The sequence below is a fragment of the Pseudomonas wadenswilerensis genome (assembly GCF_024749185.1).
GTDB classification, from domain to species: domain Bacteria; phylum Pseudomonadota; class Gammaproteobacteria; order Pseudomonadales; family Pseudomonadaceae; genus Aquipseudomonas; species Aquipseudomonas wadenswilerensis.
On sequence record NZ_CP087191.1, the window covers coordinates 5566454 to 5678311 of the forward strand.

The following is a 111858-nucleotide window of genomic DNA, read 5'->3' on the forward strand; positions in this document are numbered from 1 at the left end:
CCGGTCGGTAATCTGGTTGAGGGTTTCATCCTGCGTCGCTCCAGGCCAGCGTGTCTGGATCACCATGGTCTTGATGGTGAATGACGGGTCTTCCTCGCGCCCCAGGTTCATGTAGGAAAGTACGCCCATCAGCAAGCCGACGAACATCAGGTACCAGACAAAGGATTGGTGCTTCAGCGCCCACTCCGATAGGTTGAAGCTTCCTTTCATCGTGGATCTTCCTCATCGACTTTGACTTTCTGGCCCGGCTTCAAGCTGTTCACGCCTGCCGTCACCACCCGTTCGCCTGCCTGCACCCCTGAGCTCAGCACGACGCTGTCGGATGTACGTTCCATCAGTTTCACCTCGCGCACAGCGACGGTGTTCTGCTGCGGATCGACCACCCAGACCTGGGTCTGCCCATCCCGTTCCAGCAATGCCGATAGCGGCAGCTCAGTTCGCGGCGACACCAGGGAAGTCAAGGTGACGCTGATGGCTGTGCCCAGGTGAAAAGCCGCCGGAGTGTCGACCAGGGTCAGTCGCGCGCGCCGGGTGCGGGTGGCAGCATCGGCCTGGGGTTCGAGTTCACGCAGGGTCGCGGCGGTATTGATGCTGGGGTCCAGCTGCGAAGCGACCTGGAATTTCAGTTCGGTCGTCAGCTGCTCGGCCAGGTACGTCGGCAGATCGATCACCGCCTCCTTGATATCCGGCCTGGCCAGGGTGACCACGGCCTGACCGGCACTGACCGTCTGCCCTGCCTCGGCTTGCCAGTTGGTGACCACTGCCGCGTGGTCGGTACGCAGTTCGCTGTAGCCAAGCTGGTCACGCGCCTGGGCCACGGCCGCGCGCGCCTGCTCCAGCGCGGCGGTGGTGGTTTTCAGGTCGGTCTGGGCAATGTCCAGCTGCGCCTGGGCGCCCACGCCGCGGTCGTACAACTGTTGCTGGCGGCGAGCATTGGCCTGGGCGTTGATCCATTGCGCCTGGACTTTGGCCAGGTCGCCTTCGGCGGCGCGCAACTGGTTACGCTGATCAGTCGGATCAAGGCTGGCAAGCAAGTCACCCGGTTTCACCTGACTGCCGACATCGACCCAGCGTCGGGCGATGCGACCGCCCACACGAAAACCCAAGGTACTCTCGTAGCGCGCCTGGATGCTGCCAGCGAAACGGCCCAGGTTGGCCTGGACCTGAGGCTCGGCGATCATCGACAACACAGGCCGGACCGGTTCAGGCGCAGTCGCCTGCTGTTCACAACCGCTGAGCAACAGCAGGCTGCACAGGCCCAGGGTCACGGTTCTCATTGCGCCACCCCGCTGTCCTTGTTCGCGGCGATTTCCACCTGCATGCCCGGGTTCAGCAGTTGTCCGCCCGCCACCACCACGGTCTCCCCGCCCTTGAGGCCCTCGCCGACCACCACCTTGCCCGTGAGGTAACGAATCACCTTGACCTGCTGCAGGCTGACCTTGTTGCCTTCGCCCACCACCCACACAGCTGGGTCATGCAGGGCCTTGGTCAGGGCCGACCAGGGCAACTCGACGCTTGGCTTGCCCTGGCTGCTACCGGTAGCGGTGACGGCCGAACCGAGTTCCATTCCCGCCGGGACCTGGTCCAGGGCCACCTTGACCTGCACCGTGCCGCTTTGCGCCGACACCGTCGGGGTGACTTCCCGCACATGGCCCTGGGTCTGGATCTTCGGGTCATCGACCAGGCGCACGGTGATGGCATGCTCGCTCGGCGGCGCCACCAGCAAGGACTCATAGACGTTGAACACCGCATCACGCTCGCCATCGCGGGCCAGGCTGAAAATCGGCACCGTGGCCTGGACCACCTGGCCGACTTCGGCCTGGCGCTCGGTGATCACCCCGTCCGCCTCGGCCACCAGGGCGGTGTAGCTCAGCTGTTCACGGGCGTTGGCCAGTTGTGCCTGAGCGGCCTTGAGGGCGCTCTGGCTGCTGCGCAAAGCCGCTTCGGCAGAGTCGTACTCACTCTGGCTGGTGTAACCCTTGGGCAATAGCTTTTGCTGACGGACAAAGGCGGCGGCGGTCTGGGTCACGCGCGCCTGTTCGGCAAAGACTTCGGCCTTGGCCGAATCGACATTGGTCTGCAAGTCCTTGGGGTCGAGCCGGGCCAGGACCTGGTTGGCCTTGATGTGATCGCCGACGTCGACGCTGCGGGCAATGATCTTGCCGCCCACGCGAAACGAAAGATCGGTCTGCACCCGCGCTTGAACATCACCGGTCAGCGTCACCGAAGCCGCGAAATCACTGGGCTCAACTCGTTGTACGCCGACCCTGGGCAGCTCGGCTTCAGCAGCCTTTTTTTCGCCGCACCCCGCCAGCACCAACAACACCCCCAGGCAGACGATCGATAAAGAACGCGACACCGTCATGCAGGCTCCTTGCACGTGCCAGATCTATTGAGGAATGCGAGTGTTAGCGTAGATCAGGGATCCACTTGCCGCTTGTCGGCATACACAATTCGTTCACCACGCAGAATCGGCGATACTGGCCTCTTTGCCTGAACGGACGCCGCCATGCTGACCACCCTGGCTGTCGCCAACTACCGCTCGATCAATCATCTGGTGCTGCCGCTGGCACGCTTGAATGTCATCACCGGGCCCAACGGCAGCGGCAAGTCCAATCTGTACAAGGCCTTGCGCCTGCTCGCCGAAACGGCCCAGGGTGGCGTGGTCAACGCCCTGGCCGTGGAAGGCGGGCTGGAATCAACGTTCTGGGCCGGCCCCGAGCAGATCAGCCGGCGCATGAGCAACGGCGAAGTCGCCATCCAGGGCGGTCCGCGCCAGCACGCTCGGCGCTTGCGCCTGGGGTTTGCTGACGAGGCGTTCGGTTACGCCATCGGCCTGGGCCTGCCGGAACCGAGCAAATCATGTTTCGCACTCGACCCGCAGATCAAGCGCGAAAGCATCTGGGCAGGAACGCTGTACCGTCCGGCCAGCCTGCTGGTGGATCGCCAGGGGCCGATGGTCAAGGCCCGCGAAGGACGGCAATGGGATGTGCAGGCGCAGCACACACCGAGCTTCGACAGCCTGTTCGACCAGGTCGGCAACCTGCGTTCCTCGCCCGAAGTGTTGCTGCTGCGCGAGCGCATCCGTGGCTGGCGCTTCTACGATCACTTTCGCACCGACCGTGATGCCCCGGCCCGCCGCCAGCAACTGGGCACGCGCACGCCGGTGCTGCACCACGATGGCCGCGACCTGGCCGCCGCGCTGCAGACCATTATCGAGATCGGCGACCCGCACGCCTTACAGGCGACCATCGCCGATGCCTTCCCAGGCGCGCGCCTGGAAATCGATGCAGTGCCGGGTGGGGCGTTTGGCGTGTTGTTCCATCAAGAAGGCTTGTTGCGACCGCTGACCGCAGCCGAGCTGTCGGACGGCACCTTGCGCTACCTGCTGCTGGTCGCCGCGCTGCTGACGCCAAGGCCACCGACCATGATGGTGTTGAACGAGCCGGAAACCAGCTTGCACCCGGACTTGCTGCCGGCACTGGCACGCTTGATCGTTCGCGCCTCGGAGCAGTGTCAGGTATGGGTAGTGTCGCATGCACGAAGATTGGTGGCCGCGCTGGAACAGGATGCGACCTGCAATTCGATCGTGCTGGAGAAGGTGCTGGGGCAGACCCGTGTTGCCGGTCAGGGGATGCTGGATGAGCCGGCCTGGCACTGGCCGGAGTGAAAACCCGAAGGCCCCATCGCTGGCAAGCCAGCTCCCACAGGGACTGCGTACACAGAACCTGTGGGAGCTGGCTTGCCGGCGATGAGGCCCGTCAGATCACGCCGAAACCGGCGCCGGCGCGCGACGCACGTCCGGTTGTTTCCACGAGTCGGCAGCGCTTTCTTCGATCGCCTGCTGGATCGCCCGGCGGCGACGCTCTTCGGCCTGACGGCTGAAGTACCAGACCATGAAGGTCACCAGCGACACGCTGAGCAGGATCAGGCTGGCCACGGCGTTGATTTCTGGCTTCACGCCCAGACGCACGGCAGAGAAGACCTCCATCGGCAGGGTGGTCGAGCCAGGGCCGGACACGAAGCTGGCCAGCACCAGGTCATCCAGCGACAGGGCGAAGGACATCATCCCGCCTGCTGCCAGCGACGGTGCGATCATCGGGATGGTGATCAGGAAGAACACCTTCCACGGCCGCGCACCGAGGTCCATGGCCGCTTCTTCGATCGACAGGTCCAGCTCACGCAGACGTGCCGACACCACTACCGCCACATAGGCTGCGCAGAAGGTGGTGTGGGCGATCCAGATGGTGACGATGCCACGCTCCTGGGGCCAGCCGATCATCTGCGCCATGGCCACGAACAGCAGCAACAGCGACAGACCGGTGATCACCTCGGGCATTACCAGCGGTGCGGTAACCAGGCCACCGAACAGGGTACGGCCCTTGAAGCGGGTGACCCGGGTCAGCACGAAGGCGGCCAGGGTACCCAGCGCCACTGCGGCGATCGCGGTGTAGCAGGCGATCTCCAGCGAGCGCATCACCGAGCCCATCAGCTGGGTATTGTCGAGCAGGCCGACGTACCACTTCACCGACCAGCCGCCCCACACCGTAACCAGCTTGGAGGCGTTGAACGAGTAGATCACCAGGATCAGCATGGGCAGGTAAATGAACAGCAGGCCCAGGATCAACATCAATTTGGAGAAACTGAAACGCTTCATGCCCTGCCCTCCATCTCTTTGGCCTGACTACGGTTGAAGAGCAGGATCGGTACGATCAGGATCGCCAGCATCACTACCGCCAGGGCAGAGGCCACCGGCCAATCGCGGTTGTTGAAGAACTCTTGCCAGAGCACTTTACCGATCATCAGGGTTTCCGGGCCGCCGAGCAGCTCAGGAATGACGAACTCACCCACCACCGGAATGAACACCAGCATGCAGCCGGCGATGATGCCGTTCTTCGACAGCGGCACGGTGATCTTCCAGAAGCTGTTGAAGGTACTCGAACCCAGGTCCGACGCGGCCTCAAGCAGGCTCTGGTCGTGCTTCACCAGGTTGGCATAGAGCGGCAGGATCATGAACGGCAGGTACGAATAGACCACACCAATGTATACCGCGAGGTTGGTGTTGAGGATCTGCAACGGCTGATCGATCAAGCCCAGCCACAGCAGGAAGGCGTTGAGCAGGCCGTTGTTGCTGAGGATGCCCATCCAGGCATACACGCGGATCAGGATTGCCGTCCAGGTCGGCATCATGATCAGCAGCAACAGCACGGTCTGGGTTTCCTTGCGCGCATTGGCAATGGCATAGGCCATCGGATAGCCGATCAGCAGGCACAGCAGGGTGCTGACGAAGGCCATCTTCAACGAACCCAGGTACGCCGAGATGTACAGTTCATCTTCGGTCAACAGGCCATAGTTGGCCAGGTTGAGCACCAGTTGCACCTTGTCTTCGACGTAGCTGTAGATCTCGGTGTACGGCGGGATTGCCACGTCGGCTTCGGCGAAGCTGATCTTCAGAACAATGAAGAACGGCAGCATGAAGAACAGGAACAGCCAGATGAACGGCACGCCGATCACCACATGGCGCCCCTCGGGCTTTATTCGGTTGAAGGCTCGCTTGAGCTTGCGGGCGTTCATGAGCGCAGTACCACGCCGCTGTCATCCTCCCACCAGACGTAGACCTGGTCGTCCCAGGTCGGCCGGGTGCCCTGGCGCTCGGCGTTGGCGACGAACGACTGGACGATCTTGCCGCCAGGCAGCTCGACGTAGAACACCGAATGGCCGCCCAGGTAGGCGATGTCGTGGACCTTGCCGCGCGACCAGTTGTGCTCGCAGGTCGGCTGCTCGGTGGTCACCAGCAGTTTTTCCGGACGCAGGGCGTAGGTGATGCGCTTGTCTTCCACCGAGGTGGTGACACCGTGGCCGACGTAGATGCGGCGCTCGAGCTCGGGGCTGGAAATCACCGCGTGGCCTTCGGCGTCATCGACCACTTCGCCTTCGAACAGGTTGACGTTACCGATGAACTCGCAGACCAGGCGGCTGGTCGGAGTTTCATAGATATCGATCGGGCTGCCGATCTGGGCGATCCAGCCCAGGTGCATGATGGCGATGCGCTGGGCCATGGTCATGGCCTCTTCCTGGTCGTGGGTCACCATTACGCAGGTCACGCCGACCCGCTCGATGATCTCCACCAGCTCCAGTTGCATCTGCGAGCGCAGTTTCTTGTCCAGCGCGCCCATCGGCTCATCGAGCAGCAGCAGCTTCGGCCGCTTGGCCAGCGAGCGGGCCAGGGCCACGCGCTGACGCTGGCCACCGGAGAGCTGGTGCGGCTTGCGCTTGGCATACTGGGTCATGTGCACCAGCTTGAGCATCTCGGCCACGCGGGCATCGATCTCGGACTTGGGCATGCGGTCCTGCTGCAGGCCGAAGGCAATGTTTTGCGCCACGGTCATGTGCGGAAACAGCGCGTACGACTGGAACATCATGTTGATCGGCCGCTCGTAGGGCGGCATATCGGTGATGTCTACACCATCGAGGAAAATACGCCCCTCGGTTGGCCGTTCGAAACCGGCGAGCATGCGCAGCAAGGTGGATTTGCCCGAACCCGAGCCACCGAGCAGGGCAAAGATCTCGCCCTTCTTGATTTCCAGGGACACATCGTCCACGGCGATCGTTTCGTCGAACTTCTTCGTGACCCGGTCGATTTTGACCAGCACCTGTTTAGGTTGCTGGTCGCCCTCGAGGGCTTTCTTATAGGCACCGGAGGCAACTGCCATTTGTGAAACTCCCAACAAGATTTTTTGCGCCCGCCCCTGCCGTGACGGACCCTGGATTTTTACTTGCCCGACTTGACCTTGGTCCAGCTACGGGTCATCAACCGTTGCACCTTGGGAGGTAGCTCGGAATTGACGTACAACTTGTCCAGCACTTCTTGCGGTGGGTAAACCGCTGCGTCGGTTCGCACGCTCTGGTCCATCAGATCGCCAGCCTTGGGGTTCGGGTTGGCATAACCGACGTAATCACTGACCTGGGCAATGACCTCAGGCTGCAGCAAATAGTTGATGAAGGCGTGGGCCTCTTTGACATTCTTGGAATCCTTGGGGATCGCCAGCATGTCGAACCAGAGGTTGCCGCCTTCCTTGGGAATCGCATAGGCCACCTTGACGCCCTTGCCGGCTTCTTCGGCGCGGGACTTGGCCTGGAATACATCGCCGGAGAAACCGGCGGCCACGCAGATGTCGCCGTTGGCCAGGTCCGAGATGTATTTGGACGAGTGGAAGTAGGTCACGTAAGGACGCACGGCCAGGAGTTTCTTCTCGGCGTCGGCGTAGTCCTTGGGGTTGGTGCTGTTGGGGTCTCGCCCCATGTAGTTGAGGACGGCCGGGAGCATCTCGTCGGCCGAGTCGAGGAAGGCGACCCCGCACTTGGAAAGCTTCTTGATGTTTTCCGGCTCGAACAGCATGGCCCAGGAATCGATCTTGTCGGTACCCAGCGCCGCCTTGACCTTCTCGACGTTGTAGCCGATGCCATTGGTGCCCCACAGGTAGGGGACGGCGTACTGGTTGCCAGGATCGTTCTTTTCCAGGCGCTTCATCAGCGCCGGGTCGAGGTTCGCGTAATTGGGCAGCAGCGCCTTGTCGAGCTTCTGGAACGCGCCCGCCTTGATCTGCTTGCCGAGGAAATGGTTGGACGGCACGACCACGTCATAGCCGGTGCGACCGGCCAGCAGCTTGCCTTCCAGGGTTTCGTTGGAATCGAAGACATCCTGCACCGGCTTGATGCCAGTGGCTTTTTCGAAGTCGGCGAGGGTGGTCTGACCGATGTAGTCCGACCAGTTATAAATGTGCACCGTGGGCGCCGCTTGGACGCTGATCGCCAGCGTCAGACCCGCTCCAGCCATGACGGCCTTGCGAAATACAGAAATAGACAAGTGGGAGGTCCTCACAAATGTGCCAGTGGCGAACGACAGAAATACCTGCCGGATAAGCAAACCGGCGCGCAACTTACCTTCGATGCACTCGTGCCGCAAAAAAAATTTGTGCTTTCATGCTCCCTGGGCGGGATTTACACCGCACCCAGGGAGGCAACCAGGGTTACTTGCCCGATTTGATCTTGGTCCAGCTGCGAGTGATTTCGCGCTGGGCCTTGGCACCCGGGTCAGCAATTGCGTACAGCTGTTTCTTCACATCAGCCGGTGGGTAGATGCTCGGATCGCCCGAGATGTCCTTGTCCACCAGCGGGGTGGCCGCCTTGTTGCCGTTCGGGAAACGTACGGCGTTGGTGATCTCGGCCATGATTTCCGGTTGCATCAGGAAATCCATGAACTTGTAGGCGGCGTCGACGTTGGCGGCATCTTTGGGGATGGCAACCATGTCGTAGAAAGTACCGGCGCCTTCTTTCGGAATGATGTAGTCCAGCTTGACCTTGTCACCGGCTTCATGGGCCCGGGCCTTGGACTGCTCCAGGTCACCCGAGTAACCCACGGCCACGCAGATGTTGCCGTTGGCCAGGTCCGAGATGTACTTGGAGGAGTGGAAGTAACCGATCGAAGGACGCACGCTGAGGAACAGGTCCTCGGCGGCTTTCAGGTCTTCTTTTTTCGTGCTGTTGGTCGGCTTGCCCAGGTAGTGCAGCGCCGCCGGGATCATCTCGGTCGGAGCATCGAGGAAGCTCACACCGCAGCTCTTGAGCTTGGCGATGTTCTCGGGCTTGAACACCACGTCCCAGGAATCGATCTTGTCGATGCCCAGCGCAGCCTTGACCTTCTCCGGGTTGTAGCCGATGCCGATGGAGCCCCACATGTAGGGGAACGCATATTTGTTGCCCGGGTCGCTGGCGTCACCAACGGCCTTGAGCAGGTCTTCGTCGAGGTTCTTCCAGTTCGTCAGCTTGGAGCGGTCCAGCTCCTGGTAGACGCCGGCCTTGATCTGCTTGGCCAGGAAGTTGTTAGAAGGTACTACCACGTCGTAGCCGGACTTGCCCGCCAGCAACTTGGCCTCAAGGGTTTCGTTGCTGTCGAAGACATCGTAGACGACCTTGATGCCGGACTGTTTCTCGAACTTGGCGACGGTGTCTGGTGCGATGTAGTCGGACCAGTTATAGACGTGCAGTACTTTGTCATCCGCGTGAACAGCACTGGCCATGGCGCCCATCAGGGACATAGCCAGCAACGTCTTGCCCAATTTCTTCATGCGTAATGCTCCAGAATTTTTATTTAGCCATCTGTTCAGCGGCCGGCTTATTCGGCGCAAGCTCCGAGCGACTGAAACAGTCGCTAGTCTGGCAAGTTACAAGGCGCTCTTTCAACAAAAGAGGCACCTTGAAACTCATTGATGCCATTACGCTAGCCTAGCACTTGGCTACTTCAGCGCTTCGAGCGTCAGGTCCAGGCATTTGCGCGCCTTTTCCACCAGCTCGTCGATCTCTGCATGGCTGATCACCAGCGGCGGGGCGATGATCATGGTGTCGCCCACGGCGCGCATGATCAGGCCGTTGTCGAAGCAGAACTGGCGGCAGATCATGCCTGCACCCTGACCTTCGTAACGGGCGCGGGTAGCCTTGTCCTTGACCAGTTCTATGGCACCGAGCATGCCCAGGCCACGCACTTCGCCCACCAATGGGTGATCGTTGAGCTCACGCAGACGTTTCTGCAAATACGGTGCCGTTTCTTCGTGGACACGCTCGATGATCTTCTCGTCGCGCAGGATCCGCAGGTTTTCCAGGCCCACCGCCGCCGCCACCGGGTGACCGGAGTAAGTGAAGCCGTGGTTGAAGTCGCCACCTTCGCTGAGCACCTTGGCCACTTCGTCACGCACGATCACACCGCCCATGGGGATGTAACCGGAGGTAAGGCCCTTGGCGATGGTCATCAGGTCGGGCTTGAGGTCGTAGTAATCGGAACCGAACCACTCACCGGTGCGACCGAAGCCACAGATCACTTCGTCAGCAATGAACAGGATCTCGTACTTGGCGAGGATTTCCTTGATCTTCGGCCAATAGGTGTCTGGCGGAATGATCACCCCGCCCGCGCCCTGGATCGGCTCGGCGATAAAGGCGGCGACGTTGTCTTCGCCGACTTCGAGGATTTTCTTTTCCAGCTGCTCGGCTGCCCACACGCCGAACGCGTCCGGAGTCATGTCGCCACCTTCGCCGAACCAGTACGGCTGCGGGATATGCTCGATGCCCGGCAGCGTCCCGCCCTGTGCATGCATGCCGCTCATGCCACCCAGGGCGGCACCGGCCACGGTGGAACCGTGATAACCGTTGATACGACCGATGATCACCTGCTTCTGCGGCTTGCCCTTGAGCGCCCAGTAGTGGCGGACCATGCGCAAGTTGGTGTCGTTGCCTTCGGAACCGGAACCGGTGAAGAACACATGGGTCATGCCTTTCGGCGCCACGGCGGAGACCGCTTTGGCCAGCTCCAGTGCCGGTGGGTGGGCAGTCTGGAAGAACAGGTTGTAATACGGCAGCTCGCGCATCTGTTTGGCGGCCACTTCAACCAGCTCTTCACGGCCGTAACCGACCGCCACGCACCACAGGCCCGCCATGCCATCGAGGATCTTGTTGCCCTCGCTGTCCCACAGGTGCACGCCCTCGGCCTTGGTGATGATCCGCGGCCCCTTCTCCTTCAGCTGTTTATAGTCACTGAAAGGTGCCAGGTGATGCTCACTGCTAAGGGTTTGCCACTCACGGGTTTGCGGGTTGTTGACGCTCATGTGCTTCTCCGTTTGTTGACGGCCGCGGTCCTGCGGCTCCGGGTTGATCAGACCGCAAACAGCAGGAACTCACGTTCCCAGGAGCTGATTACGCGTTTGAAGTTTTCATGCTCGGCGCGTTTGGTGGCGACGTAGCCGGCGATGAATTTCTTGCCCAGGTATGGCTCCAGGGCTTTGCAGTTTTCCATGCGCTCCAGGGCGTCCTCGATGGTCAGCGGCAGGCGCAGGTTGCGGCGCTCGTAACCACGCCCCTGTACCGGCGCACTCGGCTTGATGCCTTCGACCATGCCGATGAAGCCGCACAGCAAGCTGGCGGCGATCGCCAGGTACGGGTTGGCGTCGGCGCCTGGCAGACGGTTCTCGACCCGGCGGTTCTGCGGGCCAGCATCCGGTACGCGCAGGCCAACGGTACGGTTCTCTTCGCCCCACTCGACGTTTACCGGTGCCGAGGTATCCGGCAGGAAGCGGCGGAACGAGTTGACGTTCGGCGCGAACAGCGGCAACACCACCGGGATGAACTTCTGCAGGCCGCCGACGTGGTTGAGGAACAACTCGCTCATGCGCCCGTCTTCGTCCGAGAAGATGTTCTTGCCGGTGTGCACGTCAATGATGCTCTGGTGCAGGTGCATGGCGCTGCCCGGCTCGCCGGTCATTGGCTTGGCCATGAAGGTGGCGGCGACGTTGTGCTTGAGCGCGGCCTCGCGCATGGTGCGCTTGAACACCAGGATCTGGTCGGCCAGCGACAGGGCGTTGCCGTGACGGAAGTTGATCTCCATCTGCGCCGTGCCGTCTTCGTGGATCAGCGTGTCGAGATCCAGGTTCTGCAGCTCGCACCAGTCGTAGACGTCCTCGAACAGCGGGTCGAATTCGTTGGCCGCTTCGATCGAGAACGACTGACGGCCGGTTTCCGGGCGCCCGGAGCGGCCGATCGGTGGCTGCAGGGGGAAGTCCGGGTCTTCGCAGCGCTTGGTCAGGTAGAACTCCATTTCTGGTGCCACGATCGGCTGCCAGCCCTTGTCGGCATAGAGTTTCAAGACCTTCTTGAGCACGTTGCGCGGCGACAGCTCAACCGGGTTGCCTTGCTTGTCGTAGGTGTCGTGGATCACCTGGGCGGTCGGCTCGATGGCCCAAGGCACGAGAAACACCGCGTTCTCGTCGGGGCGGCAGATCATGTCGATGTCGGCCGGGTCGAGCAGCTCGTAATAGATGTCGTCGTCGACATAGTCGCCGGTCACGGTCTGCAGCAGCACGCTCTCGGGCAGGCGCATGCCTTTTTCGGCAATGAACTTGTTGGTCGGCGAGATCTTGCCACGGGTGATACCGGTGAGGTCGCTGATCAGACACTCGACTTCGGTGATCTTGTGTTCTTTCAACCAATCGGTGAGCTGGTCGAGGTTGCTACTCATAAATACCTCAGGAGGTAAATGTCTGGACAGACGTCAGGACGACACCCGGAGTGGGCCGTCCCAGACATTCTGGATGCCCCACGAGGCTAAAGCAAAAGTCAGGCGCAGGGAGGCCGCAACGGGCAGTTCCCGCAAGGCTGACGAGCCCGCTATAGTGATGGCAGAGGTAATTCGAAGCAGCGTCGGCAGCAGGCAGGACACCCGGGCCGTCAATTATTTCAGCCGGGGCGCAACGTGCTGGCGCATGGCGCAAGCCACCCGCGAGGAACGCGTGCAAACCGTTCTGTGAACGGCGGGCGATGATGCCGGTTGTCGGCAGGCGTGACATGTAACCCCCGGTATTATTGGTGTTATGGGTTGCCACCGAGCTTAGCCTTGTTCATTTTTTTACACAACACCCCCGTAAAAAATAGAACACGCCCCGCTCAAGATCGCCGTTACCGTACGAAAGCAGCCCTTGTCGGCGCCCCCAATTGCAGCAAAAATGCCGCTTGAGGGCCATTTTAGGGCATCATGGGGCTGGCTTGACTTCAGCAAGGCTTTCCGATTGACTGAACCTGCAAGCCCCCATTGATTGATATTTTTAACAACAAAGGTGTTGCATCATGTCGGTACCCCCGCGTGCCGTTCAGCTTAACGAAGCGAACGCGTTCCTTAAGGAACATCCTGAGGTTCTCTACGTTGACCTTCTGATTGCAGATATGAATGGTGTGGTGCGCGGCAAGCGCATCGAGCGCACCAGCCTCCACAAGGTTTACGAGAAAGGCATCAACCTGCCGGCCTCCCTCTTCGCCCTGGATATCAACGGTTCGACCGTCGAAAGCACCGGCCTTGGCCTGGACATCGGCGATGCCGACCGCATCTGCTATCCAATCCCTGACACCCTGTCCAACGAGCCTTGGCAGAAGCGTCCCACCGCACAACTGCTGATGACCATGCACGAGCTCGAAGGCGAGCCGTTCTTCGCCGACCCGCGCGAAGTCCTGCGTCAGGTCGTGAGCAAGTTCGACGAGCTCGGCCTGACCATCTGTGCCGCATTCGAGCTGGAGTTCTACCTGATCGACCAGGAGAACGTGAATGGCCGTCCGCAACCGCCGCGTTCGCCTATTTCCGGCAAACGCCCGATCTCGACCCAGGTGTACCTGATCGACGACCTCGACGAGTACGTCGACTGCCTGCAGGACATCCTCGAAGGCGCCAAGGAACAAGGCATTCCTGCCGACGCCATCGTCAAGGAAAGCGCCCCGGCCCAGTTCGAAGTGAACCTGCACCACGTTGCCGACCCGATGAAGGCCTGCGACTACGCGGTCCTGCTCAAGCGCCTGATCAAGAACATCGCCTACGACCATGAGATGGATACCACCTTCATGGCCAAGCCCTATCCGGGCCAGGCGGGTAATGGTCTGCATGTCCATATCTCGGTGCTGGACAAAGATGGCAAGAACATCTTCACCAGCGAGGATCCCGAGCAGAACGCCGCACTGCGTCACGCGATCGGCGGTGTGCTCGAGACCCTACCGGCGTCGATGGCGTTCCTCTGCCCGAACGTCAACTCGTACCGCCGTTTTGGTGCCCAGTTCTACGTGCCGAATTCGCCGAGCTGGGGCCTGGACAACCGTACCGTGGCCCTGCGCGTGCCCACCGGCACGCCGGATGCCGTGCGCATCGAACACCGCGTAGCCGGTGCCGACGCCAACCCGTACCTGCTGATGGCCGCCGTACTGGCCGGTGTTCACCATGGCCTGACCAACAAGGTCGACCCGGGCGAGCCGGTTGAAGGCAACTCCTACGAGCAGAACGAGCAGAGCCTGCCGAACAACCTGCGTGATGCCCTGCGCGAGCTGGACGACAGCGAGATCCTGGCCAAGTACATCGATCCGAAATACATCGATATCTTCGTGGCCTGCAAAGAGAGCGAGCTGGAGGAGTTCGAACACTCCATCTCCGACCTTGAGTACAACTGGTATCTGCATACCGTGTAACAACGGTTGGATGCTGGAATGAAAAACGCCGTCGGCCCCTGAGTCGACGGCGTTTTTTATGGCCTCATCGCTGGCAAGCCAGCTCCCACAAGTGCTGTGTACACCGGACCTGTGGGAGCTGGCTTGCCAGCGATGGGCTGCAAGGCAGCCCCAAAGGCTACAGCGCTTTTTCGAAGATCTTCGAATTACGCTGATAGTTGTACAGCGATGCCCGCGCCGCCGGCAGCCGCTCGACGCCGCTCGGCACGAAGCCGCGTTCGCGGAACCAGTGCGCTGTCCGCGTCGTTAGCACAAACAGCGTGTTGAGCCCCATCTCCCGCGCCCGCGTCTCGATACGCTCCAGCAGCTCGTCACCACGGCCACCATGGCGATACTCCGGGTTCACCGCCAGGCACGCCAGCTCGCCCGCTTCAGAATCGGCAATCGGGTACAACGCCGCACAGGCGATGATCATGCCTTCGCGCTCGACCACACTGAACTGCTCGATCTCGCGCTCCAGCACCTCGCGCGAACGACGCACGAGGATGCCCTGCTCCTCCAGCGGGCTGATCAGGTCGAGCAAGCCACCGACATCCTCGATCGCCGCCTCACGGACCTTCTCGAACTGCTCCTGGGCCACCAGGGTGCCGCCACCGTCGCGGGTGAACAGCTCGGTGAGCAAGGCGCCGTCTTCGGCATAGCTGACGATATGGCTGCGCGCCACGCCGCCACGGCAGGCTTCGGCGGCAGCATCGAGCAGCTCGCCCTGGTAATCGCTGCCCAGGCGCTGCAGGTGCGCGGGCACCTGCTGTGGGCGCAACTCGCGTACCAGCCGGCCCTGCTCGTCGAGCAGGCCACGCTCGGCGCCGAACAGCAACAGCTTGTCGGCGCCCAGCTCGATAGCGGCGCGGGTGGCGACGTCTTCACAGGCCAGGTTGAAGATCTCGCCGGTGGGCGAGTAGCCCAAAGGCGAAAGCAGGACGATAGAGCGCTCGTCGAGCAGGCGGTTGATGCCCTTGCGGTCGACCCGGCGCACTTCGCCGGTGTGGTGGTAATCGACGCCTTCGACCACGCCGATCGGCCGTGCGGTAACCAGGTTGCCAGCGGCCACGCGCAGACGCGAGCCCTGCATCGGCGAGGCGGCCATGTCCATCGACAGGCGCGCTTCGATGGCGATGCGCAGGTGGCCGACGGCGTCGATCACGCATTCCAGGGTGGCAGCATCGGTGATCCGCATGCCGCGGTGGTAGTGCGGGGCCAGGCCGCGGGCAGCCAGGCGGCTTTCAATCTGCGGGCGCGAACCGTGGACCAGCACCAGGCGCACGCCAAGGCTGTGCAGCAACACCAGGTCGTGGACGATATTGCCGAAGTTGGGGTGCTCGACCCCGTCACCGGGGAGCATGACCACGAAGGTGCAGTCGCGGTGGGCGTTGATGTAAGGCGAAGCGTGACGCAGCCAATTGACGTATTCGGGCATAACCGGAGAGCCTGTAGAAAATAGGGACAAGAACGGGAAAGCACACAGCGCTCGAAGGGTTATCGTCGGAACAGGCTTGGCGTCACGCGCAATCTCCTCTGCAAAACGGTTCAGCTCAGCGGGCAATTACCGGGCTGAGGCAATAATGTTCGATCAACTCACGCAATAGACGCACAGTAGGCTGCAAGCGTGACATTTCCAGGTATTCACCCGGCTGGTGGGCGCAGGCGATGTCGCCAGGGCCGAGTACCAGGGTCTCGCAGCCCAGGCGCTGAAGATAAGGCGCTTCGGTGCCAAAGGCTACCGCTTCGGCGCGATGACCGGTAAGACGTTCGGCTACCCGCACCAGTTCCGCATCGGCGGCCTGCTCGAACGGCGGCACCTCGGGGAACAGCGGTGCATAGTCGATGCGCACCTGATGCTGTTCGGCCAGCGGCGCCAGTTTGTGGCGAATGGCGGCACGCAGCACTTCAGGGTCCATGCCCGGCAGCGGGCGCAGGTCGAATTCCAGGGCACACTGGCCGCAGATGCGGTTGGGGTTGTCGCCACCATGGATACAGCCGAAGTTCATTGTCGGCTGCGGCACGCTGAACTGCGCGTTGCTGAATTCCTTCTGCCATTGCCGGCGCAGGTTCATCAGTTCGCCCATCACCTGGTGCATGGCCTCCAGGGCGCTATGGCCCAGGCTCGGATCGGACGAGTGGCCGCTGCGCCCAAGGATGTCGATGCGCTCCATCATCACCCCCTTGTGCAGGCGGACCGGCTTGAGCCCGGTCGGCTCGCCGATCACCGCCGCACGGCCCAAGGGCCGCCCGGCCTCGGCCAGGGCGCGGGCGCCGGCCATCGAACTTTCTTCGTCACAAGTGGCGAGAATCAGCAGCGGTTGCTTGAAGTCATGAGCCAGCAAGGGCTGCACGGCTTCGATGATCAGGGCGAAAAAGCCCTTCATGTCGCAACTGCCCAGGCCCACCCAGCGCCCGTCGACCTCAGTCAGCTTGAGCGGATCGGTCTGCCAAAGCTCGGGGTCGTAGGGCACGGTGTCGCTGTGCCCGGCCAACACCAGCCCGCCCGGGCCGCTGCCGTAGCTTGCCAGCAGGTTGAACTTGCCCGGGCTGACCTGCTGGATATCGCAGGCAAAACCCAGGTCCCCCAGCCAGCCGGCCAGCAGGTCGATCACCGCACGGTTGGACTGATCCAGTGACGGCTGGGTGCAACTGACCGATGGCGCGGCGATCAGGGCGGCGAACTGCTCTTTGAGCGATGGCAACGGCATGCGCTTTCTCCTTGGGCGAAGCCCATCATAGGGCCATCCGGCACCGGGAATAAACCGCCGCGAGCCGACTCCTGTACACTGCACCCCCAAGACGCTCCCTGTCATTCGAGCCTGGATTACCCAGCAATGCATAAAGAAACCGAAATCAAACTGCGGGTCAGCCGCGAGACCCTCGCCGCCCTGCGTGAACACCCATTGCTGAACAAGCGCAACAAGTCCGGGTGGCAAAGCCGCGAACTGCTCAACCAGTACTTCGACACCCCGGAGCGCGACCTGGCCGCCGCCAAGGTCGCCCTGCGCCTGCGCCGCGACGGCGATGTGGTGATCCAGACCCTCAAGACCCGTGGCCAGAGCGTCGCCGGCCTGTCCCAGCGCAACGAGTTCGAGTGGGAGTTGCCCAAGGCCAAGCTCGACCTGAAAAAACTCGACGCCGAGTGCTGGCCAGAGCAACTGGCTGATGTCGACAAAAAGACCATCAAGCCGCTGTTCACCACCGATTTCACTCGTGAATACGCCGAAATCGCCTGGGGCCGCGGTAAGGCCAAGGTGGTGATCGAAGCCGCACTGGACCTCGGCACCGTGGTCGCCGGCAAGCAGAAGGAAGAAATCTGCGAGCTGGAGCTGGAGCTGCGCGAAGGCGCCCCCGAAGCCCTGCTGGAACTGGCCGCCGAGCTGTCGGCAAAACTGCCGCTGATGCCCTGCGACATCAGCAAGGCCGAGCGCGGCTACCGCCTGCTCGACGCCGGCAGCTACGCCCTGAGCTTGCCTGGCGCCGAACTGAACGCCGAGATGACCCTCGACGACGCCTTCGCTGCGCTGGCCTGGCAGTTGCTCGGCAGCAGCCAGCGCCTGGCCGAACAGTACCGTTTCAATGGCCACTGGCGCCTGCTGCAGGACTGGGTCGAAAGCCTCTGGGAGCTGCGCGCCCTGGCCAGCAGCCTCGGTCAGGCCGGCCCACGCGCCAGCACCCGCGAGCTGCGCAACAGCCTTGACGCCCTGCTCGAAGACTGGCGCCCGCTGGTGCTGGCCGGTGCCGACGATGAAGACGTGCGTCGCGCTGCGCCCGAGCAGTTCGCTGAAGAGCTGCTGGAAACCCGCTGGGGCCAGTTCTCCCTGGAAACCTCGCGCTGGCTGCTGGCCCGTGGCTGGACCGTCGAGCGCAACAAGCGCGGCGACCGCCAGGGCGCCGCACAGTTGGCCAACTGGCTGAACGTGCTGCTGGCCGAAGAAGCCAAGGCCCTCAACCTGCCGCTGTACCATCGCCAGCCGGAAGACCTGGCCGAGCAGTTGCCGCGGATCGAACGCCTGCTGGCCTGGCTGCACCACGCCCGTCAGGTGCTGGAGAGCCCGGACCTGGACCGCCTGTTCGGTGAACTGAACAAGCTGCACGAGCTGGCCAACCTGCCGATCAGCGACGAAGTGCTCGAAGCCCGCATCCACCAGGCCATGGCGGTGTTCCAGAGTCGCGGCTGGAAGCATCTGCTGCGCAAGTAAGGCTCAAGGCAATACCGGCAGACTCGTCGTGGACTTGATTTCGGACAAGGCCACGGTCGAGTTGACCTCCTGGATCCCCGGCACCATCGACAGCTTTTCGAAGAAGAACCGTTCGTAGGCTTCGATGTCCGGGGTGACAATGCGCAGCAGAAAATCCACTGCGCCCATCAAGACATAACACTCCAGCACTTCCGGAAAGCCGCGGATCGCCTCGGTGAACTCGGTAAAGTTGGAGCGCCCGTGGGCGTTGAGTTTGACCTCGGCGAAAATCTGCGTGTTCAGGCCGATCTTCTTGCGGTCGAGCAGGGTTACCTGGGCGCGAATCACCCCCTCCTCTTTCAGGCGTTGTATGCGCCGCCAGCATGGCGATTGCGACAAGCCCACGCGCTCGGCGATCTGCGCGCTGGAGAGCGAGGCATCTTCCTGCAGCAAGGCCAGGATGCGCCGGTCATAGACGTCCAACTCGCTGTGCATGATTATTCCTCAAAAACGGATAGTGACGAATTGAGCTATTCAATAGCTGGCGATATCGCACGATCATAGAGAAGAAATACCCCGACCTGCATGTAAAAATTTCTCCACTTTCTGCGGAGAATCCCATGAGCGCTCTCGAACGGCTGGACAGCCCCCTTACGCCCTTGCGCAACGATGTCTGGGCCGCCAGCAACGTGCACAGCGATGTCTGCTACCAACTGCAGGTAGAAGCCGAGCCCGACAGCCTGTGCCGGCTGCTCAACCTGTTTGCCCTGCAATTTCTGGTGCCGCATCGGCTGAAGGTTGAGCAAGAGGATGATCTGCTCAACGTCGAGATCGGCATCAGCGGCCTGAGCTGGCACCGCGCCGAACTGATTGCACAAAAAATGCGCAACCTGATCTGCGTGACCGAGGTGCAATTGAGCGAGACCCGAAAAGCCTGGTAACCCTTGTACCCGTGGAAAGCCCGCCTCAGCGGCTAACCTTGCTCAGGCCACCACTGTCGGTGGCGCGGCAAGGAAGCCCGCACGCATGCACAACCTCAGCGAAGATCGCTGGCTTGACCTCGGCACCTTGCTTGACGAGCTAGTGGCCGATCAACGCATCAGCCCGGATGATCGCAACATCTGCCCTCCCGTGCAGCACGAGCAGCACCCACTCGAATGGATCGCCAGCCAACAGTTTGCCGACCTGGGCAATCCCGGCCAACGCCTGGACCTGGGTACCCTGTGCCAATGGCTGGCCAGGCAGGCTGGCCAGCCTTACCTGCATATCGATCCCCTGAAGATCGACCTTGCCCGGCTCACCGGCCTGATGTCCGCAGGGTTCGCCCGGCGCCACGGCATCCTCGCGCTGGCCGCCGATGCCAGCGGCGTCACCGTGGCCAGCGCACAACCTTATGTACGCGCCTGGGAAGCGGACCTGGCCCAGGTGCTGCAACGGCCGATCAAGCGCGTGCTGGCAAGCCCGGTGCAGATCCGCCAGCTCAGCCAGACGTTTTTCCAGGTCGCGCAATCGGTCAGCGGCGCCAGCCAGCAACAGTCAATGCCGACGGCCGCGGGCAATCTTGAGCAGTTGCTCGAACTGGGCAGCCGGGGCCGCGAGGCGCAAGCCAACGATGCGCATATCGTCAGCATCGTCGACTGGCTATTGCAGTACGCCTTCGAACAGCGCGCCAGCGATATTCACCTCGAACCCCGGCGCGACCAGGGTCAGCTGCGCTTTCGTATCGACGGCGTGCTGCATCCGGTCTACCAGTTCCCGGGGCCGGTCACCCTGGCTGTGGTCAGCCGCCTGAAAAGCCTGGGGCGCATGAATGTCGCAGAAAAGCGCCGCCCCCAGGATGGCCGGATCAAGACCCGCCTGCCTGGCGGCGAAGAGGTCGAGCTGCGGTTGTCGACCCTGCCCACTACCTTCGGCGAAAAGTTGGTGCTGAGAGTCTTCGACCCGCAACTGCTGCAACAGGACTTTGCGCAACTGGGCCTCGGCGGAGCCAATCTCAGGCGCTGGCTGTCGATGCTTGACCATCGCCATGGCATCATCCTGGTCACCGGGCCCACCGGCTCGGGCAAGACCAGCACCCTTTACGCCAGCCTCAAGCACCTGGCCACCCCGCAGATCAACCTGTGCACCGTCGAAGACCCGATCGAGATGGTCGAGCCGGCCTTCAACCAGTTGCAGGTGCAACCAAGCATCGACCTGGATTTTGCCACCGGGACCCGCGCCCTGCTGCGCCAGGACCCGGATGTCATCATGATCGGCGAGATACGAGACCTGGAAACTGCCCAGGTGGCGATTCAGGCGGCCCTCACCGGGCACCTGGTGCTCTCGACCCTGCACACCAACGACGCCTGCAGCGCCATCACCCGCTTGCTGGAGCTGGGCATCGCGCCTTACTTGCTCAAGGCCAGCCTGATCGGGGTCATGGCCCAGCGCCTGGTGCGCACCCTGTGCAAGCACTGCAAGGCCGCGCCAGCGTCGCCGGGGCAGAGCCATCAAGCGGTGGGCTGTAGTGAATGCCGGCAGACCGGCTATCACGGACGTAGCGCGATTTACGAACTGCTGGGCATCAGTGATGCACTCAAAGCCCGATTCGAGCCCGACCTCGATCTGCTCGCCTTGCGCCGACTGGCGCTTGATGACGGCATGCTCAGCCTCAAGCACAGTGGCGCCGAGAAGGTTGCCGCAGGGCAGACAACCGAGGCCGAAGTGCTTCGCGTCATCGCCTGAAGCAGGCGCCTAACCTTTTATCTGGCCAGGGAACTAGATCCACATAAACCCAATCAAAGGCCCCAGTTCACCTCAGTTGGAGTCACCTTAATGCGTTTCAAGTTTGCAGTCGCAACCCTTGCCCTGCTCTCCCTGCCGGTTGGATCTGCCATGGCTGATACCTTCTGGCGCAACGTCATCTCTTCTGGCGCCACCACCGCGTCCTCTTACCTGACCTCCAAAGACCACAAACTGGTCGTGGCTGCCCAGGATGATGCCGGCAGCTTTGTCGCCAGCGAAGGTGCGATTCGCGGCCCATACCTGGAAGCGGCGATGCAGAAAGTCCGCGCCGACAACCCGGGCCTGAAAGTCAGTGACATGGAACTGGCCAATGCGATCCTGGCCAAGAACGCGGTAGCCAGCGAGTAAGCGGCAACCCTTGTGGGAGCGGCGGTGCGACGCCTCGACTTGCCCCGCGAATGCGAAAAAGCCAGTCTGCACCGGCCTCATCGCGGGGCAAGCCCGCTCCTACCCGAAACAATTGCCTCAGCGGTAATCTTCCACCGGCACACAGGCACAGAACAGATTCCGGTCGCCATACACGTTGTCGACCCGGTTCACCGCCGGCCAGTACTTGTGCATCCGCGCATGGGCACTGGGCGCCACGCCCTGGGCAATGCTGTAGGGCCGCTCCCATACGCCCAGCACATCCTCAAGCGTATGCGGCGCATGCTTGAGCGGATTATCTTCTGCCGGCCAGTTACCCTCCTGCACTTCGCGGATCTCGGCACGAATGCTCAACATCGCCTCGACAAAGCGGTCCAGCTCGGCCTTGGACTCGCTCTCGGTCGGCTCGACCATCAAGGTCCCCGGCACCGGGAATGACATGGTCGGTGCGTGGAAGCCGTAATCCATCAGACGCTTGGCCACATCCTCCTCGGTGATCCCGGTCAGGGCTTTCAGCGGCCGCAGGTCGAGAATGCACTCATGCGCCACCCGTTCGTTGCGTCCGCGATAAAGCACCGGGAAGGCGCCGCCCAACTGCTCGGCCAGGTAGTTGGCCGAGAGGATCGCCACCTCGCTGGCATCGGCCAGCTGCGGGCCCATCATGGCAATGTACATCCAGCTGATCGGCAAGATGCTGGCGCTGCCCCAGGGCGCGGCGCTGACCGCTGTGTTCTGCGGGTCGGGGCCGGGTAGCGGGATTACCGGGTGGCTGGCGACAAAGGGCGCCAGATGCGCTCGCACGCCGATCGGGCCCATGCCCGGGCCGCCACCGCCGTGGGGGATGCAAAAGGTCTTGTGCAGGTTCATGTGCGAGACATCGGCACCGATATCCGCCGGTCGCGCCAGGCCGACCTGGGCATTGAGGTTGGCGCCGTCCATGTACACCTGGCCGCCGTGCTTGTGGATAACTTCACAGATCTCGCTGATGCCCTCCTCGTAGACGCCGTGGGTCGATGGATAGGTGGCCATCAGGCACGACAGCTTCTCGCCGGCCGCCTGCGCCTTGGCCTTGAGGTCGGCCAGGTCGACGTTGCCGGCCTGGTCGCACTCGACGATCACCACCTGCATCCCGGCCATCTGCGCCGAGGCCGGGTTGGTGCCGTGGGCCGAAGCCGGGATCAGGCAGATATCGCGCTGCGGTTGATGGCGGCTGCGGTGATACTTGGCAATCGCCATCAACCCGGCGTACTCGCCCTGGGCCCCGGAGTTGGGCTGCATGCAGATGGCATCGAAGCCGGTGATTGCGCACAACCAGCTTTCCAGCTCGTCGATCATCGCCTTGTAACCCTGCACCTGTGCCGCCGGCGCAAAGGGGTGCAGCAGGGCAAAGCCGGGCCAGGTGATCGGGATCATCTCGCTGCTGGCGTTGAGTTTCATGGTGCACGAGCCCAGCGGGATCATCGACTGGTTCAGTGCCAGGTCCTTGTTCTCCAGCTGCTTGAGGTAGCGCAGCATTTCGGTTTCGCTGTGGTGCAGGTTGAACACCGGGTGACGGAGAAAGTCCGAGCGCCGCACCAGTGCTGGCGGAATGCCTTCGGGCTGCGCCAGGGCATCCAGCGCGGCGATATCCAGCCCGTGGTCGGCGCCGAGGAAGATATCGAACAGGCGCATGACCGTGCTTTCGTCACAGGTCTCGTCGAGGCTCACGCCCAGTTGCCCGCGGCCAAGAATCCGCAAGTTGACCTGCACCGCCTCGGCGCTTTCGATGATTGCCGTCTGGCTGCCACCGACCTCCAGGGTCAGGGTGTCGAAGAAGTGTTCATTGAGGCGCTTGATGCCCTTGCTCTCCAGGCCCGCAGCAAGCACGAAGGTCAGCGCATGCACGCGCTGGGCGATGCGCTGCAAGCCTTCCGGGCCGTGGTACACCGCATAGAACGCGGCGATGTTGGCCAGCAGTACCTGGGCAGTGCAGATGTTGGAGTTGGCCTTCTCGCGGCGGATATGCTGCTCGCGGGTCTGCAGGGCCATGCGCAACGCAGTGTTGCCCCGGGCATCCTTGGACACGCCAATGATGCGCCCGGGCATGGCCCGTTTGAACTCGTCACGACAGGCAAAATACGCCGCATGCGGGCCACCAAAGCCCATGGGCACGCCAAAGCGCTGGGACGAGCCCAGCACCACATCGGCGCCCTGCTCGCCCGGCGGCATCAGCATTACCAGGCTGAGCAGGTCGGCAGCTACACAGGCCAATGCCTGCTGGGCATGCAACTGGGTAACCAGCGGGCGCAGGTCGCGCACTTCGCCATGGGTATCGGGGTATTGCAGCAAAGCCCCGAATACCTGGTACTTGGCGAGGTTATCCACAGCGTCGACGATCAGTTCGAAGCCGAAGCCTTCGGCACGGGTCTGCAGCACCGAGAGGGTTTGCGGATGGCAGTGTTCATCGGCGAAGAAGGCATTGCTTTTCGACTTGGCCACGCGCTTGGCCAGGGCCATGGCTTCCGCCGCGGCGGTGGCTTCGTCGAGTAACGAGGCGTTGGCCAGGTCCAGGCCGGTGAGGTCGATGATCATCTGCTGGAAATTGAGCAAAGCTTCCAGGCGGCCCTGGGCGATTTCCGGTTGATACGGGGTATAGGCGGTGTACCAGCCCGGGTTTTCCAGGACGTTACGCAAAATGACGGTGGGGGTGACGGTGCCGTGATAACCCATGCCGATCAGGCTGGTCCACACCTGGTTCTGCTCGGCGTAGCCCTTGAGCTTGGCCAGGGCGGCCTGTTCATCGAGGGCGTCAGGCAGGTCCAGCGGCCGGATCAGGCGAATGCCCGGCGGCACGGTCTGCTCGATCAGCTCGCGCCGGCTGCCAACGCCGAGGGTGGCGAGCATGGCCTGCTGCTCCGAGGCATCGGGCCCCAGGTGGCGACGCAGGAAAGAATTGCGGTCTTGCAGTTGGCTCAGGGACGGCGACTGGGACATAGCGGCTCTCTCTTCCTCGACCAAGCCTCGAGCGCTCGAGGCATATTGAGTCTAGGAAGAGATTGCCGCCTGCGTGAAACTATTCGCCGATGGCGGCTTTGTAACCGGCGGCGTCGAGCAGCTTGTCCAGCTCGGCCTTGTCGCTTGGCTTGAGCTTGAAGATCCAGCTGGCGTACGGATCGCTGTTCAGCGACTCAGGGCTGTCGGCCAGCTCCTCGTTGACCGCAATCACTTCACCGCTGACCGGTGCGTAGATGTCGGAAGCTGCCTTGACCGACTCGACCACACCCGCCGCATCGCCGGCGGCAAAGACCTTGCCCACTTCCGCCAGCTCGACGAACACCACGTCACCCAGGGCTTCCTGGGCGTGGTCGCTGATCCCGACAGTCACAGTGCCATCAGCTTCCAGCCGGGCCCATTCGTGGCTTTCGGCAAAACGCAGGTCGGCGGGGATATTGCTCATAATTGTTGTCCTCGATTGGGTCAGCGGTTGGGCCGCCAGAATGGGTTCAGATCAGGATCTTGCCATGGCGCACGAAGGTCGGCTTGACCACTCGCACCGGGTACCACTTGCCGCGGATCTCCACCTCGGCACGATCGGAGGTGGCCATCGGCACCCGCGCCAGGGCAATGGATTTGCTCAGCGTAGGAGAGAAACTACCACTGGTGATCTCCCCTTCGCCAATCCCGGCGACACGGACCACCTGATGGGCGCGTAAAACCCCGCGCTCTTCGAGCACCAGGCCGACCAGTTTCTGCTCGACGCCATGCTCGATTTCTTCCAACAAGCCTTTACGGCCGATGAAATCGCGCGCTGCCGGCTCCCAGGCGACGCTCCAGCCCAGGTTCGAAGTCAGCGGCGTATGGGCTTCGTCGATGTCCTGGCCATAAAGGTTCATGCCGGCTTCCAGGCGCAGGGTGTCGCGCGCACCAAGGCCGCTCGGGGCAATGCCGGCGCCGACCAGGTCGTTGAAAAATGCCGGGGCCTGGACAGCGGGGAAGATGATTTCCAGGCCATCCTCACCGGTGTAACCGGTGCGGGCGATAAACCAGTCGCCGTCGGCCAGGCCTTCGAAGGGTTTCAGTTCACGGATCAACGCGGCGCGTGCGGCAGTCACCAGTTCAGCGACCTTTTCCCGTGCGTCCGGGCCCTGGATGGCCAGGATGGCCAGTTCCGGGCGTTCGCTGAGTTCGACTTCGAAACCGATCTTGCGCGCCTGCAGCCAGGCCATGTCCTTGTCGCGGGTCGAAGCGTTGACCACCAGGCGGTAACCGTCTTCACAACGGTAGACGATCATATCGTCGATGACTCCGCCCTGCTCGTTGAGCATGGTGCTGTACAGGGCCTTGCCGGGAGCGCCAAGGCGGTCGACATCGTTGGCCAGCACATGCTGCAGCCAAGAGCGGGCCTGGACGCCACGGATATCGATCACGGTCATGTGGGATACATCGAATACGCCGCAGGCCTGGCGCACCTGATGGTGCTCCTCGACCTGCGAACCATAATGCAGAGGCATATCCCAACCGCCAAAATCGACCATCTTGGCGCCAAGGGCCAAGTGCAGGTCATAAAGAGGCGTACGCTGTCCCATGGGTTTCTCCTTCCGGGCGTGGCGAGGCTACGGCTGGCAGCGTTGCAGCTACCCGGCCTGTAGGACCGGCCGCAGCGAATGCCGCGCATTGTAGCTGCAAGGAGGCAGGCTTACACCCTCAGCGCGTTTGACCCGGGTGCTGGGCCGAACGTCGAATCAGCCCGATGACCGGCAACAGGCCGACTAACACGAGGGTCAAGGCCGGCAGCGACGCTCGCGACCATTCGCCTTCGCTGGTCATTTCGAACACCCGTACTGCCAGAGTGTCCCAGCCAAACGGGCGCATCAGCAGGGTCGCCGGCATCTCCTTGAGCACGTCGACGAACACCAGCAGCGCTGCACTCATTGCACCGGGCACCAGCAAGGGTAGATACACCTTGAAAAACAATCTCGGACCGCTGACGCCCAGGCTGCGGGACGCTTCCGGCAAAGAAGGACGAATCCGCCCCAGGCTGTTTTCCAATGGCCCGTAGGCCACTGCAATAAAACGCACCAGGTAAGCCAGTAACAAAGCCGACAGGCTACCGAGCAGCAACGGCTTGCCGGCGCCACCCAGCCAGTTGGAGAGCGGCACCACCAACTGATTATCGAGGTAACTGAAGGCCAGCATGATCGACACCGCCAGCACCGAACCGGGCAAGGCATAGCCCAGGTTGGCAAGACCGACACCCGCGCGGATGCCCGGCGTCGGTGCCTGGCGCCGGGCAAACGCCAGCACCAGGGCGACACATACGGTAATCAGCGCCGCCATGGCGCCCAGGTAGAGGGTATGCAGGATCAGGCCAGCATAGCGCTCGTCGAGGTCAAAGCGGCCGCGCTGCCAGAACCACACCATCAGTTGCAGCATCGGCACCACGAAGGCACAGGCAAACACCAGCAGGCACCAGCTGCTGGCAGCCAGCGCCTTGAATCCACGCAAGTGATACAACGCCTTGCCCCGCGGCCGTTCGTTGCTGCTGCGCACCGCGCCACGGGCACGCCGCTCGCCGTACAACACCAGCATCACCGCCAGCAACAGCAGGCTGGCCAGCTGGGCGGCGCTGGAGAGGCTGAAGAAGCCGTACCAGGTCTTGTAGATGGCGGTGGTGAAGGTGTCGAAATTGAACACTGACACTGCGCCGAAATCCGCCAGGGTCTCCATCAACGCCAGCGCCACCCCGGCACCGATCGCCGGCCGCGCCATGGGCATGGCGACCCGCCAGAATGCCTGCAGCGGCGAAAGTCCCAGTACCCGTGCCGCTTCCATAAGGCCTTTGCCCTGGGCCAGGAAGGCGTTACGGGCCAGCAGGTAAACGTACGGGTAGAACACCAGCACCAGCACGGTGATCACCCCGCCGGTGGAGCGCACCCGCGGCAGGTGCATGGGCCCGAACCACTCGCGCAACAGGGTTTGCACCGGCCCGGCGAAATCCAGCAGGCCGACGAACACGAACGCCAGCACATAGGCCGGAATTGCGAAGGGCAGCATCAGGGCCCAGTCGAGCCAGCGCCGCCCGGGAAACTCGCACAGGCTGGTCAGCCAGGCCAGGCTCACCCCCAGCACCGTCACGCCGACGCCGACACCGAGGATCAGCGTCAGGGTGTTGCCCAGCAGGCGGCTCATCTGGGTATCGAGCAGGTGCGACCAGATCTGCATGTCGACCGACTGCCAGGACAACAACAGCACGCTCAGCGGCAGCAGCACCAGGGCGGCGATGGTGAAGACCAGGGGGTACCAGCGGCGTTGGGCGGGGTGGGCCAAAAGTGAAATCTCTATGGGAATGATTGCGACCGCGTTGCGGTCGATCGCTGGCAAGCCAGCTCCCACAGTGAAAAGAGAGCACCGCTATCCCTGTGGGAGCTGGCTTGCCAGCGATTGGGGCCCGATAGGGCCCCGGAAGGATAAAGCCTGGCGCTTAGTTCCAGCCAGCCCGATCCATCAGGCGAATGGCTTCGGCCTGGCGTTTGCCGGCTACTTCCACCGGAATGCTGTCGGCCTTGAACTTGCCCCAGGCGGCCACTTCTTCCGAAGGCGCCACAGCCGGGTTGGCCGGGAACTCCTGGTTCACGCCCGCAAAGATCTTCTGCGCCTCTTCACCGGTCATCCATTCGACCAGCTTCTTCGCCGCTTCAGGATGCGGCGCATATTTGGTCAGGCCAATGCCCGAGAGGTTGACGTGCACGCCACGGTCAGCCTGGTTAGGCCAGAACAGCTTGACTGCCAGCTTGGGGTTTTCCTTGTGCAGGCGGCCGTAGTAGTAGGTGTTGACGATACCGACGTCGCACTGGCCGGCGTTGATCGCCTGGAGCAGCGCGGTGTCGTCGGAGAACACGTCGGTGGACAGGTTGTTGACCCAGCCCTTGATGATTTCTTCGGTTTTCTGCTCGCCGTGGGTTTCGATCAGGGTGGCGGTCAGCGACTGGTTGTAGACCTTCTTCGCCGTACGCAGGCACAGACGTCCTTCCCAGTTCTTGTCGGCCAGGGCCTCGTAGGTGCTCAACTCTTCGGGTTTGACCCGGTCGGTGGAGTAGGCAATGGTCCGCGCGCGCAGGCTCAGGCCGGTCCAGTCGTGGGACGAGGCACGGTATTGGGCGGGGATGTTCTTGTCGATGATGTCCGACTTGATCGGCTGCAAGATGCCCATCTGCTCCGCCTGCCAGAGGTTGCCGGCGTCGACGGTGAGCAGCAGGTCGGCAGTGGCGTTCTCGCCCTCGGCCTTGATCCGCTGCATCAGCGGTGCTTCCTTGTCGGTGATGAACTTGATCTTCACCCCGGTCTCTTTGGTGTAGGCGTCGAATACCGGTTTGATCAACTCGTCGATGCGCGAGGAATACACCACCACCTCGTCCGCCGCCTGGGCGGCAGTGCCGAACAGGGTCAGAGCCAGGGCGGCCAGTACGTGCTTGCGTGGCAACATGGTGCGGTCCTCGGAGTTCAAGAGAGGCGCAAATGGTAGTTAATCCCATTTGGCTTCTCAACCGAACTCACAAGTGAGGAGTTACCAGATGTTGCGGGGCCCTCAGGCCCGCGCCAGTTCCGGCAGGTCACCGCTCAAGCCCAGGGCCTGGCGCACGAACAAAGCCTTGGCTTCCGGCAGTTGCTCGACCCATTTCAGGCCGCTATTGCGCAACCAGCGCAAGGGCAATGGATCAGCCTGGAACAGGCGCTCGAAACCTTCCATCGCCGCCATCAAGGCCAGGTTGTGCGGCATGCGCCGGCGCTCGAAACGGCTCAGCACGCGAATATCGGCCAGGCGCTCGCCACGCTCGTAGGCATGTTGCAGCTCTTCGGCCAGCACCGCGGCATCGAGAAAACCGAGGTTGACACCCTGCCCGGCCAACGGGTGAATGGTGTGCGCGGCATCGCCAATCAGCGCCAGGCCTTCGGCCACGTAACGTTTGGCGTGACGTTGACGCAGTGGCACGCAGACCCGCGGATCGGCCTGCAGCACGCTGCCCAGGCGCCCTTCGAAGGCACGCTCGAGCTCGGCGCAGAACCCTTCGTCGCTCAACGCCATCAGGTGTTCGGCCTGCTCCGGCGTGGTCGACCAGACGATCGAGCACCAATCCTGCTGGCCATCGCGCAGCAGGGGCAGGAACGCCAGCGGCCCCTCATCGGTAAAGCGCTGCCAGGCGGTCGCCTGATGCGGCTGGGCGCAACGCACACTGGTGACGATGGCGTGATGCAGGTAATCCCACTCGCGCGTCTCACAACCGGTCAGGCGGCGCACCGCCGAGTTGGCACCGTCAGCGGCAATCACCAGCGGCGCACGCAGGGTACGACCGTCGGCCAGGGTCAGCAGCCAGTCGTCGCCGGAGCGGCGCATCTGCTCCAGGCGGGCATTGGCCAGCAGGCCGATCTCGCTGTCGTGCAGGCGCTCCAGCAGGCCATCCTGCACCACCCGGTTCTCGACGATATGGCCGAGCACCTCGGCATGCACGCTGGCGGCCGAGAAGTGGATCTGGCCAGTGCCACTGCCGTCCCACACACGCATGTCCGAGTAGGGGCTCAAGCGCCGTTCGCTGATCCCCTGCCAGGCGCCCAGGCGCTCGAGGATGCGCTGGCTGGCCGCCGACAAGGCGCTGACCCGCGGCTCGAATGCCGACTGCTGGTCAAAGGGCTTGATCGACAACGGGCTGCCATCGAGCAAGAGAATTTCCAGGCCGCTGTGCTGCAACGCCAGGGCCAGAGCGCTGCCGACCATACCAGCACCGACAATCAACAGATCTGCGCGCATTTCCATGCCTTAAGCCTGTCTCGCTTGCGGCTTGAGCCGCACGTAAAGGGTTTTGTCGACCCGCGCCACCAGCTCACCGGCGGCGTCGCGGATATCGACCTGAAGTCGTGGCAGATATTTTTTGCCGCCGGCGGTGTGCTGGCGGATGTCATCAAGCAGCGCATCGTCGATGCGCAGGTCGGCGAACACCGGGCCTTTGCCCGGGGACACGAAGTCGATGCTGGCGGCCTTGTCCCAGACGATGTACTCACGCCCGAGCAGCTCCATCAGCATCAACATGTAGAACGGGTCGACCATCGCATACAGGCTGCCGCCGAACTGGGTGCCGACATAATTGCGGTTGAACCAGCGCAGGCCCATGCGCACACGGATATGGCGCAGGTCGGGGCTGACGCTGAGCACACGGATGCCCGCGCCCAGGTACGGCGGATAGATGTTCAGCAGCCAGCGCAGCCTGCGCGCGCGCCGGGCCAGTTTGCGCGGGTCGCTCATGTTCAGTTCCGTGGGTCCGGGCGAGTGCCCAGGCCCATGGCCTGGCGTGCGAACCAGCGCTTGGCCGGGGGCAGCAGGTCAAGGCCGAGCAGGCCCAGGTTACGGCCGGTGGCCACCAACGGTTGGGCGCTGCCGAACAAACGAGTCACACGGTCGGAGAAGCCCACGGTCAGGTCCTGATCCAGGCGCTGACGCTCGCGATAAGCTTGCAGTGTGGCGAAATCTCCCGGCAAACCTGGGCTGGCCAGCAGGCCTTCGGCCAGCGACTGCACATCGCGCAGCGACAGGTTGAAACCCTGCCCGGCAATCGGGTGCAGGCTGTGCGCGGCATTACCGAGCACCACCAGGTGCGGGCGCACCTGCTCCTGGGCCTCGACCAGCGACAATGGATACAAATGCCGGGCGCCAACCTGGCGCAGCGCGCCCAGGCGGTAGCCAAACACGTCCTGCAGCTCGCTGAGGAAGCTGCGCTCGTCCAGTTCGGCCAAACGCTTGGCGTCCATCCCGGCGCGGGTCCAGACCAGCGCGCAGCGGTTTTCCGGCAATGGCAGCAAGGCCATCGGCCCGTCATCGGTGAAGCGCTCGAAGGCCTGGCCGCAATGGGCTTCGCTCGGGGTGATGTTGGCGATCAGGGCGCTCTGGTTGTACGGCCGCTGGCTGACATGAATGCCCAGTTGCTCGCGCAGGCCGGAGCGGCCGCCATCGGCCAGTACCGCGAGGTCGCATTCAAGCGTGGTGTCGTCGTTGAGCGACAGCCGATAGCCGTCTTCCAACGCCTGCATGGCGGTGACTTCCGCCGGGCAGCGCCAGCTCACCACCTCGGCGTCCAGGCCCTTCCACAGGCACTGGCCGAGCCAGGCGTTCTCGACCACATAGCCAAGCGCCGGCACGCCTTCTTCCAGGGCATCCAGGCGGGTGGCGCCAAAGCGCCCGCGGTCGGAGACCTGGATCTGGCGGATCGGCTCGGCGCGGCGGCTGATCTGCTGCCACAGGCCGAGGCGTTCGTAGATTTGCCGGGTACCGAAGGACAACGCCGAAGAACGGGCATCGTAGCTCGGCTGAAAACTGTCACCAGGGGCGAACGGCTCGATCAGCAGGATCTTCCAGCCACGGGCCTTGGCCCCGGCTTGCAGGGCCAGGGCCAGGCTGGCGCCGACCAGGCCGCCGCCAATGATCGCCAGATTGACCCGGCTCATGCCGCGTCACTGCGCGCAGCAGCCATCAAGGCTTCGATTTCGGCAACCGTCTTGGGTACGCCGGAGGTCAGGATTTCACAGCCCTGCTTGGTTACCACTACGTCATCCTCGATTCGCACACCGATGCCGCGCCACTTCTTCGCGACACTCTGGTTATCGGCACCGATATAGATGCCGGGTTCCACGGTCAGGGCCATGCCCGGCTCGAGCACGCGCCACTGACCACCGACCTTGTACTCGCCGACATCGTGCACATCCATGCCCAGCCAGTGCCCGGCGCGGTGCATGTAGAAGGCCCGGTAGGCTTCGCTATCAATCAGTTCCTGCACCTGGCCCTTGAGCAGGCCCAGCTCCACCAGGCCTTCGGTGATCACTTGCACCGTGGCTTCGTGGGCGTGGTTCCAGTGCTTGCCTGGGGCGATCACCGCAAAGGCGGCTTCCTGAGCCTTCAATACCAGCTCGTAGATAGCCTTCTGCTCCGGCGAAAAACGCCCGCTGACCGGGAAGGTACGGGTGATGTCGCTGGCGTAGCAGTCGATCTCGCAACCGGCGTCGATCAACACCAGGTCACCGTCCTTGAGCGGCGCGTCGTTCTCCTGGTAATGCAGGATGCAGCTATTGCGCCCGGCGGCGACGATCGAGCCGTAGGCCGGCATCTTCGCCCCGCCCTTGCGAAACTCGTAGTCCAGTTCGGCTTCCAGGCTGTACTCGCGCAGACCGGCGCGACAGGCCTGCATGGCCCGCACGTGGGCACGGGCGGAAATCGCCGCGGCCTCGCGCATCACTTTCACTTCCGCCGCCGATTTATACAGGCGCATGTCGTGCAGCAGATGATCCAGGGCAACGAATTCGTTCGGCGGCTGCGCACCCAGGCGCGCTTTGGAGCGGATCACGTTGATCCACTCCATCAAGTGGCGGTCGAACTCGGGGTTGCTGCCCATGGCCGAATACACCCGGTCACGGCCTTCGATCAGGCCGGGGAGGATGTCGTCGATATCGGTGATGGGGAAGGCGTCATCAGCGCCAAAATCGCGGATCGCTCCTTCCTGGCCAGCACGCAGGCCGTCCCAGAGCTCGCGCTCGGGATTACGCTCGCGGCAGAACAATACGTATTCGCCGTGCTCGCGGCCAGGGATCAGAGCGATCACCGCCTCGGGCTCGGGGAAGCCGCTGAGGTACTGGAAGTCGCTGTCCTGGCGGTACACATGCTCGACGTCGCGGTTGCGGATGGCAACCGCGGCGGCGGGCAGGATGGCGATGCTGTTGGGTTCCATCTGCGCCATCAGCGCCTTGCGTCGACGGGCGTATTCCGACTTGGGGATGTGGCTCATGGGCAGTGGCAGTCCCTGGTTGATCAGTGCAGCGAAGGTTTGGCCGCAGGCTCGACCGGCTGCTTTGCCAGCTCCGTGTAGAGCAGCAGCGGGGCGACACGCAGGTATTCCATGACTTCCATGTAATCGTTTTCGCCGTCTTCGGATTCTTCCAGGGCGTCCTGAACCTGAGAGATCGCGACCAGGTCCTGCAGCACTTCCTTGGCCTCGGTGCTCAGTTCCTTGCCACCGGCGTTCAGGCCGAAACCGGCAATGAAGCCTTGGCACCATTGACCCAGGGCGGCAGCACGCTCGGTCAGCGGCTCATCATCACCCGGCAGCAACAGTACGACGGTGATATCGTCACTGGTGAGTTCGACCTTGACCATTTCTTGCAGGCCGATCAAAGCGTTACGAACGTTGTCTACCGGCTCGCTTTCCAGCAGGCCAGCGGCGTCTGCCAGCCACGCGTCGGCATCGAAGCCAGCACCGGCGCAGCTGCGCCCGAGCAACAGCCCGTGCAGTTCGGCAGGGGAAACAGGATGCCCATTGCTGCTGAGCAAGGTAGCGAAGGCGGTGTACGGCGAATTGGTATTGGGCATGGGCAACTAGGCGCCAGACGGCGCAATGACTAGAATGAAGACCTTGTATCCTAGCACCGGCAGGCGCGCCAAGACCATCGACGCGGCCAACTCCGGGCCGGCCAGGGCATAAACCGGGCAACCACCCGCAAGACCGAATCGAGTGGCAACCAATGCAAGAGAACGATCTGCAAGCGCTGATGGGCCGATTCGAACTGCTGATTGAGCGGGTCGAGCAACTAAAACGGCAAAATGCACTCTTATTAGCTCAGGAAAAATCCTGGCGCGAAGAGCGCGCCCACCTCATCGAAAAAAATGAAATCGCCCGGCGTAAGGTCGAATCGATGATTTTGCGACTCAAGGCCCTGGAGCAAGACTCATGAGCTCAAGCAATAGCGTCACTGTTCAGATTCTCGACAAAGAGTATTCGATCATCTGTCCGCCGGAAGAACGCAGCAACCTGGTCAGCGCCGCGCGCTACCTGGACGGCAAGATGCGCGAAATCCGCAGCAGCGGCAAAGTCATCGGTGCCGACCGGATTGCCGTGATGGCCGCACTGAACATCACCCACGACCTGCTGCACAACCAGGAACGCCCGGAAGCGACGGGCACTGGCGTTAACCGTGAACAGGTGCGCGACCTGCTTGAACGCGTCGATCAGGCATTGGCCGACGATCAAGATTCAAATAAGGGTTGAGTATCGGTATACTGGCGCCACTCCCTGGAGTGCTTGCCAGTCGGTCATGTCCCTGAGCCGATACGCACAACCACGGGGGTTGCACGTGGGGCCGGTGTGCATGTCCGCTTGACGGAAAGCCTTAACGCCTCCTGCAATCTCCACCTTGAACTTTCGGGTTCAAGGGCTACACCGACAGCGGTTCGTCGGGGAGCCTGAATTACCTTTGCCCGCCCTTCTGCGCGGGCAATTGAGCTGTCACCCGCAGGTGGCAGCCCTCTCTGGGACCGCCCGTGCCATGACCGACACCGCGCCGCTTACCCGCCCCCAACTTCGCCGCCTGCTTCGCGATGCCCGCCGCGCCCTGACGCCGGCCGAACAGCGCCAGGCAGCCCGAGGCCTGTACCGTCAGCTGGCGCAGCACCCGCTGTTTCGCCGGGCCAGACACATCGCCCTGTACCTGCCCAATGATTGCGAGATCGACCCGCGCCTGCTGATGCGTGAAGCCCAGCGTCGCGGCAAGCGCACCTACCTGCCGGTGCTGCACGCCTGGCCGAAGACCAAGATGGTGTTCCAGCGCATCGAAGCCGGCGAGAAGCTGCGGCCCAACCGTTTCCGCATTCCCGAGCCGCACATCAGCCTGGCCCGGCAACGGCCGATCTGGGCGCTGGACCTGATCCTGCTACCGCTGGTGGGTTTTGATGAAGTGGGTGGTCGGCTGGGCATGGGCGGCGGTTTCTATGACCGCAGCCTGGCCTATCAGGCCCGCCGCAAGGCCTGGAAAAAGCCATTGCTGCTGGGCCTGGCGCATGAATGCCAGAAGGTCGAGCGACTGGCGCAAGCCAGTTGGGATGTGCCGCTGCAGGGGACGGTCTCGGACCGTGGCTGGTACCTGGCACCCGATTGATAGGCGCCAGCAAGGGCAATCAACGCTGTTGCGGATTGACCGGCATTTCGTAGGGGGCGTCGAGTTTGCGTTCCCAAAGGCTTTGCGCATAACCGGTAGTGACAACACCCAAACCGAACAGAAACACCAGAATCCAGAGCAAATCCGGTTTGCGATTCATCGATTGCCCCCCTCAGGCAAACTGATCACGTTGTCAGCAACGTTTTTGTTGTTGCAGCAGCGTCAAGCTTAAAATGCGCGCATTCTCCGACAACCTGAGGCGACACGCAAACGTTGACGCCAACCGACCGTCGGTTTCCTGAAACAGGTTATTTCAAACATTGTCTGGAGCACCACCCATGGCCTACTGGCTGATGAAATCCGAGCCCGACGAACTCTCGATCAAGGACCTGGCGCGCCTTGGCGAAGCGCGCTGGGATGGCGTGCGCAACTACCAGGCGCGTAATTTCCTGCGCGCCATGGCGGTCGGTGACCTGTTCTTTTTCTACCACTCCAGCTGCCCGGAGCCGGGCATTGCCGGCATCGCCCGCATCAGCGCCGCAGCCTACCCCGACCCCACTGCGCTGGACCCGCAAAGCCATTACTTCGACGCCAAGGCCAACGACGAGAAGAACCCGTGGAGCGCCGTGGATGTCGCCCATGTCGAAACCTTCGGCAAGGTCCTGCAACTGGGCTACCTCAAGCAGCAAACCGCCCTGGCCGAACTGCCGCTGGTGCACAAAGGCAGCCGTCTTTCGGTGATGCCGGTCACCGCCGAACAATGGGCAGCGGTACTCGCACTGCGTTAAACAGGGTAGGATTGCCGCTCATTTGACGAACATCAACGCACCAGGACCGGTGCAGCGTCACAATTTGACGTTAATGCAGCAAGGATTGCCCAACCATGTCGATGAGCCAACACACCCCCAAACTCTTCGCCGGCGCCTTGATCGCCCTGCTCCTGGCCGCAGGTGGCCTGGGCTACTGGAAGTCCCTGCATGACCGCTTGCCCGAAGGCCTGAGCATGGGCAACGGCCGGCTCGAAGCCACTGAAGTGCAGATCGCCAGCAAGATCCCCGGGCGCCTGGCCGAAGTACTGGTCGATGAAGGCGATACGGTCAAACAGGGCCAGTTGCTCGCCCGCATCGACACCCGCACCCTCGAAGCCCAGCGCAGCCAGGCCGAAGCCGAAGTGCTGCGCGCCCGGGAGAACTACTCCGCGGCCCAGGCCACGGTGCAATTGCGCCAGAGCGAACAACTGCTGGCCAGCCAGGAGCTCAAGCGCGTACGCGAAATCTTCCAGCGCAAATATGCCAGCCAGCAGTTGCTCGACCAGCAGCAGGCCCGTTACGACACCAGCAACTCGGCCGTGGTCGCCGCCCGCGCGCAACTGGCGGCAATCAAGGCGGCCATCGGCGCTGCCGAAGCCCAGGTCGCGCAACTGACCAGCGAAATCGACGACAGCAGCCTGCGCGCGCCGATCAACGGCGTGATCCAGCTGCGCCTGGCCGAACCTGGCGAAGTGCTCGGTGCTGGCGGCCGCGTATTGATGCTGATCGACCCGAGCGACCAGTACATGAACCTCTACCTGCCCGCCTCCACCACAGGCCGCCTGACTGTCGGCGACCAGGCGCGCATCGTCCTCGACGCCCTGCCCGACCGGGCCTTGCCGGCGAAGATTGCCTTCGTCGCGGCCAAGGCACAGTTCACCCCCAAGCAAGTGGAAACCCGTGACGAGCGCCAGAAACTGGTGTTCCGGGTCAAGCTGCGCCTGACCGAACCGAGCGCCGTGCCCCAGGCCAAACCCGGCATGCCGGGCGCAGGCTATGTGCGCACCGCTGATGTGGACTGGCCGGCCAACCTGCAATGAGCGCGCTGGCGCTGAACGCCGAGGGCATCAACCACCGCTACGGTGGGCTGAGTGCCCTGCAGGACATCGCCTTCAGCCTGCCGGCTGGCACCCGCTGCGGCCTCATCGGCCCGGACGGCGCCGGCAAGTCGAGCCTGCTCGGGCTGATCGCCGGGGTCAAGAAACTGCAAAGCGGCGAGCTGCAGGTGCTCGGCGGCTCGATCCGCCAGCGCCGCCATCGCAACAACCTGTACCCGCGCATCGCCTTCATGCCCCAAGGCTTGGGCAATAACCTTTACCCTGAGCTTTCGATCAGCGAGAACATCCGCTTCTTCGCCACCCTGTTCGGCCTTGGCGCCAAGGAGTGCGAACAGCGCATGCACAACCTGCTGCTGGCCACCGACCTGCTGCGCTTTGCCGAGCGCCCGGCGGGCAAGTTGTCGGGCGGCATGAAGCAGAAGCTCGGGCTGTGCTGTGCGCTGATCCACGAACCGGACCTGCTGATTCTCGACGAACCCACCACCGGCGTCGACCCGCTGTCGCGCCGGCGCTTCTGGGAGCTGGTCGAACAGGTACGCCAGGAGCGACCGCAACTGACCTTGCTGGTGGCCACGGCCTACATGGAAGAAGCCGAACAGTTTGAACACTGCCTGATGCTTGATCGTGGCCGGCTGATTGCCGCGGGCTTGAGCGAAGAACTGGCCGCAGCCACCGCCAGCCACAAGCTCGATGACGCCTTTACCCACTTCCAGGGCGACAGCCAGCACAGCCAGCAGCCATTGGTGATCCCTGCGCGTGACACCGGCAATGCCGAGATCGCCATCGAGGCCCACGAACTGACCTTGCGCTTTGGCGACTTCACCGCCGTGAACAAGGTCAGCTTCGCCATCGGCCGTGGCGAGATCTTCGGTTTTCTCGGCTCCAACGGCTGCGGCAAGACCACCACCATGAAAGTGCTCACCGGCCTGATGCCGGCCAGCGAAGGCAGCGCCACCCTGCTCGGCCGCCCGGTGAACGCCAAGGACCTGGCCACGCGCAAGCGCGTCGGTTTCATGTCCCAGAGCTTCTCGCTGTATGGCGAACTCAGCGTGCGACAGAACCTTGACCTGCATGCGCGGCTGTTCGACCTGCCCAAGGCCGAGAGTGGCCCGCGTATCGCCGAGTTGATCGAGCGTTTCGACCTGGGCGCCATCGCCGACCAGCAGTCCGGCGCCCTGCCCCTGGGCTTGCGCCAGCGCCTGTCACTGGCGGTGGCAGTGCTGCACCGCCCGGAAGTACTGATCCTCGACGAACCCACCTCAGGCGTCGATCCCGCCGCCCGCGATGATTTCTGGCGCCTGCTGATCGAGCTGTCGCGAGACCAGGGGGTGACGATCTTCCTCTCCACCCACTTCATGAACGAAGCGTTGCGCTGCGACCGGATTTCCCTGATGCATGCCGGCAAGGTCCTGGCCTGCGATACCCCGGCGGCGCTGCAGCAGCAGTTTGGTGGCGAGACCCTTGAAGACGCCTTCGTCACCTGCCTGGAACAGGCTCAGGGAGCCAGCGAAGCGCCGACGGTCAGCACCCAGCTCGATACTCCAGCCAACGCAGCGCCGTTGCACCTGCGCCGCGGCTTCAGCCTCAAGCGCCTGTTCGCCGTCGCCACCCGCGAAGGCAAGGAACTGCTGCGCGACAAGGTGCGCCTGGCTTTCGCCCTGCTCGGCGCGCTGTTCATGATGGTGATCTTCGGTTATGGCATCTCCCTGGATGTGGAGAACCTCGCCTTCGCCGTCTACGACCAGGACCAGAGCCCGCAAAGCCGCGCTTACCTGGAAGCCTTCCGCGGCTCACGCTACTTCGCCGAGCAGACACCGATCCGCGATGCCGCACAGTTGCATAAACGCCTGCAGCGCTCGGAAATCAAACTGGCCCTGGAGATTCCGCCAGGTTTTGGCCGCGACCTGTACGCCGGGCGCCAGCCGGTAGTCGCGGCCTGGCTGGATGGCGGCATGCCGTTTCGCGCCGAGACCAGCCGCAACTATGTCGAGGCCGTGCACCAGGCCAACCTTGAACAACTGGCGGCGCTGAGCAGCAAGTCCCGGCCCGGGCAAACCCCGGTGCGCCTGGAAACCCGCTTTCGCTACAACCAGGATGTGGTCAGCGTGAACGCCATCGGCCCTGGGGTGATGGCGCTGATCCTGGCGTTCATTCCGGCGATGCTCACCGCGCTGGGTATCGTGCGCGAGAAAGAACTGGGCTCGATCACCAACTTCTATGCCACGCCACTGACCCGCCTGGAGTTCCTGCTCGGCAAGCAGGCGCCGTACCTGGCGGTGAGCATGATCAACCTGGCGCTGCTGGTGGCAATGAACCGCTGGCTGTTCGGCGTGCCGTTCAAGGGCAGCGCCCTGGCACTGGCCTGCGGTGGCTTGCTGTACCTGCTGGCGACCACCAGCCTGGGCCTGCTGATCTCGGCCTTCACCCGTACCCAGATCGCCGCGATCCTCGGCACCATGATCATCACCAGCCTGCCGACCATTCAGTTCTCCGGGCTGATCGTGCCGCGCTCCTCGCTCGACGGCGCTGCGGCCTTGATGGGGCAGTTGTTCCCGGCCGGTTACTTTCTCGATATCGCTGTCGGCACCTTCACCAAGGCATTGGACTTGCGTGAACTCTGGCCGCAATGCCTGGCGCTGCTGGGCTTCTTTGTCGGTTTCACCGGCCTGAGTCTGGCCATGCTGAAGAAGCAGGAGGTCTGATGCATCGTCTGGCACACACCCTGCGCCTGGGGCTCAAGGAGCTGACCAGCCTGCGTCATGACAGCGTGCTGCTGTTGTTCCTGCTGTATGCCTTCAGCGTGGCGATCTACATGCCGGCCGCAGGCTCGGTGATCGGCGTGCACAACGCCAGCGTCGCGGTGATCGACGAAGACCATAGCCTGGTCTCGCGCAAACTCGCCGAAGCCCTGCAACCACCGGAGTTCCAGCGCGCTGTGCCACTGGCCTACGATCAGCTCGACCAGGCCATGGACAGCGGCCGCTACACCTTTGTGATCAACGTGCCGGTGAACTTCCAGACTGACCTGCTGGCCGGACGCTCGCCGGAGCTGCAGGTCAACGTCGACGCCACGGCCATGAGCCAGGCATTCATGGGCGCCGGCTACATCGGCCGGATCGTCGAACGCGAACTGCTCGACTACGCCAACCAGGGCTCGGCCACTGCCGGCAGCCCGGCGCTGCTCAGCGCCCGGGCGCTGTTCAACCCCAACCTTGAGGGTGGCTGGTTCCTGGCGGTGATCCAGATCGTCAACAACATCACCATCCTGGCCATCATCCTCACCGGCACGGCACTGCTGCGCGAGCGCGAACACGGCACCCTCGACCACCTGCTGGTGCTGCCGCTGACCGCCCTGGAAATCATGCTGGCGAAGATCGGCAGCAACGCCCTGGTGGTGGTGCTGTGCACCTGGGTGTCGCTGGAAGTGATCGTCAAAGGGGCGCTGGGGGTGCCACTGGCGGGATCGCTGGGGTTGTTTCTGGCGGTGACGGCGCTGTACCTGTTCGCCAGCACCGCGCTGGGGATCTTCCTCGCCACCCTGGCACGCTCGACCCCGCAGTTCGGCCTGCTGGCCATCCCGGTGATCATCCCGATGCTGTTGCTCTCGGGCGGCAGCACGCCACTGGACAGCATGCCGCAGTGGCTGCAGTGGGTGATGCAGGGCTCGCCCTCGACCCACTTCGTCAGCCTGAGTGCAGCCATCCTGTTCCGTGACGCCGGGCTGGAAGTAGTCTGGCCAGACATCGCAGCGCTCGCCGCCATTGGCCTGGCCTTCTTCGCGATTGCCCTGGCGCGCTTTCGCCGCAGCCTGACGTCGTGATTACTGGACGATCAGGTTGTTGAACAGCAGGTCGTCGACCGTCGGCTTGCCTTCTTCGGTTTCGAGCACCTGCTGGACCTGCTTCAGGGCTTCCTGACGCAGCTTTTCCTTGGCCTCGACGTTACTCATGCTCTCGAGGTTCTGCTGGGTGAACAGGGCAACCAGCTGGTTACGGATCAACGGCTCGTGATGACGCACTGCTGCCGCCGCGGCGTCGCTGTTGACCCGCAGGGCCACGTCGGCCTTGTACACGCGCAATTTCGACCCGCCATCGAGGGCGTAGTTACCCACAAAAGGCGGGGTGAGGGAAATATAGGAAACCTTCGGTTCCCCTTCCTTGGCTTCCTCGGCCATGGCCGCCATCGGCAGCATCAGCGCCAGTACCATCAAGATCCACGCTTTCACGAATTCGCTCCTCATACAGTTGGCGCCAGCATACCCAGCGCACCGGTCAAACCCAAGCCCGGGCTTATGCCGGCCTATCAGGGCGGGCCATGCTCGTTGACCCGGCACCTCGCCCACCTACACTTATCGGCCACTACGCGCAAAGGAATAGTCCCGATGAAAGCAGTGTTGTGCAAAGCCCTTGGCCCGGCGCAAAACCTGGTCCTGGAAGACGTCGCCAGCCCGGTGCCGAAGAAGAACGAGATCCTGCTGGACGTGCAGGCCGCCGGGGTCAACTTTCCCGACACCCTGATCATCGAAGGCAAGTACCAGTTCCAACCACCACTGCCATTCTCGCCGGGTGGCGAAGCCGCTGGCGTGGTCAGCGCCGTGGGCGAAAAGGCTGGCAACCTGAAGGTCGGCGACCGGGTCATGGCCCTGACCGGGTGGGGCAGTTTTGCCGAACAGGTGGCGGTGCCGGCCTATAACGTATTGCCGATTCCAGCGCAGATGGACTTCACCACCGCTGCGGCCTTCGGCATGACCTACGGCACCTCGATGCATGCGCTCAGCCAGCGCGGCCAGCTCAAGGCCGGGGAAACCCTGCTGGTGCTCGGTGCTTCCGGCGGTGTCGGCCTGGCGGCGGTGGAAATTGGCAAAGCCATGGGCGCGCGGGTGATTGCCGCAGCCAGCAGTACCGAAAAGCTGGCCGTGGCCAAGGCTGCCGGTGCCGACGAGCTGATCAACTACAGCGAAGCCAGCCTCAAGGACGAGATCAAACGCCTGACCGGCGGCAATGGCGCCGATGTGATCTACGACCCGGTGGGTGGCGACCTGTTTGACCAGGCGGTGCGCGGTATCGCCTGGAATGGCCGGCTGCTGGTGGTCGGGTTTGCCAGCGGACGCATCCCCGAGCTGCCGGTGAACCTGGCGCTGCTCAAGGGTGCGGCGGTGCTCGGGGTGTTCTGGGGCGCCTTTGCCCAACGCCAGCCGGCTGACAACGCGGCGAACTTTCAGCAGCTGTTTGCCTGGTTTGCCGAGGGCAAGCTCAAGCCGCTGGTGTCGCAAACCTTCCCGCTGGCTGAAGCCGGTGCAGCCATCGAGATGCTTGGCCAGCGCAAGGCGGTAGGCAAGCTGGTAGTGACCATGGCCTAAACAGCTGAAGCTGTGGGAGCGGGCTTGCCCCGCGATGCCTCCCACATTACCGACCTCATCGCGGGGCAAGCCCGCTCCTACCTGGAATGACAACGCCGAAAGCGCGCCTCCAGATTGCGATCCGGCATGGCGTGGCTGCGCAGGGCATCGAGGGTCTGCTCGACATAGTCGCGGGTAGTGCCATAACGACCCTTGGCACTGGCAAAGATCTGACTGAGCAAGGTGTCCGGCAAGTTGCCGGCGTAGCACGGCAAGTGGCGTTCGAGTACGAAGCCCAGGGCCTGGACCTTGCTGCCATCCTCAAGACGGCAATTGAGCCAGTGCGGACGATAGGCCGGGTAAGGCATCTCCCGTTGCCACAAGGCCAGCAGCGATTCTTCCAGGCAGTCGTCCGGCAAGCGGTAGGCGAAACCGCTGCACGAACCACCGCGATCCAGGCCGAAGACCAGACCCGGGCATTCCGGCGTGCCGCGGTGCTCGTGGGACCACAGGTACAGACCACGATGATAACCATGCACCCGCGCCCGGCGCCTTTCGGCGGCATTGCACTCCGGGCGCCAGATCAACGAGCCGTAGGCAAACAACCACACCGGGCCGCCCTGATGCCGGGACATGGTGTGTTGAACTGAATGTACAAGTTGCTCGCGGGTTAATTGTTCCCCGAAATCAAGCAAAGGAGGATATGCCACATTCAAAGATGCAGTTTCGATCGCCGACATAGCTGCCGCCACACTTCCCCGTGAATTACCAAAGCACTGCACTATAAGCCAAAGCACTGCGCACCGAGTTACCGTACGGCAGATAAGCGCTGCAATACAAGCCCCCAGGCCTCCGGAGACGGCAACAACGGCCGTGCAGGTGCGATAACAGGTGCACTGTTTCAAGTGTAGCGAAAGTTATTTTCGTTGTTGCCAATAATTATTGGCTTATCACCACGGGCAACGCCAAGCGTTATTTAAGCCGGCACGCTGTTGCAGCGTGCCTTATTCCGTCATTCAATTGCGTGGGGCATAAGCGAATACATCGGCGCGCATTTGATGCGCATCCATGCCGGCTTCGACCAGGGCATCGAGAGTGGCATAGATCATGTTCGGCGAGCCGCTGGCATAGACATGCACACCGGCCAGGTCGCTGATGTCTTCACACACCGCCTGGTGCAGCAAGCCGCAGCGCCCTTCCCAACCACACAGATCGCTGACCACCTTGTGCAGGAACAGGTTGGGCAGGTGTTCCCATTCGGCCCAGTGCTCGATCTGGTAGAAGTCGTCCGGCAGGCGCACGCCCCAGTACAGGTGCACCGGGTGCTTGAAACCGCTGGCCCGGCAATGCTCGATCAGGCTGTGCATCTGCGCCATGCCGGTACCGGCGGCGATCAGCACCAGCGGGCCGTCGGGCAACTCCGCCAGGTGCGTGTCGCCAAACGGCATCTCGAGCCGTGCCATGCCATTGCGTTGCAACTGGGCGATCAGCTCAAGTGCGCTGTTCTCGCGGGCCAGCACATGCAGCTCAAGGTCGCGGCCACTGTGCGGTGCCGAGGCCAGCGAGAAGGCGGCCTTGTCGCCGCTGTCACGCTCGATCATCAGGTACTGCCCAGCATGGTAGCGCGGTGGCTTGCCGGCTGGCGCACGCAGGCGCACGCGCCAGACGTCGCCGCCGACTTCCACGCATTCGCTGAGCTGGCAGGCCAGGGTCCGTACCGGCAATTCGCCCAGGGCCAGCACGCCATCCCACAACAAGACACAGTCCTCCAGAGGCTCGGCGATGCAAGTGAACAGCTCGCCGTGATCACGCTCGACGCCATCCTGGCGCACCCGGCCTTCGACCAGCAGCGCGGCGCAGACATGGCAGTTACCGTTGCGACAGCTCTGCGGGCAGTCGTAGCCCAGGCGCCGCGCCGCATCCAGAATCCTTTCTCCGGGCTTGAGCGCCAACACGGCCCCGGACGGCTGCAAGGTTACCTGCATTTAGTCTATTCCCAACTGATGCCAAAGCTCATCGATCCGCCGAGTGACGGCTTCATCCTTGACGATGACCCGGCCCCACTCGCGGGTGGTTTCACCCGGCCACTTGTGGGTGGCATCCAGGCCCATTTTTGATCCCAGCCCGGACACCGGCGAAGCAAAGTCCAGGTAATCGATCGGGGTGTTGTCGATCATCACCGTATCGCGCTTGGGGTCCATCCGCGTGGTAATTGCCCAGATCACGTCGTTCCAGTCCCGCGCATTGATATCGTCGTCGGTGACGATAACGAACTTGGTGTACATGAACTGTCGCAAAAACGACCAGACACCCAGCATTACGCGCTTGGCGTGGCCCGGGTACTGCTTTTTCATGGTCACCACCGCCATGCGGTACGAGCAGCCCTCAGGCGGCAGGTAGAAGTCGGTGATCTCCGGGAACTGCTTCTGCAGGATCGGCACGAACACTTCGTTCAGCGCCACGCCGAGGATCGCCGGCTCATCTGGCGGACGGCCAGTGTAGGTGCTGTGGTAGATCGGCTTGGTGCGGTGGGTGATGCGCTCGACAGTGAACACCGGGAAGCTGTCGACTTCGTTGTAGTAACCGGTGTGGTCGCCGTACGGCCCTTCCGGGGCCATTTCGCCCGGATGGATCACGCCTTCGAGAATGATTTCGGCTGTCGCCGGCACCTGCAGGTCGCTGCCACGGCATTTGACCAGCTCGGTGCGGTTGCCGCGCAGCAGGCCGGCGAAGGCATATTCGGACAGGGTATCAGGCACCGGCGTCACAGCACCGAGAATGGTCGCCGGGTCGGCGCCCAGGGCCACGGCCACCGGGAAGGGTTGGCCGGGGTGCTTTTCGCACCATTCGCGATAGTCCAGGGCGCCGCCGCGATGGCTCAGCCAGCGCATGATGACCTTGTTGCGGCCGATTACCTGCTGGCGATAGATACCCAGGTTCTGGCGGTCCTTGTTCGGCCCGCGGGTAACGGTCAGGCCCCAGGTGATCAGCGGCGCAACGTCGCCCGGCCAGCAATGCTGCACAGGCAGCAGGCCCAGATCGACATCGTCGCCTTCGATGACTACTTCGTGGCACGGCGCATCCTTGACCACCTTCGGCGCCATTGCCACGACCTTTTTGAAGATCGGCAGCTTCGACCAGGCGTCCTTGAGGCCTTTCGGCGGCTCGGGCTCCTTGAGGAAGGCCAGCAGTTTGCCGATTTCGCGCAGCTCGCTGACCGACTCGGCACCCATGCCCATGGCTACCCGCTCCGGGGTACCGAACAGGTTGCCGAGCACCGGAATGTCGAAGCCGGTAGGTTTTTCGAACAGCAGGGCCGGGCCTTTGGCGCGCAGGGTGCGGTCGCAGACTTCGGTCATTTCCAGGACTGGAGAGATCGGCACCTGGATGCGCTTGAGTTCGCCGCGCTGTTCCAGGCCACGGATAAAGTCGCGCAAATCGCGATACTGCATGCAAAAGCCTCGTATTGGCTGCCGTAGCGGTCGGGCTGCAGAGTGTAGCGCCGAACTCGGCTGCTCAGAATAGCCAAAGTACAGATAGCAAAAAGCCGGGTCGCCCCGGCTCTTGCCCAGCGCAGCAGTTTACTTGCGCTTCATCGACAAGAAGAACTCGTCGTTGGTCTTGGTCTGCTTGAGTTTGTCGATCAGGAACTCGATAGCAGCAACTTCATCCATCGGGTGCAGCAGCTTGCGCAGGATCCACATGCGCTGCAGCTCGTCGTCGGCGGTCAGCAGCTCTTCGCGACGGGTACCCGAACGGTTGATGTTGATGGCCGGGAAGACACGCTTCTCGGCGATCTTGCGGTCCAGGGGCAGCTCCATGTTGCCGGTACCCTTGAACTCCTCGTAGATCACTTCGTCCATCTTCGAGCCGGTTTCGACCAGCGCGGTGGCGATGATGGTCAGCGAACCGCCTTCTTCGATGTTACGCGCGGCACCGAAGAAACGCTTCGGCTTCTCCAGGGCGTGGGCATCGACACCACCGGTGAGGACCTTGCCGGAGCTCGGGATCACGGTGTTGTAGGCACGGGCCAGACGGGTGATGGAGTCGAGCAGGATGACCACGTCTTTCTTGTGTTCAACCAGGCGCTTGGCCTTCTCGATGACCATTTCGGCAACCTGCACGTGGCGGGTTGGCGGCTCGTCGAAAGTCGAGGCAACCACTTCGCCGCGCACGGTGCGCTGCATTTCGGTCACTTCTTCCGGGCGCTCGTCGATCAGCAGGACGATCAGGTGGCACTCGGGATTGTTACGGGTGATGTTGGCCGCGATGTTCTGCAGCATGATGGTCTTGCCCGCTTTTGGCGGAGCGACGATCAGGCCGCGCTGGCCTTTGCCGATCGGGGCGCAGAGGTCGATAACCCGGCCGGTGAGGTCTTCGGTGGAACCGTTGCCGGCTTCCATCTTCAGGCGCTCGTTGGGGAACAGCGGCGTCAGGTTCTCGAACAGGATCTTGTTCTTCGCGTTTTCCGGCCGGTCGAAGTTGATGGTGTCGACTTTCAGCAGGGCGAAGTAACGCTCGCCTTCTTTTGGCGGGCGGATCTTGCCGACGATGGTGTCGCCGGTACGCAAGTTGAAACGGCGGATCTGGCTTGGCGACACGTAGATGTCGTCCGGGCCGGCCAGGTACGAGGCATCGGCCGAGCGCAGGAAGCCGAAGCCGTCCTGGAGAATCTCCAGCACGCCGTCACCGGAGATTTCCTCGCCGCTTTTCGCATGCTTTTTCAACAGGGAGAAAATCACATCTTGCTTGCGCGAACGGGCCATATTTTCTATGCCCATCTGTTCGGCCATTTCGAGCAGATCGGTAATCGGCTTTTGCTTGAGTTCAGTCAGGTTCATAAGGGGAGTGACGTAATCATGTAAGAAGGGGGAATTAAGCTTCTGGCTTAATGAAGCCGCGCCGCAAAGAAGGCGACAGGATCGCGTACTGATTCGAATTAGGGATGCGTCGGCGACGGCGTGCAGAGGGCACCGAAGAAACAGTGCGAGGCCGAATGTAACACCTGCTTTTTCTGGCGTCTAGTCACCAGATAAAGAAAAGCCCCGACGAATGCGGGGCTTTTTTCACTCAGATATTGGCGTCCAGGAAGGCTGCCAGCTGAGATTTCGACAGTGCACCGACCTTGGTGGCCTCGACGTTGCCGTTCTTGAACAGCATCAGCGTCGGGATGCCACGCACGCCGTGCTTGGCCGGGGTTTCCTGGTTGTCGTCGATGTTCAGCTTGGCGACGGTCAGTTTGCCCTGGTAGGTAGCGGCGATGTCGTCCAGAACCGGCGCGATCATTTTGCAAGGGCCGCACCATTCAGCCCAGTAGTCGACCAGCACCGGGCCTTCAGCCTTCAGAACTTCGGCTTCGAAGGTGGCGTCGGTGACGTGTTTGATAAGATCGCTGCTCATGGAAGTCTCCAAGGTCGTAAGCAAAAAAACGTGGCCCATCATAGCTGCACCCGCCGCCTACAGGAAGCCGGGAACGATTGAGTGTAACTATAGTTGTGCATGACCGCGCATATCGCTGCTGTCACGGGAAAGTCATATTTCCCGCACAACCTGCCCCATATCAAGCCTTGATACGCTGCGCGTTGGCGCCAGCGCCGGATCGTGGCAGGATTGCCGGGTTATCGACCGAGAACCCATGACCATGCCGCAAACCACAGCCAAGAATCTGTCCTTGATCGCTGCCATAGACCTGGGCTCCAACAGTTTCCACATGGTGGTCGCCAAGGCCCACCATAGCGAGATCCGCATCCTGGAGCGGCTCGGCGAAAAAGTTCAGCTGGCCGCCGGCATCAACGAAGAGCGCCAGCTCAGCGAAGAGTCCATGCAACGCGGCCTGGACTGCCTCAAGCGTTTTGCCCAACTGATCAACGGCCTGCCCGATGGCGCCGTACGCATCGTTGGCACCAACGCCCTGCGCGAGGCGCGCAACCGTGGCGAATTCATCCGCCGCGCCGAAGCCATCCTTGGCCACCCGGTGGAAGTCATCTCCGGTCGTGAAGAAGCCCGCCTGATTTACCTTGGCGTGTCCCATACCCTGGCCGACACCCCGGGCAAGCGCCTGGTCGCCGACATCGGCGGCGGCAGCACCGAATTCATCATCGGCCAGCGGTTCGAGCCGCTGCTGCGCGAAAGCCTGCAGATGGGCTGCGTCAGCTACACCCAGCGTTATTTCCGCGACGGCAAGATCACCCCGGCGCGCTACGCCCAGGCCTACACCGCCGCACGCCTGGAGCTGATGAGCATTGAAAACGCCCTGCACCGCCTGACCTGGGATGAAGCCATCGGCTCTTCGGGGACCATCCGCGCCATTGGCCTGGCGCTGAAATCCGGTGGCATGGGCAGCGGCGAGGTCAATGCCGAAGGCCTGGCCTGGCTCAAACGCAAGCTGTTCAAGCTGGGGGAAACCGACAAGATTGACTTCGACGGGGTCAAACCCGACCGCCGGGCGATATTCCCGGCGGGCCTGGCGATCCTGGAAGCGATTTTCGACGCCCTTGAGCTGCAACGCATGGATCACTGCGACGGCGCTCTGCGCGAAGGCGTGCTCTACGACCTGCTTGGCCGCCATCACCACGAAGACGTACGTGAGCGCACCCTGACCTCGCTGATGGAGCGTTATCACGTTGATCAGGGACAGGCGGCACGGGTCGAGCGCAAGGCCCTGCATGCCTTCGACCAGGTGGCCAAGGACTGGGACCTGGAAGACGGTATCTGGCGTGAACTGCTGGGCTGGGCGGCCAAGGTGCATGAAGTGGGCCTGGACATCGCCCACTACCATTACCACAAGCACGGCGCCTACCTGATCGAGCACTCCGACCTTTCCGGCTTCTCCCGGGAAGACCAACTGATGCTCGCGCTGCTGGTACGCGGCCACCGGCGCAACATTCCCAAGGACAAGTTCGCCGAGTTCGGCGACGACGCCGCCAAGCTGATCCGCCTGTGCGTGCTACTGCGCTTTGCGATCCTGTTCCACCACATCCGCGGCACCCAGCAGATGCCCACGGTGACCCTGCACGCCAAAGGCGACAGCCTGGACGTCGAGTTCCCTGTGGGCTGGCTGGATGAAAACCAGCTGACCCAGGCCGACTTCGGCCTGGAGGCCGAGTGGCTGGCCCGGGTCGGCTTCGTACTCAGCGTACGATAAGCACCGGGTTGCTCAGGCGCTCGAGCAGAGTGGCCTGGGCACTGCGCGGGTTCTGGTTGCCGGTTGGCGTGCTGCGTACGTAGCGGCCATCCGGCTGCAGGATCCAGGCGTGAGTGTTGTCGGTCAGGTACCCTTCCAGTTCCTTTTTCACCCGCAGGATCAGCTTCTTGCCCTCGACCGGGAAGCAGGTCTCGACGCGCTTGTCGAGGTTGCGCTCCATCCAGTCGGCGCTGGAGAGGAACATCTGCTCTTCGCCGCCATTGAGGAAGTAGAACACCCGCGTGTGTTCGAGGAAGCGGCCGATGATCGAGCGCACCTGAATGTTGTGCGATACCCCGGCAATGCCCGGGCGCAGGCAGCACATGCCACGCACCACCAGATCGATACGCACCCCTGACTGGCTGGCCTTGTACAGCGCGCGAATGATCTTCGGATCGGTCAGCGAGTTGAACTTGGCGATGATGTGCGCCGGCTTGCCGTCGAGGGCGAACTGGGTTTCGCGCGCGATCATGTCGAGCATGCCCTTTTTCAGGGTGAACGGCGCGTGCAGCAGCTTCTTCATGCGCAAGGTCTTGCCCATGCCGATCAGCTGGCTGAACAGCTTGCCGACGTCTTCGCAGAGGGCGTCATCGGAGGTCAGCAAGCTGTAGTCGGTGTACAGGCGGGCGTTGCCGGCGTGGTAGTTACCGGTACCCAGGTGCGCGTAGCGGACGATCTCGCCGGCTTCGCGGCGCAGGATCAGCATCATCTTGGCGTGGGTCTTGAAGCCGACCACGCCGTAGATCACCACCGCACCAGCAGCCTGCAGGCGGCTGGCCATCTGCAGGTTGGACTCTTCGTCGAAACGCGCACGCAATTCGATCACCGCAGTGACTTCCTTGCCGTTACGCGCGGCGTCGACCAGCGCGTCGACGATCTCCGAGTTGGCACCGCTGCGGTACAGGGTCTGGCGCACGGCGAGGACGTGCGGGTCCTTGGCCGCCTGGCGCAGCAGGTCGACCACCGGAGTGAACGACTCGAAGGGGTGCATCAGCAGGATGTCCTGCTTGCTGACCACGCTGAAAATGTTCTCGCTGTTCTGCAACAGCTTGGGGATCGCCGGGGTGAACGGCGTGTATTGCAGCTCCGGGTGGCTGTCCAGGCTGGTGATGCTGAACAGCCGGGTCAGGTTGACCGGGCCATTGACCTGATACAGCTCGCTCTCGCTCAGGCTGAACTGCTTGAGCAGGTAGTCGGAGAGGTGTTTGGGGCAGGTGTCGGCCACTTCCAGGCGCACGGCATCACCATAACGGCGCGAGAACAGCTCGCCGCGCAGGGCCCGGGCCAGGTCTTCGACATCCTCGGAGTCCAGCGCCAGGTCGGCGTTACGGGTCAGGCGGAACTGGTAGCAGCCCTTGACCTTCATGCCCTGGAACAGGTCATCGGCGTGAGCGTGGATCATCGAGGACAGGAACACATAGTTGTCGCCAGCCCCCCCGACTTCCTCCGGCACCTTGATCACCCGCGGCAGCAAACGCGGCGCCGGGATGATCGCCAGGCCCGAATCACGGCCGAAGGCATCGACGCCTTCAAGCTCGACGATGAAGTTCAGGCTCTTGTTCACCAGCAACGGGAACGGGTGGGTCGGGTCGAGGCCGATCGGAGTGATGATCGGTGCGATCTCGTCACGGAAGAAGCGCCGCACCCAGGTCTTGAGCTTGGTGTTCCAGTGCCGGCGGCGGATGAAGCGGATCTGGTGTTTTTCCAGCTCCGGCAGCAGCACGTCGTTGAGGATCGCGTACTGGCGATCGACTTCGCTGTGCACCAGCTCGCTGATCCGCGCCAGCGCCTGGTGCGGCTGCAAGCCGTCGGCGCCGGCCTGTTCACGGGCGAAGGTGATCTGTTTCTTCAGGCCCGCCACACGAATTTCGAAGAACTCATCCAGGTTGCTGGAGAAGATCAGCAAGAACTTCAGCCGCTCCAGCAATGGATAGGACTCATCCAGCGCCTGTTCCAGCACGCGGATGTTGAACTGCAGCTGGGACAATTCGCGATGAATGTACAGGCTGCTGTCGTCCAGGCCGGGAATGACGATGGCCGGCGCGGCCACCGGTGCCGGAGCTGGCGCCTCTACCGCAGGGGCTTCGAGCGCAGGCTCGGCAACCGCAGGCGGTTCCGGCGGGGTCTCGACCATCTGCTCGGGCACAGGCTGGGCGTCTTTCACAGCGACGTCGGTAAGTACTTCGTTATTCATCTAGCGTTCCTGAAGGGCGTTACTGCCCTCTCATCAATTGAGCAGCGCGAACAGCGAAATAGGTGAGGATGCCATCGGCGCCCGCCCGTTTGAAAGCGGTGAGGGATTCAAGGATAACCCCTTCACTGAGCCAGCCGTTCTGAATCGCCGCCATGTGCATGGCGTACTCGCCGCTGACCTGGTACACGAAGGTCGGCACTTTGAATTCGTCTTTGACCCGGTGAAGAATATCCAGGTACGGCATGCCCGGTTTGACCATGACCATATCGGCACCTTCCGACAGGTCGGCGGCCACTTCGTGCAGGGCCTCGTTACTGTTGGCCGGGTCCATCTGGTAGGAGGCCTTGTTGGCCTTGCCCAGGTTCAGCGCCGAGCCGACCGCATCGCGGAACGGGCCGTAATAGGCGCTGGCGTACTTGGCCGAGTAGGCCATGATCCGTACGTTGACGTGACCGGCCAGCTCCAGGGCTTCACGGATGGCCTGGATGCGGCCGTCCATCATGTCCGATGGTGCGACCACCTGGGCACCGGCTTCGGCATGGGACAGCGCCTGGCGTACCAGGGCATCGACGGTGATGTCGTTCTGGACGTAGCCTTCTTCATCGAGAATGCCGTCCTGGCCGTGGGTGGTGAATGGGTCCAGGGCAACGTCGGTGATCACCCCCAGTTCCGGGAAACGCTCACGCAGGGCACGAGTGGCACGCTGGGCAATACCGTCGGGATTCCAGGCTTCGGCGCCGTCGAGGGATTTCTTTTCCACCGGGGTTACCGGGAACAGCGCGAGGGCCGGAATGCCCAGTTTTACCCACTCTTGCGCAGCTTCCAGCAACAGGTCGATGGACAAACGCTCGACGCCCGGCATCGAGGCGACTTCTTCGCGGCGGTTTTCGCCATCGAGGACAAACACCGGGAGGATCAGGTCATCGACAGTCAGAACATTTTCGCGAACCAGACGACGGGTAAAGTCGTCACGACGGTTGCGACGCAGACGGGTGGCAGGAAACAAACGGTTAGCGGGGGTAAAGCTCACGGCAGACTCCTGAGCCCGCGCAGGCGGGCGAGCGCGACAGTTATAAGCGGCCATTATGACGCCTGTATGACAGCCAAGGGCAACCCTGCGACTTGAGGACGCAGTCATTGTCCTTGTAGGAAATGTTCACGTCGAGACACATTTGGACACTTTCCCCAAAGGCCACGAAGGGTTAGGCTGCGCGTTCATTTCGCCAGCACCCAGAAAATGCTCCAACAATTCCTGCAGGATTTCGGCTACTTTGCCCTTTTTCTCGGCACGTTTTTCGAAGGTGAGACCATCCTGGTTCTCGCAGGCTTCCTTGCGTTCCGCGGATACATGGATATCAACCTGGTGGTCGTAGTGGCCTTCTTCGGCAGCTACGCGGGCGACCAGCTGTGGTACTTCATGGGGCGCCGCCATGGGCGCAAACTGCTGGCGCGCAAACCGCGCTGGCAGATGATGGGCGACCGTGCGCTGGAGCACATTCGCCGTCATCCGGACATCTGGGTTCTGAGTTTCCGCTTCGTCTATGGCCTGCGCACGGTGATGCCGGTGGCCATCGGCCTGTCCGGCTACCCGCCGCGCCGCTACCTGCTGCTCAACGGCATTGGCGCAGCCATCTGGGCCCTGGCCCTGGGCGCCGCTGCCTATCACTTCGGCGCCATTCTCGAAGGCCTGCTGGGCAACGTGAAGAAATACGAGCTATGGGTGCTCGGCGGCCTGCTGGTGCTCGGCGGCTGCCTGTGGCTGCGCCGGCGATTCAAGGCTGCCCGCGTTGCGCGCAAGGAAGCGGCTGCCGTAGAGGCCGAACAGGCTGAGCAAGCTGTAGCCAAGCAGCAAGACCCAAGCCAGGGCGGTGACCGGCCATAAGCCGGTAGTCCCGGCCAGCAGCATGGCCGGGGCATTCAACCCCAGACGCAGCAGCTCCAGCCTCAAGGCCCAGGGCCGGTTCTCCAGCGCCGTGCCCAGCACGAACAAACCAAACGCCATCAAGCCCCAGCCCAGCAGCAATGCGCCGACCGACAGCTGCTCGGCGTGCTCCATCAAGTAACTGCCCAACGCCACATAAGCCGCGAACTGCACAACAACATAAAGCTGCTGCGGCCAGGCCAGGGGCACCTCGAACTTCTCGAAGCGGCTCAAGTCCTGCTTGGCCTGTGGATAACGCCGGGCCACGTCATCCGGGCGCCAGCCAGTGGGCATGAACCAGATCCGCAGCTTGTCCCACCAGCGCTCGGCCCGCCGCGCATCGCTCCATAGCTGGGCATAGAACTGCAGGTTGGCCCACAGCGGGTTCCAGCTGGCCAGCGGCGTGGTCACGCCGAATATCACCGGCTCGTTGTCATCCTCTTCCTGGAAGGTGCCAAACAGACGATCCCAGACAATGAACACTCCGCCGTAGTTGCGATCCAAGTACAGAGGATTCTGCGCATGGTGGACACGATGATTGGACGGGGTAATGAACAGCCATTCGAACCAGCCCAGTTTCGGAATGTGCCGGGTGTGCACCCAGAACTGGTACAGCAGGTTGAGCGCCGCGACGGTGATGAACACCAGCGGCGGCACGCCCAGCACGGCCATCGGCAGGTAGAAGATCCAAGACAGCAAGAAGCCGCTGCTGGTCTGGCGCAAGGCCGTGGACAGGTTGTAGTCCTCGCTCTGGTGATGCACCGAATGAGCGGCCCAGAGGATGTTGCGCTCGTGGCCCATACGGTGCAGCCAGTAATAGCAGAAGTCATACAAGACAAACGCCAGCACCCACACCCACAGCGCCTCGCCCGGCAGTTTGAACAGTGCCAGATGTTCCCAGGCCAGGGCGTAGGTAACCAGGCCCACGCCCTTGGTCAACAGGCCGGTGGTGGTCGACAGCACCCCGGCGCTGAGGCTGTTGATAGCATCCGCCAGGCGATAGGTACGCATGCCCCGCCACTGGTCGGCGAGCAGTTCGACCACGATCAGAACGAAGAAAAACGGTACCGCCAACAGGATCAGGTCCATGGGTTATCCATCTCCAGGCTATCCAGCAAGATTAGGCCGGGAATGGCACAACCCCTATGGCCACATCTGCCAAACTAGAGGACATTTAGCGCCTCGAATCGGGAGTAGTGAGCATGACCCAGAAAAAAGTTGCTGTGATTCTTTCCGGCTGTGGCGTTTATGACGGCGCCGAAATTCACGAAAGCGTGATCACCCTGCTGCGCCTGGATCAGCGCGGGGCGCAAGTGCAGTGCTTTGCGCCAAACATTGCGCAGATGCATGTGATCGATCACCTGACCGGCGAAGAAATGCCCGAGACTCGCAATGTGCTGGTGGAATCGGCGCGGATCGCCCGCGGCGAGGTCAAGGACCTGCGTGAAGCCGACGCCAAGGACTTCGACGCACTGATCGTGCCGGGCGGCTTTGGCGCGGCGAAAAACCTCTCGAATTTTGCCGTGGAAGGCGCCGGATGCAGCGTGCACCCGGACGTCCTGGCCCTGGCTGAAGCTTTCGCCGAAGCCGGCAAGCCGGTCGGCCTGATCTGCATCTCACCGGCCCTGGCGGCGAAGATCTACGGCCCCGGCGTGGTCTGCACCATCGGTAACGATGCCGGCACCAGCGCGGCCATCGTCAAGATGGGCGGCACCCATGAGGAATGCGATGTCCATGACATCGTCGAGGACACCCAGCGCAAGCTGGTCAGCACCCCGGCCTACATGCTGGCCAAAAGCATCAGCGAAGCGGCAGGTGGCATTTACAAGCTGGTCGACCGGGTGCTGGAACTGACCCACGAGAATGACTGAACACTGGAGTGAGGCACAGATCCACTGTGGGAGCCGGCCTTGCCGGCGATGAGGCCTGTACAGTCAACACCTCATTGCTGCCTGACTTTCGACCGCTGCGCGCTCGATCGCTGGCAAAGCCAGCTCCCACAGGGTGATCGCCAGCCCAAGCCAGCGGCTATGGCACCTGGCGCGCCAGGCGGGTCAGGATCCGGTCCAGGGCGTTGGCAAACGCCTGCTTCTCGCGGTCGCCATAAGGCGCCTGACCACCACCGACCTGCCCTTGCTCGCGCAAGTCGGTGAACAGGTTGCGCACCGCCAGGCGCTCGCCCATGTTGCGCTCGTCGAATTCCTTGCCGCGCGGGTCGAGGCAGGCAACACCCTTCTTGACCAGGCGATCGGCCAGCGGCACATCACTGCAGATCACCAGTTCGCCAGGCACGGCGTGCTCGACCAGGTAATCATCGGCGGCATCCGGACCACTGGGCACGACGATCAGTTTGACGCAGGCAAAGGCCGGCTTGATCTGACTCTGCCCGGCCACCAGCACCACTTCCAGCTGTCGCTTGAGAGCGAACTTGACCAGTTGATCCTTGGCCGCCTTGGGGCAGGCGTCGGCATCGATCCACACACGCATGGCACAGATTTCCAACAAAAACGGGGGAACAGTATCCCTGCTCACCCGTTTCGCTTCAAATCAGCCCGCCAGTTGGCGGCGCTTCTCGGCCAGGCGGCTGCGCCCGTAGAGGATGGCAATGGCCAGCAGCGCAACTACCTGCGCCGCCAACGAGTAGGCATCGGCATGAATCCCCAGCCAGTCGAAATCGAAGAACGCCACCGGCCGTGTACCGAACACCCCGGCTTCCTGCAGGGCCTTGACCCCGTGCCCGGCAAACACCACCGACAAGGCGCACAGCAATGCCGCGTTGATACTGAAGAATAGCGCCAGCGGCAGCTTGGCCGAACCGCGCAGGATCACCCAGGCCAGGCCGACCAGCAGCACCAGCGCCGTGGCGCCACCGGCCAGCACCGCGTTGTGCCCGGCGGGGCCGGCCTGCAGCCAGAGGGTTTCGTAGAACAGGATGACTTCGAACAACTCGCGGTACACCGAAAAGAACGCCAGCACGGCAAAACCGAAGCGCCCGCCGCCACTGACCAGGCTGCTCTTGATGTAGTCCTGCCAGGCCGCCGCGTGGCGGCGATCGTGCATCCACACGCCCAGCCAAAGCACCATGACGCTGGCAAACAGTGCCGTGCAGCCTTCAAGCAATTCGCGCTGGGCGCCGCTGACGTCAATCACATACGCCGCCAACGCCCAGGTACCGAGCCCGGCAAGCAGGGCCAGGCCCCAGCCCACGTTGACGCTGCGCACCGCCGATTGCTGGCCGGTATTGCGCAGGAAGGCGAGGATCGCCGCCAGCACCAGGATTGCTTCCAGGCCTTCGCGCAGCAGGATCAGCAGGCCTGAAATGTAACTCAGCGACCAGCTCAGACCATCACCGCCAAGCAGGCCGGCGGCATCCTTGAGCTTGGCCTTGGCCGCATCCAGGCGCTGTTGCACCTGCTCCAGCGGCAAGCCGTCCTGCAGTGACTGCCGGTACGCCATCAGTGACTTTTCGGTGTCCTTGCGCACGTTGGCATCAACGTTGTCCAGCGAGCTTTCAACCAGCTCGAAACCTTCCAGGTAGGCCGCTACCGACAGGTCATAGGCTTGTTCGTGGTCGCCGGACTTATATGCCGCCAGGCTCTTGTCCAGGGTACTGGCGGTGTACTCCAGCAGTTGCGCCGGGCCACGCTGAACCTGTGGCGGCTGGGCACGCTGGGCGCGGAACCGGGCAAGCGCTTGCGGCCCTTCACTGGCTTCGACTTCGGCCGGCGTCTGACGGGCCAGGTCGGCGAGGTTGTAGGCTTTGTCACCCTTGGCCTTGGCCGGGTCGGCAGTGAAGCTGGCGACATAGGTCGCCAGGTCCCAGCGCTGACGCTCATCGAGCTGGTCGGCAAACGACGGCATGTCGGTGCCTTCGATACCCAGGCCGAGCGTATTGTACAGGTCGAACAGGCTCAAACGGTCGAGCCGCTCGGCGCTGCGCAGGTTCGCCGGCGGCGGGGTCAGGTCGAGGCCGGCCGGGCCGTCGCCAGCGCCGGTATCGCCATGGCACACCGAGCAATGCTGGGCATACAGCGGCGCGCCGCGGCTCGGGTCCGGGGTAATGATCGGCGCCTGGCTGACTTCATAGGCCACCGCCAGTTGCGCGCCGAGCAGACGGGCCTGACGGGCGACGCCCAGGCCGTCCTGACGCTGGCTGACCGCCTGACGCAAATTGACCACACCTTGCTCCAGGGCCTGGCGCTCCGCACGCGCAGGCAAGGCGACGATCAGCCCCTGAAGCACATCGATGAACTCGAGCTGCTCGCGGTATTCCCCTTCGTCAATGACCTTGCCTGCCTCAACGGTGGCCGGGTAATCGGCACCGATGTAATCGAGCAGGTGCAGGGCCTTGGCAGCGCCATCGGTGCTGTCGGCCAGCAGTGTGGCACTGCTCAACGCCAGCACCGGCCAGAGCAGCCAGGCGAGTAAGCGGGAACGGGGAATCATGAGCGACTCTCAAATGGAAATACGAGGTAAAGCATTGTTCACTTCCACTGCCCTTCGCTCAAGGCTTGTCAGGCTGATCCTTGAAAAATTTTGTGACAAATAGCCCTGAATCCCTTCCGGCTAAAGAACAACCGTTCGTCGGCCGATATGTGAATGCTGGCACAACGGCAGTTTCAAAAAGCAAAACGCCATTAATTAGCCAGCAAATGCGTTTATAATGCCGCGCCGCTATATAGCGGATAAGAATTTAGGCTCTTCTTTTAAGAGGATTTGGCGATATCGCCAGAGAGATGACAGCCGTCTCGCCCCCCAGGCCTCTCATCAATTCAGGGAAGAAGAATTCAGATGGCATCCCGTGTCCTCACCGTCGCGACCCTGGTCGCGGCCATCCAACTGGCTGGTTGCTCGGCCTTTCGCAGTTACGACAGCGAACTTCAGGAAACCAACCAGCACCTGAGTAGCGGCAACGTCGACGCTGCCCTGCAACTGCTGGAAAAGAACAACAAGGGTGAGGACAAAGACCTTCTCTACTACTTCGAGAAAGGCGAACTGCTGCGCTCCAAGGGCGACCTGGCCGGCAGCCAGCTGGCCTGGCGCAGTGCCGACGACGTGGTGTTCAAGTGGGAAGAGTCGGTCAAGCTGGACACCGACAAGTACCTGAGCCAGTTCGGCAGCTACCTGGTCAACGACAAGGTCCGCCGTTACGAAGGCTACGACTACGAAAAAGTCATGCTGACCACGCAGATGGCCCTCAACCTGCTGGCCCAGAACGACTTCGACGGCGCCCGTACCGAAATCAAGAAGACCCACGAGCGTGAAGCGGTCATCGCCGAGCTGCGCGACAAGGAGTACCTCAAGCGCGAAGAAGAGGCCGAGAAAGAAGGCGTCAAGACCGAGTACAAGGAGCTCCAGGGTTACCCGGTAGCCAGCCTCGACGCTCCGGAAGTGGTCGGCTTGAAGAACAGCTACCAGAGTGCGTTCAGCCACTACCTGTCCGGCTATGTGTACGAAGCCCTGGGCGAAAAAGGCCTGGCTGCACCGGGCTACCGCAAGGCTGCCGAGCTGCGCCCGAACACCCCGCTGCTGGAGCAGGCCCTGCTCGAACTGGACAAGCCCGCAGCGAAAACCACCGACAGCGACGTGCTGATCGTGATCCAGAGCGGCCTGGCCCCGGCCCGCGACTCGGTGCGTGTCCCACTGCCGTTGCCAATCAGCGGCAACCTGGTAATCACCCCGCTGTCGTTCCCGGTGATCAAGGAAGACACTTCCACTGCGCACTTCAGCGAGATCTACCTGAATGACCGCGAGCTGAAGCTGACCGCCCTCAACAGCACCACCGCCATGTCGCGCCGCGCCCTGCGTGACGACATGCCGGGGATCATCCTGCGTACCAGCGTACGGGCCATCTCCCGTGGCGTGGCACAGAAGCAGCTGAACGACGTCAACCCGTTGGCCGGCCTCGCCGTCGGTATTGCCTCGACCATCACCGAAGGTGCCGACACCCGCACCTGGCGCACCCTGCCTGACGAAACCCAGGTTGCCCGCGTGCGCCTGCGCCAGGGCGAGCACCAGCTCAGCCTGCCGTCGAGCCTGGGTGGCAGCCAGGTCAGCGTGAAGATCGACCGCCCGTTTCAGGTCGTCACCCTGCGCGTGGTCGGCAACCAGGTCTTTGCCGGTGGTCCAGCCCTGCATGTGGAAACGAAAGCCGCGGGTCAGGCCGTCGCCAGCCTCAAACAACCTTAAGGAAGCGTCATGCGTATCAAATTGCTCGCCGTTCTCGTCACTGCCCTGCTGGCCGGTTGCGCGACCCCGCCACCGCCAGAGCCTGGCAGCGCCGCCAGCAAGGTGGTGAAGATGGGCAAACTGAAGAACATCGAAACCGGCCCGATGCGCGTTGCGCGCGAGAACGGCTTCCTGACCGTCAAGGTGTCGCTGAACAACACCAGCGGCAGCAACAAAACCCTGTTCTACCGCTTCGCCTGGCTGGGTAACGACGGCTTCCCGGTTGCCGATGAAGAAAGCTGGAAGACCGTGATCCTGTACGGCAAGCAGGCCAGCGTGTTGCCGGCTATCGCACCCGTGCCGCAGGCCACCGATTTCCGCCTTGAAGTTCAGTCTCAGTAATCATTTTTGCAGGAGCACCTTTTCATGATTGCACGCATTTCCCTCGCCGCCCTCGCCATTGCTCTGGTCAGCGGCTGCAGCACCCCGTCGCCGGTCCTGGGCGGCAAGAACATCGGCTACGGCGACAGCAAGGCCGTGGAACTGGTCACCAACGAGTTCGGTTCGACCGACCTGCAGATGATCGCCGAATCCATGACCCGCTCCCTGGCCCAGTCCGGCATCCTCCAGGGTCGCCCGGTGGTGCAGGTCTATGACGTGAAGAACAAGACCAGCGAGTACATCGATACCCGCGAGATCACCACCTCGATCAAGACCCAGTTGATGAAGTCCGGCACCGCCCGCTTCGCCAGCGACAACACCCAGATGCAGAGCCAGGTCGACCAGCTCAAGCTGCAGAACCAGAGCGGCCTGTACAAGAAGGGCACTGTGGCCAAGACCGGCAACATGATCGCCGCCAAGTACCGCCTGGAAGGCTCGATCAGCTCGATCGTCAAGCGCAGCAGCGACTACAAGGACGTGTTCTACAAGTTCAGCCTGCAGTTGATCGACGTTGAAAGCGGCCTGGCCGAGTGGATGGACGAAAAAGAAATCCGCAAGACCACGGAGCGCTAAGCAATGCGTGCATGGATGGGCGTTCTGGGCCTGGCTTGTGCGTTCAGCGTGCAAGCGGCCCCCAAGGTCGCGGTCACCGACCTCGCGTACCAGGAGCGTGTGGAGCAGTACATCCACACGGTCTCGGCGCAGAGCAGCGGCCAGGCAAGCATGTACCACGCCAGTGGCTCGTCGAGCTACAGCGAGTACGAGAGCCGCGACAGCTACATCGAGCAGACCGAACTGCGCAAGTTCACCGGTGACATCAAGGGCGAGATTCTCAAGTCCGGGATGTTTCAGCTGGTTCAGGGCACGCCCTACACCGCCGATGCCAAAGGCGACGTGTATGACGTGATCCGGCGCATCAAGAACGGCAACTTCAAGGGCGCCGACTACGTGCTGTTCGGCACCTTGTCGGATATCGATTTCCAGCGCGATATCACCTCCCTGGACAACACCAACAGCTATTCGGCCATCCTTGGCCTGAGCCTGGTGGCCGACTTCAGCCTGATCAACACCAAGACCTACGAGATCACCTCGGCGTTCACCGCCATGGGCGAAGGCCAGGACACTAAGCTGGTCAACAGCCAGGATGTGCGGGTAACCCTGAACCGCCCGCGGGTGGTGCGTGAGGTCTCGAAGGAGTTGGGAATGGACGTTGCGCGGCAGATGGCCGAGCAACTGGGCGGTAGCGTACCAGGGCACGAACGTGCACCGGCGCGCAACAACTTGCCGCCTGATGAGCCGGCGCAGATTTTGCGCTGAGAAAGCAAAAAGGCGACCTTCGGGTCGCCTTTTTTGTGTGCGGTGAGTTTATCGCGGGTTCCTAAACCGGCGCCCGACGGATACTCGCCAGCAACGTCGCCGCGCCCAGGAACAACCCGGCAAAGGTACGGTTCATCCGCCGCTGCTGCCGGGGCGTGCGCAGCAGGCGCAACACCTTGGCTGCAAGCCCGGTATAACCCGCCATGACCATCAGGTCGACCGTGACCATGGTCGCGATGATGATCAGGTACTGCGGCAGCAGGGCCGCATGCGGGTTGATGAACTGCGGCAGCACCGCGAGCATGAAGATCAGCGCCTTGGGATTGCTGACGTTGACCAGAAAGCCACGGAACACCAGGCTCAGCGGCTTGCCGATGGGGCGTACGGCGGAATTGTCGCTGATGTCAGCCGGCAGCGCGCGCCACTGCTTGACCGCCAGATACACCAGGTAGGCAACACCGAACCATTTGATGACCTGGAACGCAGTGGCTGATGTCGCGAGGATGGCACCGACGCCGGCGGCAATGATTGCAATCTGCAGCACCAGGCCCAGCTGCAGGCCTAGCGCGTTCCAGTAGCCGCGCCAGAAGCCGTATTGCAGGCCACAGGACATCGAGGCAATGGCCCCGGCCCCCGGCGACAGACTGATTACCCAGCAAGCGGCAAAAAATGCCAACCACGTTTCCAATAACATCGCGCACCTCGGCACTAACTTGTTACAAACCTCTAAGCTAGTGCCCTGGCGAAAAAATCACCACGATTTTTTTCTGCGACCGATCAATTGTCCGAAGTTTTGCTTTCGCTCACCAGCGGCAGTACTTCGGCACCGCGCCAGCGCCGTACCGATTTCTGGAAGAACTGGCTGTTGGGCACCTGCACCAGCGCACCGCCAGCCTCCGGCAGTTCGATCAAGGTGGTGAACAACAGGTTGATCGCGACCACCCGGCCTTTGACGCCGGGCTTGTCGATGGTTTCGACCAGCTCGACCACATCACCGATGCGAAATGGCCCGACGGTAAAGATCAGCACCGCGCAGAGCAGGTTCGACAGCACGCTCCACATGGCGAAGAACGCCACTGCCGCCACCGCAACGAAACCGGACAAGGCGGTCCACAGCACTGTGGCGGAAACCCCCAGGCGTTCGAGGACGAAGATCAGCGCACTGCCCATGATCAGCCAGCGCAGGCCACCGCGCAGCGGCATCAGCAGCTCGGGCGGCAACGGATAGCGCTCGCCCAGGCGCTTGAGGCAACGCGCAACCACACGCTGCAGGATGAACGCCGCCGAAAGGATCAGCAGGATCTGCAAACCCAGCCAGAACGGTGCGATCCATTCCACCGGCAATGGCCATTGCAAGGATTCCATCAGGACAACGCCTCCAGCTCCGCCTGCATGCTCTCAAGCGTCTCCAGGGCAGCCATCCAGGCTTCTTCCAGCTCCCCTTCACGGACCTTGAGCCTGGCTTGTTGAGCCAGCAGGTCACGCAGCTCGTCCTTGCGCGCCGCCTCGTAGAGCGCGCTGTCGCCGAGGCCGGCGTCGACCTTGGCGAGTTGCTCATGCACGCTGCCCAACTCGCGCTCGAGCTTGTCGGCTTCACGCTTGTGCGGTGCCAGCTGCTGACGCAGGGCCGCTGCGGCCTGGCGCTGAGCCTTCTTGTCGGTCTTGTCGGCATTGACCGGCGCGCTGCTCACCGGAGCATTGCGTTGACGGTACTCGACCAGCCAGCGGCTGTAGTCGTCCAGATCGCCATCGAAAGCCTCGACCTTGCCGTCGGCTACCAGCAGGAAGTCATCGGTGGTGCTCTTGAGCAGGTGACGGTCGTGGGAGACCACCAGCACCGCGCCACTGAACTCTTGCAGGGCCATGGTCAGCGCCAGGCGCATTTCGAGGTCCAGGTGGTTGGTCGGTTCATCGAGCAGCAACAGGTTCGGCCGCTCCCAGGCAATCAGGGCCAGAGCCAGGCGGGCTTTTTCGCCGCCGGAGAAGTTCAGCACCGGCTCGTCAATGCGCCCGCCACGGAAGTCGAAGCCACCGAGGAAATCGCGCAGCGTTTGCTCGCGCTCGGTCGGCGCCAGGCGTTGCAGGTGCAGCAGCGGGCTGGCCTTGTTGTCCAGCGAGTCGAGCTGATGCTGGGCGAAGTAGCCAACCGAGAGGTTCTCGCCACGCACCAGGCGCCCGCTCAGGGGCTCCAGCTCACCGGCGAGGTTCTTGATCAGGGTCGACTTACCAGCGCCGTTCGGGCCCAGCAGGCCGATCCGGGCACCCGGCGTGAGCTGCAGCTTGACCTTCTCGAGGATGGTCTTGTCGCCATAGCCCAGACGGCCTTCGGACAGATCGAGCAACGGGCTGGAGATTTTCTCCGACTCGCGGAAGACGAAGTCGAACGGCGAATCGACATGGGCCGCCGACAGCTCTTCCATGCGCTCCAGGGCCTTGATCCGGCTCTGCGCCTGACGGGCCTTGGTAGCCTGGGCCTTGAACCGGGCGATGTACTTTTCCATGTGCGCGCGCTGGGCCTGTTGCTTCTCGTAGGCCTGTTGCTGCTGCGCCAGACGCTCGGCACGGGTGCGCTCGAACGCGGTGTAGCCGCCACGGTAGAGGGTCAGTTTGCACTGCTCGACATGGGCGACATGATCGACCACGGCATCGAGGAAGTCTCGGTCGTGGGAAATCAGCAGCAGCGTGCCGGGGTAGCCCTTGAGCCAGTCTTCCAGCCAGAGGATGGCATCGAGATCCAGGTGGTTGGTCGGTTCATCGAGCAGCAACAGGTCGGACGGGCACATCAGTGCCTGGGCCAGGTTCAGGCGCATCCGCCAGCCACCGGAGAAGTCGCCGACCCGGCGGTCCATCTGCTCGTTGGTAAAGCCAAGACCCGCCAGCAACTTGCGCGCCCGGGCGTCGGCGGTATAACCGTCGGCGCTGTCGAGTTCGATGTGCAGGCGTGCCAGCGCAGTGCCGTCGTGGGCGGCTTCGGCCGCAGCCAGGTCGGCCTGGACCTTGCGCAGGCGGGCATCGCCGTCGAGTACATAGTCGACCGCCAGGCGGTCGAGGGTATCGACCTCCTGGCGCATGTGCGCGATGCGCCAGTCCGCAGGCAGCTGACAGTCACCGGAGTCGGGCGTCAACTCGCCGCGCAGCAAGGCGAACAGGCTGGATTTACCGGCGCCGTTGGCACCGATCAGGCCGGCTTTATGACCGGCGTGCAGGGTCATCTCGGCGCCTTCTAGCAGGCGCTGTGGACCACGCTGTAAAGTGAGGTTCGATAGTCTGATCATAATGGCCGCGGAGTCTACCAGCTTCGTCGGCAACTGGCGCGAGTGGGACCATGCACACCGACCTGTGGAATTTTGCCCTGAAGCTTTACGCCCGACCAGGCGTGGAAGCCGCCTGCCTGCAGTGGCAGGACCTGGGTGGCGACGTCTGCCTGCTGCTGTGCGGCATCTGGCTTAGTGCCCGTGGCGTAGCAGCGAACGAACAACGGGTGCGACAGCTCACGGAGCTGGCCGAGACCTGGCAAACCGAAGTAGTGAAACCACTGCGCGCCCTGCGTCAGTCCTGGCGAGACGAGGCAGCCAGGGATCCGCAATTGACGGGATTGCGCGAGCAGGTAAAAGGTCTGGAGTTAGCGGCAGAACGCATCCTGCTGGAGCGCCTTGAGACGGCCTGCAAGAACTGGGCAGCAACGCCCGAAACCGCACTGGACTGGATAAGCTGGCTGGCCCCCGAAGGCGCCGGTGCGCATCACGACGCGCTGCACAGGCTGCGCGCCGTGATGCTGACGACTCAGGACGCCGAAGACGGGGTCTGAGCGGCCGGTGTTACCGAAGCTGCTGGTGCAGACGACGCAGCGGCTGCCGGTGCAGGAGCAGCGGCTGCTGCCGGTGCTGCTGGAGTAGCCGGCTTGGCTGCTGGTTTGGCTGCAGCAGGCTTTGCAGCAGGCTTGGCGGGTGCTTTTACGGCAGCAGGCTTAGCGGCTGGCTTGGCGGCGGGCTTTGCCGCGGCAGGTTTGGCAGCGGGCTTAGCCGGGGCTTTTGCCGCGGCCGGTTTGGCTGCAGCGGTACGGGCCGGAGTTTTTGCGGCTGGCTTGGCTGCTGGTTTTGCCGCTGCTGGTTTAGCGGCAGGTTTTGCGGCAGGTTTTGCCGCAGCGGGTTTAGCTGCCGGCTTGGCTGCCGGTTTTGCCGCTGCAGTTTTCGCCGCAGGCTTGGCAGGGGCTTTGGCAGCAGGCTTGGCGGCCGGTTTGGCAGCAGCAGGCTTGGCTGCAGCAGTGCGCGCGGGTGCTTTAGCAGCAGGCTTGGCTGCTGGTTTGGCGGCGGCTTTAACGGCCGGTTTTGCCGCAGGCTTGGCAGCAGGTTTGCTCGCGGCTTTGGCCGGTGCCTTGGCAGCAGGTTTGGCGGCTGGCTTGGCAGCAGCCACTGCAGCAGGTTTGGCCGAACGCAGGGTCAACGCCTTGGCGGCGGCTTCCTTGACCTTGCCAACACCCTGGGCCAGTTTCAGGCTTTCCTGAGCGTCACGCTTGAGTTGCAGGATGTAGGTGCGCGTTTGCGATTGACGGTCCTTCAAATTGTCGAGCAACTTTTCCAGTTCGGCCACAGCGTCCTTGGCCTTGCCCTGTGCCTTGGCTTTGCCAGCCTTGGCAGCGTCCTGCAGTTTAAGACGGGACTTGTGCAGTTTTTCCTGTGCCTTACCCCGTTGTTTTTCCAACTTGGCGAGCAGTTTTTCAGCATCAGCCAGCGCTTGCGAGCAGGCATTTTCCAAATGATCGAGCAGGCTGCCCGAGAGTTGCTGGAGCAGGTGCAACGGCGTACTTACTGGCTTCTTATTGGCCGACATGGTTTACCTCCTGGCTGACGAGATTGCGGCTCATACTATGCTTCTGCTGCTACCGCCGCTAGGGCATGTTGACAGTATTAAATGCGCCGCGTTGCATGCCTGGGCAAAGTTGTTATCGCTGCAGCTGGAAACAAGTGTAGATGCTGCACAAAGTGTTGCTGATATTTACACGAAGTGACGAGCGAAGGCTGGCATACTTTGTTTCCTCTGAAGCAGGAGCGAGCCTGTGCCGCGCTATCTAATCCTTACCCTGTTGCTATTGCCGACATCGTTAATTGCAGCGCCTGAAACTACTTCGACAAGTGACCATGACCTGGCCTACAGCCTGGGCGCCAGCCTGGGTGAACGCCTGCGTACCGAAGTTCCCGGCCTGCAACTCGATGCCTTGATCGAAGGGTTGCGCCAGGCTTATCAGAACAAGCCGCTGGCGCTGAGCAAAGAGCGCATGACGGCAATACTCAGTGAACATGATGCCCAGGCCAACGAGGCTGCAGTTCAAGCCCAGACCGAACAATTGCTGAGCGCAGAGAAACGTTTCATGGCCACTGAACGGGCCAGGCCCGGAGTGCGTGAACTGGCTGAAGGCATACTCGTAAGCGAATTGCAGGCCGGCACTGGCAGCAAACCCAAAGCGGGAGGCAAAGTCCAGGTTCGCTATGTTGGCAAGTTGCCGGACGGCACCGTGTTCGATCAGAACCAGCAGGCACAGTGGTTCAATCTGGACAGTGTTATCGAGGGCTGGCAGGTGACATTGCCGCAGATGGCGACCGGGGCGAAATGGCGGCTGGTGATCCCTTCGGCGCAGGCTTACGGCGCCGATGGCGCGGGTGACCTGATTGCACCCTATACGCCGCTGGTGTTCGAGATCGAACTGCTCGGGGTTGCCGACTGAGGGTCGGCAGCACCGTCAGGCCTGGACTTCCTCTTTGACCTCGTGCGCGTTGTGCAGCACTTCGATCAGACAGTCTTCAAGCTCGAAACGCTCGTGCAACAAGCTGCCGAGCTTGCCCAGCTTTTCCGCGAAACGTTCAGGGTCGTTACAGTCGCCCTTGTCGCAGTGATCGTTGAACGCCGAAGCGATTTCAGTGATTGCGTCGATGCGAGGGCTGATCTGCTTGGCCAGCTCGAGGCTGCGAGTATCACCAAACGCCTTGGCTTCGCTGACCAGTTGTTCGCTCACTTCGAAATGCCAGGCTGACACGTAGTCGATCAGCACCGCACAGAAGTCCCGGCTCTTGTCCTTGTCGGCAAAGGCCGGCTTGGCATCACGCAGCTCGCGGAAAGCCTTCACCAGCTCTGCACGCTCGTCCAACCAGCGGTCAATGAGCTTATGAACCCCACCCCAGCGTTCCTGAGCATTCTGACAACTATCTAGCATGGCGATCTCTTCCCTTCTGGGTAATGCCCCTGCCCCCGCGCCGCAAATGTGCAGAGCAAAGGTGGAATCAGCAGAGCGGCATCGAGCAGCTGTGTTTTCGGTATGCGTGCAGGGAGATTATTCCCGTGCGCCCTAGCCTTCAAGGTACGCACGCGACAAAGTTCATACAAGTGTTTAATCCGACCATCCTTTGCCGCCGGTCGCTTGCACTGTGAAAAACTTCGCCTCAGTTTTTTACTGCGCGGGTGAACAGGGGGCGGGTGCGGCCGAGCAGGCGGAAGGTCGGCAAGGTTGCCAGCAACACAAAGGACAACAGGCTCCATTCAGGCAGGGTCAGGTCCAGGAAACTCCAGTTGATAGGCACGCAATCGGGGCTGCCGATGACCATTGCCTTGATGACCTGGAGCGTTGGCATGCTTTCGATAACGTAGTCAAAAGCCGGTTCGCACTCGGTGCTTGAAAGCGCCGGATTGCCTTGTAGCCACACGTGCCGGGCGGCGAGCAGCGCGCCACCTGCGGCAAAGAACAGCGCCAGAGCGGCATAGATGCGGGTACCCAGACGCCCCGGGGAATGCACCACCGCGCAGAGGCAGACCACGGCAAACGCGCCCAGGAACAAGCGTTGGCTGTAGCACAGCGGGCATGGCACCAGGCCCATGCCGAATTCCAGGTAATAGGCGGCAGCCTGGACCAGTATCGATGCCAGCAACGCCGGGAAGAATAGTGAACGCAAGCGGGCCAACGACATGGCGAATCCAGGAGCGCAATAGACAGGCGATAACGGTAGAGGAAAGGCGCGGCTTGTATCAAGGCAAGACAGTCGGGACTAGTCCCTGAACGACTGGGGAAGTATCCCGAACTCAGCAAGAAAAATGCGTAGGTATTTGAAGGAAAACTTACCGGCTAACGCAGGAAATTGGCTCAAGCCCATAGGCCCGCGTTTTTCGGCGCGCCCATGGGTAACTCAAGCTCGCACGACCTCTGGCAGTGGCAATGCCAGCAGACGCTCATCAAGCATGCCCAGGCCTTCCTGGAACAATTGGTTACTGCGTTCGGTATCACCCAAGCCAGCAAGCAGGCGCGCCAGTTCGGCACAGGCCTCGGGATTGCGCTGCACACGCAAACTGCTTTCCAGGTAATCCCGCGCCTTGCCCCACAAGCGGTTCTGCAGGCTCAGGCGGCCCAGGGTGAGCAGCAGGCTTGGATCGTCAGGATGCTCCTTGAGCCAGCCTTCGGCCGTTTGCAACTGGCGAGCCAGGTCGCCGCCGCGCACCAACCCGTACAGCCGGGCCAGATGGCTTTCGTACTGACGCTTGAGGGCTGTACGCAAGACCTGCTCGGCCTCGCTTTCAGCACCCAGCTGGCGTAGCTGCTCGGCATAGGCCAGCACCAGCGGCGGTTCCTGACGCTGCGCAGCGGTAAGCTGCTGCCAGGCGCGCTCAAGGGATTGCCGCGCGGTCTGTTCATCGCCTTCGCGGCTGGCCGCCAGGCTCAGGTTCTCACCCCAGGCACGGCGCTCCAGTTCAGCCAGCTCCGGCGCCGGCAGCACTTTGTCCTTGCGCAGCTCAGGCAGCAGGCGGATCAGTGCTGACCAGTCGCCACGCTCGCGATACAGACGCTGCAACAGGCGCAACACCTGAACGTTGTGCGGGTGACGCTCCTGCATGGCCTGCAGGGTAACCAGGGCCGCGTCGCTGTCGCCGCGGTCCATCTGCAACTGGGCGTGGCTCAGGGCAATGGCCAGCTCGGCTTCGGGCTGACGCTCCAGGGCACGCTCCAACAGGTTGTCACTGTCTTCGGTGCGGCCCAGCTCATTGGCGGCACGCGCGGCGCCGAGGTAGTACAGCAGCGGTTGACGCTCGGCTTCGGCAGCGCGATGCAGGTGACGTTGAGCGCTGGCCCAGCGACCCTCGGCGAGGTCCAGTTGGCCCTGCTCGATGGCCAGTTGCGTGCGACGGCTGCGGTTGCGCCGCGACCAGGGGTTGACCACCCCGCCTGAAGTCAGCACCAGGCCGACCAGGTAGCGCACCAGCAGCACCGCCAGGATAATCCCGGCCAGCGCCGCCAGGGCTGCCCACAGGCCCGACTGATAGCGAAAGCTGCCGTAGGAGATCAGCACATAGCCGCTGTGCTTGGCGATCGCGATCCCGAGCGCAGCAGCCACTGCAATGGCCACCACCGCCAGCAGGTAGACGCGCTTCATGGCTTGGCCTCCTCGACCGGCAGATGCCGGCGCTCAAGGTAGGCCTGAACGGCACTGATGCTGTCTGCCAGGTCCGGCACCACCACCGCAACCGGCTGCTCGGCCAGCTCGTTGAGAGCGGCAAGCATTGCCTGGCTCTGCGGGTTGTCCGGGTTGAAATTGGCCAACAGCACGCTCCTGGCGTCATCCAGGGCCTGGGTATAGACCTTGGCTTCGCCATTGAGCGCAGCCCACTGGGCTTGCTCGATCGTCAGGCTCAGGGCCAGGCGCAACTGATTGAGCGATTGCCCGGCCAGCAGCGGACGAACATTGTCGTCGGCGTTGAAATCGATCTGGAAGTACTTGGACAGCTCGGCCCACCACTGCGACCAGCGACTGGCGCCATCACCATCAGCGGTCAGGGCTCCCAGCGCATCGGCATTGCTGTTGAACTCCGGCGACTGGGCACTGAGCTGCAGCACTTGCTCGCGCTGGGCTGTCAGCTTCAGGAACAGGCCGGTGCGATCGGGCTGCTGGACGCTGTTGAGGGTGGCCAGGCTCTTGGCCAGTTGCTCGCGGGCGGCAAACGACCCCGGGTCGCTCTGTTCACGGAGGATTTCGTCTGCCCCCTTGACCAGCTCGCGGGCACTGACGATGTCCTGCAAGGCGGATAGACGCAGGCTGGCCAGGCGCAGCAGGTGCTCGGCTTCGGCCAGGCGCCAGTCCTTGCGGCTGGCGCCGAGGATGGTCTCCAGGCGCTGGCTCAAACGCTGCTGATCACCCTGCAGTTGGGCGACCAGGCGACGACGGTCTTCCAGTTCGGAAGCAGGCGGCAAAACGGCCAGCTGTGCAGAAAGTTGCTGCTCACGCTGCTGCAGGGCCCGGGTTTGCTCGCTCAGGGCCTGCAGGTTCTGCACCTGCCCCTGCTCGGCACCCTGGAGCTGGCGAACCTGCCATACGCCCCACCCGCCAACTGCAACACCCGCCGCGCCCAGCAGCAAGGCCAGGATTGCCAGACCATTACCGGACCGCTTGGCCGGTTCCACGGGGGTTTGCGCAGCAGCCTCAGGGGCCTTCAGTTCATCGTTGGGCAAGACAGTTTCGCTCACGTATCCATCCTTTGCTTTGCGGCACGTCGCCAATCAGCTTAGCGCCTTAGGGGGCTGGTGCAGGAGTTTCCTGCAATGTTGCCAGCAAAGCCGTGGCGCTGGCACCACGGCAATCCACTACATTCTGTGCGCCACTGGCGCGGGCAAGTTCCGCCACCCGTGGGCTGGGCACGAACAATGGCAGCTGCGCCAGCCGTGGCCAGTCTTCGCCCGCCAGTTGGCGCAAGTGTTCAAAACCCTGCCCACTGCTGACCACCAGGCCGTTCAGGCGTTCCCCGGCAATACGCCGGGCCAGGACAGCCTCAGGGTAATGCGGCAGATAGCGGCGATACAACTCGAGGTAATCGACACGGGCACCCCGTGCAGCCAAGCGTTCGGCGAGCAACTCGCGCCCGCCTTCGCCGCGAATGATCAGCACCCGGGCTTGCGCCTGGCTGATCGCTGCGGTCAATGCCGGCAGCTGCAGCAGCGCTTCGCTGTCGTCACCTTGCGGTGGATAACTGACGTTGAGGCCATGGTCGTCGAGGATCTGCGCGGTGGCTGCGCCGACGGTAAACCAGGCTTGCTCGGGCGGCGGCTGCCAGTGCGCATTCAGCTGTTCAACCGCCAGGCGCGCAGCCGGCTTGCTGACGACAATGATCGCGCAGTACTGATCAAGCGCTTGTACCTGGCGAAGCTGCGCTGGCGTCAGCGCCAGCGGCTCGATTTCCAGCAACGGCAAGCTGCTGCTGAACACGCCCTGTTCGGCAAGCGTCTGGGCCAGCACCGAGCACTCTTCTGCCGGCCGGGTCAGCAGCAGGCGCCAGCAGCTCACGGATGCCCGGCCTCGCCGTAGACCGCCTTGAGGATGTCCTCGGCACCTTGCCCGAGCAGGTCTTCAGCGACCTTGATGCCCAGCGCTTCGGCATCCTGGCGCGGCGCGCGGGCCTGGGCAGTGAGCAGCTTGCCGCCAGCCGGCTCGCCAACCAGTCCGCGCAGCCACAGCTGCTCGCCTTCGAGCACCGCGTAGCAAGCGATCGGCACCTGGCAGCCACCATTGAGGTGCTTGTTCAGCGCCCGCTCGGCAGTGACCCGGTCAGCGGTGTCGGCGTGATGCAGCGGGGCCAGCAGCGCATGGATTTCGCTGTCGGCGCTGCGGCACTCGATGCCCACCGCGCCCTGGCCGCCCGCAGGCAGGCTGTCGTCGACACTGATGCTGGAGGTGATGCGGTCTTCAAAACCCAGGCGGATCAGGCCGGCGGCCGCGAGGATAATGGCGTCGTACTCACCGGCGTCGAGCTTGGCCAGGCGGGTGTTGACGTTGCCACGCAGGAAGCGGATTTCGAGGTCAGGGCGGCGGGTCAGCAACTGGGCCTGGCGGCGCAGGCTGGAGGTACCGACGATGCTGCCGGCCGGCAGCGCCTCAAGGCTGTTGAAGGTGTTGGAAACAAAGGCATCGCGCGGGTCTTCGCGCTCGCAGATGCAGAACAGGCCCAGGCCTTCGGGGAAGTCCATCGGCACGTCTTTCATCGAGTGCACGGCGATGTCGGCCTGGTTCTCGAGCAGCGCGGTTTCCAGTTCCTTGACGAACAGCCCCTTGCCGCCGATTTTCGACAGCGGCGAGTCGAGCAGCTTGTCGCCACGGCTGACCATCGGCACCAAGGTCACGACCAGACCGGGATGGGCCTGTTCCAGACGGGCTTTGACATATTCGGCCTGCCACAGGGCCAGGGCACTTTTGCGGGTGGCAATGCGGATTTCGCGAGTGGACATGGAACGATCCGTACGAGATAGATTCTCCCGATGATAACAGCTCAGTCCAGACCGCTAGCAGATCTAAATCATGGTAGGAGGCGACCTTCCCTGGCCGTCGACTGCTCCATGGTCCCCGCCCTTAAAGCTGTTGCATCATTTTGCGCACACCGGCCACATGTCGGCGGCTGACAATCAGGGCATCGCCATTGAGGCCCTTGAGAAATAGCTGGAAATGCCCCAGCGGCGTGCGCTGCAGGCGTTCGATGCGGTTGCGGGCGACCAGGGCGTTGCGGTGAATACGCACAAATCGCTCGCCGAACTCGTCTTCCAGCGCCTTGAGCGGTTCGTCGAGCAGCACTTCACCGGATTCGTGGCGCAGGGTCACGTACTTGTGGTCGGCAATGAAATAGATCACCTGATCGAGGGGGATCAGTTCGATGCCCTTGCGGGTACGGGCACTGATGTGGCTGCGCGGGCCGCTGCCGCTCTCGGCTGCCGGACGGGTCAGGGCCGCCAGTTGCACGCGGTTGGGGCGCTCGGCCTTTCTCAGGGCTTCGCGCAGGCTGTCGGGTTGCACCGGCTTGAGCACATAGCCCAGGGTGCTGTCCTTGAACGACTGTACGGTGAACTCATCGTCACCGGTGCAAAACACCACCGCAGGCGGTGCTTCACGCTCGCACAGCCGGGCAGCGACCTGCAGGCCATCCAGCCCCGGCATGCGAATGTCGAGCAGGACCACCTCGGGCTTGAGGCTGTCAATCAGGGCCAGAGCCTCTTCGCCATTGGTGGCGCTGGGCTCCAGCACGGTATAGCCCTCCAGTTCGCCGAGCAGTCGGCTCAGGCGTTCCCGGGCTTGGGGTTCGTCATCAACGATCAGGACATTCATATTGCGCTGGATTCCTGCGTGAGTCTCGCACAAGGATAGCGTAGACAGGTGAGGTGACGACCGTCACGGCGATCCACGCTCAGACTCGCACGATGGCTAAAGATTCACTGGCTCGGCAGGAAACATGCCGAGCCTCTGTCCAACTGTAGACGGTTGCCGCAACACTGCCGTTCAATCGATAAATATCCTGTTGCAAGCGCGCTGTCGCGGGCCTGTGCTGCGACATAAACCCGCATTTACGCCGACCGCCGCACTCCGGCAGGGCCGCCAATCCTGCTATGATCGACGCCACTTTTTCCGTTCACGCCTTCAACGAGTGAATCCATGAGCACCGACAAGACCAATCAGTCCTGGGGCGGCCGCTTCAGTGAGCCCGTCGACGCCTTCGTCGCCCGTTTCACCGCCTCCGTCAATTTCGACCAGCGCCTGTATCGCCACGACATCATGGGTTCGATCGCCCACGCCACCATGTTGGCGAAGGTCGGCGTTCTCACCGACGCCGAACGCGACACCATCATTGATGGCCTGAAGACCATCCAGGGCGAAATCGAGGCCGGCAACTTCGACTGGCGCGTCGACCTTGAAGACGTGCACATGAACATCGAAGCGCGCCTGACCGACCGCATCGGCATCACCGGCAAGAAGCTGCACACCGGCCGTAGCCGCAACGACCAGGTCGCAACCGATATCCGCCTGTGGCTGCGTGACGAGATCGACCTGATCCTGGCCGAAATCACCCGCTTGCAGCAGGGCCTGCTGGAACAGGCCGAGCGCGAAGCCGAAACCGTCATGCCCGGCTTCACCCACCTGCAGACCGCCCAGCCGGTAACCTTCGGCCACCACCTGCTGGCCTGGTTCGAGATGCTCAGCCGCGACTACGAGCGCCTGATCGACTGCCGCAAGCGCACCAACCGCATGCCCCTGGGCAGCGCCGCGCTGGCCGGCACCACCTACCCGATCGACCGCGAACTGACCTGCCAGCTGCTGGGCTTCGAAGCCGTGGCCGGCAACTCGCTCGACGGCGTCTCCGACCGTGACTTCGCCATCGAATTCTGCGCCGCCGCCAGCGTGGCGATGATGCACCTGTCGCGTTTCTCGGAAGAGCTGGTGCTGTGGACCAGCGCCCAGTTCCAGTTCATCGACCTGCCTGATCGCTTCTGCACCGGCAGCTCGATCATGCCGCAGAAGAAAAACCCGGACGTGCCGGAGCTGGTACGCGGCAAGACCGGCCGTGTGTTCGGCGCCCTCACCGGCCTGCTGACCCTGATGAAAGGCCAACCCCTGGCTTACAACAAGGACAACCAGGAAGACAAAGAGCCGCTGTTCGACGCCGCAGACACCCTGCGCGACTCGCTGCGTGCCTTTGCCGACATGATCCCGGCGATCAAGCCACGCCACGCCATCATGCGCGAAGCGGCCCTGCGCGGCTTCAGCACCGCCACTGACCTGGCCGACTATCTGGTGCGCCGCGGCCTGCCGTTCCGTGACTGCCACGAAATCGTCGGCCACGCGGTGAAATACGGTGTCGATACCGGCAAAGACCTGGCCGAAATGAGCCTGGACGAACTGCGCCAGTTCAGCGACCAGATCGAGCAGGACGTGTTCGCCGTGTTGACCCTCGAAGGCTCGGTCAACGCCCGTGACCACATCGGCGGTACTGCGCCTGCACAAGTACGCGCTGCCGTAGCCCGCGGCAAGGCGCTGCTCGCCGCGCGCTAAGCCCTGTCGCGTGCTGCTGCCCGGCCAGTTCTGACTGGGTGGCAGCACTTGGCCTTCAAGGCTTGCTTGAGCGCACCATCTCCAGGAAAGCAGGCATCTGCGCTTCCTTGTCGGCGGCAATTTTCTGCACGTTCGGGTTGTGCTTGAAGCGCTCCAACAGCTCACGCGCTTGCGGGAAGTCTTCCAGCACGTCGATGGCGAAGACCTTCTTGCCTACGGCATAGGCCAGGTCGACGCTAAAGCAGAACAGCATGTCGGCGAGGGTCAGGCTGTCGCCGGCCACAAATGGGCTGAACTTGCCATTGCGCTTGAGGGTGGCGATACCGGCCAGCAATTCGGCCTTGGCCTTGGCCTTGATGGCGTCATCGACCCGTGCGCCGAAAAATGCTTCGGGGTAGCAGGCGCGGGCAGGCAGTTCGATGTACAGCTCGATCTCCTTGGCCAGCTCGTGCACCTTGGCCTGGGCAAAAACCCCTTCAGGCAATAGCGCCTTGCCCGGCTGAGTCCGCTCGATGTAGTCGAGGATCAGGTTGGTTTCGCTGATAAAGCCCTCTTCGGTCTCCAGCACCGGCACCTTGCCGCGCGGGCTGAGCTTCAGCGCTTCGGGGCTGTGGCCGCCGAAAAACAGCACTTCTTCAAACGGCACGCCCTTCTCCAGCAGCGCCAGTTTGGCCATGTTGTAGTAGTTGCTGACCGAAAATCCATGAAGCTTGAGCATGAAACAGCCTCCAGGCCGTAAAGGGGTTGGCCGGGTTGTTATAGACCCAAGTGCCGGGCACTGACCAGCATCATGGAGTTCGTCGATAGCAAGGCATCGGTGCCCGGCTCGTGGCAAACTGGGCCCCCCTAAAGAGGAAAGCGCCCATGAGCGAACCAACCGATATCGACAACGACGAAGAAGAGTTCGCCGAGTCGACCCTGATCGAAGCCATCGAGAACCAGATCGAAAGCGACAACCCGCCGGCGGCCAAGGCCACGTTCAACAAGCTGACCCTGGTGGGCTACGAGCGTGAAGATATTCTCAACCTGATGGCCCATGTGCTGGCCTACGAGATTGACGCGATGCTCGAAGACGACCGCGCGTTCAACACCGAATGGTACGAAACCGCCTTGCGCGCCCTGCCCGAGCTGCCGCCGGAAAAGGTCTGAAGCAAAGCAGGATTTCCCTGACTACACTGCAAAACCAGGCACCGGCGACGGTGCTGCCCTCCTTGTCTGGAAGTCGGAGTCTCTATGTCGTTTACCCCCGAACTGATTGCCGAGCTGGAAGTCCTTGCCTTGTTCAACCTGGATAGCAGCCAGGAAGGCATCAAGGTCCATAACACTGCCTCCAAGGAGGTGATCGCCGCTGCGCGTCGCCTGTACGAGAAAAAGCTCACCGACCAGCCCGATGGCGGGTATCTGACCAGCCTTGGTCACGATGCTGCCGAGAACGTGCAGGTGTTGCTGAACATTCTGAATGTCGTCGAACCTGCCTGATCGGGACTGCCTTGCAGTCCATCGCCGGCAACGCCGGCTCCCACAGTGGGGGCTGGCCTTGCTAGCGGTCGTATCCACACCAACGCTAATAAAATGGCGTCAAAATTAAAATAGCTTAAACTCGCCATTGCTCCCCAGACGGCCGGTTTAGCTCGCCATGAACCACCCCCACGAAATTCGCCCCGACCTCGACCAGGGCATTGACCGCAAGGTGCTCAGCCAGCTGCGCCAACGTTTCCTGACGCTCAACCAGGGGCGCCTGGGGCGGGCCATGGACGGGCTGTCGAGCCGGCAACAGCAGGTGCTGACCCTGCTGCCGCTGTTTTTCCACGTCAATCACCCACTGCTGCCCGGTTATGTATCCGGCAACACACCGGCGGGCGTCGCCAATTTCGAGCCTGATGCCCCACTGCTGGCCGAAGCCCAGCGCCTGACCCGCTCGTTCTCGTACAAGGCCCGCCGCGGCAACCCGCCCCAGCCGATTCACGGGCTGTACCTGATGGGCAGCCTGGGCACCCTGGCCCAGGCCGAGCAAAGCGATATGGACGTCTGGGTCTGTCACGCCGCCGACCTCAGCGAAAGCGAACTGGCAGAGCTGCGCAAGAAATGCCTGCTGCTGGAAATCTGGGCTGCCAGCCAGGGCGCCGAAGCCCACCTGTTTCTGATCGAGCCGCAAAGCTTCGTCCAGGGCGAGCGCGACGGCCAGCTCAGCTCCGATGACTGCGGCACCACCCAGCATTACCTGCTGCTCGACGAGTTTTACCGTACCGCCATCTGGCTCGCCGGGCGCACGCCCTTGTGGTGGCTGGTACCGGTCTACGAAGAAACACGCTACCGGCAATACATCGATACCCTGCTGTCCAAGCGCTTCGTGCGCGCCGAAGACAACCTCGACCTCGGCAACCTTGCGCACATCCCGCCGGGCGAGTTCGTCGGCGCCGGGTTGTGGCAGCTGTTCAAGGGCATCGAGTCGCCCTACAAGTCGGTGCTCAAGCTGCTGCTCACCGAGGTCTATGCCAGTGAACACCCGCAGGTACAGTGCCTGAGCCTGCAGTTCAAGCAGGCGGTGTTCAGCAATCGCCTCGATCTCGACGAGCTCGACCCGTACATGATGGTCTACCGGCGTATCGAGCAGTACCTGCAAGGCCGTGGCGAACGTGAGCGGCTGGAGCTGGTGCGGCGCAGCCTGTACTTGAAGGTGAACAAGAAACTCAGCGGCCTGGCCCGCCAGCGCAGCGTCAGCTGGCAGCGTGACCTGCTGCAGCGCCTCAGCCAGGAATGGGGCTGGGATGAGCGCCAACTGGCGCTGCTCGACAGCCGCAGCCAGTGGAAAGTCCGCCAGGTGGCGGTCGAGCGCCGTGAGCTGGTGGCCGAGCTGAACTACAGCTACCGCTTCCTCTGCCAATTCGCCCGCAGCCAGAACGCTATCAGCCGCATCGACCAGCGTGACCTCAGCGTCCTCGGCCGGCGCCTGTACGCCGCCTTCGAACGGCGCGCCGGCAAGGTCGAGTTCATCAACCCGGGGATCGCCCCGGACCTCGCCGAAGACACCCTGACCCTGGTCCAGTCGCCCAACCGCAAGGAACCCGGGCAAACTCACTGGGGCCTGTATAATGGCAACCTGGGCGTACACGAGTGGGAGCACTTTGCCCCGATCAAGCGTTGCCGCGAACTGCTCGAATTACTGACCTGGGCCCACCGCAATGGCGTGATCGACAGCAGCACGCGCCTGGCCCTGCACCCGGGCAGCAGCGACCTCAGCGAGTACGAGCTGTTCAACCTGCTCGGCAGCCTGCAACAGAGCGTCGCCCTACCCCTGCCGGTGGTCAGCGAACAGCGCCTGCTGCAACCGAGCGTGGCGGACGAGATCCTTCTGCTGGTCAACGTCGGCATCGACCCGCTGCAGCACCACCGCGACCTGAACATCCTGATGACCACCGAGCGCACCGACTCGCTGAGCTATGCCGGGGTGCGCGAAAACCTGGTGCTGACCCTCGATCAGGTCACGCTCAATAGCTGGAACGAAGTGCAGGTACACCGCTACGACGGCGAACATGCCCTGCTGCGCTGCCTGCGCGATTACCTCAACAGCCTCGGTGCCGGCCACACGCCGAGGCTACGGGTGCGCTGTTTCTGCCACAACCGTGCCCAGGCCATTGCCCTGCGGGTCGAGGAAGTGTTCGCCACTACCCAGGCGCTGCTGGCGCAGAACCTCAACCACCGCTACCTGTTGCAGGTTGAGCAACACACCCATGTGCTGGAACTGCAAAGCGGCGCGGTGAACCTGGTGACCCTGGAAGATCAGGACGCCGTGCTGCGTTACCTCGGCGAAGAGCGCAGCGATTACAGCCCCCTGCACCTGGACGCCAACGCCCTGCAGGAGCTTGACCTGGCCCAGCTGCTGTCCCTGGGGCAGCCGCAGTGCATCCAGTTGTTCTATCGGGTGCAGGACGCCTGGGCGGATGTCTATGTGCTCGATGAGCACAATGCGCTGTGGCAGCAGCGCCTGCCGTTCCACGATGAAAACAGCCTGTTGCTGCCGCTGCAGCGCTTTTTGCAATCAATCGTGTTTCGCCGCGAAGCGCGCCTGCCGCTGGACAACCTGCAGGCCCAAGGCTCACTGGATATTCTTTATTACCAATTGTTGCCATCGGGTACCGGCAAGGTCCGCCAGGTGGAAGCGCGCCAGGTCGAGGTCAAAACTATCGACCGGCCGTACTACGAGGTGCAGGCGATTTTGCAGGCAGGCGCCAGCGACGACGTGCAAGTCACGCTGTACTGCAATCAACGGGAGTTTTCCCAGCTCGAGCACGGCGACCAGCTGTATGCCGTGGTCGCCCGCGAGATCATCGAGCAGCGCCTCGAGGCCGAGCGCTACCGGTGTTACATCACTGACCTGGACCTGTCCGGCCTGCTGGCCGACGGCCTGGGTTCGAGCATCTTGTACCTGCGCTACAAGGGCGAACTGGAGCGGGCGCTCAACGAGGCCCTGGCGCAGGCTTGAGGCTCAGAGGTCGAAGTCGCCTGCCGCTTCTGGCTGGTACTCGACTGCCAGCAGCTCGAGCTTGAGGGTCTTGCCGCCCGGGGCCGGCCAGTCGATCTTCTCGCCCACCGACAAGCCCAGCAGCGCGCTGCCGATCGGGGCGAGGATGGAGATCTTGCCTTCGTCGGCATTGGCGTCTTTCGGATAGACCAAAGTCAGGTGGTAGTCCTTGCCACTGGCTTCTTCGCGGCAATGAACCCGGGAGTTCATGGTCACGACACCGGCCGGAATTTCCTCGTGACCGACCGTTTCGGCGCGGTCCAGCTCGTCCTGCAAGGCGAGCACACCCGGCGAATCCTGCGTCTTCTCATCGAGGCTGTCGATAAGACGCTCGAGACGCTGTACGTCCAATCGGGTGACGATAATGGAAGGCTTGGTGCTCATGATCCGGTCAGACTCCTTTTTCTGGGCGATATAAAGCAAAACCCCGCCCAAGGGCGGGGTTTGCAGGAATTCGGCACAGCCGAAACAGGTTCGACACTACCACAGCCAAGTAAATACACAATACCCGGAGGGTCTATGCCGACCCGGCCAGCTGGCGACGCACCAGCGCCTCTCGGCAGATCTGCCGGCGTTGCTCATCGTCGGCCGCACGCCACTGGCGAATGTCCTCGACATGGCGGAAGCAGCCGATGCAGACCTTGTGCTCATCCAGCCGGCAGGTGCTGATGCACGGCGACGGCACTGCCGGGCTGACATTGCTGTAGAGCGGCTTGGCCGGCTTGGCTGCACTGCTCATCAGATGTCGTCGAAATCGAGCTTTTCACCCGCTCGCTCCCAGACGATGCGCTCGAGCATTTCGCCCAGCAGCTCTCCGCTCTTTTCGCAGGTCCACTTGCCGTTCTGCTCGTCGTAGTCGAAGTGGAAACCACCGGACCTGTCGGCCAGCCACAGTTGGCGCAGCGGCTCCTGACGGCTGAAGATCAGCTGGCTGCCGTTGTCGAACTTGATGGTCAGGACCCCTGCCGAGTTCTCCATGTCCAGATCCAGGTCAGTCTCGTCGAACAGGTCTTCCAGGGCCTGTTGGGTCGCGTCGACCAGGTCGTGAAAACGCGCTTCGGTCAAACTCATTGCAAGAACCTCAAAAATGTCTGCACACACGCAAGCCGGGCAAGATACGAGCGCGGCGCGCCGAATGCAAAGGATACCGACCTGCGCCCGCCGGCGCAGCCACCACCCCGCCCGACGGCGGGCTGCCTGCATAGGCAAGGGGCCGGGCGCTCGGTATACTCGGGCGCAATACTGCTTATTACAAAGGATTACGCCATGAAGCGCCTGATCTCCACCCTCGCGGCGCTCGTCGCGGTTGCCTGCCTCGTTTCCGCCTGCGGCCAGAAGGGCCCGCTGTACCTGCCAGACGAAAGCAAAGACGGTCAAAAGTCGCAATCGCACAAGCACCAGTAAGGGTAACCCATGGACGCTTTCAACTACCGCGACGGTGAACTGTTCGCGGAAGGCGTGGCCCTGTCGGCCATCGCCAAACGTTTCGGCACGCCCACCTACGTCTACTCGCGCGCCCACATCGAGGCCCAGTACCGTAGCTACGCCGATGCCCTGGAGGGTGTTTCGCACCTGGTGTGCTTCGCCGTCAAGGCCAACTCCAACCTCGGCGTGCTGAACCTGCTGGCCCGCCTGGGCGCAGGTTTCGATATCGTTTCCGGCGGTGAGCTGGAGCGGGTCCTGGCTGCTGGCGGGCGTGCCGATCGCGTGGTGTTCTCGGGCGTCGGCAAGACCCGCGAAGACATGCGCCGCGCCCTGGAAGTCGGCGTGCACTGCTTCAACGTCGAATCCACCGACGAGCTCGAGCGCCTGCAGGCAGTGGCTGCCGAAATGGGCGTGCGTGCGCCGGTTTCGCTGCGGGTCAACCCGGACGTCGATGCCGGCACCCACCCGTACATCTCCACGGGCCTCAAAGAAAACAAGTTCGGGATCGCCATCGCCGATGCCGAAGAGGTGTACATCCGCGCCGCGCAGCTACCGAACCTGGAAGTGGTCGGCGTCGATTGCCATATCGGCTCGCAGCTGACCACCCTGGAACCCTTCCTCGATGCCCTCGACCGCCTGCTGGCGTTGATCGACCGCCTCGGCGACTGCGGCATCCTCCTGCGCCACCTGGACCTGGGTGGCGGCGTCGGCGTGCGCTATCGCGACGAAGAGCCGCCACTGGCCAGCGACTACATCAAGGCCATCCGCGAGCGCGTCGGTGATCGCGACCTGGCCCTGGTGTTCGAGCCGGGCCGCTACATCGTCGCCAACGCCGGCGTACTGCTGACCCAGGTCGAGTACCTCAAGCACACCGAGCACAAGGATTTCGCCATCGTCGATGCGGCGATGAACGACCTGATCCGCCCGGCCCTGTACCAGGCCTGGATGAACGTCACCGCGGTGCAACCGCGTGCCGGTGAAGGCCGTACCTACGACATCGTCGGGCCGATCTGCGAGACCGGCGACTTCCTCGCCAAAGAGCGCGAACTGAACCTGGCCGAAGGCGACTTGCTGGCGGTGCACTCGGCGGGCGCCTATGGTTTTGTCATGAGCTCGAACTACAACACCCGTGGTCGTTGTGCCGAAGTGCTGGTCGATGGTGACCAGGCCTTCGAAGTGCGTCGTCGCGAAACCGTGGCCGAGTTGTTCGCCGGCGAAAGCCTGCTGCCGGAGTAAACCCATGCTGCTGCGTTTTACCAAGATGCATGGGCTGGGCAACGACTTCATGGTCCTCGACCTGGTCAGCCAGCATGCGCACATTCTGCCCAAGCACGCCAAGCAATGGGGCGACCGCCACACCGGCATCGGCTTCGACCAACTGCTGATCGTCGAGGCGCCAAGCAACCCGGAAGTGGATTTCCGCTACCGGATCTTCAACGCCGACGGCTCCGAGGTCGAACAGTGCGGCAACGGTGCGCGCTGCTTTGCACGCTTCGTGCTGGACAAGCGCCTGACCGCTAAAAAACGCATCCGCGTCGAAACCAAGGGCGGCATCATCGAGCTGGACGTGCGCAACGACGGGCAGATCAGCGTCGACATGGGCCCGCCGCGGCTGGTGCCGGCCGAGATTCCGTTCGACGCGCCGGCCCAGGCCCTGAGCTACCCGCTGGAGGTCGCCGGACGCACTGTCGAACTGGCCGCCGTGTCGATGGGCAACCCCCATGCGGTGCTGCGCGTCGACGACATCAACGCCGCACCGGTGCACGAGCTGGGCGCGCAGATCGAGCATCACCCGCGCTTCCCGCAGCGGGTCAATGTCGGTTTCATCCAGGTCATCGACCGCCACCGCGCGCAACTGCGGGTGTGGGAACGTGGCGCTGGCGAAACCCAGGCCTGTGGTACTGGCGCCTGCGCCGCTGCCGTGGCGGCGATCAGCCAGGGCTGGATGGATTCACCGCTGTTGATCGACCTGCCGGGTGGGCGCCTGTCCATCGAATGGGCAGGCCCGGGCAAACCGGTGCTGATGACCGGCCCCGCCGTACGCGTGTTTGAAGGACAGGTTCGTCTATGAGTGAGTACCAGCCATGACCGATCAGCCCCAGGCTCCCGCCGAACAGCCCACCGACCTTAGCGCCGAGGGCTCGACGCCCAACCTCGGGGCTGAGGCCGTGGTTGCCTACCTGCGCGACAACCCGACGTTCTTCGCCGAGCACGACGAGTTGCTCAGCGAGCTGCACATCCCCCATCAGCGTGGTGACACCGTGTCGCTGGTCGAGCGCCAGCTCAAGCTGCTGCGCGACCGCAACATCGAAATGCGCCACCGCCTTTCGCAACTGATGGACGTGGCCCGCGACAACGACCGGCTGTTCGACAAGACCCGCCGGCTGATCCTCGACCTGCTCGATGCCGACAGCCTCGAAAGCGTGGTCATGGCCGTCGAAGACAGCCTGCGCCAGGAGTTCAAGGTGCCCTTTGTCAGCCTGATCCTGTTCGGCGAAACCGCCGCGCCGGTCGGCCGCTGGGTCAACAGCACAGACGCCCAGCAAGCCATTGGCGGCCTGTTGTGCGCCGGCAAGACGGTCAGCGGCAACCTGCGTGATCACGAGCTGGACTTTCTGTTCGGCGAAGAGCAGCGCAAGGAAGTCGGCTCCAGCGCCGTCGCCACCCTCAACCATCAGGGCCTGCACGGCGTACTGGCGATCGGTAGCCGCGATCCGCAGCATTACAAGAGCACGGTCGGCACCCTGTTCCTCAGCTACATCGCCGAAGTGCTGGGCCGGGTCGTCCCGCGCCATACCCAGACCCTGCGTCCGGTGCGCTAGTGGAACGCCAGCTGGAGGCCTTCTGCGCGCACTTGCGCAACGAGCGCCAGGTGTCCGAACACACCCAGCTGGCCTACCGACGCGACCTCGAAAGTGTCCTGGCGTTCTGCACCAAGGGCGGCATCGACAGCTGGAACGCCCTGCAAATCCAGCATCTGCGCCAACTGATCGCCCGCCAGCACCATCAGGGCCAGTCTTCACGCAGCCTCGCCCGCCTGCTCTCGGCAGTGCGTGGCTTCTACCGCTACCTCAACCGCGAAGGCCACTGCAGCCACGATCCGGCCAACGGCCTGTCGGCACCCAAGGGCGAGCGGCGCCTGCCCAAGACCCTCGACACCGACCGCGCCCTGCAACTGCTGGAAGGCGCAGTCGAGGATGAATTTCTCGCCCGCCGCGACCAGGCCATGCTCGAGCTGTTCTACTCCTCCGGCCTGCGCCTGTCGGAGCTGACCAGCCTCAACCTGGAGCAGCTCGACCTGCCGGGCGGCCTGGTGCAGGTGCACGGCAAGGGCAGCAAGACCCGCGTGCTGCCGGTCGGCCGCAAGGCCCGCGAGGCGCTGGAACAATGGCTGCCCCTGCGCGCTGGCAGTGGCCCGCAGGACGGCGCCGTATTCGTCAGCCAGCAAGGCCGACGGCTCGGCCCACGGGCCATTCAGCTGCGCGTGCAGGCCGCTGGTGCCCGCGAGCTGGGCCAGAACCTGCACCCGCACATGTTGCGGCACTCCTTCGCCAGCCACCTGCTGGAATCGTCCCAGGACCTGCGCGCCGTGCAAGAGATGCTTGGCCACGCCGACATCGCCACCACGCAGATCTACACTCACCTGGACTTCCAGCACCTGGCCGCCGTCTATGACAGGGCCCATCCCCGGGCCAAACGCAGTAAGGGCAGTGACTCATGAGCATCAAGCTGATCACCTTCGACCTCGACGACACCCTGTGGGACACCGCGCCGGTGATTGTCAGCGCCGAGGCCATCCTGCGCGACTGGCTGGCGGCCAATGCGCCAACCCTGGGCGCGGTCCCGGTGGAGCACCTGTACGCCATCCGCGAGCATCTGGTACAGGCGGAGCCCGGGCTCAAGCACCGCATCAGCGCCCTGCGCCGGCGCGTGCTGTTCCATGCCCTGGAAGAGGTCGGCTACAGCGAGAACAAGGCCCGTGAGCTGGCCAACGAAGGCTTCGAGGTGTTCCTCCGCGCCCGCCACCAGATTGACATTTTTCCCGAAGTGCAGCCGGTACTGGAGATCCTCCGGCACAGCTATACCCTGGGCGTGGTTACCAACGGCAACGCCGATGTACGCCGCCTGGGCCTGGCCGACTACTTCAAGTTTGCCCTGTGCGCCGAAGACTTAGGCGTTGGCAAACCCGATCCGCAGCCCTTCCTCGAAGCCCTGCGTCAGGGTGAGGTCGAAGCGCATGCGGCGGTGCATATCGGCGATCACCCCGGCGATGACATTGCCGGAGCCCAGCGTGCCGGCCTGCGGGCGATCTGGTTCAACCCCCAGGGTAAGACCTGGGAGGCTGAGAACCGCCCTGACGCGGAGATCCAGCGCCTGTCGCAGCTGCCTGAACTGCTCAACAGCTGGCGCTAAATCTGTGGGAGCGGGCTTGACCCGCGATTGCGGACTGTCAGTGCACATCGCATCGCGGGGCAAGCCCGCTCCTACATTTCGGCGATCCAACCATTACAGACACAAAAAAGCCCGCAGCGACGGCGGGCTTTTTTGCTGACGGGGCCACTCAGATAGGGCGGCTACCGTACTTGTTGTCCGGCTTCTTGGGCGGATCGGCGACCACGTTGGCCTCCACTTCCTGCACCTTGCCACCACGGGAGAGAAACTCTTCCATGGCCTTGGCCAGAGCATCACGCTCCTTCTGCTTGGCTTCCATGCTCGGCATCTCGTCGACCGAGACCGCCGCCGACTTCTTGCCCTTGGCTACAGGTGCCGGGCTGTCGTCGCCGCTGTCGTCAGCCACATCATCAGCTGCCGCTTCGAGGCCTTCATCACCTTCGTCTTCGTCGCCTACTTCGAGGTCGTCAGTTTCCAGATCGTCGTCGCTCATGTTCTACCTCATGACTTGCGAAAAGCAGATTAGTTATAGACCAGCAACGTCGAAAATCGACAGCTGCCAGAAAAAATTCAAGGTCCGCGGACTGGCCGCAGGCCGTGGTTGCGCCACAACGAATGGCGAGAACCGGGCAAACCCCACGTCACGGGCGAGGCCTGTACAAATAAAGAGCGGGCGGCGTTAATGCGCCGACATACCCTGGCGTGATCGACTCGCTTATTGGCAAGCCTAGCAAAGGGTATGGAAGTTTGCGGACAGCTCGTCAGCACCCTTCGGCGCGCATTCTAGCGTGCTCAGAGAAAAAGCAAAGTGCCTAAATTTCACTGAGCGCTGTAAGTTTTCTGCCCACATCACACGCAGCCATCAAAGCTCGGGTAGAAACCGTTTGCGCTTGAACGAACGGACAATTTACGGGCAAAAAAATGCCCGGCAAGCCGGGCAAGTTTTTTTCGAGGCCGTTACAGGTTGTAGCCGCGCTCGTTGTGTTGCGCCAGGTCGAGACCGACCGACTCTTCTTCTTCGTTGACCCGCAGGCCCATGACCAGATCCAGCACCTTGAGGATCACGTACGTGACGATCGCGGTGTAGATCACGGTAAAGCCGACACCCTTGGCCTGAATCCAGACTTGTGCGCCGATGTCTTCAACGGTGCCGAAGCCACCCAGGGCCGGGGCTGCGAACACGCCGGTGAGGATCGCACCGACGATACCGCCAATGCCGTGCACGCCGAAGGCATCCAGGGAGTCGTCATAGCCGAGCTTGCGCTTGAGGCTGGTGGCGCAGAAGTAGCAGATCACGCCTGCCACCAGGCCGATCACCAGGGCGCCCATCGGCCCGACGGTGCCGGCAGCCGGGGTGATGGCCACAAGACCTGCTACCACCCCCGAGGCGATGCCCAGTGCGCTTGGCTTACCGTGGGTCAGCCACTCGGCGAACATCCAGCCCAGGGCCGCTGCGGCGGTGGCGATCTGGGTCACCAGCATGGCCATGCCGGCGGTGCCGTTGGCCGCAGCGGCAGAGCCTGCGTTGAAGCCGAACCAGCCAATCCACAGCATGGCCGCGCCCATCAGCGTGTAACCGAGGTTGTGCGGCGCCATCGGCGTGGTCGGGAAGCCCTTGCGCTTGCCCAGCACCAGGCAGGCCACCAGGCCGGCGATACCGGCGTTGATGTGCACCACGGTGCCGCCGGCGAAGTCGAGCACGCCCCAGTCCCACATCAGGCCGCCGTTGCCGCTCCAGACCATGTGGGCGATCGGCGCGTAGACCAGGGTGAACCAGATGGCCATGAAGATCAGCATCGCCGAGAACTTCATACGCTCGGCAAAGGCACCGACGATCAGCGCCGGGGTGATGATCGCGAAGGTCATCTGGAAGGTGATGAATACCGCTTCAGGGAACAGCGCCGCCGAAGAGGTCAGGCTCGCCGGGGTCACGCCGGCGAGGAACGCCTTGGACAGACCGCCAACGAAGGAATTGAAGTTGACTACACCTTGCTCCATACCGGTGGTATCGAACGCCAGGCTATAGCCGTAAACCACCCACAGGACGCTGATCAGGCCGGTGATCGCAAAGCACTGCATCATCACCGACAGCACGTTCTTGGAACGCACCATGCCGCCGTAGAACAGGGCCAGACCAGGGATGGTCATGAACAGCACCAGGGCTGTGGCGGTCAACATCCAGGCGGTGTCGCCGGAGTTGAGCACGGGGGCTGCCTCCTCTGCCAGGGCCAGGCCGGGCATTACGAGGGACAAAAGGGCTCCTAGCCCTGCGAACTGACGCAGAGTCATATTGTTATCTCCTGGGGCGTTGGGGTTTGGTGAGGCTTTTTTGTTAGATCGCGTCGGTATCGGTTTCGCCGGTACGGATGCGAATCGCCTGCTCCAGATTGACCACGAAAATCTTGCCGTCACCGATCTTGCCGGTGTTGGCCGCCTTGGTGATCGCCTCGATGACCCGGTCCAGATCCTTGTCGTCGATGGCGACGTCGATCTTCACCTTGGGCAGGAAATCGACCACATATTCAGCGCCGCGATACAGCTCGGTGTGACCTTTCTGCCGGCCGAAACCTTTGACTTCAGTGACAGTGATGCCCTGCACGCCGATTTCGGACAGCGACTCGCGCACGTCGTCCAACTTGAACGGCTTGATGATGGCAGTGACTAGCTTCATGAAACTCTCTCCCGAATTGGTGGACTTGCCCCAGGAAAACAAACCCGACTCAAGTCTAAGCGCAGTGCCTGGCTTTGTAACGCGTCGTCATGGTGACTGCATCAGTGCATGGGTCATGAAGGTCTTAGCAGAAAGCTTGCCAGATTGGTTAAACCCCCGGATTACAGGGACTTACGTTACTCGGCCCGACTTGGCCGGTCGCCAGCACCGTTTTGATGCACAACAACGGTGCGCGGCGTTTCGCCGCCATGCGCGAAAAGCGTGCAGCATTGGGGCGCTAAAGGTGCGTGTTACACTGGCGCCCCATTGCATACTGTGGACAGCCGAACATGCTCGCGCCCAAAGCCTTTCTTGATGCCCTGAGCGACCAGGCCTCGCGCCTGTTCAGTGGCGACTCCTCGCAGCCCCGCAGCGAAATCGAAAGCCAGTTCAAGGCCCTGCTGCAAAGTGGGTTCAGCAAACTGGAACTGGTCAGCCGGGAAGAATTCGACAGCCAGATGGTCGTCCTGGCCCGCACCCGCGCCCGCCTTGAAGCGCTCGAAGCCAAGGTCGCGGAGATGGAAGCACGCCAGAACCCGCCCGCTGCCGAGTGAGCTTGCGATGACACCTTCTACTGAGTACCCGGTGCTGTTGTTCTCCTACGGCACCTTGCAGGACAAAGCCGTGCAACTGGCCAACTTCGGCCGCGAACTGCTCGGCCAGACTGACCAGATGCTCGGTTACAGCCAGACATGGGTGGAAATTACCGACCCGCAAGTCCTGGCCACCAGCGGCAAGACCCACCACCCGATCGTCACCCCCAGCAACAATGCCGACGACCGCGTGGCCGGCATGGTCTTCCAGATCAGCGAGGCCGAGCTTGCGGCGGCGGATGCCTATGAAGTGTCCGACTACAAGCGGGTTGCGGTGACCCTGGCCTCTGGCCTGACGGCCTGGGTTTACGTGCGCGCCTGAGCGACGCGGTAGTGGCCAAGGCCTCGCACATAACGCTCGGCGTGGCTGGCTGAGCTGACCTCATCGCGGGTCAAGCCCGCTCCTACACAAGGTGAGCGCCAAGCCTGAGAACAGTGCTGAACCTGTGGGAGCTGGCTTGCCGGCGATCGAGTGCGCAGCGCTCGCACAAATGGTCCTGTAAAAACCTGACTCACTCTTCCCCGCCCCGATCCGCTCCACCCCACTACGCTTGCAGAGCCGCAGGACGCGGCCTCGTCTAGATCATGGAGCGTTCATGTCCCTCGCCCTTGTCCACAGCCGTGCCCAGGTCGGTGTTTCGGCCCCGGCGGTCAGTGTTGAAGCGCATCTGGCCAATGGTTTGCCGGCGCTGACCCTGGTTGGCCTGCCGGAAGCGACCGTGAAGGAAAGCAAGGATCGGGTGCGCAGCGCGATCCTCAATTCCGGCCTGGAATTCCCCGCCCGGCGCATCACCCTCAACCTCGCGCCAGCCGACCTGCCCAAGGATGGCGGGCGCTTCGACCTGGCCATCGCCCTGGGGATTCTCGCCGCCAACGGCCAGTTCCCGATTGCAGCGCTTGGCGAGGTGGAATGCCTGGGCGAACTGGCGCTGTCCGGGGCGATCCGCTCGGTGCAAGGTGTTCTGCCCGCAGCCTTGGCTGCACGAGCAGCCGGTCGGGCCCTGGTCGTGCCGCAGGAAAATGCCGAAGAAGCCTGTCTGGCATCGGGGCTGGTGGTGTTTGCAGTCAGTCACCTGCTGGAGCTGGTCGCCCACTTCAACGGCCAGGCCCCGCTCAATCCCTACGCAGCCAACGGCCTGTTGCTGCAGATCCGCCCCTACCCCGACCTCAACGAAGTGCAAGGCCAGCAAGCCGCCAAGCGCGCGCTACTGGTCGCGGCCGCAGGCGCACACAACCTGCTGTTCAGCGGCCCTCCCGGCACCGGCAAGACCCTGCTCGCCAGCCGCCTGCCCGGCCTGTTGCCGCCGCTGGATGAGCGCGAGGCACTGGAGGTGGCAGCGATCCAGTCGGTGGCCAGCCATGTACCGCTGAGCAGCTGGCCGCAGCGTCCGTTTCGTCATCCGCACCATTCGGCCTCAGGTGCTGCGCTGGTCGGCGGTGGCAGCCGACCGCAGCCAGGAGAGATAACCCTGGCCCATCACGGCGTGCTGTTCCTCGATGAGCTGCCGGAGTTCGAGCGGCGCGTACTGGAAGTGCTGCGCGAACCGCTGGAATCTGGCGAAATCGTCATCGCCCGGGCCAAGGACAAGATCCGCTTTCCGGCGCGCTTCCAGCTGGTCGCCGCCATGAACCCCTGCCCCTGTGGATACCTCGGCGACCCCACCGGGCGCTGTCGCTGCAACAGCGAACAGATCCAGCGCTACCGCAACAAACTCTCCGGCCCCTTGCTCGACCGCATCGACCTGCACCTGACTGTCGCCCGCGAAGCCACGGCCCTCTCCACCAACAGCAGCCACGGCGAAAGCAGCGCCACCATTGCCGCGCAAGTCGCCGCCGCCCGCGACATCCAGCAACAGCGCCAGGGCTGTGCCAACGCCTTCCTCGACCTGCCCGGCCTGCGCCAGTATTGCGGGTTATCCACAGCCGACCAGACCTGGCTGGAAAGCGCCTGCGAACGCCTGACTCTGTCGCTGCGCGCCGCCCACCGCCTGCTCAAGGTGGCGCGCACCCTGGCTGACCTGGAACAGGCTGAAAACATCGGCCGCGAACACCTGGCCGAAGCACTGCACTATCGCCCCAGCAACCAGTAGTAATTGCCCGCATTCTGCTCTTAACTTGGCAACAGCCCACCGCACCGAGACCGGTATGTTCGCATTCGTCCAGAGTTACCCGCTGTTGCTCGGCATTACCCTGATCGTGCTCGACCTCACGCTCTGGCAACTGATACCCGCCAATCGCCGCCCTTGGCGCATCGGTGCGCGCTTGCTGGCGTTTTCGCTGTTTACCTGGGTGCTGATCAGCGCCGGGGTCAGCCCGCTGCAACCTGCGCCCTGGGTCGAGGATGTGCCGCGCAATCTGCTCGCTACGGTGCTGGGGATTGCCTGGTGGCTGTTTGCGGCGCGTACCGCCACGGTAGTGATCGGCCTGGTGCTGGTGGCCCGTAGCGGTCACACCGGGCGGTTGCTGCAGGATGTGCTGGGGGCGGTGATCTTCCTGGTCGCTATTGTTGCCGCAGCGGCCTATGTGCTGCAGCTGCCGGTCAAAGGCCTGTTGGCAACCTCCGGGGTCATGGCAATCGTGATCGGCCTGGCGCTACAGAGCACGCTGAGCGATGTGTTCTCCGGCATTGTGCTGAATACCACCCGCCCCTATCAGATCGGCGATTCGATCAGCATCGACGGCACCGAAGGCAAGGTCATCGAGATCGACTGGCGCGCCACCCGCCTGCTTACCGGCAACGGCAGCATGGCGGTGATTCCCAACTCGGTGGCGGCCAAGGCCAAGCTGCTCAACTTCAGCCAGCCCAGCGATGTGCACGGCGTCTCCATCACCGTCGTGGTGCCGGCCAAGGTGCGCCCGCGACGGGTGCTCGATGCGCTGGAGAAAACCCTGCAAGGCACGCGCACGTTACTGATCACCCCTGCCCCGAAAGCGACGGTCAAGAGTTCGAGCCTGGAGTCGGTGGAGTACGAGGCCAGCGGCTTTGTCAGCTCCATGAGCCAGAAGACCGAGGTGCGCAACCATATGTTCGACCTCGCCCACCGCCACCTGGAAGCGGCCGGCGTGGTGTGGAACAGCGATACCCAGCCAGGCCAGATGTGGAACCGTCAGCGCGCCCTGCTCGAGGATGTGCGGATCTTCCGTTCGCTCAGCAACGAGGAGAAAGACAACCTCAGCCAGCGCATGACCGCCGTGGAATACCTGGCCGACCAGGTGATCCTCGGCGTCGGCGACAGCTCGGATTACCTGCTGGTGATTGGCACCGGGGTGGTGTCTGTCGGCATTCGTGATGGCGACAAGCAGCTCGAAGCCGGGCGCATGGGCCCGGGTGAGGTATTGGGAGTGGAGGGCTTGCTGGAAGCGGATGATTCCACTGCCGAGTTCCGCACCCTGACCAGCTGCATTCTCTATCGCATCGACAAGGACGAAGTGCGCAGTTGCCTGGAGCAACGCACCGAGGTCAAGACTGCGTTGCTCAAGCTGCAACGCATCCGCCAGCAAACCCGCCAGTCACTGCTGGAGCAAAAGCCTGCAGCCATCAAGAAAGGCGGGTTTCTCAGCTGGCTGCACAAGTAGCCGTCAGAGCACCACGCGCAAGCATTGCCCGGCGTGATACAGCGAGAAGCCGGTTTCGTAGAAGCCGGTACGCAGCGCCGGCGCCGACACCGGTTTCATTGCCGAGAACGGAATCGGCAAGGCATCCGGGTTGTCGCAGAGCAGGTACTGGGCAAAGGCTTTGCCGATCACCGTGCCGGTGGTGTTGCCGCGGCCGTTGTAGCCAGTGACGGCGACGATGCCCGGCGCCGGCTCGAACAGGCGCATCAGGTGGTCCGGGGTGAAGTCGATGCAGCCGGTCCAGTGCATTTCCCACTCGACCTTGCCCAGTTGCGGGAAGTAGTGGTTCTGGATGCGGTCGGCCCAACTGCGGATGAACCAGGCCGGCTTGTTGTCGACCCGCCCGAGGCTGCCGAGCAACAGGCGCCCTTGGTCATCACGACGGATGCTGCTGAGCACCGTGCGCGTATCCCACGAACCCTGGCCGTGCTTGAGCACGTTGTCGGCAGCGGCGCCTTGCAGCGGCACTGAAGCGACCTGGTAGTAGTAGCCGCGGAAGAACTGGCGTTGCAGGTTGGTCCAGTCGCCTTCGGTGTAGGCGCCGGTAGAGATCACCACCTTGTCGGCGCTGACCGAACCTTTGGCGGTCTTCACCCGCCAGCTGCTGCCTTCACGCTCCAGGCCTTGCACAGCGGACTGCTGGAAGATCTGCCCACCCAGACGCTCGACCGCAGCGGCCAGGCCCTGTGTGTAACCCATGGGGTTGATGGTGCCGGCGCGGCGATCGAGCAGCGCGGCGGAAATCTTGTCGGTACCGCAATATTCTTCGCACTTGGCCCCGGTCAGCAGCTCGACATCGGCGCCACGCCGGCTCCATTGCTGGTGACGGGCTTCGAGGTCGGCAACGCCGGTGGCGTTGTGGGCCATGTGCAGGGTGCCGGTGTTGTGGGCCTGGCAGTCGATACCCAGGCGTTCGATGGTGGCGAACACTTCGCCCGGCGCCTCACCCAGTATCTTGTTCAGGCGGCTGCCTTGCTTCTGGCCAAGGGTCGCTTCAACGTCATCCGGGCGAATCCAGGTGCCGGCGTTGACCAGGCCGACGTTGCGCCCGGAACCACCGTGGCCGATTTTCCAGGCTTCGAGCAGGATCACCGTCTTGCCCTGTTCGAGCAGGTGAATGGCTGCCGACAGGCCAGTGATACCGCCGCCGATGATGCACACATCGGCCTTGAGCTCGGCGTTCAGCACCCGGGATGGCGCGGCGGGCTGGGTGACGTGTTCCCAGAGGCATTGTTGACGCAGTTCTGGCATGGCCGGCTTCCTCTTTTATTCTTGTGCGGTGGTGCCCCTATCGCTGGCAAGCCAGCTCCCACAGGGAGCAGCGGTCCTTGTGGGAGCTGGCTTGCCAGCGATGGGGCCGACTCGGTAATCAGTCGAACACAATCCCCTGCGCCAACGGCAGCTCGCGGGAATAGTTCACGGTATTGGTCTGCCGACGCATGTAGGCCTTCCACGAATCCGAGCCTGACTCACGGCCACCGCCGGTTTCCTTCTCACCGCCAAACGCCCCGCCAATCTCCGCACCGCTGGTGCCGATGTTGACGTTGGCAATCCCGCAGTCACTGCCTGCCGCACTCTGGAAGCGCTCGGCTTCACGCAGGTCGGTGGTGAAGATGCACGACGACAGACCTTGCGGCACTTCGTTGTTCAGGCGCAGGGCTTCGTCGAATTCGTCGTAGGTCAGCACGTAGAGGATCGGTGCGAAAGTTTCATGACGAACCACGGCGCTCTGCGCGGGCATCTCGGCAATAGCTGGAGAAACGTAGTAGGCATTCGGGTACTGGTCCTGAAGCTGCCGCTCACCACCAAACACCTGGCCGCCTTCATCGCGGGCGCGGGCCAACGCATCCTGCATGCCTTCAAACGAAGCCTTGTCGATCAGCGGGCCGACCAGGTTGTCTTTACGTGGATCACCGATGCGTACCTTGGCGTAAGCGGCTTTGACCCGGGCCACCACTTCGTCCTTGATCGAACGATGAACGATCAGCCGGCGCAGGGTGGTGCAGCGCTGGCCCGCAGTGCCAACGGCGCTGAACAAGATGCCGCGCACGGCCAGGTCGAGGTCGGCGCTGGGCGCGAGGATCATCGCGTTGTTGCCACCCAGTTCGAGGATGCTGCGACCGAAACGCGCGGCCACACGCGGGCCGACTTCACGGCCCATGCGGGTGCTGCCGGTGGCGCTGACCAGCGGCACGCGCGGGTCGTCGACCAGGGCTTCGCCGGCATCGCGATCACCGATGATCAGCTGGCTCAGGCCTTCTGGCGCTTCGCCAAAGGCTTTCAGGGCTTTTTCGAACAGCGCCTGGCAGGCCAGCGCGGTCAGCGGGGTTTTCTCCGACGGCTTCCACACCACGGCGTTGCCGCACACCAGTGCCAGGGTGGTGTTCCAGGCCCAGACCGCGACCGGGAAGTTGAAGGCGCTGATCACCCCGACCACCCCCAGCGGATGCCAGGTTTCACGCATGTGGTGGCCCGGGCGCTCGGAGGCGATGGTCAGGCCGTACAGCTGACGCGACAGACCGACGGCGAAGTCGCAGATATCGATCATTTCCTGCACTTCGCCCAGGCCTTCCTGGGTGATCTTGCCGGCTTCGATCGACACCAGCTCACCGAGTTCGGCCTTGTGCTTGCGCAGCACTTCGCCAAACAGGCGGATCAACTCACCGCGACGCGGGGCCGGAACGTTGCGCCAAGCCTGGAAGGCTTGTTCAGCCTGATCGATCTTGGCGGTCACCTGGGCTTTGCTTTCCAGGTGCACCGAGGCAATCGCGCTGCCATCGATAGGGGTGTGAACGGGATGGTTGCCATGGGTGTAGGCAGTAGTGGGAACACCGAGGCGGTCAAGCAGTCCATCAACCATTTTCTTCTCCTGCATGCGATGAGTGGTTGAAATAGTGATAGGGATCAGTATTAATCCGATCACTCTGGCGCAACAAACGACCTTTATTCTGCATATCATTCCGCCAGGTAATGATCTACTGGCTTAGAGACCGCTATGTCCAAACGTCTGGTGCCATCGATGGCCGCCCTGCAGTGTTTCGAGGCTGCCGCCCGGCACCTGAGCTTCACCCGCGCCGCCGAAGAACTGCACCTGACCCAGAGCGCGGTGAGCAAGCAGGTGGCCCAGCTTGAAGAGATGCTCCGCCATCACCTGTTCCTGCGGATCCGCCGGCGCCTGCAACTGACTCCAGCAGGCGCGCTGTACCTGGCCGAGGTCAACAAGATTCTCACCCAGGTCGATATGTCCAGCCGTTACATCATGTCCTACGGCGAACAGACCGAAGTCCTCAAGGTAGCCACTCAACCGAGCTTTGGCGTGCGCTGGCTGATCCCGCACCTCAAAGGCTTCGGCAAGCAGCACCCGAACATCCACCTCGACATCCGCAACGAGATGGAGCCCTTTGCCCTGCTGCAGGCCACTGCCGACGTGGTGTTCTTCTTTGGTCAGGGCACCTGGCCGGGGGCCACCTGCATCGAGCTGTTCGGCGAGGAAGTGCTGCCGGTGTGCGCACCGGAACTGTTGCAGGGGCGCACGCTCAAGGACGCCAGCGAACTGGCCGAGCTGGTGCTGCTGCAAAGCACTTCGCGTCCGGAGGCCTGGCACGAGTGGTTTCTCGAGCAAGGCCTGCATTCGGCCAACAGTTATCACGGGCCGCGCTTCGATACTTTCTATATGAGCCTCAGCGCTGCCCAGTCCGGCTGCGGCGTGGCCCTGGTGCCGCGCTATCTGGTGGCCCAGGAACTGGCCGAAGGCAAATTGATCGTGCCCTGGCAGCACAGCATGCGCAGCAATGGCGCGCATTTCCTGGCGTTTTCCGAGCATGCGGCGGAGGTGCCGAAGGTACGCGCGTTGGTCGATTGGATTCGGGCGGAGCTGGACCTGCAAGGTTGATAATTTTTGGAATGACAGATCGACTTTTTTTCGCTTGTGCGAGCACTGCATTCCTCGCTTTCATGTAAGGGTGCCCACTTACCAGGAAGCTTTCGATGCCCGCTCAAGATTTCGTCAGCCCGGACAGCATTCGCGCGCAGTTCTCGGCCGCCATGTCGCTCATGTACAAGCAAGAGGTGCCGCTGTACGGCACGCTGCTGTCACTGGTGAGCGAAATCAATCAGCAGGTCATGACCCAGCAACCCGAGGTTGCCCAGGCCCTGCGCTGGACCGGTGAAATCGAGCGCCTCGACCAGGAACGCCACGGCGCCATTCGCGTCGGCACCGCCGAAGAGCTGGCAACCATCGGCCGCCTGTTCGCGGTGATGGGCATGCAACCAGTGGGGTACTACGACCTCAGCAGCGCCGGTGTACCGGTGCATTCCACCGCCTTTCGCGCCGTGCACGAGCAATCGCTGCACATCAGCCCGTTCCGGGTCTTCACCTCGCTGCTGCGCCTGGAGCTGATCGACAACCCGGCGCTGCGTGAGCTGTCGCGCGAGATTCTCGCCCGCCGGCAAATCTTCACCCCGCGTGCGTTGCAGTTGATCGAGCAATTCGAGCGCGATGGTGGCCTGAATGCCGACGATGCCCTGGCGTTTGTCGACGAAGCCCTGCACACCTTCCGCTGGCACCGGGACGCCACGGTGACCGCCGAGCAGTACCAGCAACTACACGACCAGCACCGCCTGATTGCCGATGTGGTGGCCTTCAAGGGCCCGCACATCAATCACCTGACTCCGCGCACCCTGGACATCGATGCCATCCAGCTGGGCATGCCGGCCAAAGGTATTCCGCCCAAGGCCGTAATCGAAGGCCCGCCACCGCGTCGCTGCCCGATACTGCTGCGTCAGACTAGTTTCAAGGCGCTGCAGGAGAAGGTCGCGTTCACTGATCAGCAGGGTGAAGGCAGTGGCAGCCATACCGCGCGCTTTGGCGAGATCGAGCAACGGGGTGCAGCACTGACGCCAAAAGGTCGCCAGCTTTATGACCAATTGCTCGATGCCGCCCGCACGGCGCTGGGTGGCGTTCCCGCCGAGGCCAATGCCGAGCGCTACATGAGTCTGCTCAGCGACAGCTTCAAGGCCTTCCCGGATGACCTGGCGCAGATGCGGGAGCAGGCGCTGGCGTACTTCCGCTACTTCCCGACCGAACGCGGGTTGGCGGCGCGTGGTGAAGCGCAGCGGCCGACTTCATTGCAGGGGCTGATCGACGCTGGGCATGTTCACTTTGAAGCGCTGGTGTACGAGGATTTTCTGCCGGTCAGTGCGGCGGGGATTTTCCAGTCGAACCTGGGCGATGATGCGCAGAACGAGTACGGCAGCAATGCCAACCGCGAAGCCTTCGAACAGGCGCTGGGCAAACCGGTGCAGGATGAGCTGGGGTTGTACGCCGAGAGTGAGCGGCGATCGTTGATGGCCTGTGCGCAGGCGCTGGGCCTGTCGCAGCTGTAGGAACCCAGGGCTGCTACGCAGCCCATCGCTGGCAAAGCCAGCTCCCACAGTTCAGTGTTTGCAGTTCCATTGTGGGAGCCGGCCTTGCCGGCGATGGGCCGCAAAGCGGCCCCGATTTAGAACCTAACGCCCAACCCGAAAGCGATCCACTTCCTGCCGCAACTGCCCCGCCAATCCCTCAAGCTCACGCGCCGTAGCCGCCAGGTTCGTCGCTACCTCGCGCTGCTCACTGTTGGCCAGGGCAATGCTCTGCAGGTTACGGCTGAGCACATTCGCCGTGCTGCTCTGCTCCTGGGTTGCCGTGGTGATGGCGGCAAACTGTTCCCCCGCCGAACGGCTGCGTTCATCAATCTGCGCCAGCGCCGCGGCAACCTTGGCATTGCGCTCCAACCCTTCCTGCATCAGGCGGTTGCCCTGCTCCATGGTGCTGATGGCGTTGCCGGTTTCCTGCTGGATGCTGCCGATCATGGTCGAGATTTCATCGGTAGCCTGACGGGTACGCGAGGCCAGATTGCGCACCTCGTCCGCGACCACGGCAAAGCCCCGCCCCTGTTCACCGGCCCGCGCCGCTTCAATGGCAGCGTTCAAGGCCAGCAGGTTGGTCTGCTCGGCAATCGAGGTGATCACCCCGACGATGCCGCCAATTTCCTGGGAGCGCAGGCCGAGGGTGTCGATCACTTCGGCGGTGCCGGCCAGTGCGCTGGCGATCTGCTCAAGGGACGACGACGCCTGGTCCATCGAGGTGCGGCCAATGCGGGTTTGCTGGACGTTGTCCTGGGCCATGCGCTCGGTGCTGCCCATGTTGTCGGCAATGTTCATCGAAGTGGCGCTGAACTGCTCGACGGCACCGGCCATGCTGGTGATTTCGCCGGACTGCTGCTCCATCCCCTCACAGGCACCGGAGGACATTCCCGACAATGCCTGGGCACGGCTGCTGACCTGCTCTGCCGCTGCGCGAATGTGCTCGACCATGCTCGCCAGCGCTTCGCCCATCTGGTTGAAACTGTGCGCCAGCTGGCCGATTTCATCGTTGCTCGATACCCGCAGACGCGCCTGCAGGTCACCGCCACCCAGGGCTTGCGCTTGCTGCAGCAGATCACCCAGCGGGCGCAGACGGCGGCGTAACAGCCACAGGGTCGCAGCAACGGCCAGCAGCATCGCCAACAGGCTGCCGATGGCCAGGCGGGTACCGACGCTCCAGGTTACCGCGCGGATTTCCGCCTTCGGCATGCTCGCCACCACCGTCCAGGGCCCGCCTGCAAACGGCACGGCAACGCTGAACAGCTCTTCGACACCGTCATGCCAGAAACGCCCTTCGCCCGCGGTGAACCCGGCAAGTGCCTGTGCCGCCTGGCTATCCGGGCGCACACCTGCTGGCGGCACCAGCCAGTGCTGCTTGTCGTCGAGCAGGGCCAGCGAGCCGGTCTGGCCGATGCGAAAGCGCCCGAGGTTGGCGAACTGGGCCTTTTGCGCATCGGTGTAGTCGAAGCCGACGAACAGCACCGCAATCACCCGCCCGCTGCTGTCACGCACCGGGGTGTACTGGGTCATGTAATCGCGCTCGAACAGGTTCGCCCGGCCAACATAGGCCTGACCGGCCAGCAAGCGGGCGTAGGCCGGATGCTGGCGGTCGAGCAGCGTGCCGATGGCGCGGCTGCCGTCCTGCTTGGTCAGCGAGGTGCTGATACGGACAAAGTCTTCACCGCTGCGCACGAACAAGGTGGCGACGCCCGCGGTCATCTGGCGGAAATCATCCACCTGGCGAAAGTCGTTGTTGAGCAGTTGATCACCCAGGTACAGCGCGGGTGTGGCAACCCCCGCAACCGTCACCGACTCCCCGGAATGCAACTGCAAACCGGCGGCAAAGCGCTTCTCGAACAAGCCGCTCAGGCGCTGAGTGCTTTCGCGCAGAGTGCTGTGAAAGGTATCGAGCTGATCGGCGAGCAGTCGCGCTTCGCTGGCCAGGTGTTCCTGGCGGGTAATCAGGTTGGCGTTGTCCAGCGAACGCAGGGCAAACAGGGTGCTACCGGTAATCACCACGGCCAGCACGATGGCGAGGGCGATACCGAGTTGCGAGGCAATCCGGGCACGGGGTTGAGACATGGAAGCTCCTGGCAAGAGGGGCCGGGATCGTCCTGATCACGCTGACCGTCCGCATCAATACGGGAAGCGAGCCATCTAGACGTGGCTCTGATGCCTCTGCTTCGGCGGCGCGCGGCAATACTTGAGTGTGCAACAGGGTTATCCCGCGCAAACGTTCAACCGCTTCCGATAGACGCTGATGGCCCCAGTATTTCCACCTTGGGCAAGTCCATGGAGTCTGCCTCGCCTTGCAGGAAGTCACTCAAGCGTCGCAAGCGCTCGCCACCGGGGCGGGTTTTCGGCCAGACCAGGTAGTAATCCAGCCCGCTGGCAACCGCCGTCGGCCATGGCAGGCTAAGCCGGGCCTGGGCGACATCCTCGGCCACCATCAACAAGTCCCCCATGGACACGCCATAACCCCGGGCAGCGGCGATCATGCCCAGTTCCAGGGTATCGAACACCTGGCCACCCTTGAGCGAGACCTTGTCGGTGAGGTCCATGCGCGCCAGCCAGCTGCGCCAGTCGCGCTTGTCGGGGGTCGGATGAAGCAGCTCGACACCCGCCAGGCGCCGCTCATCCCAGGGCCCTTCCTTGAGCAGTTCCGGCGCGCCGACCGGTATCAGCAGCTCGGAAAACAGCCGCTTGACCTCCCAATCCGGCGGGAAGTGACCGTCACTCAGCAACACCGCGCAGTCGAAAGGCTCATGGTTGAAATCGACATGATCGACGTCCATCCAGGCGCTGGTCAGCTGTACTTCGTTGCCCGGCTGCAGGTGGCGAAAGCGGCTCAGGCGTGCCAGCAGCCAGCGCATGGTCAGGGTCGAAGGGGCTTTCATGCGCAGGATGTCGTCCTCGCTGCGCAGGGTGTTGCAAGCCCGCTCCAGTGCCGCAAAGCCTTCGCGCACTCCGGGCAGGAGCAAACGCGCCGCTTCGCTGAGTTGCAGGCTGCGGCCGTTGCGCACGAACAAACGGCAAGCGAAGTGCTCCTCAAGGGTGCGGATGTGCCGGCTGACCGCGCTCTGGGTGATTGATAACTCATCTGCGGCGCGGGTGAACGAACTGTGCCGGGCGGCCGCTTCGAAAGCCCGCAGTGCGTACAAGGGCGGTAAACGACGAGACATGAGGGACGGGCTCCGGGTTATCCACAGGCGATCGTCAGGATCATACTCCCATGAGTTTTAATCATGCCAAGCATCGCTATTATCCTTTTGTGGATAACCGTGCAAAGCCTCAAGCTTTCATGCTTTGAATCTATCGCGTAAGAAAAGGACGACTCCATGCAGGCTGCGCCTACCCATGAACTCAAGGCTTTGCTGCGCCTGGCCGGGCCGCTGATTGCCTCGCAGTTGGCGCACATGCTGATGGTACTCACCGACACCCTGATGATGGCCCGCATCAGCCCGCAAGCGCTGGCCGGTGGTGGTCTGGGGGCGGCGAGTTATTCGTTCGTGTCGATCTTTTGCCTGGGTGTGATCGCCGCGGTCGGCACCCTGGTGGCGATTCGCAAGGGTGCCGGTGACATCGCCGGCGCCACACGCCTGACCCAGGCCGGGTTGTGGCTGGCCTGGGTCATGGCCCTGGTGGCAGCACTGGCGCTGTGGAACCTGGAGCCGGTGCTGCTACTGCTCGGCCAGAGCCCCAACAATGTCGAGGCCGCCGCGCAGTTCCTGTTGTTGCTGCCCTTCGCCCTGCCCGGCTACCTGAGCTTCATGGCCCTGCGCGGCTTTACCAGCGCCATCGGCCGTTCGACGCCGGTGATGGTTATCAGCCTGGTCGGCACAGTGGCCAACTTCCTGCTCAATTACGCCTTGATCGAGGGCATGTTCGGCCTGCCGAAACTGGGCCTGGTGGGCATCGGCCTGGTGACCGCGATCGTTGCCAACTGCATGGCCGTGGCCATGGCGTTGTATATCCGCTGGCACCCGGCCTACGCGCCCTACCCGATTCGCCAGGGCCTGAGCCGCCCGTCGTGGCCAGCCCTGCGCGAGCTGTGGCGCCTGGGCTTGCCGATTGGCGGCACCTACACCGTCGAGGTCGGCCTGTTCGCCTTCGCCGCACTGTGCATGGGCGTGCTCGGCAGCACCGAGCTTGCCGCGCACCAGATCGCCCTGCAGATCGTCTCGACCGCGTTCATGATTCCGGCGGGCCTGTCGTATGCCGTAACCATGCGTGTAGGGCTCTATTACGGTGCCGATAACCTCTTGGGTGCCCGACACGCTGGCCGGGTTGGGATCGGTTTTGGCGCGGCGATGATGCTGATGTTCGCCATCCTCTTCTGGCTGCTGCCAGACCCGCTGGTGGGGCTGTTCCTCGACCACGGTGACCCGGCCTTTGCCGACATCATCCAGCTGGCTGTGAGCCTGCTGATGGTCGCCGCCTGGTTCGAGCTGTTCGATGGTGTGCAGACGATTGCCATGGGCTCGATCCGCGGGCTCAAGGATGCCAAGACCACCTTCCTGGTCGGGCTGTTCTGTTACTGGGTGATCGGTGCGCCGGCGGCCTGGTTGCTGGCGTTCAACCTCGGCCTGGGTGCGGTGGGCGTGTGGTGGGGGCTGGCGCTGGGCCTGGCGTGTGCGGCGGTGAGCCTGACTTGGGCATTTGAATGGCGAATGAAGCGCTTGCTGGGCAGTGCCGGTGGGGTGAACAAGGTGACTGCTTCGGTGGTTTGAAGGCCCTGTGGGAGCTGGACTTGCCAGCGATGGGCTGCAAAGCAGCCCCAGAATCTACAAAGCCACCGACTGCTGCGCCGGACCACGCAGCAGATACTCCATCAACTCATCCATCGGCAACGGCCGGCTGATCAGAAACCCCTGCACCTGGTCACAATCAAAACTGCGCAACAGGTCCATCTGCTCCGGGGTTTCCACGCCCTCGGCCACCACCTCGAGGTTGAGGTTGTGCGCCAGGTTGATCATCGCGTGCACCAGCTTGCGGTTTTCTTCGCGCTGCTCCATGCCGCCGACAAAGCTGCGATCGACCTTGAGCAAGGTGATCGGCAAGCTGTTCAGGTGCACGAACGACGAGAAGCCGGTACCGAAGTCATCCAGGGAAAAGCGCACACCCAGGCGCCCGAGCGCATCCATGGTCTGCTTGACCAGGTCGTTGCGCCGCATCACCGCGGTTTCGGTCAGCTCGAACTCCAGCCAGCGGGCATCGACGCCGTGCTCGATGATCAGCCGGCTCAGGGTCGCCAACAGCTGGCTGTCCTGGAACTGGCGGAACGACAGGTTCACCGCCATGTGCAAGGGCGCCAGCCCTTGTTCGCGCAGCGCCTGCATGTCGCGCAGGGCACGGGAAATCACCCAGTAGCCCAGGGGCACGATCAGCCCGCTCTGCTCGGCCAGGGGCACGAACTCGCTGGGCGGCAGCAGCCCGCGTTCGGCATGGCGCCAGCGCACCAGGGCTTCGAGGCCGACGATGCGCCCGTCGGCCAGGTTCAGCCGCGGCTGGTAGTGCAGTTCCAGCTCGTCACGACGCAGCGCCCGGCGCAGTTCGCTTTCCAGGTCGGCAAGGCTGCGGGCGTTGCGGTTGATGCGTTCGTTGAAGACGTGGAAGGTACAGCCCTGGGTGCTCTTGGCCTGCTGCATGGCGATGTGCGCATGCCACATCAGCGGGTCGGCGCCACCCTGGGCGCGGGCGTGGGCGACGCCCAGGCTGCAGCCTAGCAGCAGGCTTTCGCCGTCGATCCAGTAGGGTTCGGCCAGGGCTTCGGTGATGCGTTCGGCCATCCATTCGGCGCGCTGCGGCTCGCGGCGAGTATCGATCAACAGGGCGAATTCGTCGCTGCCCAGGCGCGCGACCTGGTCACCGGCTTCGAGCTGGCTTTTCAGCCGGCCCACCACTTGCAGGATCAGCCGGTCGCCGGCCTGATGACCAAGGGCATCGTTGGCATGGCGAAAGTTGTCGAGGTCCAGATGACCGAGGGCGACACCGCGCCCTTCGCTGTCAGCCAGGCGCGCTGCCAACAGGGTCTGAAAGCCCTGGCGGTTGGCGATGCCGGTCAGCGGGTCCTGCTCGGCCAAACGCTGCAAGGTCGCTTCGAGGACGCCGCGCTCGCGGACATGGCGCAGGCTGCGGCGCAGGATATTGCTGGTCAGTTGGTCGCGGATCAGCCAGTCGCTGACCCCCGGCGGCGGCACCTGCGGCTCGTGCTCGAGCAGCAGAACCATCGGCAATATGCAGCGCCCGGGCGCCGGTTGCAGTGGCGGGGTCGCCAGCACCAGCGCATTGCGGTCGTTGGCAAACAGGGTGTCGACTGCCTCCCAGTTCGGAGCGGTCAGCAATACCGCCTGGCCCGCCATCGGCAGCAGACACTCGCGCAAGACAGTGGCCCATTCCGGCTCATCGGCCAGCAGGAGCAAACGCAAGGGTTCGACGGGCGTAGACAAGCTGGCTCCTTAGGACGTAGGCGCAGTCAAATGACGATGGGCAGCGAGAATGCGTATCCTAAACCATTAATGAAAATGATTTTCACTTAAAGTCATGCCATTCCATTGCCGACATCCCGCAGGTTTCGCCACGCATCCTGCGGGAAAGTATCAAATGCGGCAAATTTAGATCGCGTGGTACGTCACACTGTCAGACGGTCGCGGCAGAAACTTTCTACCCCTGCTAAAATGCCCGGCTATTTTTCTAGCGTCCCCGGTTTTCGTCATGTCCCGACTCAACCCCCGGCAACAAGAAGCCGTGAACTACGTCGGCGGCCCTCTTTTGGTGCTCGCCGGTGCTGGCTCCGGCAAAACCAGCGTGATCACCCGCAAGATCGCGCACCTGATCCAGAACTGCGGCATCCGTGCCCAGTACATCGTGGCCATGACCTTCACCAACAAGGCCGCGCGGGAGATGAAGGAGCGGGTCGGCACCCTGCTGCGCAAGGGCGAAGGCCGCGGCCTGACCGTGTCGACCTTCCACAACCTGGGCCTGAACATCATCCGCAAGGAGCATGAACGGCTGGGCTTCAAACCGGGCTTCTCGATTTTCGACGAGACCGACGTCAAAGCCCTGATGACCGACATCATGCAGAAGGAATACTCGGGCGACGACGGCGTCGACGAGATCAAGAACATGATCGGCGCCTGGAAGAACGACCTGATCCTGCCGCCCGAAGCCCTGGAAAAGGCCCGCAACCCCAAGGAGCAGACCGCCGCGGTGGTCTATGCGCACTACCAGCGCACCCTGCGGGCATTCAACGCGGTGGACTTCGACGACCTGATCCTGCTGCCGGTCAAGCTGTTCCAGGACAACCCCGATGTCCTGGAGAAGTGGCAGAACAAGGTACGTTACCTGCTGGTCGACGAATACCAGGACACCAACGCCAGCCAGTACTTGCTGGTGAAGATGCTGATCGGCACGCGCAACCAGTTCACCGTGGTCGGCGACGACGACCAGTCGATCTACGCCTGGCGCGGTGCGCGGCCTGAGAACCTGATGCTGCTCAAGGACGACTACCCGTCGCTGAAAGTGGTGATGCTCGAGCAGAACTACCGCTCCACCAGCCGCATCCTGCGTTGTGCCAACGTACTCATCTCGAACAACCCGCATGCCTTCGAAAAGCAGCTTTGGAGCGAGATGGGCCACGGCGACGAGATCCGCGTGATCCGCTGCAAGAACGAGGAAGCCGAGGCCGAACGGGTGGCCATGGAAATCCTCAGCCTGCACCTGCGCACCGACCGGCCCTACAGCGACTTCGCCATTCTTTACCGGGGCAACTACCAGGCCAAGCTGATCGAGCTGAAGCTGCAGCACCACCAGGTGCCGTATCGCCTGTCGGGCGGCAACAGCTTCTTCGGACGCCAGGAAGTCAAAGACCTGATGGCCTACTTCCGCCTGCTGGTAAACCCGGACGACGATAACGCCTACCTGCGGGTGATCAACGTGCCGCGCCGGGAAATCGGCTCGACCACCCTGGAAAAACTTGGCAACTACGCCACCGAGCGCAAGGTTTCGATGTACGCCGCCAGCGAGGAGCTGGGCCTCGGCGAACACCTGGACAGCCGCTACACCGACCGCCTGCAGCGCTTCAAACGCTGGATGGACAAGGTCCGCGAGCAGGTCGCCCTGGAAGATCCGATCGCTGCCCTGCGCAGCATGATCATGGACATCGACTACGAGAACTGGATTCGCACCAACAGCTCCAGCGACAAGGCCGCGGACTTTCGCATGGGCAACGTCTGGTTCCTGATCGAGGCGTTGAAAAACACCCTCGAGAAAGACGAAGACGGTGGCATGACCATCGAGGAAGCCATCGGCAAGCTGGTGCTGCGCGACATGCTCGAACGCCAGCAGGAAGAGGAAGACGGCGCCGAAGGTGTGCAGATGATGACCCTGCACGCTTCCAAGGGCCTGGAATTCCCCTACGTGTTCATCATGGGCATGGAAGAGGAAATCCTACCGCACCGTTCCAGCATCGAAGCCGACACCATCGAAGAAGAACGGCGCCTGGCCTACGTCGGGATTACCCGCGCACGTCAGACCCTGGCCTTCACCTTTGCCGCCAAGCGCAAGCAGTACGGCGAGATCATCGATTGTTCGCCGAGCCGCTTCCTGGACGAGCTGCCCGACGACGACCTGGCCTGGGAGGGCCTGGACGACGCGCCGACCGAAGTGAAGGCCGCTCGTGGCAACAATGCACTGGCCGATATCCGTGCCATGCTCAAACGTTAGATAATCAACCTTTGCTGCGGCGTATTGCCGTGGCCACTCTTGCTACATCGAGGAAATACCACAGTGGAAGCACTGCACCAGAAGATTCGCGAAGAAGGCATCGTGCTTTCCGATCAGGTTCTCAAAGTCGATGCGTTTCTCAACCATCAGATCGACCCTGCGCTGATGCAACTGATTGGCGACGAGTTCGCCCGTCTGTTCGCCGACTCGGGCATCACCAAGATCGTCACCATCGAAGCCTCGGGCATTGCCCCAGCGGTGATGACCGGCCTGAAACTGGGCGTTCCGGTGATTTTCGCGCGCAAGCACCAGTCGCTGACCCTGACCGAAAACCTGCTGGTGGCTTCGGTGTATTCCTTCACCAAGCAGACTGAAAACACCGTGGCGATCTCCCCGCGCCACCTCAACAGCAGCGACCGCGTGCTGGTGATCGACGACTTCCTGGCCAACGGCAAAGCCTCCCAGGCGCTGATCTCGATCATCAAGCAAGCCGGTGCCACCGTTGCCGGTTTGGGTATCGTCATCGAGAAGTCGTTCCAGGGCGGCCGTGCCGAGCTGGACAGCCAGGGCTACCGCGTTGAATCGCTGGCTCGGGTGAAGTCGCTGGAAGGTGGCGTGGTTACTTTCATCGAGTAATTCGCGTCGCGCCCATCGCCGGCAAGGCCGGCTCCCACAGGAAACTGGGTTTACCCTGAACCATTGTGAGAGCCGGCCTTGCCGGCGATGGACCCTCAAGCAACCGCTGTCGCCTGCAACCCCGCCAGCAACAGCCGCTGATACAGCTCCTCCTTCAGCCCCTGCGGCTGCGCCAGTCCCATCCGCGTCAACTGCCCGGGAAACGCCTCGGGTGCCGGTGCATCCAGCGCCGCCTTGCCCAGCTCAAGCACCTCGCTCAGTTTGAACTTGCTCTTGAGCCAGTTCAGCGCCCGCAACAAATCACGCTCCTCAGCCGTGAAGTCACTGCCCAGCGGATACTCGGGGAACAACCGTGCGTGCCTTTCGCGCAGCGCCTGCAAACGCTGCGGGGTGTTCTCGGTGAAGCGCTGATCCAGGCAAAAATCCTTCGGCAACTTGCCGGCCTTCTGCGCCCGTTCGATCAGCTCGGGCTGAAAGCGCGTGTCGCTGATCGCCAGCAACCGTGCAATCACCTCGGCGTCAGTCTGCCCACGCAGGTCGGCGATGCCGTACTCGGTGACGACGATGTCGCGCAGGTGCCGGGGAATGGTGCAGTGACCGTATTCCCAGACCAGATTGGAGCTGACCTCCCCGCCCGCTTCACGCCAGCTGCGCAGCAGCAGGATCGAGCGCGCGCCTTCAAGTGCATGGCCCTGGGCAACGAAGTTGTACTGCCCACCTACCCCGCTGAGCACCCGGCCGTCTTCCAGCTGATCGGCCACCCCGGCGCCCATCAAGGTCATGGTGAACACCGTGTTGATAAAGCGCGCATCCCGGCGCTGCAGGCGCTTGAGCGACTCCTGGCCATACAGCTCGTTGATGTAGCTGATGGCGCTCATGGCAAAGCGTTTGCGCTGGCTTAAAGGCATTTCCCGCAAGCGCTGGTAAAAGGCCTGAGGGCCAAGAAAGAAGCCGCCATGCACCAACACGCCCTGGTCATCCAGCTCGCCATTGTTGGCCGCCTGCTGGCGTGCCTCTTCAGGATAAACCGGGCGGCGGATGATCCCCGCTTCGACCAGTGCCAGCAGGCCGTTGACGAACATTTCGCTACAGCCATACAGGCCGTGGGTAAAGGGCTCGATGCCGCCTTCGCGTGCGATCAGGGTTTGCCAGGGCGTGAGGTCAATATCAGCCAGCAACGCACTGTAGGCCTCGCTGTCAGCCTGCCGCGCCAGCAGCCCGGCAGTCAGCGCATCGCCCATGGCGCCAATGCCGATCTGCAGGGTGCCGCCATCGCGCACCAGGGTACTGGCATGCAGGCCGATGAAATGGTCCTGGGTGGTGACCGGCATGTTCGGCGTGGAGAACAACCGGGTGCTTTCCGCGCTATCGATCAGCAGGTCGAAGTCATCCCGGGGCAGCTCCGAGGCGCCCGGCATGTACGGCAGTTCGGTATGCACCTGGCCGAGCACCAGGATGGTTTCACCGGCCGCGCGGCGGCGGGCGATCATTGGCAACAGGTCGAGGGTGATGTCCGGGTTGCAACTCAGGCTCAGCTGGCCGGGATGCGCCGGGTCTTCGGCGACCAGCTGCGCCACCAGGTTCAAGCCCTTGGCATTGATATCGCGGGCGGCGTGGCTGTAGTTGCTGCTGACGTAGTCCTGCTGGGCCATGGCGCTGTGCAGCAGGCTGCCGGGCTGCATGAAGAACTGCTCGACACGGATGTTCGCAGGCAACTGGTCGCGGCGCAGGTCGTGCAGGTAGTCCAGTTCGAGGTAGTCGGCGAACACACGCTCGATGAAGGGCTCAAGAAAGCGCCGTTGCAAGCCGTCACCAAGGTCCGGGCGGCCGAGACTCAAGGCGGTGTAGATCGTCAGTTGCCGCTCGGGCAACTGGCGGATCCGCGCATACAGGGCATTGACGAAGCGGTTGGGCTTGCCCAGCCCCAGCGGCAGGCCCATGTGGATATGCGCGGGCAGGCGTGCCAGCACCTGGTCCACGGCAGTGTCGATCGAACAGCTGTACGCCATCTCGGCCTCCTGTGGCATTCCTTGACCACTTTGGACCGAGCATGCCGCCAGAATGCTGCGCTGACCAGCGCTAAAACGCACAAAGCCCGCACGTGGCGGGCTTTGCTGGGCAAGCGCTGGGCTTACAGGCCGGACATCTTCTTGATGGCGCCCATCAGGTCGTCATCCGAGCAGTCGGCGCAGGTGCCTTTTGGCGGCATGGCGTTGATGCCGGTGATGGCCTTGGCGAGGATGCCGTCCAGACCACCCTGATGGTCAGAGCGCTCTTTCCAGGCGGCGGTATCGCCGATTTTCGGTGCGCCGAGCAGGCCGCTGCCATGGCAAGCATTGCAATGCTTGGCGATGATTTCATCCGGGGTCTTGGCACCGCCGCCAGCAGCAGCTGCCGCGACTTCCATACCCTTGCATTCCTGACCCTGTACACACACCTGGCCAACCGGTTCCAGTCGCTTGGCGATGTCGTCGTTGGTCGCAGCTTGTGCGCTGACTGCCCAAAGGGCCAATACGGCAGCTGGTACGGCCAGCATTTTCTTGATTAGATTCACGCGTACACCCTCATGGTGGCTAGTCACGCCCGCGGCCACGGTTTCGCAGGCGGCGCAAGTATAACGGGAACCCTGCCTCACCGAAACAACCCTAGTGTCCAAAGGGTCTTAGCCGCGACAATCCGCCGCGCAATGCCCACTAGAAGTTGGCCGGAGTCGCCGCGCTGATCAGCCGGGCCGGCTCATCGTAAGGATTGCGGAAACGGTGCGGCTTGGTACTTTCAAAATAGTAGCTGTCGCCCGCTTCGAGGATGAAAGTTTCCAGGCCCACCACCAGTTCAAGGCGGCCTTCGAGGAGGATGCCGGTCTCTTCGCCATCATGGGTGAGCATTTCTTCGCCAGTATCGGCACCCGGCGGATAGACCTCGTTGAGAAAGGCAATAGCCCGGCTCGGGTGCGCCTTGCCGACCAGTTTCATGGTCACCGCACCGTCCGAAATGTCGATCAGTTCGTGGGCTTTATAGACGATCTGGGTAGGGTTTTCCGGTTGCAGCTCTTCGGAAAAGAACTCGACCATGGACATTGGAATACCGCTCAGCACCTTGCGCAGCGAGCTGATTGAAGGGCTGACGCTGTTCTTCTCGATCATCGAGATGGTGCTGTTGGTGACGCCCGCACGTTTGGCGAGTTCACGCTGTGACAGGCCCTTGAGCTTGCGAATGGCTTGCAGTCGTTCACCGACGTCCAATGCTGGAGCCCTCCTAAACGAACGAGTGGGGTCGAAATTGAACGTTATCATCGCAACAGCGTTCAGTATTTACAACACTTCGACCCGCAGCCTGTCCGCTTTGGCGCCTTAATCGCCGCTGTAGTCCAGCGGTACGCGCTTGAGGTTGCAGAAAATCTGGTAAGGGATGTTGCCAGCATGCATGGCCACTTCGCTGGCCAGCACGTTTTTGCCCCACAGCTCCACCGGGCTGCCGAGGCCCGCTTCCGGCACGTCGGTCAGGTCAATGCAGAGCATGTCCATCGACACCCGGCCGATCAGCTGGGTGCGTTTGCCGGCCACCAGCACCGGTGTACCGTTTGGCGCCTGGCGCGGGTAGCCATCGGCGTAACCCATGGCCACCACGCCAACCCGGGTCGGCCGCGGGCTGATGAACTTGGCGCCATAACCGACAGGCTCGCCAGCCGGCAGCTCACGCACACTGATCACCCGCGATTGCACGGTCATTACCGGCTGCAGGCGCGCAGCTTCTGCCTGAGGCACTTCGAAGGGCGTGGCGCCGTACAGCATCAGGCCCGGGCGCACCCAGTCGCTGGGCACATTCGGCCAACCGAGCACGGCCGGCGAGTTGCGCAGGCTGACCTCGGCGCTCAGGCCCTGGCGCGCGGCCTGGAATACCGCCAGTTGTTCGTTGCTGGCGTCGCTGTCGAGTTCATCGGCACGGGCGAAGTGGCTCATCAGCACGATACGCGCAACCTTGCCGCTGGCCAGCAGGCGCTGGTACGCGGCCTGATAGTCCTTGGCGTGCAGGCCGACCCGGTGCATGCCCGAGTCGAGTTTGAGCCAGACGGTGATCGGCTTGCTCAGGTGCGCCTGTTCGATCGCCTCCAGCTGCCACAGCGAATGCACCACGCACCACAGGTCATGCTGGGCGATCAGTTGCAGTTCGCTGGCTTCGAAAAAGCCTTCAAGCAGCAGCACCGGCGGCTTGATCCCGGCTGCGCGCAG

Annotated in this window: 103 protein-coding genes, 1 other RNA gene and 3 pseudogenes (2 of these 107 only partly in view); 43 read left to right on the forward strand and 64 right to left on the reverse strand. The window is 62.9% G+C overall.

Going from position 1 to position 111858, the window contains the following annotated elements:
- The 3 genes in view from LOY45_RS25595 to LOY45_RS25605 are tightly spaced (each overlapping or abutting the next) and all read right to left on the reverse strand, a layout consistent with a single transcriptional unit that may run on beyond the window.
- Nucleotides 1-210: the beginning of an efflux RND transporter permease subunit gene (locus LOY45_RS25595; protein WP_258578554.1), read on the reverse strand. It extends 2838 nt beyond the left edge of the window; only the first 210 of its 3048 coding nucleotides appear in the window; the start codon lies at nt 208-210; its stop codon lies off the left edge, out of view.
- Entirely contained in the window at nt 207-1277 is a 1071-nt protein-coding gene (locus tag LOY45_RS25600; protein WP_115084811.1) for an efflux RND transporter periplasmic adaptor subunit, read from the reverse strand. Before LOY45_RS25600 ends, LOY45_RS25595 begins: the two co-directional genes overlap by 4 nt.
- A complete protein-coding gene (locus LOY45_RS25605) occupies nt 1274-2365 on the reverse strand; it encodes an efflux RND transporter periplasmic adaptor subunit (RefSeq protein ID WP_115084810.1) in 1092 nt (363 codons plus the stop codon). The genes LOY45_RS25600 and LOY45_RS25605 overlap by 4 nt, the downstream gene beginning before the upstream one ends.
- Nucleotides 2366-2509: 144 nt before the next feature.
- Between LOY45_RS25605 and LOY45_RS25610 the strand changes: the two genes are divergently transcribed.
- Entirely contained in the window at nt 2510-3670 is a 1161-nt protein-coding gene (locus LOY45_RS25610) for an AAA family ATPase (RefSeq protein ID WP_115084809.1), read from the forward strand.
- A 96-nt stretch (nt 3671-3766) separates the two neighbouring features.
- Here the strand turns inward: LOY45_RS25610 and LOY45_RS25615 are convergent, their stop codons facing one another.
- From LOY45_RS25615 to LOY45_RS25645, 7 genes are all read right to left on the reverse strand, one after another.
- A complete protein-coding gene (locus LOY45_RS25615) occupies nt 3767-4657 on the reverse strand; it encodes an ABC transporter permease subunit (RefSeq protein ID WP_115084808.1) in 891 nt (296 codons plus the stop codon).
- Entirely contained in the window at nt 4654-5574 is a 921-nt protein-coding gene (locus tag LOY45_RS25620; RefSeq protein ID WP_115084807.1) for an ABC transporter permease subunit, read from the reverse strand. The genes LOY45_RS25615 and LOY45_RS25620 overlap by 4 nt, the downstream gene beginning before the upstream one ends.
- Entirely contained in the window at nt 5571-6713 is a 1143-nt protein-coding gene (gene potA / locus LOY45_RS25625) for a polyamine ABC transporter ATP-binding protein (RefSeq protein WP_115084806.1), read from the reverse strand. The genes LOY45_RS25620 and potA overlap by 4 nt, the downstream gene beginning before the upstream one ends.
- A 59-nt stretch (nt 6714-6772) precedes the next feature.
- A complete protein-coding gene (locus LOY45_RS25630; protein ID WP_115084805.1) occupies nt 6773-7867 on the reverse strand; it encodes a polyamine ABC transporter substrate-binding protein in 1095 nt (364 codons plus the stop codon).
- Nucleotides 7868-8030: 163 nt separating this feature from the next.
- Nucleotides 8031-9128, reverse strand: coding sequence for a polyamine ABC transporter substrate-binding protein (locus LOY45_RS25635; protein ID WP_134064887.1), 1098 nt, complete (start codon nt 9126-9128; stop codon nt 8031-8033).
- Between the two features lie 168 nt (nt 9129-9296).
- The gene (locus LOY45_RS25640) at nt 9297-10655 is read right to left on the reverse strand and encodes an aspartate aminotransferase family protein (RefSeq protein ID WP_115084803.1); all 1359 of its coding nucleotides are present in this window, start codon (nt 10653-10655) and stop codon (nt 9297-9299) included.
- A 47-nt stretch (nt 10656-10702) separates the two neighbouring features.
- Nucleotides 10703-12061, reverse strand: coding sequence for a glutamine synthetase family protein (locus tag LOY45_RS25645; protein ID WP_115084802.1), 1359 nt, complete (start codon nt 12059-12061; stop codon nt 10703-10705).
- A gap of 605 nt (nt 12062-12666) precedes the next feature.
- Here LOY45_RS25645 and LOY45_RS25650 point away from each other — a divergent pair.
- A complete protein-coding gene (locus LOY45_RS25650) occupies nt 12667-14043 on the forward strand; it encodes a glutamine synthetase family protein (protein WP_115084800.1) in 1377 nt (458 codons plus the stop codon).
- A 157-nt stretch (nt 14044-14200) separates the two neighbouring features.
- On the opposite strand, the gene argA is transcribed toward LOY45_RS25650, so the two are convergent.
- Nucleotides 14201-15499 carry an amino-acid N-acetyltransferase gene (argA, locus tag LOY45_RS25655; protein ID WP_115084799.1) on the reverse strand — a complete coding sequence of 433 codons (1299 nt, stop codon included), beginning with the start codon at nt 15497-15499 and terminating at the stop codon, nt 14201-14203.
- Between the two features lie 115 nt (nt 15500-15614).
- Complete coding sequence (gene argE, locus LOY45_RS25660; protein WP_115084798.1) at nt 15615-16772, reverse strand: acetylornithine deacetylase; 1158 nt, start codon at nt 16770-16772, stop codon at nt 15615-15617.
- Between the two features lie 126 nt (nt 16773-16898).
- Between argE and LOY45_RS25665 the strand changes: the two genes are divergently transcribed.
- A complete protein-coding gene (locus LOY45_RS25665; RefSeq protein ID WP_258578555.1) occupies nt 16899-18266 on the forward strand; it encodes a CYTH domain-containing protein in 1368 nt (455 codons plus the stop codon).
- A 3-nt stretch (nt 18267-18269) separates the two neighbouring features.
- Here LOY45_RS25665 and LOY45_RS25670 read toward each other — a convergent pair whose 3' ends face one another.
- Nucleotides 18270-18740 (reverse strand): Lrp/AsnC family transcriptional regulator, encoded by a 471-nt coding sequence (locus tag LOY45_RS25670; protein WP_115084796.1) that lies wholly within the window; start codon nt 18738-18740, stop codon nt 18270-18272.
- A 125-nt stretch (nt 18741-18865) separates the two neighbouring features.
- Between LOY45_RS25670 and LOY45_RS25675 the strand changes: the two genes are divergently transcribed.
- The 3 genes from LOY45_RS25675 (at nt 18866) to LOY45_RS25685 (ending at nt 21377) form a co-directional block, all read left to right on the forward strand.
- Nucleotides 18866-19186 (forward strand): hypothetical protein, encoded by a 321-nt coding sequence (locus tag LOY45_RS25675; RefSeq protein ID WP_134064891.1) that lies wholly within the window; start codon nt 18866-18868, stop codon nt 19184-19186.
- A gap of 85 nt (nt 19187-19271) precedes the next feature.
- Entirely contained in the window at nt 19272-20969 is a 1698-nt protein-coding gene (locus LOY45_RS25680; protein ID WP_258578556.1) for a GspE/PulE family protein, read from the forward strand.
- Nucleotides 20970-21059: 90 nt separating this feature from the next.
- Entirely contained in the window at nt 21060-21377 is a 318-nt protein-coding gene (locus LOY45_RS25685) for a DUF2388 domain-containing protein (protein WP_036994901.1), read from the forward strand.
- A gap of 117 nt (nt 21378-21494) precedes the next feature.
- On the opposite strand, the gene gcvP is transcribed toward LOY45_RS25685, so the two are convergent.
- The 10 genes from gcvP to LOY45_RS25735 form a co-directional block, all read right to left on the reverse strand.
- A complete protein-coding gene (gcvP, locus tag LOY45_RS25690) occupies nt 21495-24368 on the reverse strand; it encodes an aminomethyl-transferring glycine dehydrogenase (protein WP_115084793.1) in 2874 nt (957 codons plus the stop codon).
- Between the two features lie 79 nt (nt 24369-24447).
- A complete protein-coding gene (gene gcvH, locus LOY45_RS25695; RefSeq protein ID WP_115084792.1) occupies nt 24448-24831 on the reverse strand; it encodes a glycine cleavage system protein GcvH in 384 nt (127 codons plus the stop codon).
- Between the two features lie 46 nt (nt 24832-24877).
- Nucleotides 24878-25960, reverse strand: a complete 1083-nt coding sequence (gene gcvT / locus LOY45_RS25700) for a glycine cleavage system aminomethyltransferase GcvT (RefSeq protein ID WP_258578557.1) — start codon at nt 25958-25960, stop codon at nt 24878-24880.
- Nucleotides 25961-26078: 118 nt separating this feature from the next.
- Nucleotides 26079-27701 (reverse strand): ABC transporter permease, encoded by a 1623-nt coding sequence (locus tag LOY45_RS25705; RefSeq protein ID WP_134064901.1) that lies wholly within the window; start codon nt 27699-27701, stop codon nt 26079-26081.
- Between the two features lie 154 nt (nt 27702-27855).
- On the reverse strand, nt 27856-28857 hold the full coding sequence (locus LOY45_RS25710; protein WP_115084789.1) for an extracellular solute-binding protein: 1002 nt from the start codon (nt 28855-28857) through the stop codon (nt 27856-27858).
- 102 nt (nt 28858-28959) lie between these two features.
- Entirely contained in the window at nt 28960-30177 is a 1218-nt protein-coding gene (locus tag LOY45_RS25715) for a 2-octaprenyl-3-methyl-6-methoxy-1,4-benzoquinol hydroxylase (RefSeq protein WP_166675751.1), read from the reverse strand.
- A 9-nt stretch (nt 30178-30186) separates the two neighbouring features.
- Nucleotides 30187-30669 (reverse strand): DUF4442 domain-containing protein, encoded by a 483-nt coding sequence (locus LOY45_RS25720; RefSeq protein ID WP_115084787.1) that lies wholly within the window; start codon nt 30667-30669, stop codon nt 30187-30189.
- Between the two features lie 2 nt (nt 30670-30671).
- Nucleotides 30672-31865, reverse strand: a complete 1194-nt coding sequence (ubiH, locus tag LOY45_RS25725; protein ID WP_115084786.1) for a 2-octaprenyl-6-methoxyphenyl hydroxylase — start codon at nt 31863-31865, stop codon at nt 30672-30674.
- The gene (gene pepP, locus LOY45_RS25730; RefSeq protein ID WP_115084785.1) at nt 31862-33196 is read right to left on the reverse strand and encodes a Xaa-Pro aminopeptidase; all 1335 of its coding nucleotides are present in this window, start codon (nt 33194-33196) and stop codon (nt 31862-31864) included. Before pepP ends, ubiH begins: the two co-directional genes overlap by 4 nt.
- Nucleotides 33197-33219: 23 nt before the next feature.
- The gene (locus LOY45_RS25735) at nt 33220-33777 is read right to left on the reverse strand and encodes a YecA/YgfB family protein (protein ID WP_258578558.1); all 558 of its coding nucleotides are present in this window, start codon (nt 33775-33777) and stop codon (nt 33220-33222) included.
- Nucleotides 33778-33929: 152 nt separating this feature from the next.
- On the opposite strand from LOY45_RS25735, the gene LOY45_RS25740 reads away from it, so the two are divergent.
- From LOY45_RS25740 to LOY45_RS25755, 4 genes are all read left to right on the forward strand, one after another.
- Nucleotides 33930-34139, forward strand: coding sequence for a TIGR02449 family protein (locus LOY45_RS25740; RefSeq protein WP_010221172.1), 210 nt, complete (start codon nt 33930-33932; stop codon nt 34137-34139).
- Nucleotides 34136-34453, forward strand: coding sequence for a cell division protein ZapA (locus LOY45_RS25745; protein ID WP_115084783.1), 318 nt, complete (start codon nt 34136-34138; stop codon nt 34451-34453). The genes LOY45_RS25740 and LOY45_RS25745 overlap by 4 nt, the downstream gene beginning before the upstream one ends.
- A gap of 18 nt (nt 34454-34471) precedes the next feature.
- A non-coding RNA gene (gene ssrS, locus LOY45_RS25750) (6S RNA) lies at nt 34472-34649 on the forward strand.
- Nucleotides 34650-34730: 81 nt separating this feature from the next.
- Entirely contained in the window at nt 34731-35339 is a 609-nt protein-coding gene (locus tag LOY45_RS25755) for a 5-formyltetrahydrofolate cyclo-ligase (RefSeq protein WP_115084782.1), read from the forward strand.
- 19 nt (nt 35340-35358) lie between these two features.
- Here LOY45_RS25755 and LOY45_RS25760 read toward each other — a convergent pair whose 3' ends face one another.
- The gene (locus tag LOY45_RS25760; protein WP_165392175.1) at nt 35359-35499 is read right to left on the reverse strand and encodes a hypothetical protein; all 141 of its coding nucleotides are present in this window, start codon (nt 35497-35499) and stop codon (nt 35359-35361) included.
- Between the two features lie 178 nt (nt 35500-35677).
- Between LOY45_RS25760 and LOY45_RS25765 the strand changes: the two genes are divergently transcribed.
- From LOY45_RS25765 to LOY45_RS25780, 4 genes are all read left to right on the forward strand, one after another.
- Complete coding sequence (locus LOY45_RS25765; RefSeq protein ID WP_134064905.1) at nt 35678-36127, forward strand: EVE domain-containing protein; 450 nt, start codon at nt 35678-35680, stop codon at nt 36125-36127.
- 95 nt (nt 36128-36222) lie between these two features.
- On the forward strand, nt 36223-37188 hold the full coding sequence (locus tag LOY45_RS25770; RefSeq protein ID WP_415842464.1) for an HlyD family secretion protein: 966 nt from the start codon (nt 36223-36225) through the stop codon (nt 37186-37188).
- Nucleotides 37185-39908: a ribosome-associated ATPase/putative transporter RbbA gene (gene rbbA / locus LOY45_RS25775; RefSeq protein WP_115084780.1), complete on the forward strand. Its 2724-nt coding sequence runs from the start codon at nt 37185-37187 to the stop codon at nt 39906-39908. The genes LOY45_RS25770 and rbbA overlap by 4 nt, the downstream gene beginning before the upstream one ends.
- Nucleotides 39908-41026 carry an ABC transporter permease gene (locus LOY45_RS25780; protein ID WP_115084779.1) on the forward strand — a complete coding sequence of 373 codons (1119 nt, stop codon included), beginning with the start codon at nt 39908-39910 and terminating at the stop codon, nt 41024-41026. Before rbbA ends, LOY45_RS25780 begins: the two co-directional genes overlap by 1 nt.
- Here LOY45_RS25780 and LOY45_RS25785 read toward each other — a convergent pair whose 3' ends face one another.
- Nucleotides 41027-41431 (reverse strand): flagellar basal body-associated protein FliL, encoded by a 405-nt coding sequence (locus tag LOY45_RS25785; RefSeq protein ID WP_115084778.1) that lies wholly within the window; start codon nt 41429-41431, stop codon nt 41027-41029. It lies immediately after the preceding gene.
- Nucleotides 41432-41587: 156 nt separating this feature from the next.
- Between LOY45_RS25785 and LOY45_RS25790 the strand changes: the two genes are divergently transcribed.
- Nucleotides 41588-42565, forward strand: coding sequence for an NADPH:quinone oxidoreductase family protein (locus LOY45_RS25790; protein WP_258578559.1), 978 nt, complete (start codon nt 41588-41590; stop codon nt 42563-42565).
- A gap of 77 nt (nt 42566-42642) precedes the next feature.
- On the opposite strand, the gene LOY45_RS25795 is transcribed toward LOY45_RS25790, so the two are convergent.
- The 5 genes from LOY45_RS25795 to trxA form a co-directional block, all read right to left on the reverse strand.
- Nucleotides 42643-43284: a gamma-glutamylcyclotransferase gene (locus LOY45_RS25795; RefSeq protein WP_115084776.1), complete on the reverse strand. Its 642-nt coding sequence runs from the start codon at nt 43282-43284 to the stop codon at nt 42643-42645.
- 276 nt (nt 43285-43560) lie between these two features.
- Nucleotides 43561-44529: a CDP-6-deoxy-delta-3,4-glucoseen reductase gene (locus LOY45_RS25800; RefSeq protein WP_115084775.1), complete on the reverse strand. Its 969-nt coding sequence runs from the start codon at nt 44527-44529 to the stop codon at nt 43561-43563.
- Entirely contained in the window at nt 44530-45996 is a 1467-nt protein-coding gene (gene ubiD / locus LOY45_RS25805) for a 4-hydroxy-3-polyprenylbenzoate decarboxylase (RefSeq protein WP_115084774.1), read from the reverse strand. It lies immediately after the preceding gene.
- 129 nt (nt 45997-46125) lie between these two features.
- Complete coding sequence (gene rho, locus LOY45_RS25810; protein WP_028942380.1) at nt 46126-47385, reverse strand: transcription termination factor Rho; 1260 nt, start codon at nt 47383-47385, stop codon at nt 46126-46128.
- 229 nt (nt 47386-47614) lie between these two features.
- Nucleotides 47615-47944 (reverse strand): thioredoxin TrxA, encoded by a 330-nt coding sequence (gene trxA, locus LOY45_RS25815; RefSeq protein WP_045201042.1) that lies wholly within the window; start codon nt 47942-47944, stop codon nt 47615-47617.
- A gap of 241 nt (nt 47945-48185) precedes the next feature.
- Between trxA and ppx the strand changes: the two genes are divergently transcribed.
- Nucleotides 48186-49688, forward strand: a complete 1503-nt coding sequence (ppx, locus tag LOY45_RS25820) for an exopolyphosphatase (protein WP_115084999.1) — start codon at nt 48186-48188, stop codon at nt 49686-49688.
- On the opposite strand, the gene ppk1 is transcribed toward ppx, so the two are convergent.
- Nucleotides 49675-51921 carry a polyphosphate kinase 1 gene (gene ppk1 / locus LOY45_RS25825; RefSeq protein WP_134064911.1) on the reverse strand — a complete coding sequence of 749 codons (2247 nt, stop codon included), beginning with the start codon at nt 51919-51921 and terminating at the stop codon, nt 49675-49677. The genes ppx and ppk1 overlap by 14 nt on opposite strands.
- 19 nt (nt 51922-51940) lie before the next feature.
- Entirely contained in the window at nt 51941-52951 is a 1011-nt protein-coding gene (hemB, locus tag LOY45_RS25830; RefSeq protein WP_115084772.1) for a porphobilinogen synthase, read from the reverse strand.
- 207 nt (nt 52952-53158) lie between these two features.
- Between hemB and LOY45_RS25835 the strand changes: the two genes are divergently transcribed.
- Entirely contained in the window at nt 53159-53803 is a 645-nt protein-coding gene (locus LOY45_RS25835; RefSeq protein WP_166675748.1) for a DedA family protein, read from the forward strand.
- A gap of 501 nt (nt 53804-54304) precedes the next feature.
- On the opposite strand, the pseudogene LOY45_RS25840 reads toward LOY45_RS25835, so the two are convergent.
- Nucleotides 54305-54931 (reverse strand): annotated as a pseudogene (locus tag LOY45_RS25840) (sterol desaturase family protein); the annotation flags it as partial.
- A gap of 113 nt (nt 54932-55044) precedes the next feature.
- On the opposite strand from LOY45_RS25840, the gene elbB reads away from it, so the two are divergent.
- Nucleotides 55045-55713: an isoprenoid biosynthesis glyoxalase ElbB gene (gene elbB, locus LOY45_RS25845; protein WP_115084769.1), complete on the forward strand. Its 669-nt coding sequence runs from the start codon at nt 55045-55047 to the stop codon at nt 55711-55713.
- Between the two features lie 157 nt (nt 55714-55870).
- On the opposite strand, the gene LOY45_RS25850 is transcribed toward elbB, so the two are convergent.
- Both LOY45_RS25850 and LOY45_RS25855 read right to left on the reverse strand, forming a co-directional pair.
- Entirely contained in the window at nt 55871-56329 is a 459-nt protein-coding gene (locus LOY45_RS25850; RefSeq protein ID WP_115084767.1) for a YaiI/YqxD family protein, read from the reverse strand.
- 60 nt (nt 56330-56389) lie between these two features.
- A complete protein-coding gene (locus LOY45_RS25855) occupies nt 56390-58288 on the reverse strand; it encodes a cytochrome c/FTR1 family iron permease (RefSeq protein WP_258578560.1) in 1899 nt (632 codons plus the stop codon).
- Between the two features lie 345 nt (nt 58289-58633).
- Between LOY45_RS25855 and LOY45_RS25860 the strand changes: the two genes are divergently transcribed.
- From LOY45_RS25860 to LOY45_RS25875, 4 genes are read left to right on the forward strand one after another with little or no spacing between them, the layout of a single operon-like run.
- Nucleotides 58634-60031: a COG3014 family protein gene (locus LOY45_RS25860; RefSeq protein ID WP_115084764.1), complete on the forward strand. Its 1398-nt coding sequence runs from the start codon at nt 58634-58636 to the stop codon at nt 60029-60031.
- 9 nt (nt 60032-60040) lie between these two features.
- A complete protein-coding gene (locus tag LOY45_RS25865) occupies nt 60041-60412 on the forward strand; it encodes a YcfL family putative periplasmic lipoprotein (RefSeq protein ID WP_258578561.1) in 372 nt (123 codons plus the stop codon).
- Between the two features lie 24 nt (nt 60413-60436).
- Nucleotides 60437-61024 carry a penicillin-binding protein activator LpoB gene (gene lpoB, locus LOY45_RS25870; RefSeq protein WP_115084760.1) on the forward strand — a complete coding sequence of 196 codons (588 nt, stop codon included), beginning with the start codon at nt 60437-60439 and terminating at the stop codon, nt 61022-61024.
- A 3-nt stretch (nt 61025-61027) separates the two neighbouring features.
- Complete coding sequence (locus LOY45_RS25875) at nt 61028-61768, forward strand: penicillin-binding protein activator LpoB (RefSeq protein WP_115084758.1); 741 nt, start codon at nt 61028-61030, stop codon at nt 61766-61768.
- Nucleotides 61769-61829: 61 nt separating this feature from the next.
- On the opposite strand, the gene LOY45_RS25880 is transcribed toward LOY45_RS25875, so the two are convergent.
- The 3 genes from LOY45_RS25880 to abc-f all read right to left on the reverse strand — a co-directional run bounded on the left by LOY45_RS25880 (nt 61830) and on the right by abc-f (nt 65043).
- Entirely contained in the window at nt 61830-62462 is a 633-nt protein-coding gene (locus LOY45_RS25880) for a LysE family transporter (protein WP_115084756.1), read from the reverse strand.
- An 83-nt stretch (nt 62463-62545) separates the two neighbouring features.
- Entirely contained in the window at nt 62546-63133 is a 588-nt protein-coding gene (locus LOY45_RS25885) for a mechanosensitive ion channel family protein (RefSeq protein ID WP_115084754.1), read from the reverse strand.
- Nucleotides 63133-65043: a ribosomal protection-like ABC-F family protein gene (abc-f, locus tag LOY45_RS25890; protein WP_115084998.1), complete on the reverse strand. Its 1911-nt coding sequence runs from the start codon at nt 65041-65043 to the stop codon at nt 63133-63135. The genes LOY45_RS25885 and abc-f overlap by 1 nt, the downstream gene beginning before the upstream one ends.
- A 50-nt stretch (nt 65044-65093) precedes the next feature.
- Here abc-f and LOY45_RS25895 point away from each other — a divergent pair, with 50 nt between their 5' ends.
- Entirely contained in the window at nt 65094-65576 is a 483-nt protein-coding gene (locus LOY45_RS25895; protein ID WP_258578562.1) for a TIGR02444 family protein, read from the forward strand.
- On the opposite strand, the gene LOY45_RS25900 is transcribed toward LOY45_RS25895, so the two are convergent.
- Nucleotides 65552-66598, reverse strand: coding sequence for an AlgP family protein (locus tag LOY45_RS25900; RefSeq protein WP_258578563.1), 1047 nt, complete (start codon nt 66596-66598; stop codon nt 65552-65554). The two genes, LOY45_RS25895 and LOY45_RS25900, sit on opposite strands and share 25 nt — an antisense overlap.
- Nucleotides 66599-66824: 226 nt before the next feature.
- On the opposite strand from LOY45_RS25900, the gene LOY45_RS25905 reads away from it, so the two are divergent.
- Nucleotides 66825-67490, forward strand: a complete 666-nt coding sequence (locus LOY45_RS25905) for an FKBP-type peptidyl-prolyl cis-trans isomerase (RefSeq protein ID WP_115084749.1) — start codon at nt 66825-66827, stop codon at nt 67488-67490.
- 15 nt (nt 67491-67505) lie between these two features.
- Here LOY45_RS25905 and rsd read toward each other — a convergent pair whose 3' ends face one another.
- The 8 genes and pseudogenes from rsd to LOY45_RS25945 form a co-directional block, all read right to left on the reverse strand.
- The gene (rsd, locus tag LOY45_RS25910) at nt 67506-67976 is read right to left on the reverse strand and encodes a sigma D regulator (protein ID WP_258578564.1); all 471 of its coding nucleotides are present in this window, start codon (nt 67974-67976) and stop codon (nt 67506-67508) included.
- 226 nt (nt 67977-68202) lie between these two features.
- The gene (locus LOY45_RS25915; RefSeq protein ID WP_115084745.1) at nt 68203-68724 is read right to left on the reverse strand and encodes a disulfide bond formation protein B; all 522 of its coding nucleotides are present in this window, start codon (nt 68722-68724) and stop codon (nt 68203-68205) included.
- A gap of 216 nt (nt 68725-68940) precedes the next feature.
- Entirely contained in the window at nt 68941-70179 is a 1239-nt protein-coding gene (locus LOY45_RS25920) for a heme biosynthesis protein HemY (protein WP_115084743.1), read from the reverse strand.
- Nucleotides 70176-71267, reverse strand: a complete 1092-nt coding sequence (locus LOY45_RS25925; protein ID WP_258578565.1) for a uroporphyrinogen-III C-methyltransferase — start codon at nt 71265-71267, stop codon at nt 70176-70178. Before LOY45_RS25925 ends, LOY45_RS25920 begins: the two co-directional genes overlap by 4 nt.
- Nucleotides 71268-71313: 46 nt before the next feature.
- Nucleotides 71314-72081: a uroporphyrinogen-III synthase gene (locus LOY45_RS25930; RefSeq protein WP_258578566.1), complete on the reverse strand. Its 768-nt coding sequence runs from the start codon at nt 72079-72081 to the stop codon at nt 71314-71316.
- Nucleotides 72078-73019 (reverse strand): hydroxymethylbilane synthase, encoded by a 942-nt coding sequence (hemC, locus tag LOY45_RS25935; RefSeq protein WP_115084738.1) that lies wholly within the window; start codon nt 73017-73019, stop codon nt 72078-72080. Before hemC ends, LOY45_RS25930 begins: the two co-directional genes overlap by 4 nt.
- 121 nt (nt 73020-73140) lie before the next feature.
- Complete coding sequence (locus LOY45_RS25940) at nt 73141-73887, reverse strand: LytR/AlgR family response regulator transcription factor (RefSeq protein WP_115084737.1); 747 nt, start codon at nt 73885-73887, stop codon at nt 73141-73143.
- Nucleotides 73884-73991 (reverse strand): annotated as a pseudogene (locus LOY45_RS25945) (sensor histidine kinase); the annotation flags it as partial. The gene LOY45_RS25940 and the pseudogene LOY45_RS25945, both read right to left, overlap by 4 nt.
- A gap of 220 nt (nt 73992-74211) precedes the next feature.
- Here LOY45_RS25945 and argH point away from each other — a divergent pair.
- The gene (argH, locus tag LOY45_RS25950; protein WP_258578567.1) at nt 74212-75606 is read left to right on the forward strand and encodes an argininosuccinate lyase; all 1395 of its coding nucleotides are present in this window, start codon (nt 74212-74214) and stop codon (nt 75604-75606) included.
- Nucleotides 75607-75661: 55 nt separating this feature from the next.
- Here argH and LOY45_RS25955 read toward each other — a convergent pair whose 3' ends face one another.
- Nucleotides 75662-76324, reverse strand: a complete 663-nt coding sequence (locus LOY45_RS25955) for a glutathione S-transferase family protein (protein ID WP_134064926.1) — start codon at nt 76322-76324, stop codon at nt 75662-75664.
- Between the two features lie 146 nt (nt 76325-76470).
- Here LOY45_RS25955 and LOY45_RS25960 point away from each other — a divergent pair, with 146 nt between their 5' ends.
- The 3 genes from LOY45_RS25960 to LOY45_RS25970 all read left to right on the forward strand — a co-directional run bounded on the left by LOY45_RS25960 (nt 76471) and on the right by LOY45_RS25970 (nt 80089).
- On the forward strand, nt 76471-76755 hold the full coding sequence (locus tag LOY45_RS25960) for a hypothetical protein (RefSeq protein WP_010221131.1): 285 nt from the start codon (nt 76471-76473) through the stop codon (nt 76753-76755).
- A gap of 84 nt (nt 76756-76839) precedes the next feature.
- On the forward strand, nt 76840-77085 hold the full coding sequence (locus LOY45_RS25965) for a TIGR02647 family protein (protein WP_045200993.1): 246 nt from the start codon (nt 76840-76842) through the stop codon (nt 77083-77085).
- Nucleotides 77086-77242: 157 nt separating this feature from the next.
- On the forward strand, nt 77243-80089 hold the full coding sequence (locus tag LOY45_RS25970; protein ID WP_134064928.1) for a class I adenylate cyclase: 2847 nt from the start codon (nt 77243-77245) through the stop codon (nt 80087-80089).
- Nucleotides 80090-80092: 3 nt separating this feature from the next.
- Here the strand turns inward: LOY45_RS25970 and rnk are convergent, their stop codons facing one another.
- The 3 genes from rnk to cyaY form a co-directional block, all read right to left on the reverse strand.
- Nucleotides 80093-80512, reverse strand: a complete 420-nt coding sequence (gene rnk, locus LOY45_RS25975) for a nucleoside diphosphate kinase regulator (protein WP_115084729.1) — start codon at nt 80510-80512, stop codon at nt 80093-80095.
- Nucleotides 80513-80645: 133 nt separating this feature from the next.
- A complete protein-coding gene (locus LOY45_RS25980) occupies nt 80646-80867 on the reverse strand; it encodes a DUF1289 domain-containing protein (RefSeq protein WP_258578568.1) in 222 nt (73 codons plus the stop codon).
- Nucleotides 80867-81199 carry an iron donor protein CyaY gene (gene cyaY, locus LOY45_RS25985; RefSeq protein ID WP_038998079.1) on the reverse strand — a complete coding sequence of 111 codons (333 nt, stop codon included), beginning with the start codon at nt 81197-81199 and terminating at the stop codon, nt 80867-80869. Before cyaY ends, LOY45_RS25980 begins: the two co-directional genes overlap by 1 nt.
- A 195-nt stretch (nt 81200-81394) precedes the next feature.
- Between cyaY and lptM the strand changes: the two genes are divergently transcribed.
- Genes lptM through LOY45_RS26015 form a run of 6 tightly spaced genes read left to right on the forward strand, consistent with a single transcriptional unit; the run spans nt 81395 to nt 85966 of the window.
- Nucleotides 81395-81532 (forward strand): LPS translocon maturation chaperone LptM, encoded by a 138-nt coding sequence (gene lptM / locus LOY45_RS25990; RefSeq protein WP_038998077.1) that lies wholly within the window; start codon nt 81395-81397, stop codon nt 81530-81532.
- Between the two features lie 9 nt (nt 81533-81541).
- Entirely contained in the window at nt 81542-82789 is a 1248-nt protein-coding gene (lysA, locus tag LOY45_RS25995; protein ID WP_115084726.1) for a diaminopimelate decarboxylase, read from the forward strand.
- 4 nt (nt 82790-82793) lie between these two features.
- Complete coding sequence (gene dapF, locus LOY45_RS26000) at nt 82794-83624, forward strand: diaminopimelate epimerase (RefSeq protein WP_045200978.1); 831 nt, start codon at nt 82794-82796, stop codon at nt 83622-83624.
- Nucleotides 83625-83637: 13 nt separating this feature from the next.
- Entirely contained in the window at nt 83638-84375 is a 738-nt protein-coding gene (locus LOY45_RS26005) for a DUF484 family protein (protein ID WP_115084724.1), read from the forward strand.
- Nucleotides 84375-85274, forward strand: a complete 900-nt coding sequence (gene xerC, locus LOY45_RS26010; RefSeq protein ID WP_258578569.1) for a tyrosine recombinase XerC — start codon at nt 84375-84377, stop codon at nt 85272-85274. Before LOY45_RS26005 ends, xerC begins: the two co-directional genes overlap by 1 nt.
- Nucleotides 85271-85966, forward strand: a complete 696-nt coding sequence (locus tag LOY45_RS26015; protein ID WP_115084720.1) for an HAD family hydrolase — start codon at nt 85271-85273, stop codon at nt 85964-85966. The genes xerC and LOY45_RS26015 overlap by 4 nt, the downstream gene beginning before the upstream one ends.
- A gap of 148 nt (nt 85967-86114) precedes the next feature.
- Here LOY45_RS26015 and sutA read toward each other — a convergent pair whose 3' ends face one another.
- From sutA to glnK, 3 genes are all read right to left on the reverse strand, one after another.
- Nucleotides 86115-86438 (reverse strand): transcriptional regulator SutA, encoded by a 324-nt coding sequence (gene sutA / locus LOY45_RS26020; RefSeq protein ID WP_115084719.1) that lies wholly within the window; start codon nt 86436-86438, stop codon nt 86115-86117.
- A 464-nt stretch (nt 86439-86902) separates the two neighbouring features.
- Nucleotides 86903-88234 carry an ammonium transporter gene (locus LOY45_RS26025; protein ID WP_010221118.1) on the reverse strand — a complete coding sequence of 444 codons (1332 nt, stop codon included), beginning with the start codon at nt 88232-88234 and terminating at the stop codon, nt 86903-86905.
- Between the two features lie 43 nt (nt 88235-88277).
- Nucleotides 88278-88616, reverse strand: coding sequence for a P-II family nitrogen regulator (gene glnK / locus LOY45_RS26030; RefSeq protein ID WP_002555808.1), 339 nt, complete (start codon nt 88614-88616; stop codon nt 88278-88280).
- A gap of 329 nt (nt 88617-88945) precedes the next feature.
- Between glnK and LOY45_RS26035 the strand changes: the two genes are divergently transcribed.
- The 4 genes from LOY45_RS26035 to LOY45_RS26050 all read left to right on the forward strand — a co-directional run bounded on the left by LOY45_RS26035 (nt 88946) and on the right by LOY45_RS26050 (nt 92824).
- Entirely contained in the window at nt 88946-89209 is a 264-nt protein-coding gene (locus LOY45_RS26035) for an accessory factor UbiK family protein (protein ID WP_115084717.1), read from the forward strand.
- Nucleotides 89210-89216: 7 nt separating this feature from the next.
- On the forward strand, nt 89217-89570 hold the full coding sequence (locus LOY45_RS26040; RefSeq protein WP_258578570.1) for a gamma-glutamylcyclotransferase family protein: 354 nt from the start codon (nt 89217-89219) through the stop codon (nt 89568-89570).
- A gap of 274 nt (nt 89571-89844) precedes the next feature.
- On the forward strand, nt 89845-91338 hold the full coding sequence (locus LOY45_RS26045) for a YifB family Mg chelatase-like AAA ATPase (protein WP_258578571.1): 1494 nt from the start codon (nt 89845-89847) through the stop codon (nt 91336-91338).
- Between the two features lie 55 nt (nt 91339-91393).
- Entirely contained in the window at nt 91394-92824 is a 1431-nt protein-coding gene (locus LOY45_RS26050; RefSeq protein WP_233674070.1) for a mechanosensitive ion channel family protein, read from the forward strand.
- A gap of 3 nt (nt 92825-92827) precedes the next feature.
- Here the strand turns inward: LOY45_RS26050 and amaA are convergent, their stop codons facing one another.
- Entirely contained in the window at nt 92828-94114 is a 1287-nt protein-coding gene (amaA, locus tag LOY45_RS26055; protein WP_134064935.1) for an L-pipecolate oxidase, read from the reverse strand.
- A 118-nt stretch (nt 94115-94232) separates the two neighbouring features.
- The gene (amaB, locus tag LOY45_RS26060) at nt 94233-95723 is read right to left on the reverse strand and encodes an L-piperidine-6-carboxylate dehydrogenase (protein ID WP_134065188.1); all 1491 of its coding nucleotides are present in this window, start codon (nt 95721-95723) and stop codon (nt 94233-94235) included.
- Between the two features lie 135 nt (nt 95724-95858).
- Here amaB and LOY45_RS26065 point away from each other — a divergent pair, with 135 nt between their 5' ends.
- Nucleotides 95859-96755: a LysR family transcriptional regulator gene (locus tag LOY45_RS26065; protein ID WP_115084707.1), complete on the forward strand. Its 897-nt coding sequence runs from the start codon at nt 95859-95861 to the stop codon at nt 96753-96755.
- Between the two features lie 95 nt (nt 96756-96850).
- Entirely contained in the window at nt 96851-98248 is a 1398-nt protein-coding gene (gene hglS / locus LOY45_RS26070; protein WP_134065190.1) for a 2-oxoadipate dioxygenase/decarboxylase HglS, read from the forward strand.
- Between the two features lie 123 nt (nt 98249-98371).
- Here the strand turns inward: hglS and LOY45_RS27110 are convergent, their stop codons facing one another.
- From LOY45_RS27110 to LOY45_RS26080, 3 genes and pseudogenes are all read right to left on the reverse strand, one after another.
- On the reverse strand, nt 98372-99241 hold the full coding sequence (locus tag LOY45_RS27110) for a methyl-accepting chemotaxis protein (protein WP_464721013.1): 870 nt from the start codon (nt 99239-99241) through the stop codon (nt 98372-98374).
- Nucleotides 99239-100351: pseudogene (locus LOY45_RS27115) on the reverse strand (Cache 3/Cache 2 fusion domain-containing protein); the annotation flags it as partial. The gene LOY45_RS27110 and the pseudogene LOY45_RS27115, both read right to left, overlap by 3 nt.
- Nucleotides 100352-100506: 155 nt before the next feature.
- The gene (locus tag LOY45_RS26080; RefSeq protein WP_258578572.1) at nt 100507-101451 is read right to left on the reverse strand and encodes a LysR substrate-binding domain-containing protein; all 945 of its coding nucleotides are present in this window, start codon (nt 101449-101451) and stop codon (nt 100507-100509) included.
- A gap of 156 nt (nt 101452-101607) precedes the next feature.
- Between LOY45_RS26080 and LOY45_RS26085 the strand changes: the two genes are divergently transcribed.
- A complete protein-coding gene (locus LOY45_RS26085; RefSeq protein ID WP_134065196.1) occupies nt 101608-102999 on the forward strand; it encodes a NorM family multidrug efflux MATE transporter in 1392 nt (463 codons plus the stop codon).
- A gap of 54 nt (nt 103000-103053) precedes the next feature.
- On the opposite strand, the gene LOY45_RS26090 is transcribed toward LOY45_RS26085, so the two are convergent.
- Nucleotides 103054-104718, reverse strand: coding sequence for a putative bifunctional diguanylate cyclase/phosphodiesterase (locus tag LOY45_RS26090; RefSeq protein WP_115084699.1), 1665 nt, complete (start codon nt 104716-104718; stop codon nt 103054-103056).
- A 265-nt stretch (nt 104719-104983) separates the two neighbouring features.
- On the opposite strand from LOY45_RS26090, the gene rep reads away from it, so the two are divergent.
- The gene (gene rep, locus LOY45_RS26095) at nt 104984-106993 is read left to right on the forward strand and encodes a DNA helicase Rep (protein ID WP_115084697.1); all 2010 of its coding nucleotides are present in this window, start codon (nt 104984-104986) and stop codon (nt 106991-106993) included.
- Between the two features lie 63 nt (nt 106994-107056).
- On the forward strand, nt 107057-107629 hold the full coding sequence (locus LOY45_RS26100; protein WP_010225834.1) for a xanthine phosphoribosyltransferase: 573 nt from the start codon (nt 107057-107059) through the stop codon (nt 107627-107629).
- 95 nt (nt 107630-107724) lie between these two features.
- On the opposite strand, the gene LOY45_RS26105 is transcribed toward LOY45_RS26100, so the two are convergent.
- From LOY45_RS26105 to alr, 4 genes are all read right to left on the reverse strand, one after another.
- Nucleotides 107725-109638 (reverse strand): acetyl-CoA hydrolase/transferase C-terminal domain-containing protein, encoded by a 1914-nt coding sequence (locus LOY45_RS26105; RefSeq protein ID WP_258578573.1) that lies wholly within the window; start codon nt 109636-109638, stop codon nt 107725-107727.
- 122 nt (nt 109639-109760) lie between these two features.
- On the reverse strand, nt 109761-110183 hold the full coding sequence (locus LOY45_RS26110; RefSeq protein WP_177414928.1) for a c-type cytochrome: 423 nt from the start codon (nt 110181-110183) through the stop codon (nt 109761-109763).
- Between the two features lie 139 nt (nt 110184-110322).
- A complete protein-coding gene (locus LOY45_RS26115; protein WP_010225839.1) occupies nt 110323-110871 on the reverse strand; it encodes a cupin domain-containing protein in 549 nt (182 codons plus the stop codon).
- Between the two features lie 108 nt (nt 110872-110979).
- Nucleotides 110980-111858, reverse strand: the 3' portion of a protein-coding gene (gene alr / locus LOY45_RS26120) for an alanine racemase (RefSeq protein ID WP_258578574.1). It continues 195 nt past the right edge of the window; the window shows 879 of its 1074 coding nt (coding positions 196-1074); the start codon falls outside the window, past its right edge; its stop codon occupies nt 110980-110982.

What these genes read in the sequence shown, in the direction of transcription:
- sutA (WP_115084719.1), bottom strand. Translation starts at nt 86,438, where the DNA reads ATGAGCGACGACGATCTGGAAACTGACGACCTCGAAGTAGGCGACGAA.
- potA (WP_115084806.1), bottom strand. Translation starts at nt 6,713, where the DNA reads ATGGCAGTTGCCTCCGGTGCCTATAAGAAAGCCCTCGAGGGCGACCAG.
- LOY45_RS25650 (WP_115084800.1), top strand. Translation starts at nt 12,667, where the DNA reads ATGTCGGTACCCCCGCGTGCCGTTCAGCTTAACGAAGCGAACGCGTTC.
- LOY45_RS26080 (WP_258578572.1), bottom strand. Translation starts at nt 101,451, where the DNA reads ATGTCTCGTCGTTTACCGCCCTTGTACGCACTGCGGGCTTTCGAAGCG.
- LOY45_RS25745 (WP_115084783.1), top strand. Translation starts at nt 34,136, where the DNA reads ATGAGCTCAAGCAATAGCGTCACTGTTCAGATTCTCGACAAAGAGTAT.
- LOY45_RS25915 (WP_115084745.1), bottom strand. Translation starts at nt 68,724, where the DNA reads ATGTCGTTGGCCCGCTTGCGTTCACTATTCTTCCCGGCGTTGCTGGCA.
- lptM (WP_038998077.1), top strand. Translation starts at nt 81,395, where the DNA reads ATGAAGCGCCTGATCTCCACCCTCGCGGCGCTCGTCGCGGTTGCCTGC.
- gcvT (WP_258578557.1), bottom strand. Translation starts at nt 25,960, where the DNA reads ATGGGACAGCGTACGCCTCTTTATGACCTGCACTTGGCCCTTGGCGCC.
- LOY45_RS25970 (WP_134064928.1), top strand. Translation starts at nt 77,243, where the DNA reads ATGAACCACCCCCACGAAATTCGCCCCGACCTCGACCAGGGCATTGAC.
- LOY45_RS26050 (WP_233674070.1), top strand. Translation starts at nt 91,394, where the DNA reads ATGTTCGCATTCGTCCAGAGTTACCCGCTGTTGCTCGGCATTACCCTG.
- LOY45_RS25615 (WP_115084808.1), bottom strand. Translation starts at nt 4,657, where the DNA reads ATGAAGCGTTTCAGTTTCTCCAAATTGATGTTGATCCTGGGCCTGCTG.
- LOY45_RS26105 (WP_258578573.1), bottom strand. Translation starts at nt 109,638, where the DNA reads ATGGCGTACAGCTGTTCGATCGACACTGCCGTGGACCAGGTGCTGGCA.
- LOY45_RS25895 (WP_258578562.1), top strand. Translation starts at nt 65,094, where the DNA reads ATGCACACCGACCTGTGGAATTTTGCCCTGAAGCTTTACGCCCGACCA.
- LOY45_RS25635 (WP_134064887.1), bottom strand. Translation starts at nt 9,128, where the DNA reads ATGAAGAAATTGGGCAAGACGTTGCTGGCTATGTCCCTGATGGGCGCC.
- LOY45_RS25675 (WP_134064891.1), top strand. Translation starts at nt 18,866, where the DNA reads ATGAGCGCTCTCGAACGGCTGGACAGCCCCCTTACGCCCTTGCGCAAC.
- gcvP (WP_115084793.1), bottom strand. Translation starts at nt 24,368, where the DNA reads ATGTCCCAGTCGCCGTCCCTGAGCCAACTGCAAGACCGCAATTCTTTC.
- LOY45_RS25620 (WP_115084807.1), bottom strand. Translation starts at nt 5,574, where the DNA reads ATGAACGCCCGCAAGCTCAAGCGAGCCTTCAACCGAATAAAGCCCGAG.
- LOY45_RS25710 (WP_115084789.1), bottom strand. Translation starts at nt 28,857, where the DNA reads ATGTTGCCACGCAAGCACGTACTGGCCGCCCTGGCTCTGACCCTGTTC.
- LOY45_RS25900 (WP_258578563.1), bottom strand. Translation starts at nt 66,598, where the DNA reads ATGTCGGCCAATAAGAAGCCAGTAAGTACGCCGTTGCACCTGCTCCAG.
- LOY45_RS25965 (WP_045200993.1), top strand. Translation starts at nt 76,840, where the DNA reads ATGTCGTTTACCCCCGAACTGATTGCCGAGCTGGAAGTCCTTGCCTTG.
- LOY45_RS25685 (WP_036994901.1), top strand. Translation starts at nt 21,060, where the DNA reads ATGCGTTTCAAGTTTGCAGTCGCAACCCTTGCCCTGCTCTCCCTGCCG.
- gcvH (WP_115084792.1), bottom strand. Translation starts at nt 24,831, where the DNA reads ATGAGCAATATCCCCGCCGACCTGCGTTTTGCCGAAAGCCACGAATGG.
- LOY45_RS25605 (WP_115084810.1), bottom strand. Translation starts at nt 2,365, where the DNA reads ATGACGGTGTCGCGTTCTTTATCGATCGTCTGCCTGGGGGTGTTGTTG.
- rsd (WP_258578564.1), bottom strand. Translation starts at nt 67,976, where the DNA reads ATGCTAGATAGTTGTCAGAATGCTCAGGAACGCTGGGGTGGGGTTCAT.
- LOY45_RS25860 (WP_115084764.1), top strand. Translation starts at nt 58,634, where the DNA reads ATGGCATCCCGTGTCCTCACCGTCGCGACCCTGGTCGCGGCCATCCAA.
- trxA (WP_045201042.1), bottom strand. Translation starts at nt 47,944, where the DNA reads ATGAGCAGCGATCTTATCAAACACGTCACCGACGCCACCTTCGAAGCC.
- LOY45_RS25770 (WP_415842464.1), top strand. Translation starts at nt 36,223, where the DNA reads ATGTCGATGAGCCAACACACCCCCAAACTCTTCGCCGGCGCCTTGATC.
- pepP (WP_115084785.1), bottom strand. Translation starts at nt 33,196, where the DNA reads ATGAGCCACATCCCCAAGTCGGAATACGCCCGTCGACGCAAGGCGCTG.
- LOY45_RS25760 (WP_165392175.1), bottom strand. Translation starts at nt 35,499, where the DNA reads ATGAATCGCAAACCGGATTTGCTCTGGATTCTGGTGTTTCTGTTCGGT.
- glnK (WP_002555808.1), bottom strand. Translation starts at nt 88,616, where the DNA reads ATGAAGCTAGTCACTGCCATCATCAAGCCGTTCAAGTTGGACGACGTG.
- LOY45_RS25940 (WP_115084737.1), bottom strand. Translation starts at nt 73,887, where the DNA reads ATGAATGTCCTGATCGTTGATGACGAACCCCAAGCCCGGGAACGCCTG.
- LOY45_RS25800 (WP_115084775.1), bottom strand. Translation starts at nt 44,529, where the DNA reads ATGCAGGTAACCTTGCAGCCGTCCGGGGCCGTGTTGGCGCTCAAGCCC.
- rbbA (WP_115084780.1), top strand. Translation starts at nt 37,185, where the DNA reads ATGAGCGCGCTGGCGCTGAACGCCGAGGGCATCAACCACCGCTACGGT.
- LOY45_RS25680 (WP_258578556.1), top strand. Translation starts at nt 19,272, where the DNA reads ATGCACAACCTCAGCGAAGATCGCTGGCTTGACCTCGGCACCTTGCTT.
- LOY45_RS25980 (WP_258578568.1), bottom strand. Translation starts at nt 80,867, where the DNA reads ATGAGCAGTGCAGCCAAGCCGGCCAAGCCGCTCTACAGCAATGTCAGC.
- LOY45_RS25765 (WP_134064905.1), top strand. Translation starts at nt 35,678, where the DNA reads ATGGCCTACTGGCTGATGAAATCCGAGCCCGACGAACTCTCGATCAAG.
- ppk1 (WP_134064911.1), bottom strand. Translation starts at nt 51,921, where the DNA reads ATGAATAACGAAGTACTTACCGACGTCGCTGTGAAAGACGCCCAGCCT.
- rho (WP_028942380.1), bottom strand. Translation starts at nt 47,385, where the DNA reads ATGAACCTGACTGAACTCAAGCAAAAGCCGATTACCGATCTGCTCGAA.
- abc-f (WP_115084998.1), bottom strand. Translation starts at nt 65,043, where the DNA reads ATGATCAGACTATCGAACCTCACTTTACAGCGTGGTCCACAGCGCCTG.
- LOY45_RS25920 (WP_115084743.1), bottom strand. Translation starts at nt 70,179, where the DNA reads ATGAAGCGCGTCTACCTGCTGGCGGTGGTGGCCATTGCAGTGGCTGCT.
- LOY45_RS26085 (WP_134065196.1), top strand. Translation starts at nt 101,608, where the DNA reads ATGCAGGCTGCGCCTACCCATGAACTCAAGGCTTTGCTGCGCCTGGCC.
- argH (WP_258578567.1), top strand. Translation starts at nt 74,212, where the DNA reads ATGAGCACCGACAAGACCAATCAGTCCTGGGGCGGCCGCTTCAGTGAG.
- amaB (WP_134065188.1), bottom strand. Translation starts at nt 95,723, where the DNA reads ATGGTTGATGGACTGCTTGACCGCCTCGGTGTTCCCACTACTGCCTAC.
- argE (WP_115084798.1), bottom strand. Translation starts at nt 16,772, where the DNA reads ATGCCGTTGCCATCGCTCAAAGAGCAGTTCGCCGCCCTGATCGCCGCG.
- LOY45_RS26045 (WP_258578571.1), top strand. Translation starts at nt 89,845, where the DNA reads ATGTCCCTCGCCCTTGTCCACAGCCGTGCCCAGGTCGGTGTTTCGGCC.
- LOY45_RS26065 (WP_115084707.1), top strand. Translation starts at nt 95,859, where the DNA reads ATGTCCAAACGTCTGGTGCCATCGATGGCCGCCCTGCAGTGTTTCGAG.
- amaA (WP_134064935.1), bottom strand. Translation starts at nt 94,114, where the DNA reads ATGCCAGAACTGCGTCAACAATGCCTCTGGGAACACGTCACCCAGCCC.
- LOY45_RS25720 (WP_115084787.1), bottom strand. Translation starts at nt 30,669, where the DNA reads ATGAGCGACCCGCGCAAACTGGCCCGGCGCGCGCGCAGGCTGCGCTGG.
- lysA (WP_115084726.1), top strand. Translation starts at nt 81,542, where the DNA reads ATGGACGCTTTCAACTACCGCGACGGTGAACTGTTCGCGGAAGGCGTG.
- elbB (WP_115084769.1), top strand. Translation starts at nt 55,045, where the DNA reads ATGACCCAGAAAAAAGTTGCTGTGATTCTTTCCGGCTGTGGCGTTTAT.
- LOY45_RS25855 (WP_258578560.1), bottom strand. Translation starts at nt 58,288, where the DNA reads ATGATTCCCCGTTCCCGCTTACTCGCCTGGCTGCTCTGGCCGGTGCTG.
- ubiD (WP_115084774.1), bottom strand. Translation starts at nt 45,996, where the DNA reads ATGCAGTATCGCGATTTGCGCGACTTTATCCGTGGCCTGGAACAGCGC.
- LOY45_RS25875 (WP_115084758.1), top strand. Translation starts at nt 61,028, where the DNA reads ATGCGTGCATGGATGGGCGTTCTGGGCCTGGCTTGTGCGTTCAGCGTG.
- LOY45_RS25960 (WP_010221131.1), top strand. Translation starts at nt 76,471, where the DNA reads ATGAGCGAACCAACCGATATCGACAACGACGAAGAAGAGTTCGCCGAG.
- hemC (WP_115084738.1), bottom strand. Translation starts at nt 73,019, where the DNA reads ATGTCCACTCGCGAAATCCGCATTGCCACCCGCAAAAGTGCCCTGGCC.
- LOY45_RS25740 (WP_010221172.1), top strand. Translation starts at nt 33,930, where the DNA reads ATGCAAGAGAACGATCTGCAAGCGCTGATGGGCCGATTCGAACTGCTG.
- LOY45_RS25715 (WP_166675751.1), bottom strand. Translation starts at nt 30,177, where the DNA reads ATGCGCGCAGATCTGTTGATTGTCGGTGCTGGTATGGTCGGCAGCGCT.
- LOY45_RS25735 (WP_258578558.1), bottom strand. Translation starts at nt 33,777, where the DNA reads ATGCCCAATACCAATTCGCCGTACACCGCCTTCGCTACCTTGCTCAGC.
- LOY45_RS25645 (WP_115084802.1), bottom strand. Translation starts at nt 12,061, where the DNA reads ATGAGTAGCAACCTCGACCAGCTCACCGATTGGTTGAAAGAACACAAG.
- LOY45_RS25885 (WP_115084754.1), bottom strand. Translation starts at nt 63,133, where the DNA reads ATGGAATCCTTGCAATGGCCATTGCCGGTGGAATGGATCGCACCGTTC.
- LOY45_RS25835 (WP_166675748.1), top strand. Translation starts at nt 53,159, where the DNA reads ATGCTCCAACAATTCCTGCAGGATTTCGGCTACTTTGCCCTTTTTCTC.
- LOY45_RS25600 (WP_115084811.1), bottom strand. Translation starts at nt 1,277, where the DNA reads ATGAGAACCGTGACCCTGGGCCTGTGCAGCCTGCTGTTGCTCAGCGGT.
- rnk (WP_115084729.1), bottom strand. Translation starts at nt 80,512, where the DNA reads ATGAGCACCAAGCCTTCCATTATCGTCACCCGATTGGACGTACAGCGT.
- hglS (WP_134065190.1), top strand. Translation starts at nt 96,851, where the DNA reads ATGCCCGCTCAAGATTTCGTCAGCCCGGACAGCATTCGCGCGCAGTTC.
- argA (WP_115084799.1), bottom strand. Translation starts at nt 15,499, where the DNA reads ATGCCCGAATACGTCAATTGGCTGCGTCACGCTTCGCCTTACATCAAC.
- LOY45_RS25795 (WP_115084776.1), bottom strand. Translation starts at nt 43,284, where the DNA reads ATGTCGGCGATCGAAACTGCATCTTTGAATGTGGCATATCCTCCTTTG.
- LOY45_RS25865 (WP_258578561.1), top strand. Translation starts at nt 60,041, where the DNA reads ATGCGTATCAAATTGCTCGCCGTTCTCGTCACTGCCCTGCTGGCCGGT.
- LOY45_RS25790 (WP_258578559.1), top strand. Translation starts at nt 41,588, where the DNA reads ATGAAAGCAGTGTTGTGCAAAGCCCTTGGCCCGGCGCAAAACCTGGTC.
- dapF (WP_045200978.1), top strand. Translation starts at nt 82,794, where the DNA reads ATGCTGCTGCGTTTTACCAAGATGCATGGGCTGGGCAACGACTTCATG.
- LOY45_RS26040 (WP_258578570.1), top strand. Translation starts at nt 89,217, where the DNA reads ATGACACCTTCTACTGAGTACCCGGTGCTGTTGTTCTCCTACGGCACC.
- LOY45_RS25755 (WP_115084782.1), top strand. Translation starts at nt 34,731, where the DNA reads ATGACCGACACCGCGCCGCTTACCCGCCCCCAACTTCGCCGCCTGCTT.
- rep (WP_115084697.1), top strand. Translation starts at nt 104,984, where the DNA reads ATGTCCCGACTCAACCCCCGGCAACAAGAAGCCGTGAACTACGTCGGC.
- LOY45_RS25780 (WP_115084779.1), top strand. Translation starts at nt 39,908, where the DNA reads ATGCATCGTCTGGCACACACCCTGCGCCTGGGGCTCAAGGAGCTGACC.
- LOY45_RS25670 (WP_115084796.1), bottom strand. Translation starts at nt 18,740, where the DNA reads ATGCACAGCGAGTTGGACGTCTATGACCGGCGCATCCTGGCCTTGCTG.
- LOY45_RS25610 (WP_115084809.1), top strand. Translation starts at nt 2,510, where the DNA reads ATGCTGACCACCCTGGCTGTCGCCAACTACCGCTCGATCAATCATCTG.
- LOY45_RS25850 (WP_115084767.1), bottom strand. Translation starts at nt 56,329, where the DNA reads ATGCGTGTGTGGATCGATGCCGACGCCTGCCCCAAGGCGGCCAAGGAT.
- lpoB (WP_115084760.1), top strand. Translation starts at nt 60,437, where the DNA reads ATGATTGCACGCATTTCCCTCGCCGCCCTCGCCATTGCTCTGGTCAGC.
- LOY45_RS26015 (WP_115084720.1), top strand. Translation starts at nt 85,271, where the DNA reads ATGAGCATCAAGCTGATCACCTTCGACCTCGACGACACCCTGTGGGAC.
- LOY45_RS25880 (WP_115084756.1), bottom strand. Translation starts at nt 62,462, where the DNA reads ATGTTATTGGAAACGTGGTTGGCATTTTTTGCCGCTTGCTGGGTAATC.
- LOY45_RS26025 (WP_010221118.1), bottom strand. Translation starts at nt 88,234, where the DNA reads ATGACTCTGCGTCAGTTCGCAGGGCTAGGAGCCCTTTTGTCCCTCGTA.
- LOY45_RS25640 (WP_115084803.1), bottom strand. Translation starts at nt 10,655, where the DNA reads ATGAGCGTCAACAACCCGCAAACCCGTGAGTGGCAAACCCTTAGCAGT.
- ubiH (WP_115084786.1), bottom strand. Translation starts at nt 31,865, where the DNA reads ATGAGCCGGGTCAATCTGGCGATCATTGGCGGCGGCCTGGTCGGCGCC.
- LOY45_RS25955 (WP_134064926.1), bottom strand. Translation starts at nt 76,324, where the DNA reads ATGCTCAAGCTTCATGGATTTTCGGTCAGCAACTACTACAACATGGCC.
- LOY45_RS25665 (WP_258578555.1), top strand. Translation starts at nt 16,899, where the DNA reads ATGCATAAAGAAACCGAAATCAAACTGCGGGTCAGCCGCGAGACCCTC.
- cyaY (WP_038998079.1), bottom strand. Translation starts at nt 81,199, where the DNA reads ATGAGTTTGACCGAAGCGCGTTTTCACGACCTGGTCGACGCGACCCAA.
- LOY45_RS26005 (WP_115084724.1), top strand. Translation starts at nt 83,638, where the DNA reads ATGACCGATCAGCCCCAGGCTCCCGCCGAACAGCCCACCGACCTTAGC.
- LOY45_RS26035 (WP_115084717.1), top strand. Translation starts at nt 88,946, where the DNA reads ATGCTCGCGCCCAAAGCCTTTCTTGATGCCCTGAGCGACCAGGCCTCG.
- LOY45_RS27110 (WP_464721013.1), bottom strand. Translation starts at nt 99,241, where the DNA reads ATGGGCGAAGCGCTGGCGAGCATGGTCGAGCACATTCGCGCAGCGGCA.
- ppx (WP_115084999.1), top strand. Translation starts at nt 48,186, where the DNA reads ATGCCGCAAACCACAGCCAAGAATCTGTCCTTGATCGCTGCCATAGAC.